Genomic DNA, 114,494 nt, shown 5'->3' with positions numbered 1-114,494 from the left:
GGCGACGACGCACCAGATGATGTTGCCGATGAGGGAGAAGACCCCCGCGTCGGGGTCGCGCACCACGCTGCGCCCGAACGGCCACAGGGCGTAGGCGGCGATGCGGAAGGAGGCGATGCCGAACGGGATCGTGATGATCAGGACGCAGCAGATGATCCCGGCCACGGCGTATCCGATGGCCAGCCAGAGCCCGGCGAAGATCAGCCAGATGACGTTCAGAATGGTGCGCATGCTTCCAGCATGGCACCGCGATCACCGCAGCGCGGAGGCTGTATACCGACGTGACGCCGGGTGATAATGCTGTCGTGATCTGTGAGAGCTGCAAGGACAGACGTCACGAGGACTGCCGGGGCGGCTCGTGGTGCGACTGTCAGCACCTGCCTTCCCAGCAGGAGCGTGAGGCGGAGCTGAGCTGGCGCCGGCAGGGGTGACGGCGTCCAGACTATGGACCCGGTATTGGACATCCCGGACGGCCAAGATATCTTCGTAAGCATGCCAGCGGACCCCATGCTTGTCGGCCGACGCCACGTCGACCTTCTGCGTGTCCGCAGTGCGATCTGTTGCGACGCCCGTTAATCACTCGTTTCCACTGTTCGTGCGCGTCGCACCCCTCTTCCCCTGCACTCGACGATGAGGCAGGAGGTCGCCCGTGCGCGCGCCCATGATCTCGAAGGACGCGCAATGAGCATCCCTGCCAGAAGGCACCACAAGCGCCCGCGGGGCGAAGGCCAGTGGGCACTCGGTTACCGTGAGCCGCTGAACAAGAACGAAGAGCTGAAGAAGAACGACGACGGGCTGAACGTCCGCGAACGCATCATCGACGTCTACTCCAAACGGGGCTTCGACTCCATCGACCCCTCCGACCTGCGCGGCCGGTTCCGCTGGTACGGCATCTACACCCAGCGCAAGCCCGGCATCGACGGCGGCAAGACCGCCGTCCTGGCGCCGGAGGAGCTCGACGACCGCTACTTCATGATGCGCATCCGCATCGACGGCGGCCAGCTCGACCTGCGCCAGCTCCGCACCATCGCCGACCTCTCCAACGAGTACGCGCGAGGCACGGCCGACGTGACCGACCGCCAGAACATCCAGCTCCACTGGGTGGAGATCGAGTCGGTCCCGGACATCTGGGAGCGGCTGGAGGCCGTGGGCCTGGGCACCACGGAGGCGTGCGGCGACACCCCGCGCACGATCATGGGCTGCCCGCTGGCCGGGATCGACGAGGACGAGGTGCTCGACGCCACCGAGCAGATCCGTGAGATCCACGAGCGCTACATCGGCAACCCCGCCTTCTCCAACCTGCCGCGCAAGTTCAAGACCGCGCTGAGCGGCTGCCCGGCCCACTGCACCGTCCACGAGATCAACGACGTGGCCTTCGTCGGCGTGGTCAACGAGCAGGGCGAGAAGGGCTACGACGTGTGGGTCGGCGGCGGCCTGTCGACCAACCCGATGCTGGCCAAGCGCCTGGGCGTGTTCGTGACGCCCGAGCAGGCGGCCGACGTGTTCGCCGGCGTCATCGGCATCTTCCGCGACTACGGCTACCGGCGGCTGCGTCACCGGGCCCGGCTGAAGTTCCTGGTCAACGACTGGGGGCCGGAGAAGTTCCGCGAGGTGCTGGAGACCGAGTACCTCAAGGAGCCGCTGCCCGACGGGCCCGCGCCCGAGCTGCCCCGGGAGAACCGCCGCGACCACGTCGGCGTCCACCGCCAGAAGGACGGCAACTTCTACGTCGGCTTCGCCCCCCGGGTCGGCCGGCTCAGCGGCGACCAGCTCCACCTCATCGCCGACATCGCCGAGCGCCACGGCTCCGGCCGGGTGCGCACCACGGTCGAGCAGAAGATGGTCATCCTCGACGTCACCCCCGACCAGGTCGACTCGCTGGTGGCCGAGCTGGAGGCCAACGACCTGCGGGTCAAGCCGTCCACGTTCCGCCGCCAGACGATGGCCTGCACCGGCATCGAGTACTGCAAGCTGGCCATCGTGGAGACCAAGAACACCGCCGCCCAGCTGATCGACGAGCTGGAGCGCCGCCTGCCCGACTTCTCCGAACCGCTCACCATCAACGTCAACGGCTGCCCCAACTCCTGCGCCCGCATCCAGACCGCCGACATCGGGCTCAAGGGCCAGCTCATGCTCGACGAGGACGGCAAGCAGGTCGAGGGCTTCCAGATCCACCTCGGCGGCTCGCTCGGCGCCCAGTCCGGCTTCGGCCGCAAGGTGCGCGGCCTCAAGACCACCGCGGCGGCGCTGCCCGACTACGTCGAGCGGGTGGCGCGCAACTACGACGAACAGAGGAAGGAAGGCGAGACATTCGCCGACTGGGTGCAGCGCGCCGACGAGGCCGATCTCAGATGAGCGGCCGCGCGGTCCCCTTCCACTGCCCCTACTGCGGCGACGAGGACCTGGAGCCCTACCAGGACGACGGCGGCTGGTACTGCCGCTCCTGCTCCCGTGCCTTCAAACTGAAGTTCCTCGGAATCGGGGTGAAGATATGACGCTCGCCGACATCGAGATCGATCTCAGTGCCGGGCGGGGCAGCCTCGACCTGCGGGAAGTCGTCGAGTCCGCCGCGCGCGTCCTGGAGGACGCCTCCGCCCGCGAGATCGTCAGCTGGGCGGCGGCCACGTTCGGCGACCGGCTCTGCCTGACCTCCTCCATGAGCGACGCGCTCCTGATCGACCTCGTCAGCAAGGTGAAGCCCGGCGTCGACGTGCTGTTCGTCGACACCGGCTACCACTTCGCCGAGACGATCGGCACCCGCGACGCCGTCCGGCAGGTGTACGACGTGAACGTGATCGACGTCCGGCCCTCGCGCACGGTCGAGGAGCAGGATCGCGAGCTCGGCCCGCGGCTGTTCGGCCGCAACCCCGACCTGTGCTGCTTCCTGCGCAAGGTGGAGCCGCTCAACCGGGCGCTGGAGCCGTACCTCGCCTGGATCAGCGGCATACGGCGCGACGAGTCCTCCTCCCGGGCCCGCACGAAGGTCGTGGAGTGGGACGCCAAGCGGCAGATGGTGAAGATCAATCCGATAGCGTCCTGGACGCAGGAGGACGTCGACGCCTACATCACCGACAACGGGGTGCTGATCAACCCGTTGCACTACGACAACTACCCCTCCATAGGGTGCGCGCCGTGCACCCGGCAGGTCCTGGAGGGCGAGGATCCGCGCAGCGGACGCTGGGCGGGGCTGGGGAAGGTCGAATGCGGCATTCACCTGTGATCCCCGGCAGGCCGGTCCCGGTGGCAGACGGGGCCGGCCCGGACGTCCCCCTGGTGGCGGTCGCGCACGGTTCGCGTGATCCCCGTGCCGCCGCCACCGTGGAGGCGCTGCTCGACGAGGTGCGGCTGCTGCGCCCCGGGCTCCCGGTGCGCGGCGCCTACCTCGACCACGCCACCCCCGCCCCCGGGCAGGCCCTGCACGGCCTGTCCGAGGCGGTGGTGCTGCCGCTGCTGCTCACCGAGGCGTACCACAGCCGGGTCGACCTGCCGGCGGAGCTGCGGGAGGCGCGCGCCCGCGACCCGCGGCTGCGCGTCCGCTACGGCACCACGCTGGGGCCGCACCCGCTGCTCACCACCGCCCTGGAGCGCCGCCTGGCGGAGGCGGGCGTCCCGGCGGGCGACCCGGACACCGCCGTCGTGCTGGTGTCGGCGGGCTCCGGCTCGGCGCGCGCCAACGAGGTGATCGCCCGGATGGCCCGCTCCTGGCGCCGCCCCGCCGTCGGCGTCGCCGGGGCCCGCCCGCCGGCCTTGCCGCGCGGCTGGTGGGCTGTGGAGGCCGCCTACGCCTCCGCCGCCGGGCCTACGCCCGCCGAGGCGGTCGCCCGGCTCAGGGAGGCGGGCGCGCCCCGGGTGGCGGTCGCCCCCTACCTGCTCGCGCCCGGCTACTTCGCCGACAAGGTGCGCCGGACCGCTCTGGAGGCGGGGGCCGACGTGGTGGCGGGCGTCCTCGGGCCCGCGCCCGAGCTGGCCCGCATCGTGCTCGAACGGTACGACGCCGCGCTCACGACGCCTGCGGACGCGCTCAGGACCGCCTGAGCCGCCGGGCGGAACCATCGGGGGTGCCCGCGTACGCATCGCGTACGCGGGCCTCCGCCCTATTCAGCCTTCCACCAGCACCGCATGGAACGCACGCGGCCCGGGGCGAGCCTCGCCCTTTCCGGCTCTCTCCGGTGACGGGGGTCAGTAGCCGCGGCCGAGGGAGCGGTCGTTCCAGTCTTCGCCGTGGAGCTTGCGCCAGTGTTCGCGCCAGGCCGACCAGCGGCGCTGGATCGGTTTGGTCCGCGAGTCGCCGATCACCTTGACGTCGCCCATGATCGCGTACCCGTGGACCCGCACCACCGGCGCGTTGACGCCCTGCGGCGCCTGCTGCACGTCGACGCGCTTGTCGCCCAGAATGGACATGCCGTCGAGGTCGACGTTCACCCCGTCAGGGACGATGATCTTCACGTCGCCCATGACGGAGACGGCCATGATCTCCACCATGTCGGTGCGTACCTCGGCCTCGCGCAGGTCGAGCACGACGTCGCCCATCACGGCCACCGCCCCGAGCTCCTGGTCGATGCGCCAGGTGCCGCGCCGTTTGGCGTCGCCCATGACGCCGACGAACCAGCGCCGCTTCTTGCCCTCGCGGCGCTCCACCGGCGCGGCAGCGGACGCCCCGGCGGGCAGGTCCTGCGTGAGCAGGGCGAGCTCGGCGTGAGTGGAGGCGGAGTAGGCTGCCTCGGTGCGGTCGGTGAGCTCGGCCAGCGTGAGCCGGCCTTCGACGGAGGCCTCGCGGAGCAGCTCCACCACGGCCTCGCGCTCGGCGTCGGAGGCGCGTACCTCCCCGGGGTCAGTCATACTCGCAACATATCGCGTTCTGCCGGTGGTGCGATCCTCCTGAAGGAGGAATTCGGGTGAACCGCTATCGGCACGCATCCCGTACCAGAAAGTGACACGGACCCCGGCGATGGTCCCGGGGCGCGGCCGGGCCAAGCTAGGGTCCGTTGTCATGCATGAGGAACAGCTCTACCGGGCCGCGCTGGACGGCGACGAGAAGACCGTGAGCGAGCTGCTCGCCGACGGCGCCGATCCGGACCGGCCGTTCGAGGGCGACGACGGCGGGCTGCCGATCTGCGCCGCCGCGGCCCGCGACCAGGTGGCCGTCATCGGGATGCTGCTGGCCGCCGGGGCGGGCGTCGACACCCGGGAGAGCGGCGGCTGGACCGCTCTGATGTGGGCCGCCACGAACGGTGCCGCCGGGACGGCGCGGGTGCTGATCGAGGCGGGCGCCGACGTCGACGCCGCCAACGAGGAGGGTGACACGCCGCTGACGCTGGCCGCCCGCCGCGGCGCGCTCGGCGTGGTGCGGGAGCTGCTGGACGCGGGCGCCGAGGCGGGCAAGTTCGACGGCGACGGCGACACCCCGCTCGACATCGCCGCCGACTGGGTGGGCGTGCACCTGGAGAGCGCGCTGCTCGACCAGGTCGAGCAGGAGGGCTGGACGTACGCGGTGCACCGGCGGTGGGCGGGCGACGGCACCGAGCTGGTCACGGTCACCGCCACCTCGCCCGACGGGTCGGAGACCGAGCAGGTGCAGGCGCAGCGCGGCCACGCCGCCGTGGCGACTCTGCTGGAGGCGGCGGCGGAGGAGTGGGTGCCGGTCGAGCGGCTGGTGACGCGCGCGCTGGCCCACCGCGACCTGGACGAGGACGCCGAGACGTGGTGGACGGTCGCCGACGTGCTGGCCGCGCGGGGCGACGACGAGACGTACGAGGCGCTGACGCGGCTGTGCGGGAGCGCGGACGCCCGGGAGCGCGAGTTCGGCGTCGACGCGATCGCCCAGTTCGGCGTCACCGACGACGACAAGCCCTACCTGGAGCGGACGCTGCCGCTGCTGCGGCGGATGACCGTCACCGAGTCCAACCCGCAGGTCCTCCGCTCGGTGCTGGCGGCGCTCGGCCACCAGGGCGACCCGCGGGCGCTGCCGCTGGTGCTCGACCTCATCGGCCGGCCCGGTCACCGGCGCACGACGACCGACGCGATCGCGCTGGCGGACGTGCTGCCGCCGGACCACGCCGAGGGCCTGGCCCTGCTGATCGAGATGACCCGCGACGACGACCCCGAGGTGCGCGACTGGGCCACGGCGGGCCTGGCCGGGCTGGACGCGGACACTCCGGAGATCCGGGACGCGCTCGCGGCCCGCCTGGACGACGACGTCCTCCGCGCGGTCGCGGAGGCGGCGCAGGGCCTAGCCCGACGCGGTGACCCGCGCGCCGCCCACGGCGCCGCCCGCGTACGAGCCGAGTCCGACGACCCGGAACTCCTCGAACTGATCAACGACGCCTGAGACCCACCCGTACGCGCAGCTCGAACAGCTCTCCGGAGCGGGGAGTCAGCGACAACCGGACCTGGCACCGCACTCAGGAGCCCTCCCGGGGTCCGGAACGGCCCTGCTCGCCGGGGAACGGCGGAGGGATGTCCCGCTGCGGTTACTCTCCGCCACCGCGATAAGGTCGGAAGGACGATTGATCGACAGAGGGAGCGATAAGCATGGCCACGACTCGCACCGCCACGACGCAGTGGAAGGGCGCGCTGCTCGACGGTTCCGGCACGGTTTCACTCGACTCCTCCGGCGTCGGGAACTTCGAGATCTCCTGGCCGTCGAGGGCTGAGGCCGCCAACGGCAAGACCTCCCCGGAGGAGCTCATCGCCGCGGCTCACTCCGCCTGCTTCTCCATGGCGCTCTCGCACGGCCTGGCCGGCGCCGGCACCCCGCCGGAGTCGGTGGAGACCAGCGCCGACGTCACCTTCCAGCCGGGTGAGGGCATCACCGGCATCGTGATCACCTGCAAGGCCCGCGTGCCGGGCATCACCGCCGAGCAGTTCCAGCAGGCGGCCGAGACCGCGAAGGTCAACTGCCCCGTCAGCAAGGCGCTCACCGGCACCACGATCACGCTCAACGCCGAACTGCTGTAGCAAGACCCCGTCGCATGCGACAATGAGGTCACATGCGCGATGTCTGGCCGGGCGAACCCTATCCACTCGGCGCTACCTGGGATGGCGTGGGCACCGGTTTCGCGGTGTTCTCCGAGGTGGCCGAGCGGGTCGAGCTGTGCCTTTTCCACGATGACGGCTCCGAGGAACGCGTCGAGCTGCCCGAGGTGGATGGGTTCGTCTGGCATGGTTACCTGCCGGGTGTGATGCCGGGCCAGCGTTACGGCTACCGCGTCCACGGCCCCTACATCCCGTCACACGGCCACCGCTGCAACCCCGCCAAGCTGCTGCTCGACCCGTACGCGAAGGCGGTCGACGGCGAGCTGCGGTGGAACGAGGCGGTCTTCTCCTACCACTTCACCGACCCGGCGAAGGTCAACCGGGTCGACAGCGCGCCCTTCATGCCGAAGAACGTGGTGATCAATCCGTTCTTCGAGTGGGGTGACGACCGGTCGCCGCGTGTCCCGTACCACCAGACCGTGATCTACGAGACGCACGTGCGGGGGCTCACGATGCGTCACCCCGGCGTGCCCGAGGAGCTGCGCGGCACGTACGCGGGGGTGGGGCATCCGGCGATCGTCGACCACCTGCTGTCGCTGGGGGTGACGGCGGTCGAGCTGATGCCGGTGCACCACTTCATCCCCGAGCATTTCCTGGTGGCGCGCGGGCTGACGAACTACTGGGGCTACAACACGATGGCCTACCTCGCGCCGCACGGCGCCTACTCCAGCGCCGGGACCCGCGGCGAGCAGGTGCAGGAGTTCAAGGCCATGGTGCGGACACTGCACGAGGCGGGCATCGAGGTGATCCTCGACGTGGTCTACAACCACACGGCCGAGGGCGACCACATGGGGCCGACACTGGGGTTCCGGGGCATCGACAACGCCGCCTACTACCGGCTGCACGACGGCGACCGCCGCTACTACCTGGACTACACGGGGTGCGGCAACTCGCTGAACGTCCGCTCCCCGCACGCGCTGCAGCTGATCATGGACTCGCTGCGCTACTGGGTGCTGGAGATGCACGTCGACGGGTTCCGGTTCGACCTGGCCTCGGCGCTGGCGCGGGAGCTGCACGACGTCGACCGGCTGAGCGCGTTCTTCGACCTGATCCAGCAGGATCCGGTGATCTCGCAGGTGAAGCTGATCGCCGAGCCGTGGGACGTGGGGCCCGGCGGCTACCAGGTGGGCAACTTCCCGCCGCTGTGGACGGAGTGGAACGGCAAGTACCGCGACACGGTGCGCGACTTCTGGCGGGGCACCCACTCGGCGCTGCCGGAGTTCGCCTCGCGGCTGACCGGCTCGGCCGACCTGTACGAGACGTCGGGGCGGCGGCCGGTGGCCTCGATCAACTTCGTGACCTGCCACGACGGGTTCACGCTCACCGACCTGGTCTCGTACGACCGCAAGCACAACGAGGCGAACGGCGAGGACAACCGCGACGGCACCGACGACAACCGGTCGTGGAACTGCGGCGCCGAGGGGCCGGTGGAGGACCCGGCGATCGTCCGGCTGCGCCATCGGCAGCGGCGCAACTTCCTGGCCACGCTCTTCCTGTCACAGGGCGTGCCGATGCTGTCCCACGGCGACGAGCTGGGCCGCACGCAGCGGGGCAACAACAACGCCTACTGCCAGGACAACGAGGTCGCCTGGATCGACTGGTCGGGGCTGCGCACGGAGGCGCCGCTGCTGGAGTTCGTGCGGAAGCTGGCGAAGCTGCGCAGGGAGCATCCGGTGTTCCAGCGGCGGCGGTTCTTCCACGGCCGCCATCCCGACAACGGGGAGCGCGATCTGGTGTGGCTGACGCCGGGCGGCGCCGAGATGACGCCGGCCGACTGGCACGTCGGCTACGCGAAGTCGCTGATGGTCTATCTGAACGGTGACGCGATCACCGAGCCGGGGCCGCGCGGCGAGCGGATCGTGGACGACTCGTTCCTGCTGCTGATCAACGCCCACCATGAGGACATGGCGTTCACGCTGCCCGGCGCGGCGTTCGGCGACCACTGGCTGCCGGAGCTCGACACCGCCGACGAGGGCGGCGAGGGGCTGTTCGGCGACGAGCGGTGGCGGGCGGGCGACGTGGTGGCGGTGACGTCCCGCTCGATGCAGGTGCTGCGCGGGCCGCGCGGCTGAGTTGTCGGAGGCGTATGCCAAGGTGGAGGTGTGCGTCGCATCCATCCCGACATCGAGGACAATCCAGACATCGTACGGGCCTACGCCTACCCTGAGGGCAGGCCGTGGCTCCGGCTCAACATGGTGGCCAGCGCCGACGGCGCCGCGTGGGACCAGGGGCTGTCCGGCGGGCTGTCCGGCAAGGCCGACAAGCGGGTGTTCGGGGTGCTGCGCGGGCTGGCCGACGTGGTCCTCGTGGGCGCCGCGACCGTCCGGGCCGAGCAGTACGGTCCGGTCCGGCCGCGTGAGTCCTGGCGGGAGCTGCGGGCGGGGCGGCCGGAGGCGGCGCCGCTGGCGATCGTCAGCCGGGGCCTCGACCTCGACTTCAACGGGCCGCTGTTCCGCGAGGCGGTGACCCCGACGCTGGTGATCACGTGCGAGAGCGCCCCCGACGATCGGCGGAAGGCGGCGGCCGAGGCCGGCGAGGTGATCGTGGCCGGCGACGACGCGGTCGACCTGCCCCGGGCGCTGGCCGCGCTGCACGAGCGCGGGCTGACGCGGGTGCTGTGCGAGGGCGGGCCGCGGCTCAACGCCCAGCTCGCCGCCGCCGGGCTGGTCGACGAGCTCTGCCTGACGGTGAGCCCGCTGCTGCTGGGGGGCGACGCGGCGCGGATCGTCGACGGCGAGCCGTCCCGGACCCGGCTGGCGCTCGGCCACGTGCTGGAGGAGGCGGGGGTCCTCTTCTGCCGTTATGTGAGGGAGCCGACACCATGAGCGAGCCGACCAAACCGGCGCGGAAGGCCAAGGAGCCCGAGCCGATCCCGGACCTCGACCTGCCCGTCCGGCCGCCGGTGGGGCCGATGCTGGCCAAGCCGGTCAAGGCGATGCCCAAGCAGGACGGCACCCTGTTCTACGAGCCGAAGTGGGACGGGTTCCGCTGCATCGTGTTCCGCGACCGCGACGAGGTCTACCTCGGCAGCCGCAACGAGCGGCCGTTCACCCGCTACTTCCCGGAGCTGGTCGAGGCCGTCAAGGCGGAGCTGCCCGAGCGGTGCGTGGTCGACGGGGAGATCGTGCTGCCGCGCGGCTCGCAGCTCGACTTCGAGGCGTTGCAGCAGCGCATCCACCCCGCCGCCTCCCGGGTCAAGCTGCTCTCGGAGCAGACTCCCGCGTCGTTCATCGCCTTCGACCTGCTGGCCCTCGGCGACCGGGCGCTGGTCGAGACGCCGTTCGCGGAGCGGCGGGCCCTGCTGGAGGAGCTGTTCCCCGAGAAGGGCCGGTCGGTCCGGCTCACCCCGGTGACCACCAGCGACGAGCAGGCCGGCGAGTGGTTCGAGACGTTCGAGGGCGCCGGGCTCGACGGCATCATCGTCAAGCCGGGCGACCAGCCCTACATCCCCGACAAACGGGTCATGTTCAAGGTCAAGCACGAACGCACGGCCGACGTGGTGATCGCCGGCTACCGCGAGCACAAGTCGGGGCCGATCGTCGGCTCCCTCCTGCTCGGCCTCTACGGCGACGACGGGCGGCTGCACCACGTGGGCGTGGCGGCCTCGTTCCCGATGAAGCGCCGGGCCGAGCTGGTGGAGGAGCTCAAACCGTACATCGCCGAGCTGGGCGAGCACCCGTGGGGCCACTGGGCCGAGCAGGCGCAGGCCAACCTCGGGCAGCCGGCCGCCACCCCCTCCGCCGGAGGTCACCGGGTGCCGGGCGCGATCTCGCGGTGGAACGCCAAGAAGGACCTGTCGTTCATCCCGCTCCGGCCCGAGCTGGTGATCGAGGTGGCCTACGACCAGATGGAGGGCGACCGGTTCCGGCACACCGCGCAGTGGCGGCGGTGGCGGCCCGACCGCACCCCCGAGTCCTGCACGTACGAGCAGCTCGAACGGCCCGTGTCCTACCGCCTCGACGACATCCTTGCGCGCTGAGCCGATACATCTGGTTATATCGGCATATGAGCACAGGTGATGAGCTGCAGGCTGCCCTGTCCGCCCGTCGCGACCTCGGCCCCGAGTACGAGGACGAGGTCGTCGCGTCGTTCCTCGACAAGGTGGGTCAGGAGGTCGACCGCCGGGTCGACGAGCGCCTCAAGGCCGCGCCCGCCCGGGCGCAGCACGGCCCGACCCACGCGCAGCGGCTCGCCCTCGCCATCGTCTCCCTCTCCCTGGGCACGGCCGCGACGATCCCGCTCGCCCTCCTGGACAACGGACCGTCGTTCCTGGTGATCTGGCTGGGCGTGATCATCGTCAACATCGTCTTCAACCGCTCGCGCGGCTGACCTACTCGGCGTAGGGCTGGTCGTCGCCCTGGGCGCTGTAGCCGAGGCTCCAGATGTAGCCGTCCGGGTCGGCGAACGTGCCGCCGTAGCCGCCCCACGGCAGCGGGCCGGCGGGCTTGAGCACGGTGGCGCCGGCCTTCTCGGCCTCCGCCATGACCTCGTCCACCCGAGCCTCGCTGCGGACCACGTAAGTGAGGACCAGGCCGCTGAAGCCGCTGCCCTCGGGGCTGGTGCCTACCTGGGCGGCGAGACCTTCCCGGCCGTAGAGGCCGACGGGCGAGGCGCCGTCCGACTCGAAGAACACCGAGACGCCGTAGTCGTTCTTGATCTTCCAGCCGAGTCCGTCGACGTAGAACCGCTTGGCGGCGTCCAGGTCGCGGACGGCGAGAAGAATGGAGCTCACGTGCGCTTTCATGGGCCGTCTCCAGAGTGCTCGGGGATACATGCACACGACAGCCACGCTAGGACTCGTGCCTTCCCCGGCGCTTCTCCGTTCCTGACCAGATAGGCGAACGCTTCCCCGTTCTGACCGGTCGGGCGACTCCGTACCTGCCCCGTCAGGCGAGCACTTCTCCGTACTTGACCCGTCAGGCGAGCCAGATCAGGCCGGCGAAGCGGCCGGGGTCGCCGCAGCGGTGGGAGTAGAGCTCGTCAGCCTCGATCGTGCAGCGGTCGTCGTGCCGCACCTCGGGGACGCCCGCCGCGCGGAGCTGAGCCTCGATGCCCGCCCGCAGGTCGAGCGCCGGGGTGCCCCAGGACGTGGTGGAACGGGTGGACGGCACCTTGGCGGCCACCCGGTCACGCAGCTCGGCAGGCACCTCGTAGCAGCGCCCGCACGCCCCCGGGCCGACGAACGCCACCATCCGGGACGGGTCGGCGCCCTTGGCCGCCATCGCCTCCACCAGCACGCCCGCGATACCCGCTTCCGTGCCCGGCCGGCCGGAATGGGCGGCGCCCGCCATCCGCGCCACCGGGTCGGCCACCAGCACCGCCGGGCAGTCGGCGCCCAGCGAGGCCAGCGCCAGCCGCGGCTCCGTGGTGAACACCCCGTCGACCGGCGGCGCGTCGGCCCCGAACGGCTCGCTCACGTACGCGACCTCGGCGCCGTGGACCTGCCGCATGAACACGATCGCCCGCACGCCCAGCTCGGCGGCGACGGCGTCGCGGTTGGCCCGCACGGCGGCGGGGTCATCACCGGTCAGGCCGCCGAGGTTGCGCGACCCGTACGGCGGGGCGCTGACACCGCCGTGGCGGTCGGTGACGGCGACGTGCACTCCGGGAGCCAGCTCCATGCCCCCGATCCTACGGCCGTCCCGCCGGGACGATGTCGCCAACGGCATCCCATGATCCACACCGGAACGCTAGATTTCACCCATGAGCGAGGAGATCAACGATGAGGCGGCCCGGTCGCGGGCCTCGGTGCTGCGTAGCCGCGCCGAGTCGTACATCGCGCTGAGCCGGCACGACGCGGCGATCGCCGACCTGACCGAGTCGATCGCACTCGTCCCCGACAACGCGCGCGCCTGGCGGCTGCGCGGCGAGAGTCACCGGCTCATCGAGCGGTACGAGACCGCGATCTCCGACTTCGACGAGTCGCTGCGGCTGGAGCCCGACAGCGCGTACGCGCTGGGGTCGCGCGGCCAGGCGTACGCGGCGCTGGGCCGGCACGACGAGGCCATGGCCGACTTCGAGCACGCGCTGACCCTGTCCCCGGAGTCGCTGTGGATCCTGGAGGCCCGGGCGGACGCGCTCGCCGACCTCGACCGGCTCGACGAGGCGCTGGCCGAGCACGCCAAGATCATCGAGCTGGACGGCAGCCTGGCGCACTCCTGGCTGTCCCGGGGCGACCTCTACCAGCGGATGGGCCTCTACCCGGAGGCCATCGCCGACTACACCAGCGCCCTGGAGGTCGACCCCGACCACGTCCGCGCCCTCAGCCGCCGCGGCGAGGCACTGCGCATGATCGACCAGTACGAGGACGCCCTCGCGGACCTGAACCGGGCCATCGAACTGGCCCCCGACCACGACCGGGCCCTCGGCAGCCGCGGCGCCGTACTGAGCGAACTCGGCGAGAACGAGGCCGCCCTCAAGGACCTCGACCGCGCGATCGAACTGGACTCCGAGTACGTCTGGGCCTACCGGGTCCGCGGCGAGATCCTTCAGGAAGAAGACCGCCACGAGGAAGCCATCGCTGACTTCACCCGCGCCCTCCACCTGGAGTTCGGGGACTAACCCGGCTCCCCCGCCACAAGTGAACACCCAACAGTTGGCTACACGACTCCCCTAGCCCCCATCGAGCGGCCGGATCTGTGTGTATGGGGGTTCTGGTTGGTGGGTGGTTTCGGCCCGGGGGTGGTTCTGGGTCCCGAGGGGTGGCTGGGGTCCCAGGGGTGCCGAGGTCTTGGGGTATCCGGAGTCCCGGGGGGTGGTGGGGCTCTGGGGGTGGCTGGGGTCCGGGGGCGCTGGAGTCCGGGATGGCTGGGTGCGGGGTGACAAGGACAGGAGGGCGCCCACGCTGCGGGCAGGCACCTGACAGCGGCACTCCTCGCCGCGGAACTGGTTCCCGCCGGATCCTGCCCGACCCGCGCGGAGCAGCCGGGCTTGCACGCGCGGCTCCCCTCCAACCGCGCACTCCGCATCCGCCGAGCGGCCGAGCCTTAACGCCCGACTCCCCAATCGCACACCCAGCGCCCACCCAGCGACCGAGCCCGCACATGCGGCTACTCCTCCCCGGATCTACCGAGCGGCCGGGGCCCACGCGACTCCTCCTCAACCCTCCGAACTGCCGAGCAGCCGGAATCTCTCTGTGGAGGGTTCCGGTCTCGCGTCCCGTCGGCCCCCGGGGAACAGCCAGGCCTGTATGCCCACCCCAACTCCCTCAGAACCCGCGGGAATCTGGATTGAGTCGGTGGGGTGAAGTTTGGGGCCCCGGAGAGACGCCGGGGCCCCAAGGGTTACAGGGACAGCAAGGCGCCGACGCGGAGGCGATCACCCGAGAGGGGTCGCATCGCTATGCGGAGCAGGGCGAGGGCGTTGTCGTCGCCCGCTATGCGGTTGGCGCTGAGGTCGCCGCACGACTGGCAGTGGTGAATGATCAGCCACTCGCCGTCGTCCCGTGCCGTGACGCTGACCGGCGCCATCCGGCCGTGGCAGTCGGCCCGGCGGTCGCCGGGGACGCGGTGGTCGACGTGGCGGCTGGTCAGGCAGTGCGGGCAGTGGTTGCGGTGGGCGGTGCCGGGTGCGGCGGCGGGGACGTCGAGGCGGCAGCCGACGCAGCGGAAGGCGTCACCGTGCCTGGCGTCCTTGCGGCGCTGCGGGCGGCGCACGCGCGGGTTTCTGCGTGACATGCGGTCCCCCGTCACAGGTCGCCGAAGGTTTCCAGCGGGAACGGCGGCTGGGCGAGCGGCCGGACCGCCATCCGCATGAGGATGAGCTGGTTGTCGTCGCCGCTGATCGGGTTGGACGTCAGCTCTCCGCAGCGGGTGCAGCGATGAATGATCATCCAGTCGCCGCTGCGCAGCACCGCGATGGAGATCGGCGCCATCCGCGAACCGCACTCGGACGGCCCGCCCTCGGCACGGTCGAGGACGTGCAGCGAGTGCAAGCAGCTCGGGCAGTGGTTGCGGCGGCCGCCTCCGGGGGCGGCTGAGGTCACGGTCAGCCCGCAGCGGACGCAGGTGAACGTGTCGGTGAGGACTGGTCGAGTCTTGTGGGTGGACACCCGGGGAACTCCTTGCCGGAAAAAACTGGGAAAGGGCAGCAAGGAAGCGCCGTGCGGGCCTCGCGAACGGTCAGAGGTGACGTGTCACGGACGAAGTGACGGAACGTCGAGGCGCGCAAGGCGCGGTCCGGGTCATAAACTCCCCCGCTTTCCAGGGCGTACCGCCCGTGGTGACTCGTTCGTGGACATCGGGGAGCGTAACCAGCCCCGGCCAGGGCCCGCCACCGAATTTCAGCGTGATCTGGCGTGGAACCCCGGACGTTCACCCCCGGGAGGAAACGACAGCACGGGAGGACCCCCAGGTCCGAGCGGTCCACTGACGGTCGGTCTCTGTGGGTAGCTCAGCCTGGCCGCTTCTGGTTCTCGATGTACTCCTTCATGATCGACAGGGGGCTCCGCCGCAGGACGCGGCAAAATACGAGGGGGACCAGAAATGGCCGCCCTGCAGATACCGGCGGATGTGGGCCGGGAACTCCTTGCGCAGCAGCCGCGCCGAGACGCCCTTGAGAGAGTTGACCAGAGTCGGCAGCGCCACCTTGGGCGGATAGTGCACAAGCAGGTGGACATGGTCGTGCTCGCCGTCGAATTCCACCAGCGTGGCGCCGAAGCTGTCACACACCTCGATCATGATGTGTCCCCAGCGGCGCAGGATCTCGCCGGTGAACACCCCGCGCCGGTACCTAGGCGTGAAGACCACATGGGCGTGCAGGATGGAGACCACGCTGTCCCCGCCGGATATCGGGAGTTGGGTTCCCACCGCGGGGACAGGAGCCAATGGGTAGTGTGTGCGCTTGTGAAACTGGTGGTGCAGGTGAAGCTCCTGCCGACGCCGCAGCAGGCGGCGGCGATGGAAGCCACCCTGCATGTCGCCAACCGGGCGGCGAACCTGGTCGCGAAGATCGCCTTTGAGCGGCGGTGTTTCCGTAACTTCGATCTGCGCAGGCACACCTACGACCGGATCAAGGCCGAGTACGCTCTGGCCGCCCAGGCAGCCCAGCATGTGATCAAGAAGGTGTGCGACGCCTACCGCACCCTGCACGCCGGCCTGGCCGCCGGGAACTTGGGCAAGCCCGGATCGCCGCGCCGCGTCAGAGCTGAAGCCCGGCCGATCTCCTTCCGGTCGCTGGCGGCCCAGCCGTATGACGACCGGTGCCTGTCCTGGCAGCATGATGCGCGGACGGTGTCGATCTGGACGAGTGCCGGGCGGTTGAAAGGGGTGGCCTTCACCGGCTCGGCGCAGCAACTGGCGCTGCTGGCCGCCCATCGACGCGGTGAGTCGGATCTGATCTGCCGGGACGGGATGTGGTTCCTGTATGCGACGGTCGAGGTGGCCGATGCCCCGATCGCGGTGCCGGACGGCTTCGTCGGGGTGGATCTGGGTATCGCCAACATCGCCACCACCAGCACCGGGACCCGGCACAGCGGCAAAGCGCTGAACGCGGTCCGCCGCCGCAACCGCGAACTCCGCCGCCGCCTGCAGGCCAAGCAGACCAGATCGGCCAATCGGCTGCTGAAGCGCCGTCGCCGTAAGGAGGCGCGGTTCGCCGCGAACGTCAACCACATCATCGCCAAGAGCATCGTGACCGAGGCAGAACGCACCGGGCGCGGGATCGCTCTGGAGGATCTCCAGGGCATCCGCGAACGGGTACGGCTTCGCAAGCCCCAGCGGGTCACGCTGCATTCCTGGAGTTTCCACCAGCTCGGAGCTTTCGTCGGCTACAAGGCGGCCCGGTCGGGAGTCGCCGTGATCGCCGTTGACCCGTCCTACACCTCACAGCAGTGCTCGCACTGCGGCCATGTGGACAAGAACAACCGGACCAGCCAGGAAACCTTCGCTTGTACGTCGTGCGGTTTCGCTGAGCACGCCGACGTCAACGCAGCCCGGAACATCGCCTTACGCGGTGCGACGGGCTGGGCAGTGAGTCACGCTGCCTGACGCGGACCGGACCGTCGAAGCCATCGACGGCGAGGAGCTGCAAGCTCGGTCGCTCACGGCCGAGAAGTTGACTCGTCGCGGGCCTTGCTGGGCTGCACCCGCTTCGGCTCGCCGGGCATCTTCGGGTAGTTCGGCGGGTAGGGCAGGTCGCCGCGCTCGTCGTCGGCGAACCAGTCGAGGAGGGTCTCGATGGAGTACGCCTGGTCGTCGATGGCGGCGTGCACGTCTCCCAGCTCGGCGAAGCGCGCGGGGACGGTGCGGATGTCGAAGTCGCGCGGGTCGGCGTCGGCCAGTTCCTCCCAGGTGAGCGGCGTGGAGACCGGCGCGTGCGGGCGTGCCCGGACCGAGTAGGCGCTGACGACCGTGCGGTCGCGGGCGTTCTGGTTGAAGTCGATGAACACCCGCTCGCCCCGCTCCTCCTTCCACCAGGCGGTGGTGACGAGGCGGGGGTCGCGGTCCTGGACTGCGCGGGCCAGCGCGATGCCGGCGTGGCGCACCTGGACGAAGTCCCAGCGGGGCTCGATGCGCACGGCGATGTGGACGCCGCTCTTGCCCGAGGTCTTGACGAACCCGGTCATGCCGAGCTCCTCCAGCACCTCCTTGGTGAGGAACGCCGCCGCGCGAACCTCATCGAAGCCGACGCCGGGCTGCGGGTCGAGGTCGACGCGGAGCTCGTCGGGGTGCTCCACGTCGGAGGCGCGGACCGGCCAGGGGTGGAAGTCGATCGTGCCCAGGTTGGCGCAGTAGGCGATGGCGGCGACCTCGGTGACCCGGAGCGAGTCGGCTGTCCGGCCGCTGGGGAAGGTGACGGTCACGGTCTTCACCCAGTCGGGGCGTTTGGCGGGCATCCGCTTCTGGTAGATGGCCTCGCTCTGCACCCCGTCGGGGTGGCGCTTGAGGTTGGTGGGCCGGTCCTTCAGCGATCGGAGCGCGCCTTCGCCCACGCTGATGTAGTAGTCCACCAGGTCGCGCTTGGTGGCGCCGATCTCCGGGAAGTAGATCTTGTCGGGATTGGTGACCTTGACGGTCCGCTCTCCCACCTCGAGCTCGATGTACGGCGATGCCATGGGGGTGAACCTACCCGCCGCCTCCGACAAACCACGCCCGTGCCGAGAAAGGGGGCCCGTCCCGGAGCCTCGCCGGTGGCGGGACCGGGGGCTCGACGGAACGGGCCCGCGAACGACGAGACCACCCTGTGAGGCCGTTCCGGGCGCTGGCGCGCCGCCCGGCCGGCCAGGCGATCGCCGGCGGCGCCAGCACGGGCGCGGGCTGTGCCGCTCAGACGATCCGGCGAGTGGTCTCGCCCCTTGGCAGGAGGCGATGACACCCCCTTGCTGACAAAGACGCGAATTCGCCCCAGAAAGGATGCCCGCCCTGTGGAGATCTCTTTTTGCCGCATTGCGTACGCTGGAGGCATGGACAAGGTGGTCAAGAGCGAGGCCGAGTGGCGCGTGGAGCTCTCTCCGGAGGAGTTCTACGTGCTGCGCGAGGCGGGCACCGAGCGCCCGTTCACCGGCGAGTACGTCGACACCAAGACGGAGGGCGTCTACAGCTGCCGCGCGTGCGGCGCCGAGCTGTTCAGGTCGGACACCAAGTTCGAGTCCCACTGCGGCTGGCCGAGCTTCTACGCGCCGTCCGACTCCGACGCGGTGACGCTGGTGGAGGACCGCAGCCACGGCATGGTCCGCACCGAGGTCCGCTGCGCGCGCTGCGACTCCCACCTGGGGCACGTCTTCCACGGCGAGGGCTACCCGACGCCCACCGACGACCGCTACTGCATCAACTCGATCTCGCTGAGGCTCGAGCCCGCCGAGTGACAAGGCGCTGACGGCGCGTGTCGGTCTTGGGCGGCGGGTAGAACGTTCCCGTGCGCCGGATCCACCTCCGTCACCGGTGGGTGACGATCGAGACGATCGGCCGCGTCGTCACCCAGCGGTGCGAGGTGTGCGCGAAGACCCGGGTACGGGTGCGGTGAGTGCGTCTGTCCAGGTGGTCGCGTTGGAGAAGAAGTCCACGATCAGGCTGTTGACCTCGTCCGGCTGCTCCAGATAGCCGTAGTGCCCGCACTTTGCGATCTGCGCGTATCTCGCGCCGGGGATGGCGGTGGCGACCTCCTGCCCGAGGTGCGGCGGCGTGATGAGGTCGTCCTCGAAGCCCACGACCAGGCAGTGGCCGCGGATGGCGCGGTAGTCCGCCAGCCGGTCCTCCGTCATCTCCAGCCTGCTCTGGGCGCGCAGCACCGCCTTGGCCGTGGGGAAGAGTTCGAAGAGGTCCAGCCAGTGCCGGGCCTGGACCTCGTCGTTGAGCGTGTGCGGCGACAGGCTGAGCACGGCGCGCAGCGCCGCGCCATAGGCAGCGGGCAGCTCCACCGGGCCGAAGTTGAACTCGGCCTCGGCCGCCGTGAGCCTGGCGCGGAAGTGGTCGGGCCGTCCGAGCGTGGCCATCAGCACGGCCTGCTCGACGAGTTCCGGCCTCTTCAGCAGCAGCTCCTGGACGACGTACGCGCCCATCGACACGCCGACGAGGCGGCAGCGTCCCCCGCACAGGGTCTCGGCCAGCCCGGCGAGGTCGCCGACCAGATCGCCGATCCCGGGCGGCGGCCCGGAGCCGGGCGTCAGGCCTCGGTTGTCGAAGGTGATGACGCGGTAGCCGGCGGCCAGCAGCGCGGGCACCTGGTGCAGGTGCCAGACGTGCCCGGGGCTGCCGGTGCCCATCACCATGATCACGGGGTCACCGGTGCCCTGGTCGGTGTAGGTCACGCTGGTCCCGTTCACTCTCGCCACGGCCATGCCGCTCTCCGTTCTGTTCCGGTCGGGGTGCTCGTCTGAGTGCCGCCCTCAGCAGCGGCGGCGCCATTAGGGAGGTCGCCACCGCGATCAGGACGACGATCGAGTACGCGGCGGGGGTCAGGATGCCCACCTGGAGTCCGACGGTGGCGACGACGATCTCGACGAGGCCCCGCGAGTTCAGTCCCGCGCCGATGGCGAAGGACTCCCAGCGGGGCAGCCCGCTGGTGCGGGCGCCGATGTAGCCACCGGCCAGCTTGCCCGCCACGGCCAGGGTCAGCAGCCCCGCCGCGCTCAGCGCGACCACCGGCTCGGCCAGCGCCGCGAGGTCCAGGTGCAGCCCGGCGAAGGCCAGGAAGACCGGGGCGAGGACGGCGATGACGGCGGTGCGCAGCCCTGCCAGGTGCCGCGCGCCCTCGCCCGAGGCGGCCCCGGCGACCAGCCCGGCGACGAACGCGCCGACGACCGGCTCCAGCCCGGCCAGGTGCGCGGCGAGGGCGCCGGTGAGGATCACGACGGCGGAGGTGGTCATCGCGGGCGCCTGGTCGGCCGCGCTCAGCACGCGCCGGGCGAACGGCCGCAGCGCCAGGGCCGCCAGGACCATGACCGCCAGCCACAGCAGCGGCATCCCCAGCGTGCCCGGCCCTCCGCCGCTGGTGGCCAGGGCTCCGACGACCGTCAGCAGGATCCAGGCGACGGCGTCCTGACAGGCGCCGGAGGCCAGGGTGATCTGGCCGACGCGGTGGCCGAGCAGTCTCAGGTCGGCGAGCGTACGGGAGATGACCGGGATGGCGGTGACCGACAGCGCCACGCCGAGGAAGGCCGCGAACGTGCCCCGGTCGGCGCCCGGCCCCATCAGGGCGGCCGGCGCCAGGAAGCCCGCCGCCGCGCCCAGCCCGAGCGGCAGGATAAGCCCCCAGGCACTGACCCGGGCCAGGGTGCCCGCCTGCTCGCGCAGCCTGCCCAGGTCGAGCTCGGCGGCGCTGAGGCCGACGAGGAGCAGGAGCCCGAGCTGGGCGACAGCGTCGATGAGCGCCCCCGAACCGGGCCGCGGCAGCCACTCGGCCCATTCCGGCGCCAGCTTGCCCAGCACGGAGGGCCCGAGCAGGATCCCCGCCGCCAGTTCCCCCACGATCGCCGGCTGGCCGAACCGGGACGCCAGCCGGCCCAGCAGGACGGCCGAGGCCAGGATCACGACGAGCTGCAGGAGGAACAGCGGAACCCCAGTGAGCATGCGCCTCAGCGTAGGAAGCCCTTGTCCGGCCCCGGCCAGGGCAGCGAGCGAATGGCGATTTCTCGCCATAACGAGGGCGGGCGCTTCTCCGGGCCCGGACGGCGGCCCTACCGTCCGAGGCAGCGAGATCCCCTCAGGAGAAGCGAAGGATCCCCGCAGTGCATGCCCGAATTGTGCAGGAACTGAACCAGCATGTAGGCCAGGCCGAGCTGTCCGCCGAGGTGGCGGTCGCCCGGCGCGAGTTCGCCGAGCGAGGATTCGCGAAGGTGTCGTTCCTGGCACCCGCGAGTGTCAAACAGGCCGTGGCCGACGACGTGCTCTCCCTCATCGAGGAATCCGGGGTCCGGCGCGACCTCAGGTTCAAGGAAACCGGCGGCACACCCCGCCGGATGCGTAACGTGACGCGATCGGAGATCGCCGCGGGCAGCGCCCTCATCCCCGCCGTGTACCAGTCGGAGGCCCTGATCGGCCTGCTCGCGGAGATCGTCGGCGAGCCGGTGCTGGCCTGTCCGTACGAGCCGGAGCAGTTCGTGATCACCCGTCTGGAGCACACGGGTGACACCCACGGCTGGCACTGGGACGACTACAGCTTCGCGCTGGTCTGGCTGGTGGAGTGCCCGCCGCCGGAGCACGGCGGGTTCGTCCAGTGCGTCGCCGGCACCGTCTGGGACAAGAGCGACCCCGCCATCCACCGCACGCTGCTCGACAACCCCATCTGGTCGTTCGAGGTGGGCCCCGGCGACCTCTACGTGATGCGCACCAACACCACGCTGCACCGGGTCTATCCGATCACCGCGGGCGTGCGGACGATCATCAACATGGGGTACGCGTCCAAGCCCGACCTGGAGACGGTCGTCTCCCACGAGACCATGGACGCGCTCTGGGCGGAGCGGGCTTGAGCACCATGCCGACCGAAATGGAGAACCCGATGCACACGGCTTTCACCCGCGGCCCGGTCGCCGACGTCTTCTCGTCCTACCTCGCCGCGGTGTCCCTGTCGGCCATCAGCGAACTCGGCATCCTCGACGCGCTCAGGCAGCAGGGCAGCTACTCGATCGAGACGGCGGAGGCGGCCGGGCTCGACCCGCGGCTGGTGCGCCGGCTGCTGGTGACGCTCTCCTGGGCGGAGATCGTCGAGGTCGCCGACGACAAGGCGGTCACCGGGCCGCGCTTCGACGACGCCTACCGCGCGCGCGGCTACTTCTACTGGATGGTCCGCGGCTGCGGCGAGCTGTTCTCCGTCCTGCCCGGGGTGAGCAGGACCGAGGACCGCGTCGGCGACTACTACACCCGGGACATGAGGGCGGTGGCGGTCGGCTCCAAGCTGATCGGCGAGACCGAGGTCGAGCCGCACTTCACCGAGCTGCTCGGCGAGCTGGACTACTCGGTCATCGCCGACCTCGGCTGCGGGTCCGGCCAGCGGCTGATCAACGCGGTCTCCCGCCGGCCGGGCGTGCGCGGTGTGGGCGTCGACATCGCGCCCTCGGCGGTGGAACTGGCGGAGAGCTCGGTGGCGGAGGCCGGTCTGTCCGGCCGCATCGGCGTGGTCACCGGCGACGTGCGCGACCTGGAGCCGCTGCCCGGGTTCGCCGACGTCGACCTCGTCACCTGTGTGTTCCTCGGTCACGACTTCTGGCCCAAGACCACCTGCGTGGCGGGCCTGCGCAAGCTCCGCACCGCCTTCCCCAACGCCAGGCGGCTGCTGCTGTGCGACGTGGTACGCAGCGAGGAGCCACCGGGGGCGGACACGACGATCTTCACCCTGGGCTTCGAGCTGGTGCACGCCGCGATGGGGGTCTACCTCCCCACCCGCGCGGAGTGGCATGAGGCGTTCCGCGAGTCCGGCTGGGTGCTGAACGGCGAGCGGGACTTCGCCGCCCCGCCCCGCGGCATCCTGTTCGACCTGAGCCCGGAGAGCTGACATGAGCAACCCCTTCGACGACGAGAACGGATCCTTCCTGGTCCTGGTGAACTCCGAGGAGCAGCACTCGCTCTGGCCGGCGCCCTTCCCCGTCCCCAGCGGCTGGAGCGTCGCCTTCGGCCCGGCCTCCCGCGCCGAGAGCCTGGACTACGTCGAGACCAACTGGACCGACATCCGGCCCGCCAGTGTGAGGAGCGCGCCGGCATGAGCACCGACACGGTCGAGTACGTCCTCGACGGCAAGGAGGTGGAAGTGATCGCGGCCGTCGGCGAGCGGGTCAGGGCACTGGGTGAGGATCCCGGCGACCCCGGCTTCTACGAGCGCTGCTGGCACATCCGCGAGGAGTTGCCGGTCGGGCTCCGCCGCTTCCTGGAGGACTTCCGCCGCACCGAGCCGGCCGGTCTGTGCCTGGTGCACGGCTTCCCGGTCGACGACGGAGCCGTCGGGCCGACGCCCGGCCACTGGTCGGTCCCCCACCGGTCGGGCGCCGTGAGCGACGCGGAAGTCTATCTCGCCCTCTGCGGGATGGTGCTGGGCGAGCCGTTCGCCTGGTCCACCCTGCAGGAGGGGCGGATGATCCAGAACATCGTGCCGATCCGCGGCGACGAGATGCAGCAGAGCGGTCACGGCAGCCAGTCGACGCTGGAGTTCCACACCGAGGACGGCTTCCATCCGCTGCGCTGCGACTATCTCCTGCTGTTCGGGCTGCGCAACCACGACCGCGTGCCCACGGTCGTGGCCTCGGTGCGCGACCTGGAGCTGCCGGAGGAGCAGGCCCGGCTGCTGTCGCGCCCGCGCTTCCACATCATGCCCGACGACGAGCACCTGCGGCAGCTGGAGGCGAGCCGGCCCGGCCATCCCGCGCTGTCCCTGATGCGCGAGATGCGTGACAGGCCCGAGGCCGTCCCCGTGCTCATCGGCGAGCCGGGCAACCCCTACCTGCGGCTCGACCGCCCGTTCATGACCTGCGCGGACGGGGATCCGGAGGCCGAGCGCGCGCTCGACGCGCTCGTGGCCGAGCTGGAGGCCAAGCAGCAGGACGTGGTCGTCGGCGCGGGCAGCCTGCTGATCGTCGACAACTACCTCGCCGTCCACGGGCGCAGGCCGTTCCGCCCCCGCTACGACGGCACCGACCGGTGGCTGAAGAAGCTGACGGTCAGCAGGAACCTGCGCAGGTCCATCGGCAACCGGGCGACGACCAGCCCTCGGGTGATCTTCTAAGAGGCGATGTCATGCGTACCGTGGTCATCTCCGGCGCGTCCAGCGGGATCGGATTCGCCACCGCCGAGCAGTTCGCGCGCTCCGGCGACACCGTCTACAACCTCGACGTGCAGCCGCCGATCGCCACCCCGAGCCCGGGGGTCTCCTGGATCGAGGCGGACGTGACCGACTGGCCGGCGATAGAGGCGGCCGTGGCGGCGGTCTGGACGGACCGCGGCCGGCTGGACGTGGTGATCGCCAACGCGGGCGTCAGCGTCAGGCACGGCGTGCTCAACCTCGACGAGGCGACCGCCCGCCGCGTCGTGGACGTCAACCTGCTGGGCGTGCTGGGCCTGTGGCGCTGCGCGGCCGGCTACATGACGAGGCAGGGGCACGGCGTGCTGCTGGCGACCGCGTCGGTCAACGCCTCACGCGCCTATCCGTACTACGCCGACTACAACGCCACCAAGGCGGGGATCCTCGCGCTGTGCCGCACCTTCGCGCTGGAGCTCAGCCCGGACATCAGGGTGGCCTGCGTCAGCCCGGGCGCGGTGCTGACGCCCATGCAGGAGGCGGAGTACACGCCGGAGATGCTGGAGGAGGTCAACCGCTCGATCCCGCTCGGCAGGCACGCCCAGCCGGCGGAGATCGGCGCGGCCTTCCACTACCTGGCCTCGCCGGCCGCCGCGTTCGTGACCGGGCAGGAGCTGGTCGTGGACGGCGGTGAGATCGCCGGCGCGACCACGTCCGCCTTCGGCACCGGCGGCACCACGGACGTGCCGGGGCCCAACGCATGGCCGCTCTCCTCGGCGGTGCGGGCCGACGACACCACGTTCTAGCGCGCGACAGATCCGACATCTCTGAAAGGACCTCGAATGATACGCCGCATCGCTCGCGTCACCATCACGACCGGGTTTCTCGCCGCCCTGATCGCCCTGCCCGCCGTTGCGGATCCGGACGTGGACCCGTGCCGGAACTTCCACTGGACCAGCACGCCGGGGATCCAGACGCTCGCCTGATTCAGTGCCCCCCATCCTCCGCGAGCAGGGCGGCCGCACGAGCCCAGAGCTCGTGGGCGCCCTGGTCGTTGTGGAGCATGGCCTCCGTCGCGGCCAGCGCCTCCAGCGCCCGCGCGTGCCAGATCCTGGCACCCAGCTCCTCGAAGATCTTCGAGGCGAGCGTCAGGTTGTTCCGGGCCGAGGTCGCGTTCTCGGTCCCGAAGTAGAGGTTGCCCAGCGCGAGCGAGGTGACCCCCACCACGAACTGCTCGCCGATCCGCTGGGCGATCCGCCGGGAGGTGAGCAGCGCCGCCTCCGCGCCGTCCGTGCGGCCCTGCTGGGCATAGGTCTCGCCCAGTACCCGCAGCACGTACGACTCGCCGACCACGTCACGTAGCTCACGCGCCGTCTCCAGGGCCTTCTCCAGGGTCTGGCGGGCGGCGTCGACGCGCTGGGTGCGCAGCAGCACCTCGCCGAACCGGTACAGCGCCTGGGCCAGGCCCCGCTGGTAGCCGATCTCCTCGAAGGTGCTCACCGCGGCCCTGAGCAGGGGTTCGGCCTCGCCGTAGTCGCCCCTTTCCAGGAGCACCTGCGCGGTGCTGGCCATGACGTGCGCCCAGGCGGCGTGGTCGCCGAGCTCGTGCAGCATCTTCCCCGCCTGCTCGTAGCGCGACAGGGCCAGGTCGTACCGGCCGGCGATGCGGTCGAGCAGGGCGAGGTTGCGCAGCGCCAGCGCGTGGCCGTGCTCCTCGCCCTGCTCCTCGAACATGCGCAGCGCCTCCCGCAGAAGGCCGTCGGCGTCGTCGTAACGCTGGCGGAACAGCTCCAGACTGCCCAGGCCGTAGATCATCGCCCCTTGGCCGCGGACGTCGCCGTCACTGCGGGCGACGGCGAGCGCGAGTTCGTGCGCCGAGCGCCAGTCGTCGTAGTAGCTCCGCAACTCGAAGAACGTCGCCGAGGTCATCGTGAGATCCCAGCAGAGCGCGCTGAAGCCGAGCGCGCCCGCCTGGCCGATCGCCGCCAGCAGGTGGGGGCGCTCGGCCTCGAACCATTCGACCGGGTCGGACATCATCCGGTCGATGACGACGGAGGGCAGCCTGCGGCGCTCCGCCGGTCCGTGCAGGACGGCGTAGTCACCGCCGAGCAGGCGGGCATGGGCGGCCTCGGCCAGCGCCAGCCAGCAGCCCAGGGCCCGGCGGAGCGCGGCGTTGCGTTCCTGCTCGCTCTCCTCGATCAGGGCGCGCTCGCGGGCGTACAGGCGCAGCAGGTCGTGGAAGCGGTAGCGGGCCTGGCCACCGGCCCGGGACTGGCCCGGCTCCAGCAACTGCGCGTCGACGAGCTGCTCGATCAGGTCCTGGGCGTGCTCGGGATCGATCTCCAGCAAGGCCGCGCCCAGCCACGGGCCGAACTCGGTCATGTCCAGCAGCGCGAGCCGCCTGAACATGATGGCCGCCTGCGGCGACAGGTCCCGGTAGCTGAGGATGAACTTGGTGCGCAGGTCTACCTCGCCCCGGCTGAGCTCGTCGAGCCGGCGGCTCTCGTCGGTGAGCCTGGCGACGAGGTCGGCGCTGGTCCACGACGGCCGCATGACCAGCCGGGCGGCGGCCACGCGCAGCGCCAGCACCAGGCCGCCGCAGAGCTCGCTGAGCTGCCTGGCCCCCTCCGGGTCGGCGTGCACCCGCTGCTCCCCCGCGATGCACGCCAGCACGCCCACGCCCTGGTCGGGCGGGAGCACGTCCAGCCGGAGCGGGGTCGCGCCCTCCAGGGTGATGAGCCCGGCGAGCTGGTCGCGGCTGGTCACGACGACGGCGCAGCCGCCGGCGCCGGGCAGCAGGGGTCTGACCTGGGCGGAGTCGCGCGCGTTGTCGAGCACGAGCAGCAGCCGGCGCCCCGCCAGCACGGTGCGGAAAAGCGCGGCCCGCTCCTCCAGCGTGGGCGGCGGGGGCTGGCGGGTCACGTTCAGCGCGCGCAGGAGGGTGTCGAGTATGTCGGAGGGCGAAGCCGGCGGGCCCGTCTCCGCGTAGCCGTTGAGGTCGACGAAGAGCTGGCCGTCGGGGAAGCGTGCGGCGACGCGGTGCGACCAGTGGACGGCCAGGCCGCTCTTGCCGACCCCGCCCATCCCGGTGATGACGGCGATGAACGGCTGGCCCGTCTGGGACTTGCGGTCGAGGAGCGCGTCGAGCCGCCCGAGCTCGGCGTCGCGCGCGACGAAGCCGGTCACGTCGGGTGGGAGCTGGGCGGGTACGGCCGGCGCGGCCTCCGGCGCGGCGGGTTCGAGTACGAGGCGGCTCCCCTGCCGCCGGCCCGTCTCCCCGCGCAGGATCGCCTCGTGCAGGCCTGCCAGCTCCGGGCCGGGTTCGAGCCCCAGCCGCTCGATGCTGAGCCGGTAGCCCTCCTGGTAGGTGGCCAGCGCCTCGGCGCGGCGCCCGGCCCTGCTCTGGGCCAGCATGAGCAGGCCGCGCAGGCGCTCGCGCAGCGGGTACGCGGCGACCAGCGCGACCAGCTCGCCGACGATCTGGAGGTCTCGCGCCAGCTCCAGCTCTACCTCGAAGAACTCCTCCATGATGGCCAGGCGCCACTCGCCGAGCCGCTCGGACTCCGCGCGCACCAGCTCCCCCTCGACCCCGGTCAGCGGGTCTCCCTGCCACACGGCCAGGGCCGCGGAGAGCTGTTCGGAGGCCTTCTCCAGGTAACCGGCCGCCCGCGCGGTGCGCGCCTGGCACAGCGCCTCCTCGACCTGTTTGACGTCGAACCTGTCGTCCGCGCCGAGCCGCAGCAGATAGCCGGAGGAGGCGGTGACGATGGGGTCGTGCGCGACGCCCGCGGCGACGAAGTCGCGGCGCAGCCCCGACACGCAGATGGCCACCTGGTTACGGGCGGTGGCGGGCGGGTTCTCGCCCCAGATCGCGACGCTGAGCCTGTCGGTGGAGACGACCCGGCCCACATTGAGCAGGAGGGTCGCCAACATGATGCGCCGTCGTGCTCCACGCATTGGGATTTGCAGGTTTCCCGTGCTTACTGTCAGCGGACCGAGGACGCGGAAATCCATGCACACATCCACTGCTTCGTCTCAGCTAGGGCCCATGGCGTCCCCGCTGACTCACTACGGGATAATCGTACGATATCTACACAAAGCCGGACATGAACAAGAGGTGACGAAATCCATCCACCTCTCCTGTGACGAAACGTCAACCGCAGCGGGACGATAACGCCCCGAAATCGCATGCACATACCTCCCGTCTAGCGTGCGGAGTAGTAGTACTCCGACTGGCAACCGGGTGGGTAGCGATGTCTCCGAACAGCAGCAGAACCGTCCCCTTCAGACCCGCCGAACACTCCGCCGCGCAGCTGGGGCTGCCCCTCCTGGAACTGGAACTGGCCGAGCAGACCCACGCCGAGCTGCTCGTGCTGTCCGCCGAACCCGAACGCATCCACCCCTCCCTGCCCCGCCTGTTCGCCCGGCTGGCCCGGCGGCGGGTCGCGGTCCGCATCCTGCACGGGCCGGGCCAGCCCGGCCGCACCTCCCCTCTCGCACAGGCGTGGCAGGCCGGCGCGACCGTCCGGGCGGTGACCGGCCTGCCTTATCAGGTGCTCGTACGGGACCGCGTGGTCGCCTATGTCGCCCACCCGGGCGCGGCGCACAGCGGGCGGCTGGAGAGGATCTCCCATCCTCTGGTCGCGGCCTCCGTGGCGGGGGTCTTCGACACCATCTGCCGCATCCTCGACGACCGTCGCAGCGGCGCGCTCGGCGAGGAGTGGCAGGACGAGGCGCAGGGCGAGGTGCTGCGGGCGCTCGACGACGGGCTCACCGACGACCGGGCCGCCGCCCGGCTGCACCTCAGCAAGCGCACGTTCGCCCGGCGCGTGGCGGGGGTGATGGAGCGCCTCAACGCCACCAGCCGCTTCCAGGCCGGGGCGGAGGCGGTCAGGCGCGGCTGGATCTGACCCAGCGCGCCAGCGGGACCAGCGTCTCCTCGTCGCTGAGCGCTCCGTGCTCATAGGACAGGCCGGGATCGGGGAGCGGGAAGCGCGGTGAGGTGGCGATCGCCACCACCGCGCCGAGCCGCTCCCGCACCGGGCCGACGGGCTCCATCAGGCCCAGCTCGCCGAGCGCGGTCGCGGGCAGCACCATGGCATGGCCGTCCATGGCCTCGGCCAGACGCTCCGCCACCTCCCGCTCCCTGCCCGGCAGCGGGTAGAGCCAGCGCACCCGGCCGGCCCCGCCGCCCGGCAGCTCGCACAGCCCGGGCGTGTCCACCTCCGCCCACCGCCGCGCCAGGCCGGGGTCGGAGGCGACGGGAACCAGGCCGTGGTCGGCGTAGGCGAGCACGCTCCACCCCCGCCGGGCCCAGGAGGTCGTGTGCCGTTCCAAGGCGGCGAGCGCCCGCACGGCCCGCTCGTCGTAGCCGTGCCGGTGTACGTGGTCGTCGAGGTTGACGTAGACCCAGAGCAGCAGCGGGCGGGTCCGCCGTGCGCCGATCGCCGCCCCGACGTCCGCCGCCACCCCCGCGACCAGCCGCTCCGGGTCACGGGTCAGCGGCTTCCGCGCGGGCCGCCGCGCCGCGCCGCGGGTGAGCGCGTCCACCCAGGGGCCGGACAGCAGGTCGAGCTCGCGGCCCACCACCACCGGCTCGGCGCCTTCCGCCCGCTCGAAGAGTGTGGGCAGGTGCCGGACGGGTTCGCGCGGCACCGCCTCTCCCGCCAGGACCTCCCCCGTGATCGCGTTGACGAGCGGCCCGCCGGCCCGTTCGCGGTAGGCGGCGCCCACGGCCAGATGCTCGCTCGCCGGCGCGCCGGTGATCGAGGTCAGCCACGCGGTGGCCGAGGTGCTGGGAAAGGTGGAGGCCAGGCAGGAGAGCTCGGCGGAGCGCCAGACGCGCCGGGCGACCCGCCAGGAGAGCCCATCCACCGCCAGGACGAGCACACCGCGGCCGCCCCCGTCCAGCTCCGACAGAACCAGTCCGGGGACGGCACACAGGTCGAGCCCGGGGCGAGCGAGCGTCCCGGACTCAGTCATGTCAGTAGTTCGGCACGCAGTCGGTGCACGTCGTGCGGAACTTCATGACCTGAACTTCCTGACGCGCGGCGAGCATTTTCTCGACGAATTCCGGTGTCGTCATGATGGGCGTTCTCACCGCGGTCTTGGTGTTTTCCTGCAGCACAGGCGCCTCCTGAATTTGCTAGGCATTTCTGCCTATTTCCTGTGATGTAACGATAAGAACCGTGACGAGCATGTTCAATCAATGTCCACGAGCATGGCATCAACCCGCCACCCGCGCCCCACCAGCACCGACACCGTCACCGCCGCGAAAATCAGCGCCGCGCCGGCATAGATCACTCGAAAATCGAGGAACCCGACGACGAGCGCCCCGACCCCCATGGACATGACGAACGGCAGATCGATGATCGCGTCCATTGCGGTCAGTGCCCGGCCCTGCATTCCGCTCTCGGTACGGCGCTGCACGAGCGTCGTCGTGGCCACCATGAAAATCGGGATGGAAAGGCCCACCAGAACGCCGCCCGCGCACATCGTCACCTCCGTGGCGGGGATCACCAGCGCCAGTCCCGCCGCGCTGAGCGCGAAGCCGACGGCCGCCGCCCGATGCTCGCCGTACCGCCTGATGAGCACGGCGACGACGAAGCCGCCGGCGATCGAGCCCACGCCCTGGAAAGCGGCGATGACCCCGACGAACGCGGCCGGCCGGCCGAGCCCCTGATCCACGGCGGCGAACATGGCCGCGTTGACCATCCCCGCCGCGCCCAGCGCCGCGGCCACCGCGAGCACGCCGACGCGAAGCTCGCGGTCCCCCAGCAGGTGGCGTACGCCCGCCAGGAGATCGGCGCGGAACCTGCCCGGTTCCCGGCCCGCCGGGGCGGTCAGGTCGGGCGCTCGCCGCAGCATGAGCAGCACCAGCACCGACACCAGGAACGTCGCCGTGTCCAGGATCACCACCGCGGACAGCCCCAGCGCCACGTAGAGAGCCGCGCCGAGCAGCGGGCCGAGCACCCGCAGCCCCTGTCCGAGTGAGCTGATCAGCCCGTTCGCGTCGCCGAGCAGCCGCGCGGGGACCATGGAGTGGATCAGTCCGCCCCTGGCCGCGTTGAAGACGTGGTTGGCGAAGCCGTAACCGAGCGTGACCGCGAACACGATCCACAGGTCGCCCGGATGGCGCACCAGCAGCAGGCAGAGCACCAGTGCCCCGGCCAGCAGGTCGTTGACGATCAGGACCTTCCGCCGCGGGAACCTGTCGACGAGCAGCCCGGTCAGCGGCGCGAAGAACGACGGCACCGATAGCAGGATGAACACCACTCCGGCCATCGTGTCCGAGCCGGTCAGCTCCTTGACGAAGATGCCCAGCACCACCAGGAGCGCCCGGTCCCCGATCATGTTCACCGTCTGGCCGAAGAACAGCAGCAGGAACCGGCGGTCGCGCAGCAGTTCGCGCATCAGTCCTCCTTCGCCCAGCCGGCCTCCACGAGCACGGCCAGGAACGCGTCCGCGAACTCCCCGGGCACCGCCAGCTCGGCGGCGCACTCCGCGTAGGCGGTGACCGCCGCCCGGTCCCGGCTGCCGTCGATGCCGTGCGCCAGGGCCAGCATCAGGGCATACGAGCGAGCCCGGTCCTGCGTGGCCTGCCGCTCCAGCCACTCCCGCCCGGCGGGACTGGCCGCCTCGGCCAGTCCCCGCAGATTGAAGGGTCCTTCCCAGGTACGGCGGAGCACCCGCCCCCCGCCCGCACCGCCCGATGACGGCGCGGCCCTCGCTCCGGGCGATGAAGCCCCGGCGCCCGCCCGGGACGGTGACGTCAGGGCGGCCGCTCCGGGCGGTGAGAACGCAGCCACGTGATCCGCCAGCGCGGTCAGCCAGGCTCGCGACTCGCCGCTCGCGGGACCGCAGAGCGCATCCAGCCCGTCCAGGGCGCCCAGGGCGACGGCGGTGCGGTGCCGCAGCAGTGCCGGTGTTCCCTGCCGGGAGGCGAGCAGCCGTTCCGCCCCCCAGCCCACCGCGATGCTCTCGAGTTCGGCGCGCTCGCCGGCGAGCCCGGCCAGCACCGCCGCGACCGCCGCGGCGACCGTGGCCGTGCGGCGCAGCTCCGCCGGGTCGAGCTTGTCGAGGGTGTCGGCGGCGCTGTGGTTGAACCGGTCGGGCCAGTGCCCGAGCGACACCGCGGGGCAACCGATGGAGGCGTCCACGAGCAGGCTGTGGTCGGAGGCTCCGACGAACGGGGTGGCGCGCCAGGCCCAGGTGTCGCAGGCCACCGCGCCGGAGTAGGAGCGCCCGGCCTGCGGCAGCGCCGCGACGACGTGCTCGGTGAGCGCGTTGACGAACCCGGGCAGGTGGTCGGGGCTGCGTTCGACGATGAGCGGTCCGCCGCACCTGCGCTGGTCCTGCCCGGCCATGTCCAGGTTCACCGCGGCCACCGGCGGGCGGGCGGCGACGTCGTGCAGATAGGCCGCCATCCCGGTGAACTCCGGACCCCAGAGGAACCTGATGCCGCGCCGCCCCCGCCTGCCCGCGAGCACCCTGGCCACGCCGAGCAGCGCGGCCGCTCCGGAGGCGTTGTCGTTGACGCTCGGCCGCGGGTGGCAAAGGTGCGCCGAGAGCAGCACCTCTTCGGGCCCGGCCCCGGGCAGCAGGCCGGTGACGACGGGCATGGCCGCCCGCCGGTGCGTCTCGATCTCGACCCGGACCCGGCCGCGCCGCAGCAGCTCGGCGGCCTGCCCGGGGGTGACGCTGAAGGCGGCCAGGCGGCTCCCGGTGGGCAGCTCGACCCGGCCGGGACCGGGGAGGCGGTCGGTGACCAGGCCGAAGGCGCCCGCGCTCGTGGCCCGCGCGATCGCGGCGGGCACCGGCGTGCCGGGGTCGTCGTGTACGGCCAGCGCCCCCGCACCGGCGCCGGCCAGCGGGACCACGGGGACGATGACGCCGCCGGGCGGGGTCGCCGCCGACCCCGCGGCCAGCGTGAACGGCTGCTCCGGGTAGCGCACGACGTCGTCGATCGCGGCCCGCACCGGGGTCCAGGAGAGCGGGGCGCGGAAGCTCCACCAGCGCCTGGCGCCGTCGGCCGGGAACTCCAGGACCCGCACGTCGCCCAGGCCCGCCTGCTCGGCCCTGGCGGCGACGTACCCGGCGGCCTCGCGGATCCCGTCAGACGCCTGGTACCGGTCGAACGCCGCCACCCCGGCGACGTCCTCGACCGCCCGCGCCACGTCACACCGCTCGAAGCAGTCCCGTACGGCGTCGCCGACGGTTCTCATCGCGCGGCCCGGCGGAGCGCTGCACGGCGGGCGGCGGAGAGCGGCACGCTGACCCGGGTCAGCCCCGGCAGCCGCCGCCCGGCCAGCCACGGCGGCAGCTCGTCCTCCGTCACCACCCAGGGCAGCTCGGGATGCCCCGCCTCCACCCGGCAGCCGAGCCCGCCCAGCGCCTCCACCAGCTCCGGCTTGGCCGCCGCGACGGCCCGCCGCAGCGGGGCGAGCACGTCGCCCCGGTCGAGCAGCCGCAGCGCCACCGCCAGCGACAGCGCCGACGTCCCCAGCGGCGGCACCGCCTGACGCACCGCGCCCGCCACGTCCGGGGAGCAGATGGCGAAGCCCGCGCGCAGCCCGCCGCAGCAGTAGCCCTTCGACAGGCTGCGCAGCACGACCAGGCCGGGCACCCGGGTGGTCAGCGGCACCGCGCTGGCCGCCGGACCGAGGTAGTTCGCGCAGGCCTCGTCGACGACGAGCAGCCCGCCTGCCGCGGCGGCGGCCCGGGCCAGCTCCGCCACCTGCTCCAGCGGTAGCACGTCGCCGCGCACTCCCGGCCGTTCCAGCAGGACGGTGGTCGGCCGTTCGCCCGTCACGTCCTGGCCGGGCGTGTAGACGCGCAGCTCGGCTCCGCGCTGCGCGGACCAGGCGGGCAGGTCGGGGTGGGCGTGCGCGGTGTGCAGGATCCTGCCGGGCCTGGCCAGCGCGTGCAGCAGCCCGGTCGTGCCCGCCCCCGTCACCACCTGGCCGGGGTTGAGCGGCACGCCGAAGTGGCGGGCGAGCACCGGGGCGGCGTTCCCCGAACCGTACGGGTCGTCCAGCGCGTAGGCGCGGGCGGGTTCCCGGGGATCGCCGACGGCGGCCCACGCCTCGTCGATCGCGCCCCGTACGAAGTCGATCTCGTCGGGCGCCCAGCGCAGGTCCACCTCGGCTCCGCGGCCCCGGTGCCCGAGCACGGCGGGACGGGGGCGGGGCGCCGCGACGGCGAGGATCTGGACGTAGCGGGTCTCCGGCCGGACGGCGGCACCGGGAGTGAAGCCGGCGTCGGCCCGTACCAGCTCGAAGCCCGCCGCCCGCACCAGCGACACGACCTCGCTCGGCAGGTAGAGCCTGACGTCGTCGCGGAGCACGGCGACGCGGCCGTCCGCGTGCGCCACGCGCAGCTCGCCGCGGCTCCGGCCGTCCAGCGGGTCGTACGAGCGCAGGAATTCGAAGGTGTCACCGCCCGCCTCGAAACGGTCGCGGGCCCGGTACTGGCTCAGGATGGCCGCGACGTTGGAGTGGTCGAGCACCAGCAGCCCGCCCGGGACCAGGCGTTCGCGCACCCGCCGCAGCAGGGCGAGCTGCTCGTCGTCGCGTCCCCAGCCGAAGGCCTGCACGCAGATCGCCGCGTCCGCCTCCGGCAGCTCGACCCGCTCCAGCAGGTCGCCCTCGATGAGCCCGACCCCGACCCCGGCGCGGTCCGCCGCCGCTCTCGCCTGCTCCAGCGCCCACGCGCAGACGTCGACCCCGGTCACCCGGTAGCCGTGGCGGGCCAGCCCGACGGCGTGCCGGCCGGTGCCGCAGCCGAGGTCGAGCACCCGCCGCCCCGGCGCGTGCTCGGCCAGCACCCGCAGCAGGTAGCCGGTCTCGGCGGCGGTGCGCTCCGGGGTGTACTCGTGCCGGGCGAAGCTCCAGTAGTCGGGGGTGAAGTACTCGGTGTACCAACGGGTCACGCGAACTCCTGGCGCGCGAAGAAGTCGCACACGTCGCAGATGTCGACGGGGTTGCGCACGCCCTCCTGCGCCACGTAGACGCCTTCGCAGACCCGGCACTTCTCCTCGACCAGCGGGAACATGTAGCGCTGCATGGTGGAGAACGCCTCGAACAGGTAGTAGTCGATGCCGGGCCAGAGGCCGTACAGATGGTCGGCCATGGCGTAGGCCATCGAACGCTCCTGCGGGCCGGTGGTGAAGCGGCCCGGGGTGCCCTGGCGGTTCAGCTCGGGGGCCACCAGCTCCAGGTAGATCGTCAGCTCCTTCTTGGGGACGCGGTAGAGCGGGAAGACGTAGCGCAGCCCGCCGATCTGCCTGACGGGGATGCCGCCCATCCGGAAGCCGCTGGTGATCCAGGTGACCATGCTGGCCACCAGGTCGTCGGCGTTGAAGCCGAACGCGACCGTCCCGGCGCCGATGCGGTGGGCGTGGTCCTCCAGCATGCGCCGGAGCACCTGGTGGCCGACGACCATGTTGAGGTGGCTGCGGTCGCCGCCGACGACGTCGTTCATCGCCTCCACGAAGGGGCGGCGGAGCTTGAAGACCCGCTCGATGTCGGAGGCGTCGACGATGACCTGCTCGATGCCGAGCCCTTCCGCCGAGGCGCGGGCGGCGGCGAAGGTGGCCGGTTCCTCCCAGTCGGGCAGGCCGGTGATCGTCACCGAGGTCATGGTGAAGGCGGGCAGCCGGTCCCTGGTGCGCTCCAGCAGCTTCAGGAAGGCGACGCTGTCGCGGCCGCCCGACAGGCCGATGACCACGTTGTCGTCCGCCTGGAGCACGCCGTGGCCGAGCACGCTCTGGACGAAGGTCTCCTCGACGTAGCGGACGAAGCTCTCCTCGTCGAACTGCTCCACGCGCCGCTCCAGGCGGCCCATGGTGTCGAACAGGATGGACTTGCTGTAGATCGGGTCGGGCGTGCCGTAGACCGTGGTCGGGGTGCGGCGGGTGACGTCGAGGTCGTAGTGGCGGACCTGGCGCACTTCGAGGACGTCGAGCTCTCCGACGATCGTCGTCTCCTCGGGGACGATCTTCCCGTCGCGGGTGGTGATCACCGCGTTGACGGGGATGCCGTGTGCGGTCAGGACCTCCAGGAGGGGCCGTCCGGGGGCGGCCTCCAGGGTTTCGGAACCGCCCACCTTGTTATGGAAGACGACTTGGGCCACGGCTTTCTCCTTGCTATTTCCTGTGCTTAATATCGTTTCTACAGTCGGCGAAAGGGCGCCATGAGCGACAGCCTGGACATTGGCATCTTCACGTCAATCGATGCCCTTGACGGCGCGGAATGGGATGCGATCGTCTCGTCCTGCGGGGCACCGGTTTTCTATCGGCATCGATATCTGCGGTCCTATGCCCGTTCTCCGCTGACGCCGGTGAAGGCGTTCCGCTATCTGGTGGTGCGCGAGGGCGGGCGCCCGGTCGCGGTGCTTCCCGTCGCGCTGATGGACGGGCTGGACCCCCTCGGCCAGTTGCGCGCCCGCTATCCGGTGACCGGCGCGGAGCGGGGCCTGCTGACCCACGTCTGGCACTGCTACGACGCCTGGCTGCCCGGCGCGCCGCAGCTGGAGGCCGTGGCCGGCGCGATGCGCGCGCTGGCCGTGGAACTGGACGCCGACTGGTACGGGTTCGTCAACGTGCCGCGTGACTCGCCGCTCCGCGCCGGGCTGGTCGAGCTGGGCTTCCCGGCCGAGCACATCGAGGACCGCTTCCTGCTCGACCTGCGCGGGCTGCCGCACCCGCTGGCCCACGCCACCCGGAAGGCACGCACCAACCTGCGGCGGGGCCTGCGCCGGGCGGCGGAGTCCGGGGTGTGGCAGCGGGTCGGGCCCGCGGGCGAGGCGGACCTCATGGAGATCGGGCGGCTCTGCGCCAGGACCGCGGCCAGGCACGGCACCGGCGGTTTCTACCCGCCCGATCTGTTCGCCGGCTTCGTCACCGGGCTGGGCGGCCTGGCCGTGGCGATCGAGATCCGCCAGGAGGAGCGGCTCGTCGCCGCCGGGATCGCGCTGCGCGACGGCCGCCGCCTGCACGCCTGGGCGTGCGGGGTGGACTACGACGTGACCGGAGGGTTCAGCCCGTACGCGCTGCTGCACCTCGCGACCGCCGAGCAGGCCGTGCGCGAGGGGTGCGAGGTCCTGGAGGGCGGGCGGGGGAACCCGCGGTTCAAGCTCAGGCACGGGCTGAGCCGCCTCGCGCTCGACGCGTGCCTGGTGCGGGTCTGATGCGGGTGACCGCCGGGCTGCTCCCGGCCGAGGGACCGCTGTTCAGCACCGGCCGCTGGCTGGCCGCCATGAGCGGGCGGGTGCCCGGCTCTCCGTACACCTTCGAGCTGGGCGGGGCGATCCTGCACGGGACGGTCGTGGCACGGCCGCATCCGGGCGAGGCGTTCGACCTCGGAACCCTGCTGGCCGCGGACACCGCGCGGCTGCCGCTGAGCCCGGCCACCAGGGCGGCGCGGGCCGGGCGGACGTCCTGGCCCGGGTGCGCGCCGCACCTGGTGGTCATGCTGCCCGGCTACGAGTGCCACGCGCTCGGCCCGGCCGGGGAGGACGCCGCGGCGGTGGAGGCTCTGGTGGGCGAGATCGTCGCCTGGGCGCGGGGGCGGGCGCTGCGGGCGGTGGCGTTCCTGTTCACGCGGGGGCGGGCGCTGGAGCGGGCGCTCGGCGGGCAGGGGTTCACCGGGATTCCGATGTCGTACTCGTGCGAGCTCACCCCGGGCGCGCCCCTGCCCGCGCGGCGGGCGAAGGAGGCGCGGCGGGAGCTGCGGCGGCTGGCGGAGGCGGGGGTACGGCTGCGTACGAGCGAGATCTCGCGGCCGGTGCCGGGGATGGTCGACCTGAAATGCGGACATTCTCTGAAATATGGCGGTAATCCTGACCCGGTGGCGGCCGCCCGCCGCCTGGAGGCGCTCTGCTCGGGCGGCGCGTTGCTGTTCAGCGCGGAGCTCGGCGAGCGGCTGCTGGGCTACGGGCTCTTCGTCCCCCACCGGGACACCTGGTACTGCGTGAGCACGGCCATGGCGTACGACGTCCGGGAGGCACGGCACACCTACTTCGCGACCGCCTTCTACGAGCCGGCCGCCCGCGCCGCCGAGGCCGGCGTCGGCCGCCTGCACTACGGGCACGGCGCCTGGCGGGCCAAGCTGTCACGCGGGTGCCGGGCCATCGAGCTGCCGATCTGGGTGCTGGCGCTGGACCCGGAGCTCAAGCCGCTCATCGAGTGGAGCGCCAGGACGACCACGCCGGCGCCATGAGGGGGGCGCCGTGAGGGGTCACTGCCAGCGGCGCAGCGGCGGGAACAGCATCGACGTCTGCAGCACGGCGTGCTCCCACCGGTCCATCGACACGCCGTACACCGCCAGTCTGGCCGCCGCCCGGCGCAGGTCGTGACGCTCGCCTCCGGGCAGGAAGTCGCAGGCCAGGAAGTCGGCGAGCGGGTGTCTGGCGGGCAGCAGCGCGGCGAGTTCGGCGCCCGCGCCGTCGCGGGCCGCCACCGCCAGCTCGGGGGCCAGTTTGCGGGCCTCGTCGTCCAGCTCGTGCCAGAGCGCGGCCACGACCCGGGCGCGCAGCCCCGCGCGCACGTCGTCGAACTCCCTGCTCTCGCGAGGCGTCCCGGCCTCCAGGAGCGCCACGAGGTCCCGGAGCGGCCGCAGGTCGCCGTCGAGCGGGGTGCCGTAGCCGCCGCCCATGAAGATCCCGGCCTCGTGCCGGGAGTCCTCGGGGCTGTCGGCGCTGTGTACCAGATCCAGCAGCACGTTGACGCCGCGCAGGTCGCGCCTGATCGTGCCGGGCTCGGCCGCCGCCGGGTCGCTGGCGCCCTTCAGCGCCCGGAGGCGCAGGTGCGGGTCCGGCGCGGGCGACCTGTCTTCTACCAGCAGGGCGAGGCTCGGTCCGAGATCGAACACCGCGTCGACCTGCCGGTAGAAGTAGGCCTTCCAGACGGAAGTGATCTTGGTTTCGTGGAAGGCGTCCTGCCCGGGCGGCCGGTGCCACAGCACCTCGTAGCGGATCGGCTCGAACCCGTGCTTCTCCAGCCGTTCCAGGACCGGAGTGACGAGATGCCGCATCAGCGCGTCGGGCGGAAACAGGAACAGGACAGTCCTGTCCCACACGATCTCGGGCATCCGTCACTCCTTAGAATCTAGCCCTTACGGGATTTCTTGATGCGGGGGCGTCTGATGACAATATGGATGTGCCGGTCCATGGGATCGTCTCACTTTCTCCGGAGCTTGGGACGACGGACGATGTAATGATGCCGGTCCATGATTTCCTGCCTCATTTCCTGTTCAGCTTGGGGCGATGGCTGACTCGACGTCGGCGGTCCATTTCTCTCCTTTCTGCACGGCGATTTTCTGGGCCCCATGGTCGCCGTTTTCCGCGGCGTTATCGCGGGCCGCCGCTTTTGTTGGCAGCAAGACGCCATCATGTGCCGCCTGCGGTCGCCACGGCGAGCGGTCCCGGGGCCGGGCCGGGCGCGCGCGCCGCCTCGACCGCCGCCAGCTCGCCGGCGAGGGTCCAGCCGGGTGCGCCGGCCACCAGGGCGTGCTTGCCGTACAGCAGAACCTCTTCCAGCGACTGCTCCGCCTCCAGCCGCAGCAGCGCGGCCGCGCGCCTGGCGGCCCGCGCCACCTCCGCCTCCGTCCACCGCGGCTCGGTGAGCAGTTCCGTCGCGCGGTCCACGACCTCGTCCAGATGCTCGGGCGCGGTGGCGAGGAAGACCCGCCAGGTCCCCGCGTCGAGGTAGGGGACCACCATCGGCCACAGTTCGTAGCAGAGCCCCCGCCGGTTGCGCAGCTCCTCGGTGAGCAGCGCCGAGCTGGCTCCGGCCAGCAGCTCCATCAGCACGGGCCACCTGTGGCGCAGCGGGTCCCGGTACGGCGCCGCCGCGCCGCCCAGCACCACCCCGGCGGTGTCCGCGTTCAGCCGCAGCGCGGCGTGCCCGCCGCCCCAGACAGGCGGCTCGCCGGGATCGCTCTCCTGCCACGGCGGCAACGCGGCCAGCGGCCCCTTGTCCAGGACGCGCAGCAAACCGTCGGGGTCGGCGCCCCCGCACACCACCACACCGGCCGAGCCGAGGAAGCGCCGGTGGTGGTCGCGCAGCGCGTCCAGCTCCAGCCGGTCGACCTCCTCGATCGTCCCGCCGACCGGCCTGCCCAGGGGGTGTCCCGGGAAGGCGAGCTCGAAGAAGACGTCATGGACGACGTCCAGCGGATCCGCCGCGGCCAGCCGCAGCTCCTCCTGTACGACCTTGCGCTCGGCCTCCAGCACCGGCGCGCTCAGCTCGGGCTCGGCCAGGGCGCGGGCCAGGATGTCCAGTGCCCCGATCGCTTCCCCGGTCGGCACCCGCGCGTACAGGGCCAGATGCTCGCGACCGGTGACGGCGTTCGCCTCTCCGCCGAGCTCCTCCAGCAGGTCGACCACCCGCTCCCCGCCGGCCAGCGGAGCCTGCATCAGCATGTGTTCCAGCAGGTGGGTGCCGCCCGCCGTGCCGGGCTGCTCGTACCGGGAGCCGACGCGCAGCCACACGCTGACCGTGGTCACGGCGGCGCCCGGCCGATGCGCGATCCAGGCGGGCGCCCCGCCGCTTGAGTGCACGTGGATCGGGCGGCTCACAGCACACCCGCCGGCTCCGCCCCGGCCAGGAGCTCCTCGTCCACCTCGGTGCCGTGGACGAGGATGAACCGTCCCACCGGCGTGTGCGCCCACATCGCGCCGCCGTACTCACGCAGCGTCAGTACGTCCGTACGCTCGCCGCCCTCGACCGGCAGCGCGAACAGGATCAGCCCGGCCTCCAGCGCGGCCCGAGGGCTCAGCCGGCCCAGGATCGCGGCTCCCGGCCTGCGCAGCTGCAGCGTCGTGGCGGCCAGCCGGAGCGGCCGGCGCAGCGCCCTCAGCACCCTGGCCCGCCGCCGCGACCGGCTCTGCCGGACCTGCGCCCGGCGCTCGCCCGGCAGGTCCGGCACGTCGAACGGGCTCTGCCGCAGCAGCCGCGCCAGCTCGGCGTACTCGGGCCAGAGCTCCGCCGCGCCGACCGCCGGCGCGCACCGGGTGAGCGTGGCCTCGTCCGCCCCGCCGAGCAGCAGCGCGGCGTCGATCAGATCCCTGACCCGGTAGGGCTGCTCGAACCGCTCGTACAGCAGTGCCAGGAGATTCTTGACCACCGGGTCCGCCGGCGCCTCCGTGCGGTGCGGCGCCCCGATGCCGTCGCCGATGTAGGCGAGCGTGCTCAGCTCGATCCCGTACGATAGGGCGTACGGATCGTCCGGCATGCGTCGCAGGCTGACGACCACCTGGATCTCGCCGCCGAGCCTGACGAACGAGGCGGTGTGCATCGACCAGCCCTCGGCGAGCAGCCACCCGGTCAGCGCCCACAGCCGGTCGCGGTCGGGCACCCAGAGGTCGAGGTCGTTCATGTACCTGAGCAGGCCGTCCGGATACCGGTCGGCGAACTCCAGCCCTTTGAGCGAGACCGGCCGGTCGGGCAGGCGCTCCCACTGGTCGCGGTAGAAGGCCATCCGCCCGCGCTGCTGCTCCAGCTCGTGCGCCAGGGCCGGACTGAGCCGCCGCCCCTCGCTCTCCCACGCGCTCAGCAGCGTCGCCACCAGCGAGGGCTGCTCACGCCGGGCGACGTAGAGCACCTCGCCCGGCGTCTCCATCTCCTGGCCGGTGATCAGCTCGAGGGCCGCGACCACCTGCTCCGCGCCGACGTCGGGCCCGTTCATGCCGGCCTGCGCAGGCACCACACGGCCGTCGAGGACTCCGGCCTGAGCGGCTCTCCGGTGAACCCGGCGTGCGCGCTCTCCACCTCCCAGCCGGTCTCCGCCGCCCACCGCCCGATCTCGGCCGTGGTCAGCAGGCACATCCGGATCGGCGGGAAGTAGCGCCGGTCGGTCACCCGGCGTTCGTCGAGCGTTTCGAGCAGCCCGACCATCTCGACCTCCAGTCCCTGCTTGTCCAGCATGCGCGTGACCTCCCACACGGTCCGCCGCTCGTCCCAGACCCGCAGCCGGGGGACGCCGTCCCGGGCCTTCTGCCGCTCGGGGCGCGGCTGGACGACCTCGAAGGCCAGCCGCCCGCCCGGCAGCGCGTTGCGGTACGCGCAGGCCAGCGCGGCGCGGACGGCCCGGCGCGGCAGATGGTTGAGGGTGTTCTGCCCGCAGTACTGCAGCGCCACCGGTTCGGGCAGCTCGCAGGCCGCCAGGTCGGCCTGGATCAGCAGGACGCCGTCGCCGAGCCGGTCACGGGCGGCGCGCAGCATGGCCGCCGAGATGTCCACCCCGACCCGGGGTTCGACCTCGGCGGCCAGCCTGCCCGTGCCGATGCCGAGATCGGCGACGGACCCGTGCGCGGTGGCGGCCAGCCGCTGGTAGTAGGCGATCTCCCCTGGTTCGGCGCCGCCCATCGCGGTCCAGGCGAGGTAGAGCTCCGCCCAGTGATCGAAGTCGTGCATCGCGCTCTCCGGTGTCGGGACCTCGATCACATCACCGGACCCGCCGGCCCGGCCGGTCCGCCCGCGCGACTGGCACAAAGATGCCGCCTACCGGGTGATCAGGTCCAGCGGGCGGCGGCGGGAGCTGACCAGCGAGCGCCGCGGCCGGGGCATCGGGTCGGTCCCGGTGTCGGCCAGCACCAGGCTCATGGCCCGCTCGCCCTCGACGAAGACCAGGCCGCGCTCGCGCAGCTCGCCGATGTGCGCGGCCTGCTCGGGGGCGAGCCGGTCCAGGCGGGTGGGGCGTTCGAGGACGAGCAGGGTGCGCGCCACCTCCTCCGCCAGCTCGTACCGGGAGACCGTCCCCGAGCGGGAGTCGTGCACGATCCACGAGCCGTCCTCCTCCTCCAGCCGCAGGACGGGCGGGTCGCCGTCCTCCCAGCCCCGTGACCAGTCGCCGACCGCCGCGGTGAGCGGCCGGATCCACTTCGCGACGCCGATCATGCACGGTGCGACGGCCCGGTCGTTGAAGTAGTAGGCCAGCCGGCTCAGCGACTCCTCGGGGAAGGGGTAGGTGAGCCGGTAGTGGTCCACCGGACGCAGGTCGAGCCCGAACTCGCCGGCCTGGTTGAAGTACGGGCTGTAGCGGTCGAAGCGGACGGGGAAGACGCCTTCCGGCGGTGGCAGGTGGGCCAGCAGCGGCAGGTCGTCGACGTACTTGGCGAAGGTCGACTCCGGCTCGCCGGGGAAGCCGATGAGCAGGTTCCACGCCGGGGCGATGCCGTAGCGGACGCAGTTCTTCAGCAGCTGGATGTTCTGGAACGACGAGGAGCCCTTCTTCATCAGTTTCAGCGTGCCCGTCGACAGCGCCTCGATGCCGGGCTGGATCCGGTCCACGCCGGCCCTGGCCATCTCGGTCATGTCCTGCTGGTCGAGGCCGACCTTGACCTCGTAGAAGATCGACACCCCGGCCGGCGGCTGCAGCTTGGGCAGCACCTCGGTCAGGTACTCCAGCGGCATGATGTTGTCGGTGCAGGAGTAGACGGTGCACCACGGCGCGTACTCGAAGAGCCGCTCGAATTGGGCGACGGCCCGGTGCGGCGCCATCGCCCGATAGGCCATGCCCTGCCCGTTGAGCCCGCAGAACGTGCAGTGCGAGCGCTCGCCCCACCAGCAGCCGCGGGAGGTCTCGAAGAACAGGATCGGCTCGGCCCCGTCCGCGACGGTCGCGGCCAGGTCGTCGAAGGAGGAGACGAACGAGGCGTAGTCGGGCTCCAGGTAGTCGTCGATGTCGCTGTCGGCGCCGATGGCCCGCCGGTAGCGATCCTCGTGGCAGTTGCGCCGCGACACGATGCCGGGTATGCGGTGCGGGGTCTCCTCGTCGCCGTCGATCACCGCGCGGAGGAAGCGGGGGAAGCTCCGCAGGGCCGGGCCGGAGAAGACGTGGTCGAGCTGGGTGGCGTGCTCCACGAGGGCGGCGCCCATCGGCGCCTCGCAGTTGGCGCCGCCCATGACGGTGACGGTGCCGGGAGAGCGCTCCTTGATCACGGCCGCCATCGCCAGGCTGGGCACGGTCTGCATGAACATCGAGCTGAACCCGACCACGTCGGCCTCGGCCAGCCGGTACCGGTCGGCCAGGTGAGCGCAGAACTCGCCCAGCCGCTCGCGGTGCCGCATCAGCCTCGCCCGCAGCGCGGCGTGCGCGGGGCCGGCGAAGTAGCGGGCGAAGTACTCCTCGGCGTTGTCGGGCGCCTCCGGGAAGGCGACCTGGCGGAAGAGCCAGTCGCCGATGCCGGCGACGTGGTGCTCCATGCCTTCGGCTATGGCGTCGTACAGCTCTGTGCCGAAGAAGCGCACCACGTCGTGGTTGAGATAGCAGACGCGCACTCTCGCCTCGTCGCCGAAGTCGCGCTGGACCAGCGAGGAGAGCTGGCTCAGCGCGAACGACGGCCGCCTGCGATCGGCGAACGGCATGTTGACCAGGGCGACGTCAAGCACGAACGGTCCTTTCCTCGTCCCGGTGCCAGGTGGCGTACTCACGGAAGCCGTACAGGAGCGGTGATTCCGGGTCGCTGGCGATCTCGACCACCCTCCCGATCACCAGCGCGTGGTCGCCTACGGTCACGACCTGCTCGACCGCGCACTCCGCCCAGCCGTGCAGGTCCTGCTCCAGCCGGGGCAGCCGCATCGGGCCCGCGGGCGACCACCGGATGGCGGAGAACCGGTCCGCGGTGAGCGAGGAGAACAGCACGGCCGCCGCCCGCGACCTGGCGGGCAGCAGGTTGACGCCGAAACCGCCGGCGTCGAGGGTGGCCGCCAGGGTGCGGCTGTGCACGTTCATGCTGACCAGCAGCGTGGGCGGGGTGAGCGTGACGCTGATCAGCGAGGAGCAGGTGAGACCGCAGGGTTCGCCGTCCGAGCTCATCGCCGTGATCACGGCGACGCCCGTCGGATAGGCGCTCATGAAGGCGCGGCAGGCCTCGGCGAGCGCACTCAACGCAGGCTCGTCAGGTACTCGTAGGCCGTGGGCAGCGCCGCCACCGTCCGCTGGGCCGCGGCGCGCACGTCGGCGAACTCCGCCCTGGCCCCCGCCACGTCAAGATGGGCGAGCGCGGGGCGCGGGCCGGGCCGGAAGTTGCCCAGTCCGAGCACCATGGTGATCCACGAGTAGAGCTCGAACCCGTGATAGTAGGGGTAGATGGTGCTCTCGTCCGGGAGCCGGGTGGCCACGACCGGCAGGAACTCCGACAGCCACTCCGTGGCCGGCCGGGCCTTCGTCTCCTTCCAGTACGGCGTGTCGGCGCGGGCGGCGGCGCGGTAGTGCAGCACCAGGAACTCCCGCACGCCGTCGATCACCCTGGCCACCCGCTGGTTGTAGCCGTCGATCAGGCGCGGCTCCCAGCGCGCGTCGGGGAAGTGCTTGACCAACTGCTCGATGCCGTGCTGGATGAAGAAGATGCCGGTCGACTCCAGCGGTTCGACGAACCCGCTCGACAGGCCGATGGCGACGCAGTTGCGGACCCAGGAACGCTCGTTGCGGCCGATCCGCATCCGGATGTGGTTGGCCTGCAGGTCGTCGCGGCCGGGCGCGACGTGGGCGCGCAGCGTCCGCTCGGCCTCCTCCGGCGAGCAGTACTCGTCGGAGTAGACGTAGCCGTTGCCGTTGCGGCCGTAGAGGGGGATGGTCCAGATCCAGCCCGAGTCCATGGCCGTCGCCGTGGTGTACGGGCTGATCGTCTCCTGGTCCTCGCGGGGGACGCGGAGCGCGACGGCGCGGTTGTTGGGCAGCACGTCGGTGAAGGAGCGGAAGGGCTCGCCGAGCGTCTGGTTGATCAGCATGCCGCGGAAGCCGGTGCAGTCGACGAAGAGCTGGCCCGTCAGGTCTCCGTGCTCCTTGGTGGAGACATGGGTGATCCAGCCGCGCTCGTCCTGGCCGATCGCGGTGACGTCGTCGAGCACGTGGCGGACGCCGGCCTTCTTCCCGAGGTCGGTGAGGTAGGCGGCCAGCTGGGCGGCGTCGAAGTGGTAGGCGTAGGGGAACTGGGCCCGCTGCTCGTCCAGGGTGGAGCGGCCCAGGGAGCCGTCCAGCCCGGAGGCGAAGAGGCTGCCGTCGAGCAGCCGCGGCGAGCGCCGGGCCTCGCACATCCACGAGGTCATGTAGCAGTGCCGGTCGAACTGCTCGGCGGTGCCGTCCCGGCGGTTCAGCTCCAGGTGCCAGTCGGCGAGGGTGAACCCCTTGTTCACCCGCAGCCTCTCGAACGGGTGGTAGAAGTAGGTGCCGTCACCGCGCCAGTTCTCGAAGCGGATGGCCAGTTTGTAGGAGGCGGAGCAGCGCGGCATCCACTCGCGCTCGTCCAGGCCGAGATAGTCGAAGAAGTGACGGACGGTGCTGAAGGTCGCCTCGCCCACCCCGACGGTGGGGATGCGGGCCGATTCCACCAGGGTGACGGAGACTTGGTCGCCGAAGGCCCTCTTGAGGTAGGTGGCGGTCATCCAGCCCGCCGTCCCGCCTCCCACGATCACCACGTTGTCGATCATCAGTGCTGTCCTCTCAGGCTGAGCGGCCGCATGTCGGTCCAGACGGCCGCGATGTGCTCCAGGCACTCCTCACGGCTGCCGCGGACCCCCTCGTCACTCCAGCCGGGGGGATTGTCGCGGCCTTCGGGCCAGACGGAGTACTGCTCCTCGTGGTTGACGACGACTTTGAACATCGCTTCATGCCTCCCGGCAGTGTCCGGCCACGATCGGCCCGATCTGGGCCATCGCCTCGGCCCTCGCCATGGCGTCGTGGTCGCAGTCGATCTCGTGTACGGTCAGCCGTCCGGTCACGTGCGGCGCCCAGATCCCGGCCGCCGACAGCCCGGCCGGCCAGGTCCGGGTGGCGACGAACAGCAGGGCGTCGCCGTCGTGCCGGCCGGGCCGGTGGGCGTCGAGCAGCTTGGAGTTGCGCAGCACCGTCTCCGTCATCGACGCGACGAGCTCCTCGCCGAGGTCGGCCGCGTAGCCGACGGAGTCCATGAGCAGGGCGCGGGCCTCGGCGGCGTCCTCGATGCCCGGCCGCTCCGCGCCCGAGAAGGCGGGGTAGCCGTCGAGCAGGGCCAGCAGCCCGACCTCGCCGGGCAGGCGCTCGGCCATGGCGTGCGCCACCAGGCCGCCGAAAGACCAGCCGAGCAGGTGGTAGGGCCCTTCTGGCCGCACCCGGCGGATGATCTCCAGGTAGCGCTCGGCCATCTCGCTGACCGAGCCCAGCTGGTCGGGCCCGGTGGCCTGCAGGCCGTAGACCGGCCGGTCCGGCTCGATGTGCGGCAGGAGGCTGCTGTAGCACCAGCTGACGCCGCCGACGGGGTGGACGCAGAACAGCGGCGGCAGGGTGCCCGAGGGCCGCAGCGGCAGCAGCACGTCGAACGGGTCGTCGCCGTCCCCGCCGCCGGCCAGGCGCTCGGTCAGTTCGGCCACCGTGGGCGCGGCGAACAGGTCGCGGATGCTCAGCGCGGCGCCGAGCGTCGAGCGCACCCTGCTGATCAGCCGGGCGGCCAGGATGGAGTGGCCTCCGGCGGCGAAGAAGTTGTCGTCGACGCCGAGGTCCGGCTGCTCCAGGACCTCGGTGAACAGCCCGAGGAGGGTGTGCTCGCGCGGGGTGCGCGGCGGCCGGTGCCCGGTGCGCGGCGGTTCCGGCAGAGCCCGGCGGTCGAGCTTGCCGTTGGCGTTGAGCGGCAGCTCGGGCAGCGGCAGGTAGGCGGCGGGCAGCATGTGGGTCGGCAGATGGGCCAGGGCGTGCGCGTGCAGCTGCGCCGGGTCGGCCTGCTCGGGCGTCACGTACGCCACGAGCTGGTCGTCGCGGACGATGACCGCCGCCTGGGCGACGCCGGGCGCCTGCCCGAGCGTGTTCTCGATCTCGGCGAGCTCGATCCGGTGACCGCGCAGCTTGACTTGGTTGTCGGCCCGGCCGGCGAACTCCAGCGCGCCGTCGGCCCGCCGCCGTGCCTGGTCCCCGGTGCGGTACCACCTCCGCCCGCCGGGGGCGGCGACGAACCGCTGGGCGGTCAGGCCAGGCCGGCCGAGGTAGCCGCGGCCGACGCCGGGACCGCCGATGTACAGCTCGCCGCGCACACCGGGCGGCACCGGCAGCAGGTTGTCGTCGAGCAGCAGCACCTCGGTGTTGGCCAGCGGGTGACCGATCAGCGGGATGTCGCCGTCGCGCACCCGGTAGGCGGTGCTGTCGTTGGTGCACTCGGTCTGGCCGTAGTAGTTGTAACTGTCGGTGACGGGTGCTTCCCGCATCGCCCGCCACAGCCCGGCCGAGACCGCCTCGCCGCCGACCATCAGCGCCTTCGGGTGGTGCCGTCCCGGCGCGAACAGCCCGGCCGCGACCAGCTGCTCCATGAAGACCGGGGTGAGGTCGACGAAGCCGATGCGGTGCGCGTCGATGTAGTCGGCCAGGTCCTCGGGCGTGCGGCGGGTGACGTCGTCGATGACGTGCAGCTCGTGGCCGTCCATCAGCCAGAGCATCGAGTCCCACGAGGTGTCGAAGGTGAGCGGCACCACGAAGCCGATGCGCAGCCGCTCGCCGCCGGCCGCCTTGAACAGCTTCTGCCGGTGCGCGTTGAGCAGGTGCGACAGCCCGCCGTGCTCCAGCACCACGCCCTTGGGCCGCCCGGTGGAGCCGGAGGTGTAGATGACGTACGCGGCGTGCCCGGGGAGCGGCGGCGTGCCCGGGTCGTGGTCCGGGCCGTCGGGGATCTCCTCCAGCAGCACCGTCCGCTCGTACGGCACCGCGCTCTCCCTCGTGGCCAGCACCAGCAGCGGGCGCGCGTCGTCCAGCGTGTAGGCGATGCGCTCGGCCGGGTGCTCCAGGTCCAGCGGCAGGTAGGCGGCGCCCGCCTTGAGCACGCCCAGCACCGCCGCGATCATCTCGGCGCCGCGGGGCAGCGCCAGCGCGATCAGCTTCTCCGGTCCCGCGCCCCGCGCGCGCAGCTGGTGGGCGATGGCGTTGGCCCGGCGGTTGAGCTCGGCGAAGGTCCACCGCTGCTCCCCCGCCACGACCGCGATGGCGTCCGGGGTCCGGGCGGCCTGCCGCTCGAAGCAGGCCGGTACGGTCAGCTCCAGCGGTTCGGCCCGGGGACCGCGCGAGCGGGCGAACTCCAGGTCCAGCTCGTCGCAGGTGAGCACCGGCAGCTCCCCGACGCGGGTGCCGGGCTCCTCGACGGCGGCCTCCAGCACGCGCAGCAGCCGTTCGGCCAGGGACTCGGCCGTCGAGCGGTCGAACAGGTCGACGGCGTACTCCAGGTAGGCGTCCATGCCCTCGGCCCGGCCGCACTCGTCGTAGCGCTCGATGACGTCGAGGGTGAGGTCGTAGTCGGCGGCGCCGTGCCGTACCGGCTCGTGGGCCGTCCGCACGCCGGGGAAGGACAGGTCGGCGGTGGTGTTGTTCTGGAAGACCAGCAGCACCTGGAAGAGCGGGAACCGGGCGAGCGTCCTGGTCGGGTTGACCGCCTCGACGACCCGTTCGAACGGCGTCTCCTGGTGCTCGTAGGCGGCCAGGTTCGCGTGACGTACCCGGGCGAGCAGCTCGGTGAAGCTCGGGTCTCCCGAGGTGTCCGTACGCAGCACCAGCGTGTTGATGAAGCAGCCGACCAGGTCGTCGAGACTCTCGTCGGCGCGCCCGGCCACCGCGGTGCCGATCGGGATGTCGCTCCCCGCGCCCAGCCGGGTGAGCAGCGCCGCGAGCGCCGCCTGCGTGACCATGAAGAGGCTGACGCCGTGCTCGCGCGCCACCTCGGCCATGCGGGCGTGCACCGTGGCGGGGATGGTGAAGGGCACGGTGTCGCCGCGGTAGCTGGCGATCGCCGGGCGCGGCCGGTCGGTGGGCAGCTCCAGCTGGTCGGGCAGCCCGTCCAGGGTGGTACGCCAGAAGTCCAGGTGGTCGTCGCCCGGGTCCTGCCAGAGCGCGAAGTCGGCGTAGCGCACCGGCAGCGGCCGCCAGCCGGGTTCCCGGTTCTCCAGCCTGGCCCGGTAGGCCTCGGCCAGGTCGCGTGCGAGCGGCGCCATCGACCAGCCGTCGCAGGCGATGTGGTGCACGACGAGGAGCAGTACGTGCTCGTCCGCCGCCAGCCGGAAGAGCCGGGCGCGCAGCGGGGTCTCGCGGGTCAGGTCGAAGCCCTGCGAGGCGGCGGCGGTCAGCAGGCCGGGCAGGTCGGTCTCGGTGACCGGCTCGGGGGTGAGGCCGATGACGGCGGGGGCGAGGATCCGCTGGTAGGGGCCGTTGGCGTCCTCGGGGAAGACGGTGCGCAGCGGCTCGTGCCTGTCCGCCACGTCGGTGAGCGCGGCGGCCAGCGCGCCGACGGCCAGCGGGCCGCGCAGCCGCAGGCAGGTGAGCGTGTTCTGGGCGTGGTCGCCCGCGTCCTCCAGCCGGTTCAGGAACCACAGGCGGCGCTGGGTGAACGACAGCGGCAGCCGCTCGGGCCTGGCAGCCGCCGGGCGCAGCGCGGGCCTGGCGTCCTCGCGCAGCACCTCAGCCAGCCCCGCCACGGTCGGGTGGTCGAACAGGTCGCGGATGGTCAGCGTCGCGCTCAGCGCGCTGCGGATCCGGCTGATCAGCCGGGTGGCCAGGATGGAGTGGCCGCCGTTGACGAAGAAGTCGTCGTCGATGCCCAGGTGGGTGGCGTTGAGCGTGTCGTTGAACAGCCGCAGCAGCGTCTCCTCGCGCGGCGTGCGCGGCGGCCGGTGGCGCGTGGCCGGCGGTTCGGGCAGGGCCGCCTTGTCGAGCTTGCCGTTGGGGGTGAGCGGCAGCTCGTCCAGCGGCAGGATCGCGGCCGGCAGCAGGTGGGTGGGCAGCCGGGTGCGGGCGTGCGCCATGACGGCCGCCGGGTTGGCGGCGGCGGGCACGACGTAGGCGATCAGCTGGTCGCCGCGCAAGATCACCGCCGCCGCGGTGACGCCGGGCGCCCGGCCCAGCACGTGCTCGATCTCGGCCGGTTCGATGCGGTGACCGCGCAGCTTGATCTGGTCGTCGGCGCGGCCGAGGAACTCCAGCACGCCGCCGGGCAGCCGCCGCGCCAGGTCGCCGGTCCGGTAGAGGCGGGTGCCGCCGTGCCAGGCGACGAAGCGCGCCGCGGTCAGCCCCGGCCTGCCGAGGTAGCCGCGGCCGACGCCGGGGCCGCCGAGGTACAGCTCGCCGCGGCAGCCGGGCGGCACCGGCTGCAGGTTGGCGTCCAGCAGGTGCGCCTGGATGCCGCGGAGCGGGTGGCCGATGAGCATCGTGCCCGGTTCACAGCGCCAGGCGGTCGCGTCGACGGTCGCCTCGCTCGGGCCGTACGCGTTGATCATGACGCGGCCGGTGGACCACCACTCCATCAGCCCCGGCGGGCAGCCCTCGCCGCCGACGACGAGCATCCGCAGGTCGGGGAGGGGCTCGCGCGGCACGGTGGACAGGATCGCGGGCGGCACGTGGGCCAGGCTGATCCGCTGCTCCCGCAGGAAGTTGCCGAGTTCCTCTCCGGTGTAGGTGGCCGGCGCGACCACCAGGCAGCCGCCGCGGGTGAACGCCGTGGTCAGTTCGGAGACCATCACGTCGAAGCCCGGGGAGACGAGCTGCAGCACCCGGTGGGCGGGCCCGCCCGCCGCGTCCAGCCGCTCGCCGAGGTTGGCCGCCAGGTTGGCCAGGCCGCGGTGCTCCAGCACGACGCCCTTGGGGGTGCCGGTGGAGCCGGAGGTGTAGACGACGTAGGCGGCCATGCCTGGGTCCAGGCGGGTGCCCGGGTCGTGGTCGGGGCCGCCGCCCAGCTCCTCGACCAGGAGTCTGCGCTCATACGGCACGTCCGCCGCGCGGGAGGTGACCAGCAGCCGGGGCCGGGCGTCGCGCAGCGTCGACACGATGCGCTCGGCGGGGTGGTTCACGTCGAGCGGCAGGTAGGCGGCGCCGGCCTTGAGCACGCCGAGGATGGCGGCGATCAGCCCGGCCGAGCGCGGCAGGGCGAGCGCGACCACGCTCTCCGGTCCCGCGCCCGCCGCGATGAGGTGGTGGGCGATCCGGTTGGCCTCCCGGTCGAGCTCGGCATAGCTCCACGTGGTCGCTCCCGCGACGAGCGCCGGGGCGTGCGGCGTGCGGGCGGCGTGGCCGGAGAAGACGTGCGGCAGCAGCTCCGGCTGCCCGTCGCGGCGGGGGCCCGCCGTCCAGCCGCTCTCCTCGGCGCTCAGCAGCGGGAGCCGCGAGACCGGCTCGTCCGGGTCGGCGACGGCCGCGCCGATCAGCCGCGTCAGCCGGGCCGCCAGCGCCTCGGCCGTCGACCGGTCGAACAGCCCGCACGCGTAGTGCAGCGCGCCGTGCAGCCCCTCGTCCGTCTCGTGCACGGCGAAGGTCAGGTCGAACTGGGCCGTGGGCACCCGGGTGTCCAGCCGCTCCACCTCGAGGCCGGGCAGGGCCCACAGGTCGCGCCGCTCCTCCTTGGAGTAGGTGACCAGGACGTCGAAGAGCGGGTTGCGACCGGGCACCCGCACCGGGTTGAGCCGCTCGACGATGCGCTCGAACGGCGTGTCCTGGTGGGCGAACGCCTCCAGGACGGTCCGCCTGGCGCGCCGGAGCAGTTCGGCGAAGCCCGGGTCGCCGGAGATGTCGCCGCGCAGCACGAGGGTGTTGACGAAGAAGCCGATCAGCGGCTCGGTGGCGGGGTGGTCGCGGCCGGTGGTGGGGGTGCCCACGGCCACGTCGTGCCGCCCGGTCAGCCGCGACAGCAGCGCGTGCACGGCCGCGAGCAGCACCATGTAGACGGTGACGCCGTGCTCGCGGGCCAGTTCGCGCATGCCGTCGGCGGGCAGGTCGAGCAGGACGTGGTCGCCGCGCTCGGCGAGCGCGTGCGAGCGGGGCCGGTCGGCGGGCAGGTCGAGGGGTTCCAGGCCGGCCAGCCGGGCCGTCCAGTGCTCCAGGCTCCCCTCCTCGGCGGCGGAACGCTGGTGGACGGCGTGGTCGGCGTACTGGATGCCGAGCGGCGGCAGCTCCCGGCTCTGGTAGAGGGCGGCCAGCTCCTCCCACAGGACGGGCAGCGACCAGCCGTCGCAGGCGATGTGGTGGAAGACCAGCAGCAGCACGTGCGAGTCGGCCGACTCGCGGTGCAGCCCGGCCCGGAGCACGGGTCCGCGCTCCAGGTCGAAGGGCTGCTCCAGGGCGTCGCCGAACCCGTCGGCCAGCTCGACCGGGCCGGGCGGGTCGATGACCTGGCGGGGCCGGCCGTCGGTCTCGACGTAGCGGGTGCGCAGGATCTCGTGCCTGGCGACGACGCCGTCCAGCGCGCGGGAGAGGGCGGCGCGGTCGAGCGGGCCGCGCAGCCGTACCGAGACCGGCATGTTGTAGGCGGTGCTGCCGGGCGCGAGCTTCCACAGGAACCAGAGCCGTTCCTGGGCGAACGACAGGGGCAGCGCGCTCTCGCGCGGCGCCGGCTCGATCGGGGCGGGCGCCGGGCGGGCGGCGGCCACGCGAGCGGCCATGGCCGCCACGGTCGGCGCCTCGAAGACGGTGGTGACCGGGAGGTCGGCGCCGAGTTCCTGGCGCAGCGCGAACCGGAGCCGGGTGGCGAGCATGGAGTGGCCGCCGAGGTCGAAGAAGTCGTCGTGAATGCCGATCTCGGTGCCGCCGAGGTCGAGCACGCGCCGCCAGATCTCGGCCACGGCCAGCTCCAGGGCGGTGCGCGGCGCCTCGGAGGCGGCCCGGCCGCCCTGCGTCCCGGCGCCCGGGTCGGGCAGGCGCGAGCGGTCGATCTTGCCGCTCAGCGTGCGCGGCAGCGCGTCCACCAGGACCACGGCCGACAGCCGCATCGGCCGCGGCACCCGCTCGTTGCAGTAGTCGCGCAGCGCGGCGGGGTCCGCCGGGCCGGCCGGCACGGCGTAGCCGACCAGACGGTGGTCACGCCCGTCCGGCCAGGCCAGCACGTGGCAGTCGGCGACCGCGGGATGCCCGCGCAGGACGGCGCGGACCTCGCCGGGCTCCACCCGGTGCCCGCGGATCTTCACCTGGTCGTCCCCGCGGCCGAGGAACTCGATGCTACCGTCGGGCAGCCGGCGTCCCCGGTCGCCCGTACGGTAGAGGCACGCGCCGGGCGTCGCGGCGAACGGGTCGGGCACGAAGCTCCCGGCGGTCGCGGCGGGCTTGCCGGCGTAGCCGCGCGCGACGCCGGCGCCGCCGACGTACAGCTCCCCCACGACGCCGATCGGCACCTGGCGGCCGTGCTCGTCGAGCACGTGGACGGCGGTGTTGGCGGCGGCGGAGCCGACGGGCACGATTCCCGAGACGGTGCGGGCGCCCCGGCACGCCTCGTGGATGGTGCTGTCCATGGTGGTCTCGGTGGCGCCCCAGGCGTTCAGCACCCGCACCCGGGGGCCGAACGTGGCCATGAGGGCGTCGCAGTCGGCCACCGGCAGGGCGTCGCCGCCGGAGATCAGCAGCCGCAGGCCGGGCAGCTCCGGCCCGTGGGCCGCCACGTGTCCCGCCAGGCCGTGCAGGACCGCGGGGATGCTGTCGAACGCCTCGATCCGTTCGGCGGCCAGTTCGGCGGCCAGCGCGGCGGGGTCGAGCGCCAGGGCGCGCGGCGCGACCACCAGGCTGCCGCCGAAGCCCAGGCTCCTGACCACGTCGCCGAGGAAGACGTCGAAGGACGGGCTGGCGACCGTCAGCCAGCGCCGGGCCTCGATCTCGCGGGCGGCCCAGTCTGCCCGCAGGTTGGCCAGGCCCCTCCTGGTGACCATGACGCCCTTGGGCGTGCCGGTCGAGCCCGAGGTGTGGATGACGTACGCCAGGGCGTCCGGGGGCACCCGCCGGCCGAGCCGGTGCTCGGGCCGCCCGGCCGCCTCGGCGACGCCCGCGACGCGCCACGGCCCCGCCGGGACGGCCGCGCCGAAGGCGGGGTCGGTCAGCACCAGGGCGGGGGCGACCCCGGCGAACATGGCGGCCAGCCGGTCCGCGGGCTGGTCGGGGTCGACGGGGAAGAAGGCGGCGCCCGCCTTGAGCACGGCGAGCGGGGCGATCACCGAGTCGGGGCCGCGGCCCACGCAGACCGCCACCACGTCGTCGATACCGGCGCCGAGCTCGGCGATCAGATGGGCGAGCCGGTTGGCCCGCCGCTCCACCTCGGCGTAGGTCAGCCGCTCCGCGCCGCACACCAGGGCCAGGTCGCCGGGCGCGGCGTCGGCGCAGGCCTCGACGTGCGCCTCCAGCCCGGCCTCCGCGTCGAAGGCGAGCCCGGTGGAGTTCCACCGGGCCAGCTGCCGCCGCTCGGCCTCGGTGATCAGCTCGTACGCGGAGACGGGCCGGTCGGGGGCGTCGGCGGCCTGCCGCAGCAGCCCGGTCAGCCGGCCGGCCAGGCGCTCGGCGGTGGCCGGGTCGAACAGCTCCGCGTCGTACTCCAGCGTGCCCGCGAAGGAGTCGTCCAGGCTGAAGGTCAGGTCGAACAGCGCGCCGCCGCCGTCGCACGGGTACGGCTCCGCCTCCAGCCCGCCGAGCGCGGGCCGCGCGCCCGCCGCGTCGCTGTCGCCGGTGACCATGACGTCGAACAGCGGGTTGCGCCCGGCCTCGCGCACCGGGTTGAGCCGTTCCACGACCCGCTCGAAAGGGATGTGCTGGTGGGCGAAGGCGTCCAGGACGCTCGCCTTGGTCCTGGCCAGCAGCTCGCGGAAGGTGGGGTCGCCGGCCGTGCCGGTCCTGATGACCAGCGTGTTGACGAAGAAGCCGATCAGCGGCGCGACGTCCTGCCGGTCGCGTCCGGCCGCCGGGGTGCCCACGGCGATGTCGTGCTGACCGGTCACCCGCGTCAGCAGCGCCTGCACCGCGGCGAGCAGCACCATGAACGGGGTGCAGCCGTTCGTCCTGGCCAGCTCGCGCAGCCGCGCGGCGCTGTCATCGGGCACCCGGACCGGCACGAGCACGCCCCGGCGGGCGGGTTCCGGGGGGCGCGGCCGGTCCAGCGGCAGGGTCAGCTCCTCCAGCCCGGTCAGCCGCTCGCACCAGTCGTCCAGCCCGTCGTCGCCGGCCTCGTCCCGCTGGCGGTGGGCGTGATCGGCGTACTGGATGTCCAGCGCGGGCAGGTCCTGGCCGCGGTAGAGGGCGTCCAGCTCCCGCCAGAGGATGGGCAGCGACCAGCCGTCGGCGGCGATGTGGTGGACGACCAGGAGCAGCACGTGGTCGTCCGGCGCCAGCCTGAACAGCGTGGCGCGCAGCACCGGGCCGCGTTCCAGGTCGAAGGGGGCGGCGCACTCCCGGTCGACCAGCCGGCGCAGCCCGTGCTCCGGCACCGGGACGACCGGCAGCCCGGCCGGGGCGGCGGCGTCCACGACCTGGACGGGCACCCCGTCCCCGGCGACGTAGCGGGTGCGCAGGATCTCGTGCCTGGCCACCACCCCGTCGAGCGCCCGGCCCAGCGCCTCGGTGTCGAGCGGGCCGCGCAGCCGTACCGCGGCGGGGGCGTTGTAGGCGGAGCTGTCCGGCGCCGCGGACCACAGGAACCAGAGCCGCTCCTGCGCGAAGGAGAGCGCCACCGGCTCGCCGGTGCGCGGCGCCCGCGGCGCCCGCGGCGCTCGCTGGGCCGCCAGCCGCTCCAGCAGGAGCCGGCGCCGCTCCGGCGGCAGTTGCGCGATCCGCGCGGCGAAGGTCTCCGACATGCGTAAGGGTCCTCTCATGACTCGGACGGCAGGAGCCGCGCGAGCTCGTCGTCCGGCAGGGCCAGGACCAGCCGGTCGAGCTCCGCGCCGAGTTGTACGGCCAGCGCCGAGATGCGGGGTTCGGCCAGGATCTGCTTGATGCCGAGGTCCACCCCGAACTCGGTGCGGATGCGGAAGGCGATCTGGACGGCGTCGAGCGAGGTGCCGCCGAGTTCGAAGAAGTCGTCGTCCACGCCGGGCCGCTCGACCCCCAGCACCTCTCGCCAGATGTCCGCGATCGCCTCCTCGACCGGGTCGCGGGGCGCCACGTACGGAGTGCCGGCGGCCGGCCGTCCCGGGTCGGGAACCGGGAGCGCGGCCCGGTCGATCTTGCCGTTGGGGTTCAGCGGGAGCCGGTCCATGACCATGACCGCGCTGGGGACCATGTGTTCCGGCAGCGTCGCGGCGAGGTGGCCGAGCAGTTCCTCGGCGCTGACGGCGGCCTCCGGCTGGACGTAGGCGAAGAGCCTGCCCTCGGGCGCGGTCACCACGCACGTGGCCACCGCCGGGTGCGCGGCCAGGGCGGCCTCCACCTCGCCGAGCTCCACCCGGAAGCCCCTGATCTTGACCTGGTGGTCGCGGCGGCCGAGGAACTCCAGGGTGCCGTCGGGCCGCCAGCAGGCCAGGTCGCCCGTACGGTAGAGCCGGGCTCCCGGGGTGCCGGAGAACGGGTCGGCGACGAAGCGGTCGGCGGTCAGGCCGGGCCGCCGCCAGTAGCCGACGGCGACTCCGGGGCCGCCCAGCCACAGCTCGCCCGGCACGCCGGCCGGGGCCGGCGAGAGGGCTGTGCTCACCACCCAGGCCTGGGTGTTGGCGATCGGCGGGCCGATCTGACCGTTGGTGGCGGGGATGTCGGCCAGCGGCAGGCAGGTGGAGATGCTGGTCACCTCGGTCGGGCCGTAGATGTTGTGCAGCCCGGGGTGGTCCGCCTGGCGCAGGCTGGCCAGGTTGACGCGCTCACCGCCGATGTAGACCTGGCCGACGGTGCCGAACACGGCGGGTTCGGCGGCGACGGCCGAGTTGAACAGCGCGGTCACCAGGGCGAGCGTGGTCACGCCCTCGGCCTTGACCAGTTCGGCCAGGCGGGGCGGCGACAGCACCGTCTCGTTGGGCACGATCACCAGGCGTCCGCCGTTCAGCAGCGCACCCCAGAGCTCGAACAGCAGCGGGTCGAAGGAGGCGTTGGAGAGCTGGGCCACCACGCTGCCGGGCCCGAGCCGCACGTAGTCGGTGCCGCACACCAGGCGCACGATGCCGCGGTGCGCCACCGCGACGCCCTTGGGCCGGCCGGTGGAGCCGGAGGTGTAGACGACGCTCGCCACCCGGTCGCCGCCGCCGTGACCCGTCTCCTCCACGGCGCCTTCCGGTCCGGCGATGTCCTCCAGGGGCATGCCCTGGCCTTCGGCGAGCGGCAGGCCGCTCAGCAGGTGGCGGTGCCCGAGCACCACGCCCGCGCCCGTGTCGGCCAGCATGAACGACAGCCGCTCGGCCGGGTAGGACGGGTCGAGCGGCACGTACGACCCGCCGGCCCGCAGGATGCCGACGATCGCCGTGACCAGGTCGGCCGAGCGTTCGGCGCAGAGCCCGACCAGGTCGCCCGGGCGCACGCCCGCCTCGCGGAGCCGCCCGGCGACCGCTCCCGCGCGCTCCCACAGCTCGGCGTAGGTCAGCCGTACGTCTCCGTCCACCACGGCCAGGTTCCGGGGCCGCAGCCGTACGTGCTCCGCCACCAGCTCTTCCAGCGACCGCTCCAGCGGCGCCGGGCGGGCGGTGGCGTTCCAGCGCTCCACCTGCGCCAGCTCCGCCGGGGCGGCCAGCGGCGCGGCGGCCACCGGCGCGTGCGGATCGGCGGCGACCTGGTGCAGCGCGGTCAGGTAGTAGTCGCGGACGCGGCGGACCTGCTCGGGCGCGAACTCGCCGGAGTGGAAGTCGAGGCTCATCAGCAGCCCGCTGCCCGAGCGCGGGTTGCGCAGGAAGCCGCAGACGAACGGGTAGTTGGTCGGCTCGACCCGCAGCGTGGTGTAGGCGTCCAGCTTGGGGTCCACGAAGGCGATCTCGCCGCCGTCGAGCAGGTCCTTCAGCACATGGAAGTGGTTGTAGACGAAGTGCGTCTCGTACAGCGGGCCGCCGCCCGCCAGCTGCTGGATCTGCGAGGTGGGGAAGCGGCGGTGCGGCAGCAGGCTGTTCTCCTCCTCGAAGACGGCCCGGATGAGCTCGTCCCAGGTGCCGCCGACCCGCGCCCTGATCGGCAGCGAGTTGAGGAACAGGCCGCGCGACTCGGTGCCGTCGGCCTCCTCCAGCCGCCCGTTGAACGCCATGCCGGTGACGACGTCCTCCGTCCCGGCCAGGTAGGCGAGCACGCGCAGGTGCACGGCCAGCAGCACGCTCTTCAGCGGCACCCCGAGCTGCTCGGCGGCCCGCTCCAGGCCCTGGCAGAGCTCGGCCGGGATCTTGGTCTCTCGCCAGGCGTAGAACTCGCTGCTGCCCTCGGGCAGGGTCCACTCCTCCACCTCGTAGGCCGGGGCGGTCTGGGCCGCGGGACAGCCGGCCGGCCAGCGGGGCAGCGTCAGCCGCTCCAGGCCGGCCAGCCGCTCGCTCCACCAGGCGCGCTCCTCGCCCGACTCGATCGCCTGCCGTTCGGCCTCGACGAAGTCGCGGTAGGTGGAGGCCGGAGGCGGCCCGGCCGCGGCGGCGGGGTCCTTCAGCAGGGCGAGGTACCGCTCCAGGATCTCGCCGATCGTGGAGTGCAGGCTCCAGCCGTCGAGGATGGCGTGGTGCTCGACCAGCGTCCACTGGAAGGAGTCGTCGCCGCGCCGGTGGACGAAGAAGCGCCAGAGCGGCGGTCTGGCCAGGTCGAAGGGGCGTTCGCGCTCCCGGTCGACCAGCTCGCCGATGATCCGGCCCTGCTCCTCGGCGCTCATCCCGCGCAGGTCCGCCACCTCGATCGGCAGTTCGGCGGTGCGGTGGACAAGTTGCAGCATGTCGCTGTAGTCGCTGAGGTGGAACGAGGTCCGCAGGATGTCGTGGCGCAGCACCACCTGCGCGGTCGCCTCCCGGAACGCCCGCTCGGCCCATGGCGCCCGCAGGTGGAAGCTGTCCACGTTCTGGTAGAGCATGCGGTCGTCGGACTCCATGTGGAAGACCATCCCGACCTGCAGCGCCGCCATCGGGTACGCGTCGGCCACGTCCTCGGGCAGCCTGGCCCGGTCCTGCTCCGATATCAGCGCGAACGGCTCCCGCTCCCGCGCCACCGGCGCCGCGGGCGTGATGCCGGTGGCCAGCTGCGCCACGGTCGGCAGCTGGAAGAGCCGCTGCAGCTCGAAGTCGAAGCCCCGCTCGCGGGCCAGCGCCAGCACCTGGACACTGCGGATGGAGTCGCCGCCCAGGTGGAAGAAGTTGTCGGTGACGCCCACCCGGTCCAGTTCGAGCACCTCGGCCCAGATCTCGGCCAGCACCCGCTCGGTCTCCGTGCGCGGCGCGACGTAGGCCCTGCCCAGCGCGGGCCGTTCCTCTGCGGGGTCGGGCAGCGCGGACCGGTCGATCTTGCCGTTGCGGCTCTGCGGCAGCTCGTCGAGGATGACCACGATCGAGGGGATGAGGTGCGCGGGGAGCCTGGGCTCCAGGAACTCGTGCACGTCCTCGACGCTCAGCTCGCCGCGCGCCTCGACGTAGGCGACCAGGCGCCGCTCCGGCGAGCCGTGCGCGACGACGACGCACCGGCCTGCCCGGGGATGCTCGCAGACGGCGGCCTCGACCTCGCCCGGTTCGATGCGGAAGCCGCGGATCTTGAGCTGGTGGTCGGCGCGGCCGTGGAACTCCAGCGTGCCGTCGGGCCGCCAGCTCGCCAGGTCGCCGCTGCGGTACATGCGCGCCCCCAGCCGGCCGGAGAACGGGTCAGGCAGGAAGCGCTGGGCGGTCAGGTCGGGCCGCTTCCAGTAGCCCCGCGCCACACCGTCGCCGCTGACGTGGATCTCCCCGATCACCCCGGCCGGGACCGGCAGCCCGTCGCGGTCCAGGACGTGGATGCCCAGGTCCGGCAGGGGTACGCCGATCGGGCTGGTCCGCCCGGTCAGCAGCTCCCGGGTGAGCGGGGCGTAGGTGCTGTGCACGGTGGTCTCGGTGATCCCGTACATGTTGACCAGCCGCGGCGCGTCCTCGGGGTGCCGCTCCCACCAGCGCAGCACCGAGTCCCGGTCCAGCGCGTCGCCGGCGAAGACGACCAGCCGCAGCGCCAGCTCGGCGGCGCGGCGCTCGTCCACGCCGGCGAACTGGCGGAAGACGGCTGGGGTGGCGTTCAGCACGGTCACCCGTTCGCGGGCCACGAGGTCGTAGTACGCCTCGGGCTCGCGGCTCTCCCAGTGGCTCACCACGACCAGGCGGCCGCCGGTGCCCAGGCAGTTCCACACCTCCCAGACGGAGACGTCGAAGGAGCTGGAGTGCAGGAGCGTCCAGACGTCGCCGGGGCCGAAGCCGTAGTCCGGCTGGGTGCCCGCCAGCAGCCTGGCCACGTTGTGGTGGGTGACCATGACGGCCTTGGGCGTGCCGGTGGAGCCGGAGGTGTAGATCAGGTAGGCCAGGTCGCCGGGGTCCGGCCCGGGGCCGTCGTAGGTGGCCTCGCCGGCCGGCGCGTCGGCCAGGACCGTGCGGTACTCCCCGTCCGGCAGGTCGACGCCGCGCTGCGTGACCACGGTCTTCAGCTCGGCGTCGGCCAGCATGAACGCCAGGCGCGGCGCCGGGTAGGCGGGGTCGAGCGGCACGTAGGCCGCGCCGGTACGGACGATGGCGAGCATGCCGACGACGAGTTCCGCGCTGCGCCGGCAGGCGAGGCCGACCAGGTCGCCCGGTCCCGAGCCCAGCCGGGCGGCCAGGGCTCCCGAGCGCTCCCACAGCTCGGCGTAGGTGAGCCGGAGCGGCCCGTCGGTGACGGCGACGGCGTCCGGCCGCGTCTTGACCTGCTCGGCGACCAGGCCGGGCAGCGTCATGCCCGGTTCGATCCGCCGGGCCGGTCCCGACCAGCGTTCGATGAGCCGCCGCTCGGCTTCCGGCAGCGCGCTGACGCGCGAGACGGGCAGGTGAGGCTGGGCCAGCAGCCCCGCGAGGAGGGTCTGCCACTGATCGGCCAGCCGCCGCGCGGTCACGGCGTCGAACAGCGCGGTCGCGTACTCCAGCTCGACGCGGAGCTCACCGTCGCAGTCGACCACGGTGACGCTGAGGTCGAACTTGGCGGTGCCGGTGTCGGCGGGCAGCTGCACCGCCTCGGCGGCGCCCAGCCGCCAGCGGGAGCGCTCCTGCCGGTGCAGGCCGAACTGCACCTGGACCAGCGGCGGGTGTGACAGCTCGCGCTCCGGCTGCAGCGCGTCGGCCAGCGCCGCGAACGGCACCTGCTGGTGGGCCTGCGACTGCGCCGACGATTCGTGCACCCGCTCCAGCAGTTCGGCGAAGGTGGGGTCGCCGCCGAGGTCGGCCCGGACGATGAGGGTGTTGACGAAGAAGCCGACGAGTTCCTCCAGCTCGGGGGCCGGTCTCCCGGCCACCGGCGTGCCGATCACCAGGTCGGTCCGCCCGCTCCAGCGGCCGAGCAGCAGCACGAAGGCCGAGAGGAGCACCTCGAACACTGTCACACCGGACGCCCTGGCCAGCTCGCGGACCCGGCCGGGATCGGGGAGAAGGAAGTGCTCGGTGGCGCCGTCGTACTCCTGGACCGGCGGGCGGCGGCGGTCGGTGGGCAGTTCGAGCAGCGGCGGCAGGCCCTCCAGGTGGTCACGCCACCAGGCCAGTCCCTCCTCCAGCGGCCTGGCCCGCTCCCACGCCGCGTAGTCGGCGTACTCGAGGGGAGGCCGGGCGGGCTCGCCGCCGGCCAGTTCCTCCAGCATTAGCCCGAGCGACCAGCCGTCGACGGCGATGTGGTGGAAGCAGATCCACAGCAGGTGGTGTTCGGCGGCGTGGCTGATCAGGCCGGCGCGCAGCAGCGGCGCCGCGGCCAGGTCGAAGGGCTCCCTGACCCGCTCGCCGGCGAGTTCCACGGCGGCCGCCCGGCCGGGCGCCTCCTCGTGGCGCCAGGGCACGTCGGCGCGTTCGTGGACCCGGGTGCGGGGGCGGCCGCCGGCGTCCGCGGTGAAGGCGGTGCGCAGCACCGCGTGCCGGTCGGCCAGTCCCTGGACGGCGCGGCGCAGCTCGTCCGCGTCGGCGTGCCCGTGCAGCTCCAGCAGTACGGGGACGTTGTAGAGGGGGGTGCCGGGGCGCCACTGGTCGAGGAACCAGAGCCGTTCCTGGCCGGATGAGAGCGGATCGTCGCCCGGCCGCCTGCGCGGCACCCTCGGCGAGGCGGCAGCGGCGTCGCCGAGGCCGGCTTCGGCGAGCAGCTTGTCGATCAGCAGCTCTTGTGCGCGGTCAGTGTGCATCTGCGATCTCTTCCTCCGCGCCCACGGGGGCTTGCCGTACCTGCAGGACGATGGCGGCTATCCGGTCCAGCCGGTCGGGGTCCGCCTCGCGTAACGCGGCGGCCAGACGCTGGACGGTCTTGTGCCGGAACAGGTCGCGGACCGACACCGAGGTGCGCAGGGCGCGCTCGGCCCGGGTGGTGACCTTGACGGCGTGCAGCGAGTGGCCGCCGAGTTCGAAGAAGTCGTCGGTGGCGTTCACCTGTTCGAGGCCGAGCACCTCGGCCCAGATCCCGGCCAGCAGTTCCTCCACCGGACCGGCGGGGGCGACCGCCCAGGCCTCGGCGCGCCGCTCCCCGGGCGCCGGCAGCGAGGACGTCTCGGCCTTGCCGTTGGGGCCGAGCGGTATCCGGTCCACCAGGATCACATGGGCGGGCACCAGATGCTCGGGCAGTTCACGGGCGAGGGCGTCGCGGACCGCCTCGGTGGTCAGCCCGGCGCCGCCTGCCTGCACGTAGGCGATCAGCTCCACCGGGCCGTCCTGCGGGCTGCGCGCGACGACGGCGCAGGCGCGCACGCCGGGCAGCGCCGACAGGGCCAGCTCGACCTCGCCGGGTTCGACGCGGAATCCGCGGATCTTGACCTGCCGGTCGATGCGGCCGAGGTATTCGAGGGTCCCGGCGGGCGTCCAGCGCGCCAGGTCGCCGGTGCGGTAGAGCCGCCGGCCGGGCACGCAGGAGAAGGGGTCGGCGACGAAGGCGCCCGCTGTGGTGCCGGGCCGCCGCCAGTAGCCCCAGGCCACGCCGGGACCGCCGAGCCACAGCTCGCCCGGCACCCCCTCCGGGGCGAGGTCACCGGTGTCCAGGTCGACGACGTAGGCGGTGGTGCCGGAGATCGGCCGGCCGATGGGCCCGCGCGTGCCGGGCGGCTCGGTCAGCGGCCGGCAGGAGGAGAAGGTGGTGACCTCGGTCGGGCCGTAGACGTTGTGCAGGGTGCGCGGGCCGCGCCCGCCGCGCAGCACCTCGCCCACCCTGGCCACGTCGAGCGCTTCACCGCCGAAGTAGACGTGGTCGACGGTGGCGAAGGCGTCCGGCTCCTCGGTGGTGACGGCGTTGAACAGGGACGTGGTGATGAAGAGCGTGGTGACGTGGCCGGCCCGGAGCAGCCCCGCCAGCGCCGGCGGCGCCAGGACCGCCGCGGGCGGGACGACGACCACCCTGCCGCCGTTGGCCAGCGCGCCCCAGACCTCGAAGGTGATGGCGTCGAAGGAGGCGTTGGAGAGCTGGGCGAGCACGGTCGTGGTGTCGAGGGAGACGTAGTCGGCCCCGTGCACCAGCCGGACGACGCCGCGGTGCGGGACGACGACGCCCTTGGGGCGGCCGGTGGAACCGGAGGTGTAGATGACGTAGGCGGCGTCCTCGGGACCGATCGGCACCTCAGGTGCGGCCGCCGGGCCCTCGATGACGCCGTCGATGGTGCCGTCGATGGTGCCGTCGATGGTGCCGTCGATGATGATCGTCTCGGTTCCCGTACGCGGCAGCGCGGCCAGCAGGTCGCGGTGCCCGACGAGCGTGCCCACGCCGGTGTCCGCCACCATGAAGGAGAGCCGGGCGGCCGGGTAGGACGGGTCGAGCGGCACGTAGGCCGCACCGGCGCGCAGGATCGCGAGCATGGCGACGACCAGGTCGGCGCCGCGGTGACAGGCCAGGCCGATCAGCTCGCCGCGGCGCGGGCCGAGCCGCGCGGCCAGTGCTCCCGACCTGGCCCAGAGCTCGGCGTAGGTGAGCTCGACGCCGCCCGCCGACACGGCCACCGCGTCGCCGCGGTCGGCCACCTGCCGGGCGACCAGCTCCGGGACCGTGGTGCCGGCGACGCGGTCCCAGCTCGCCTGCTCGTCGGCGGCGCGAGCCCAGCCCGTGAGCCGGCGTCGCTGGACGGAGGGCAGCGCGCCGATCCTCGACACCGGCTCCGCCGGCGCCGCCAGCAGCCCTCGCATCAGCTCCAGCCACTGGTCGGCCAGGCGGCCGGCGGTGTCCGCCTCCAGCAGGTTGGCGGCGTACTCCACCTCCAGCAGCATCTCCCCCGGCGCCTCGTGCAGGGTGAGCATGAGGTCGAACTTGGCCGTCCCGGTGTCGGTCTGGCGCAGCCGCGCCGTCAGCCCGTCGGCCAGTTCCCAGTGGTGGTGCGAGGGCCGGTAGTGCGCGAAGGCGACCTGCACCACGGGCGCGTGGCTCAGCGTCCGCTCCGGCTGTAGCGCCTCCACCAGCAGGGCGAACGGCAGCTCCTGGTGGCCGAGCGCGGCGGTCGCGCTCTGCCGTACCTTCTCGACGAGCTGCGCGAAGCTCGGGTCGCCGCCCGCGTCGGCGCGGACGACCAGGGTGTTGACGAAGAAGCCGACGAGCGGCTCCAGCTCAGGCAGCGGCCTGGCCGCCACCGGGGTGGCGATGGGCAGGTCACTCCGGCCGGTCCACCGGCGTAAAAGCAGCGCGAACGCCGACAGCGCCACGTCGAACACGGTCGCCGACCGCGACCGCGCGAAGTCCGCCAGAGCCGCGGCCAGCTCCGGCGGCAGCTCCCGGCGTACGGTCCCGCCGCGGAAGCTCTGCACCGCCGGGCGCGGCCGGTCACCCGGGAGCTCCAGCAGCGGCGGCAGCCCCGCCAGGTAGGAGCGCCACCACCGGAGGTGGTCCGCTGTGGGACGGCCGCGCTGCCAGGCCGCGTAGTCGGCGTAGCCGACCTCGTGCGGCGGCGGCAGCGGCAGCCCGCGGTAGGCCGCGCCCAGGTCGTCGAGCAGGTGACCCAGCGACCAGCCGTCGACGGCCAGGTGGTGGATGCACAGGTGCAGCAGGTGCCGGTCCGCTCCGACGCTGACCAGCCCGCCCCTGATCAGCGGCGGGACGCTCAGGTCGAACGGTTCGGCGACGTGGGCGCGCGCCAGCCGCCAGGCGTCCGCCCAGTCGCCGGCCTCCTCCCGCCGCCAGGGCACCTCGGCGTCGCGGGTCAGCGGCCTCGGCTGGCCGTCCACGTTCTCGAACGCGGTGCGCAGCGCCGGATGGCGATCGGCCACACGCTGCAGCGCCTCTCCCAGCCGGGCGGCATCCACCGGTCCGGTCAGCTCCACCACAAGCGGCACGTTGTAGAGCGCGGTGCCGGGACGCCACTGCTCCAGGAACCACAGGCGCTCCTGCTCCAGCGAGACCACGGCGGGCCCGGACGCGCCGCCCAGAGGGTGGGCCGTTCCGGCTGCGGCGCGCTCGACGACCTTGGCGCAGCCGCCCAGGGTCGGGGCGGTGAACAACTCGTCGAAGTGCACCTCGACGCCGAAGGCCGCGCGGATCCTGCTCAGCGTCATCGCGGCCAGGATGGAGTGGCCGCCGATGGCGAAGAAGTCGTCGTCCACGCCGACCCTGGGCACCCCCAGCACCTCGGCCCAGATGGCGGCCAGCTTCCGCTCGGTGGGGGTGCGCGGGGCGACGTAGACGGTCTCGTCCCGGTCTTGGAGCTCCGCCACCGGTTCGGCGGCGACGACCACGTCCGCCAGCGGCGCGTCCGGCTCCTCGGCCAGGAGCAGCAGGAGGGTCTCCAGCCGGTCCAGGTGCCAGCGCATCGCCTGCTCGGTGTAGCGGTCGGCGTCGTAGTCGCACTCCAGCAGCCGGCCGTCCGGGGCTTCGGTCAGCAGGAACACGCAGTCGCAGTCACGTAGCTGCAGCGCCGCCCGCTCGGCCTCGGCCCGGTCGATGTCCGCCGCCACCAGCATCCGGAGCTCGGCGCGGTCCGGCGGGCCGCCCGGCCGGGAGGCGGAGCTGAGCAGGTCGCCCATCCGGGTGCCGGCGCCCACGGGGGAACTCAGCGCCACCAGCCCGCCGTCCGCCGCCGCCACCGTGACCTCGTCCGAGTCCGGTGTGGCTATCAGCGCCATCGCCGCCGCCGCGAGCCAGGCCAGGGGCGTGCCCGGGTGGTCCGCGACGGCGAGGCGGGCCGACAGGTGCCCGCGGACGTAGCCGGGCCGCACGGTCGGGGGGACGTCGGCCGGGAGTGTGGTCGCGCGGTTCACGACGCGCTCCCCGGCAGCACCACGTGGTCGCCGATGACCAGCCGGTCCAGGCCCGAGCGCAGGAAGGTGTCGACGGCCTCGCGTGGCGTGCGCACGATCGGCTGGCCGCGCATGTTGAACGAGGTGTTCAGCAGCACGGGGATTCCGGTGCGGGCGCCGAAGGCCTCTAGGAGCGCATGCAGGCGGGGGTTGGCGTCGGCCCCGAGCGTCTGGACCCGGGCGGTGCCGTCGATGTGGGTGACGGCGCCGAGCCGGTCGCGGTGCTCCTGGCGGGTGCGGGTGGTGAACAGCATGTGCGCGTACTGCCGTTCGTGGCCGCGCCTGATCTCGAAGAACGACGGCGCCGCCGCCTCGGTCACCACCGGGGCGAAAGGCCTGAAGTCCTCCCGTTTCTTGATCAGGTTGTTGATGTGGTCGCGCATGCGGGCCTCGCGCGGGTCCGCCAGGATGCTGCGGCATCCCAGCGCGCGCGGGCCGAACTCCATGCCGCCCTGGAACCAGGCCACCACCTCGCCCCGCTCCAGCGCCCGCGCGGTCTCCGCCAGCAGTTCCGTCTCGTCCGTCACCCGGCGGGACCGCACGTCGTCCCTGGTCGCCAGGTGCTCGGCGATCTCGGCGGACATGTACGCGGCGCCCCAGTACGGCATCCGCATCGGCTCGATCGGGGTCTCCGGCTTGCGCGTCGCGTGCAGGTACAGCGCCGAGCCCACCGCGGTCCCGTCGTCGCCCGCGCCCGGCGGCACGAAGACCCGGTCGAAGAGGCGGCTGCGCAGGATGAGCCCGTTGGCGGTGCAGTTGAGCGCGACACCGCCCGCGTAGCACAGGTCCCGCAGCCCGGTCTGGCGGCGGAAGTGCCGCAGCACGTGGAGCAGGCAGCGCTCCAGCGCCACCTGCGCCGCCGCCGCGACGTCCATGTGCCGCTGCTCGATCGGCCCGCCCGGCTGTCTGGCCGGGCCGAACATCTCCTCCAGTACGGCCAGCACACCGCGATGTGTCTCGCGCTGCAGCAGGTCTCCGTCGCGGGCCAGGATCGGCAGGGCGAAATCGGGGCCGGAGCGCAGGTGCACGAGCTGCCGCAGCTCGCGCTCGTAGCGGGTGCGGTCGCCGTACGACGCCAGGCCCATCATCTTGTACTCGTCGAGCGCCATCTCGAAGCCGAGGTACAGGGTGAACACGCCGTAGAGGGTGCCGAGCGAGTGCATGGCCGGGACGGTGTGCAGGACCTCCAGCTTGCCGCCGGTCCCGGCGAGCACGGTCAGGCTCTCCGTCTCGCCCCGGCCGTCGGCCACGAGCACCAGGCAGTCGTCGAACCCGGAGGCGTAGTAGGCGCTGGCCGCGTGGGCCAGGTGGTGCGGAACCGGGGTGAACCGCGAGCGCACCGCCGCACCGGGGAAGTGCTCGGCGAACCAGTCCACCTGGCGTTCCGGGTCGTACACCTCGGTGAAGCGCCTGGCCAGGTAGTCGTCTCCGGATTCCAGCCCGGAACGCTCGTGGGCGAAGCCGTGGCCGATCAGGTCCAGGTCGTCCAGCCCGAGCCCGGCCCAGTCCAGGCAGTGCTTGATGGCGTTGACCGGGAAGCGCCCGGTGGCCTTGTCGCCGGTGAACCGCTCCTCGGCCGCGGCGGACGCGATCCGGCCGTCCACGACGAGCGCCGCCGCCGAGTCACGGCCCTGGCTGATTCGGTACTCCCGCTCCGACAGCCCGGGCAGTTCCCGCCGTTTGAACTCCTCGGAGTTGTGCAGGCCGCTGATACCCAGGATTCTCATCGCGCCTCCACGAGGGTCTCCGCGTGCGCCTGGAGCGCCGTCCTGTCGATCTTCTGGCTGCCGGTCAGGGGAAGGGCCGGCAGGATGGCGACGTGCTGGGGCATCAGCGCGCGCGGGAGCCACTGCTCCAGGTGCTCGCGCAGCTCGGCCCCGCGCAGCCCGTCCGCCTGCGCGTACAGGACCAGCCGCTTGTCGTTGGCGCCGTGCTCCACCACCACCGCCGCGGCCCTGACGACCCGGCTGTGCCGTTCGGCGACGGCCTCGATCTCCTCCAGCTCGATCCGCTGGCCGCGCAGCTTCACCTGGTGGTCGGCGCGGCCGTGGTAGGCCAGCGTGCCGTCCTCGCGCCACGCGCACAGGTCGCCTGTCCGGTAGACCCGGCCCAGGCCGGGATGCTCCTGGAAGAAGGCGGCCGTCCGTTCCGGGTCGCCGACGTAGCCGAGCGCGAGCTGCGGGCCGCTCAGCACCAGCTCGCCGATCTGCCCGACCGGGGCCGCGCGATCCCACTGGTCGAGTACGGCGGCGCGGATGCCGGGCAGCGGCCGACCGATCGGCACCGGGTCCTCCGGCGGGCCGGCCACGTGATGGAGGACCGTGTAGATGGTGGTCTCGGTCGGCCCGTAGCCGTTCCAGACGCGGGCTCCGGTGCGCCGCAGCCCGGCCGCCAGCGCGGCGCTGAGCGCCTCACCGCCCGCGATGACGTCCGCGCCTGCCAGCGCGCCCGGTTCCAGGTACGGGACGGTCATCCGCCAGGTGGTGGGCGTGGCCTGGACCAGGTCCAGGCGTCGGCCGGAGAGCCAGGCCGCCAGCCGTTCCGGGTCCCGCTGCAGGTCCTCGCCGACCAGCAGGAGGCGGCCGCCGGTCGCGAGCGGCAGGAAGATCTCCATGGTCGACATGTCGAAGGTCAGCGTGGCCATGCACGTGACGTGCGGACGGTCTGCGCCGATCAGGTGGGCGATGGCGCCCACGCAGTGCCGCAGCGCGGCGTGCGGGATGGCGACTGCCTTCGGGGTGCCGGTGGAGCCGGACGTGGACAGCGCGTAGGCGACGCCGTCGAGCTCCACCGGAAAGCCCGGCGGTGTGACCGCGGCTCCGGTGCCGGTGTCCAGGGTGAGGGCGGTGCATCCCGGCACGCCGGCGCCGGGCGGCAGCACCGCGTACCGCGCGCCCGCCGACTCCAGCTGGCGGCTCAGCCGCAGCGGCGGGTGCGCCGGGTCGAGCGGCAGGAACCCGGCGCCGAGCGACCAGGTGGCCAGCAGCGCCGCGATGGTCTCGATGCGGCGCGGCAGGCCGATGCCGACCAGGTCTCCCCTGGTGACCCCGGCCCGCGCGAAGCCCGCGGCGACGGCGGCCGTGAGCTCGCCGAGCTGCCGGTAGGTGAGGACCCTGCCGCCCTGCTCGATCGCCACCGCGTCGGGGCGGGAGGTCATCTGCTCCCGGATCATGGACGCCACCGTGCGGTCGGTGTCCCAGGCGCGTTCGGCGTGGGCGCCCGCGACGACGCGCTCGTCCTCCTCGCCCCACAGCCACGCCCGCCCCGCCGGCTGCCCGGGGTCCGCGGCGAGGGCGGCGGCCAGGTGCCCGCGGAGCAGGGGCTCGGCCTCGACGGAGCGGGCGCCGGGATCCGCCGCGATCGCCCGCCCGCCCCCGGTCACGGATACCACCGGGCCGGCCGTCCCGGGCACGGCCGCGGCCTGTCCGGCGACCGCGCTCAGCGGCGCCCGCCAGGGCAGCCGGATTTCGTGCCCGCAGATCTCACCGCTCAGCTCATCGGCGCCGGCCCGCCGGGCGAGCACCACCAGCCCGGCCGCCGCGATTACCGCACCGGAAGGGACGTCGAGTTTGTCAGCGAGCCGTTCCGCGGCCTCGAATATCTGATTCTCCATGCAGACCACGCCAATTCGCAAGAGTGGTAATTCCACGAAACTCCGCGTGCTGAGCAGGAAGCTATCGGGCGTCGCGCCCGCCACGAGCAGGCAGAGGGCAAGGTGGCAAGTTCGCGCCAGGTTCAGCCGGGCCGTGGTCGGCCGGTGTTACAGTGACGCCCGATAAGCAGCCGCGATGGGAAGAGAGCGTGAAATGGCGCAACTACTCAGGCGCCCGCAGATGCGCTACTACATTCTCGGTGACGTGCTTTCCAATCTCGGCGACTTCGCGCTTTTCCTGGCAATGGCCATTTGGGTGAAAACGCTCACGGGAAGCACGTCGGCCGCCGGACTCGTGATGTTCGCCTTCGCCGGCGGCAGCCTGGTGTTACCCCTGTCGGGCCTGCTGGTGGACCGCTTCCGCCGCCGCCCGCTGCTGGCCGCCTCGTATCTGTCGTCGGCGGCCGTCGTCCTCCTGCTCCTGCTGGTCGAGGACCGCGACGACGTCTGGCTCATCTACGTGATCATGTTCTTGTACGGGGCGCTGGGCAGTGTCACCGGGCCCGCGCAGAACGCCCTCCTGCCCGCCGTCGTCCCGGAGGAGCAGCTCGGCGACGCCAACGGCACCGTGCAGGCGATGCGCGGCCTGCTGCGGGTGTTCTCCCCAATCATCGGCGCCGGGGTGTTCGTCTGGCAGGGCGCCCAGGTCGTCGTGGTGATCGACGCGGTGGTCTTCGTCGTGGCCGCGGTGGCCGTACTCCTCATCCGGATCTCGGAGCCGCGCCCCGCCCGGACGAGCCAGCCGCTGATCGCCGAGACCACGGGCGGTCTGCGCTTCCTGCGCCAGGCCGCCCAGCTGCGCAGGCTCGTCATCGCCTGCGCGCTGACGATGCTCGTCATCGGCTTCTTCGAGTCCATCGCCATCGCCGTGGTCACCGACGGCCTGGCGCTCCAGGCCACCTTCCTCGCGGTGCTCGCCGGGGTGCAGGCGGTCGGCACCGTCGCCGGCGGCGCGCTGGCCGGCGGGGTGATCCGCCGCGCCGGCGAGCGCGGGCTGGTGATCATCGCGCTCACCATGGTCGGGGCGAGCAGCCTGCTGCTGACCGTGCCGATCGTCGCGGTCGTCATCGCGGGCATGCTGGTGCTCGGCGTCGCGGCGCCGTGGATCGTCATCGGCGCCACCACCTCGCTCCAGCGACGCACCCCGGAGGATCTGCGCGGGCGGGTCTTCGCCGCGTTCGAGTTCGGGGTGACCGTGCCTCAGGTCGCCTCCATCGCGGTGGGCGCCAGCCTGATCGCGGCTCTCGACTATCGGGTGATGCTGGGTGTCGTCTGCGCGGTGGTGCTGCTGTCGGCGGTCGTGCTCGGCACCGGCCGCCCGGAGGAGCCGCCGCCCGCGGAGCCGTCGGACGCCGAGCAGGACGCCGTCACGCGCTGAGGCGGCTCAGGGCAGGTCCGCCACCACTTCGCGGACCGGCTTGCGGGCCCCGGTGTAGAACGGGATCTCCAGCCGGGTGTGCCGCCGGGCCTCGGCGCCGCGCAGGGTGCGCATCAGGTCGACGATGCGGTGCAGTTCGTCGGCCTCGAAGGCGAGCATCCACTCGTAGTCGTTGAGCGCGAAGGAGCTGACCGTGTTGGCCCGCACGTCGGGGTATTCGCGGGCCATCCGGCCGTGCTCGGCGAGCATCGCCCGGCGCTCGGAGTCTTCCAGCAGGTACCACTCCAGGGAGCGGACGAACGGGTAGACGCACACGTAGCCCCGCGGCTCCTCCTCGGCGAGGAAGGCCGGGATGTGGGACTTGTTGAACTCGGCGGGCCGGTGCAGCGCCATCGCCGACCAGACCGGGCGGCTGTGGCGGCCCAGCTCGGTGCGGCGGAAGCGGGAGTAGACCTCCTGGAGGGCCTCCGGCGTCGGGGCGTGCCACCAGAACATGAAGTCGGCGTCGGCGCGGAACCCGGCCACGTCGTACAGGCCGCGGGTGACCACGTCCTTGCCGGCGGCCTGCTCCAGGAGCTCCTCGACCTCCTCGCCCACCTGGTCGCGGGCGCCGGTGAGCGGCTGGGTCGCCTGGAAGACCGACCACATGGTGTAGCGGATCACCTGGTTGAGATCGCGGGCCTTGGGCCGCTCTGCTTGCTCTGTCATGCTTCTGATTCTCCTAGTCGGGACAGGTGGTCCAGGATCCGGGAGGCGGCCGTGCGCGCGGTCGCCAGGCAGGCGGGGATGCCCAGCCCGTCGTAGGCGGCGCCGCAGACCGCCAGCGCCGGCTGCCCGGAGACGGCGGCGTGCACGCGCGCCACCCGGTCGAGATGGCCCACGTGGTACTGCGGCAGGGCTCCGCCCCACCGGGTGACGCGGGTGTCGGCGGGGAGCCCGCGCACTCCCATGACCTCGCTCATCTCGGCCATCGCCATCGAGACGAGCTCGGCGTCCTCGCGCTGCAGCAGGTGTTCTTCGCCGACCCGGCCGATGGAGCAGCGCAGCAGCACCAGGTCGCGGGCGAGGTGGGGCCACTTGACCGAGCTGAACGTGACCGCCTTGACGGCCCGCTTCTCGACCGGCGGCACCAGGTAGCCGCTGTGACCGGGCGGGGCGGGGAAGGCGTCGGCCGGGTAGGCGAGGGCGACGACGGCCATGCTGGCGTACTCGATGCGCGCCAGCTCCGCGGCCGCCCCGGGCACTTCGGTCTTCAGCAGGCGGGACGCGGCGGGGGCGGGCACGGCGACGATCACGGCGTCGGCCTCGACGGTCTCCGGCCGGGGCACCGGCCCGGTGACGAGCCGCCAGCCGGTCTCGGTGCGGTGCAGCTCGCGTACGGTGACGCCGGTCCTGATGTCGGCCCCGGACGCCTTGGCGACGGCCTCGGGCAGGGCGCCCATGCCGCCGCGGAGGGTGGTGAAGACGGGGCCGGCGTCCTTGGGCGTGTCGCGCAGGATGTCGCGGGCGGCGGTGAGCAGGGAGCGCTCGGCGCGGGCCGCGGCGGCCACGCGCGGCATCGTCGCCTCCAGCGACAGCAGGTCGGAGCGGCCCGCGTAGACGCCGCCGAGCAGCGGCTCGATCAGCCGGTCGAGCACTTCCCCGCCCATCCTGGCGCGGATGTACGCGGCGACGGACACGTCGGTGCGGACCAGCGTGGCGGGCAGGATCTGGTCGAGCGGCACCCGCAGCAGGCCGGCCGGTGACAGGATGCCGGACTTCGCCAGCTCGGCGAGGTCGGCCGGCACGCCCATGACCTGCCCCTTGGGCAGCGGCCTGAGCGCGCCCCTGGAGTAGATGGCAGGCGAGGCGGCGCCGGGGTCCATCAGGTCGTCGCCGAGGCCCACCGCCCTGGCCAGCTCCTTGCCCTCCGGCCGCCTGGCCAGCATGGCCTCGGCTCCGGCGTCGAGGCTCACGCCCGCCACCTCCGTGGCGTACAGCTTGCCTCCGATGCGGGGGGAGCCTTCGAGCACGGTCACCTTGACGCGCTCGCCCGCGCTCCGCTTGAGGTGCCAGGCGGCGGCCAGGCCGGAGATTCCGCCGCCGACGACCGCCACGTGGGCCTGATTGCCTTCCACGCTTCCTGACGCTACCGCCTCGGAGCAGTGGTCAGCTGATCGGGGGATGTGACCGTACCGTGATCAGAACGGTCAAACCGCCGCAGGCCAGGAGCCGTTTAAGGGGTCATGAGGAGAGCGCAGACGATCGCCGCGCTGCTGACGGGGTGCGCGGCCCTGCTGATGACGGGATGCTCGGGCGGCGGCACGGCGGCGGACTCCGCGGCCGCCCCGGCCGTCGCCGCGGAGCGGGCCACGGCGATGCCCGCGAAGCCGGATCGGGCCGCGGACGGCGACGGGGCGAGCGCCGTCGCCGGGGTGCAGGTCACCCGGCAGGACCGGCAGGTGATCTACACCGGCCGGATGACCGTACGGGTGAAGGACGTGACGGCGGCGGCCGAGCAGGCCAAGGACGCCGTCACCGCGGCCGGGGGCCATCTGGCCAGGGAGGAGAGCCATTCGTCCGGGCGGGCGGAGGCTTCGGCGGAGCTGGAGTTCAAGATCCCGCCATCGCGCTACGCCGGCCTGGTGGCGCGGCTCGGCGAGGACCTGGGCGAGCGCCTGTCGCTGAACCAGCAGACGGAGGACGTCACGCTCCAGGTGGCCGACGTGGAGAGCCGGGTGAAGTCGGCCGAGCGGGCGCTGGAGTCGCTGCGCACGCTGCTGGCCAAGGCGGACACCATCGGCCAGGTGCTGGACGTGGAGCGCGAGATCTCCAGGCGGGCGGCGGACCTGGAGTCGCTGCAGGCGCAGCAGAAGAGCCTGGCCGAGCAGACCGCGATGGCCACGCTCACGCTGAGTCTGGTGGGCCCGGCCGCGGCGGTGCCGGCCCCGGACGACGAACCGGCCGGGTTCCTCGGCGGTCTGCGGGCGGGCTGGGACTCGCTCGTGGCCTTCCTGAGCGTGCTGGTCACGGTCGTCGGCGCGGTCCTGCCGTGGCTGGCGGTGATCACGCCGCCGGCCGTGCTGGCGGCCGTGGTCCTGCGCCGGCGGCGGCGCAGGACCCGCGAGCCGGACCCGTCGGAAGCGTGACGGTCAGAACTCGTGGACCAGGTCCGTCAGGCGCTTGAGCTGGTCGGGGTCGGTGGACGGCAGCACGCCGTGGCCGAGGTTGAACACGTGGCCCTCGGCCTCCCGGCCGCGCCGCAGCACCTCGCGGGCCTTGCGTTCGACGACCTCCCAGGGGGCCAGCAGGATGGCCGGGTCGAGGTTGCCCTGCAGCGCCTTGCCCGGCCCCACCCGGCGGGCGGCCTCGTCGAGCGGCACCCGCCAGTCGACGCCGACCACGTCGGCCCCCGCCTCGCCGAGCAGCGCCAGGAGCTCGCCGGTGCCGACGCCGAAGTGGATGCGCGGCACGCCGAGGTCCTCCAGGCCCTCGAAGATGCGGCGGGTGTACGGGAGCACGTACTGGCGGTAGTCGTCGGCCGCCACCGCGCCCACCCACGAGTCGAACAGCTGGACGGCCGAGGCCCCGGCCCGGATCTGCAGGCGCAGGTGTTCGAGGACGATGCCGGTCAGCCGGTCCATCAGGTCGTGCCAGAGCGCGGGCTCGCCGTACATCATGGCCTTGGTGCGGTCGTGGTTCTTGGACGGCCCGCCCTCGATGAGGTAGGAGCCGAGCGTGAACGGGGCGCCCGCGAAGCCGATCAGCGGTGTCCCGCCCAGCTCGCCGACCAGCGCCTCGATCGCCTCGGTGACGTACGGGACGTCGCCGGGCTCCAGCGGCCGGAGCGCGCCGAGCCCGTCGCGGTCGCGGATCGGGTTCTCGACCACGGGGCCGATGCCCGGCTTGATGTCGAGGTCGATGCCGATGGCCTTGAGCGGCACCACGATGTCGCTGAAGAAGATGGCGGCGTCGACGCCGTAGCGGCGGACCGGTTGCATGGTGATCTCGACGATCAGGTCGGGGGTGGCGCAGGCGGTGAGCATGGGCACGCCCTCGCGCACCTTGAGGTATTCGGGCAGGGAACGTCCCGCCTGGCGCATGTACCAGACGGGGGTGTGCGGAACCTCCTGGCGGCGGCAGGCACGCAGGAAGGCGGAGTCGTCGAGCTTCACCCCTCCAGGGTGCCATGCCGGGGTCGCGGTCCTGCCATCGGCGCGTTGTCGGGAAAATCCCGCCGTCAGGGCCCCCGCTCATGATCAGATAGGGGGGTGGAGTTTTCAGCGCCGGCCCTCGGGGTCGAGGCCGCCCCAAGAGACGGCTGCACGCCGGTTCCGGCTGGGCCAATTGTCGGTAAAGGTACCGCGCGGCAGCGATTCGGCGGCCACTTTCGGGACACGCCGAGCGCGTTGCGGGGAAATGTCAGTCGCTCGTGCCAACGTCGAAGCCTCGACCCGAAGAAAGGCCCCGGTTCGATGACTGGTGCGATGACAGCGTTGTGGAGTTCCGCGGAGTGCCGCAGCGAGCAGTGCGCGTCCTGTGCCGGCGAGCGGCCGTTCGAGCAGCCCCGCTGCGCCGACGGGCATGAGCCGGGCGAGTGTCCCGACTGGGCCTGCGTCTCGTGCGGCCACGCCGTCATCCTGGGCTCGGCCTGCGCCGCCGGCCCGGTCCGCCGGCCGGCGATGGTGTGACCTCGCGAGATGAGCACCCCCGTGGTCCCCTTCCGTCCTGCTACGACCTACTCTGCGACTATGACCCTCGGTGACCGGCCACCGGCGCCCGCGGTGTTCCGGCGGGCGGTCGAGACCCTGCGCCTGACCGAGGTCAGGCCGGAGATCGAGCTCGAGGAGCTGCCCGCGCCGCAGCGGCTGGCGCCGCACTCCGCGGCCATCGGCGCCTCGGTCTACCGCGACGACGACGAGCTGGCCGTGGGCCGCCTGATCCTGCTCTACGATCCCGACGGCCAGCGCGGCTGGGACGGCCCGTTCCGGCTGGTGGCCTACGTGCGTGCCGACATGGAGCCGGAGATCACCTCCGACCCGCTGCTCGGGCCGGTCGCGTGGAGCTGGCTGACCGAGGCGCTCGACGCGCATCACGCCGACTACTCCGCCGCCGGCGGTACCGTGACTAGAGCGGTGTCCGAGGGCTTCGGCAACAAGGCCGGCGACCCGGTCACCACCGAGCTCGAGCTGCGGGCTTCCTGGTCCCCCGCGCAGGAGGACCTGTCCGGGCACGTCGCCGCCTGGTGCGACCTGATGTGCGTGGCGGCCGGGATCCCGCCGCTTCCCCCCGACGTGGCCGCCATGCCCCGCAGGCGCGAAGATCCGGAGAGTGACCGAACGACGTGAGGGCACCGAACAAGACAGTGACGATGTCATGAGGACGGTGACCTCATGACCGAAGAGACGACCGTCGTCCCGCTCCTCGAGCCGCGCGACGGCATCCCGCCGATCGTCGCCGACGACACGGCCTACCTGCGTACCGTCGAGGCGTTCGCCTCCGGTTCCGGCCCGGTGGCCGTCGACGCCGAGCGCGCCTCGGGCTACCGCTACGGCAACCGCGCCTATCTCGTACAGCTGCGCCGCGAGGGCGCCGGGACGGCGCTGATCGACCCCATCAGCTGCCCCGACCTGTCGGCGCTCGACGCGGCCGTCGCCGAGGCGGAGATCGTGCTGCACGCGGCGTCGCAGGACCTGCCGTGCCTGCACGAGCTGGGGTTCCGGCCGCGGCGCATCTTCGACACCGAGCTGGCCGGCCGGCTGCTCGGCTACGAGCGGGTGGGGCTCGGCACGATGGTGGAGAACGTGCTGGGCCTGCGGCTGGAGAAGGGCCATTCGGCCGCCGACTGGTCGACCAGGCCGCTGCCGGAGGCGTGGCTGCGCTACGCCGCGCTCGACGTGGAGGTGCTGGTCGAGCTCCGCGACGCGCTCCACCGGGAGCTGACGGAGACCGGGAAGCTGGAGTGGGCGCGCCAGGAGTTCGCGGCGGTGCTCAACACGCCGCCGCCGACGCCGCGGGCCGACCCGTGGCGGCGCACCTCCGGCATCCACAAGGTGCGCAACGTGCGCGCGCTGGCCATCGTGCGCGAGCTGTGGACGATGCGCGACCGGATAGCGCGGGAGAACGACCTGGCTCCCGGCCGGGTGCTGCCCGACGCGGCGATTGTGACGGCCGCCATGCAGGGCCCGCGCACCAAGAAGGCGCTGACCGAGATCACCGCCTTCACCGGGCGCAGCGCCCGCCGCCACATCAACGAGTGGCTGGCCGCCGTGGCCAGGGCCCGCGCGCTGCCCGACAGCCAGCTTCCGCAGCCGAGCACGCCCGGTGACGGGCCGCCGCCGGCCAACCGCTGGCCCGACCGCGACCCGGCCGCCGCCCGGCGGCTCGCCGCGGTCCGCGCCGTGGTCGCGGGGCTGGCCGAGGAGCATCACATGCCCACGGAGAACCTGCTGCAGCCCGACGCGGTGCGCAGGCTCACCTGGGAGCCGCCCGAGGAGATCAGCGACGAGAGCGTGGCCGCGCGCCTGGCCAAGCTCGGCGCCCGTGAGTGGCAGGTCTCGCTGACCGCCCGTCCCATCGCCACCGCGCTGGCGAAGCTGGAGTCCCCGATCGAGGGCTGAACGGCCCTTGACGCCCTGGGCGGCTCCGCCGTACGGTTCGGGAAAGCGCTTTCCTGAAAGGATCATCATGAGCGTGCGCACCATCGGCGTCGTCATGAACGGCGTCACCGGACGGATGGGCTACCGTCAGCACCTGGTCCGCTCCGTCTTGGCGATCAATGAGCAGGGCGGTGTGACGCTCTCCGACGGCAGCCGGGTCACCCTGCGGCCGGTGCTCGTCGGCCGCAACGCCGACAAGCTCGCCCGGCTCGCCGCCGCCCACGACATCCCCGACCACACCACCGACCTCGAGGCCGCGCTGGCCGGCGACGACAACCTGATCTACTTCGACGCCCAGGTCACCTCGGCCCGGGTCAAGGCCGTGCTCAAGGCCATCGAGGCGGGCAAGCACATCTACGCCGAGAAGCCCACCGCCGAGTCGGTGCAGGAGGCGGTCGCGCTCGCCGAGGCCGCCGCCGCCAAGGGCGTCAAGAACGGCGTGGTGCAGGACAAGCTCTTCCTGCCGGGCCTGCTGAAGCTCAAGCGCCTGATCGACGGCGGGTTCTTCGGCCGGATCCTGTCGGTGCGCGGCGAGTTCGGCTACTGGGTGTTCGAGGGCGACTGGCAGGAGGCCCAGCGCCCGTCGTGGAACTACCGGGCCGAGAACGGCGGCGGCATCGTGCTCGACATGTTCCCGCACTGGCACTACGTGATGGAGAACCTGTTCGGCCGGGTCAGGTCGGTGTACGCGCACGCCACCACGCACATCCCCGAGCGGGTCGACGAGCGGGGCGAGCGCTACGCGGCCACCGCCGACGACGCCGCCTACGGCTTCTTCGAGCTGGAGGGCGGCGTGGTGGCGCAGATCAACTCCTCCTGGACGGTCCGCGTCAACCGCGACGAGCTGGTGGAGTTCCAGGTGGACGGCACGCACGGCAGCGCCGTCGCGGGCCTGCGCAACTGCCGCGTGCAGCACCGGGCCGCCACGCCGAAGCCGGTCTGGAACCCCGACCTGCCGGTGACCGCCCGCTTCCGCGACGACTGGCAGGAAGTGCCGGACAACGCCGAGTTCGACAACGGCTTCAAGATCCAGTGGGAGCTGTTCGTCCGCCACGTCCTGGAGGACGCGCCGTTCCCGTACGACTTCGCCTCGGGCGCGCGCGGCGTGCAGCTCGCCGAGCTGGGCCTGCGCTCGTCGGCCGAGGGCCGCAGGATCGAGGTGCCGCAGCTGTGAGGATCGATCTGCCCGGCGGCCCGTACACGCTGCGCGAGCCGGTGACGTGGCCGGCCGTCGACGGGCCCGCCGCGAGCCGGGTGGTCTACGCGGCCGCGCACGTGGTGGCCGACCCGCTCGGCGACAACACCCCCGGCGCGCCGGCCGCCGTCGACTGGGACGCCACCCTCCGCTTCCGCCACCATCTCTGGTCGTACGGGCTGCGCGTCGCGGACGCGATGGACACCGCGCAGCGCAACATGGGCCTGGACTGGGCGGCCACCCGCGAGCTGATCAGGCGCAGCGCCGCCGAGGCGCGGACGCTCGGCGACCCGGCGGAGCTGGTGTCGTGCGGCGCCGGCACCGACCACGCCCCGGACGCGGACGACCTGGACGCGATCACCGCCGCCTACGCCGAGCAGGTGGAGACGGTCCAGGAGACCGGCGCCGGAGTGATCATCATGGCGTCGCGGCAGCTCGCCCGGGTGGCGGGCGGGCCGAAGGACTACCACCGGGTGTACGGGAAGCTCTTCGGGCTGGCCGACCGGCCGGTGATCCTGCACTGGCTGGGCGAGATGTTCGACCCGCAGCTGGCCGGCTACTGGGGCTCGCGCGACGTCGAGGCGGCCACCGAGTCGTTCCTGGAGCTGATCCACGCGCACGCCGCGATGGTCGACGGGGTGAAGGTCTCGCTGCTGGACGAGGAGCACGAGGTGCGCCTGCGCGCCGCGCTCCCCGACGGCGTCCGGCTCTACACCGGCGACGACTTCAACTACCCTTCGCTGATCAGGACGGGCTCGCACGCGCTGCTCGGCATCTTCGACGCGATCGCCCTGGCCGCCGCCGCGGCGCTGAGGGAGCTGGACGCCGCCGAGGCCGCCGCCGACAAGGCGGAGAAGGACCGGCGTCTCGCCTCGTACGAGGAGATCTTCGCGCCCACGGTGCCGCTGTCGCGCAAGATCTTCGAGACGCCGACGTTCCACTACAAGACCGGGATCGTCTTCCTGGCCTGGCTGAACGGTCACCAGGACGCGTTCGCGATGGTGAACGGCGCCCAGTCGGCCCGGTCGCTGACGCACCTGGCCGAGGTGTTCCGGCTGGCCGACCAGGCGGGGCTGCTGACCGACCAGGAGCTCGCGGTGCGCAGAATGCGGGCGCTGCTGGAGGTGAACGGCCTGTGAGCCTGTCGCTCAACCAGTGGACGACCCGGCGCTGGTCGCTGCCCGAGGCGGTGGACGGCTGCGCCAGGCACGGGCTCGAAGCCATCGGCCTGTGGCGGGAGAAGGTGGCCGAGACGGGGCTGGCCCGCAGCGCCAAGCTGGTGCGGGAGGCGGGACTGCGGGTCTCGTCGCTCTGCCGGGGCGGCTTCCTGACCGCGGGCGGGCTGCCCGGCGAGGAGGGCAGGCGGGCCTTCGCGGAGGCGCTGGACGACAACCGGCGGGCCGTGGACGAAGCCGCCGAGCTCGGCGCGGCCTGCCTGGTGATGGTGGTGGGCGGGCTGCCAGGGGTGCGGCCCGGCGAGGCGCTGCCCGCCGGGTTCTCCCGCGACGTGGCGGGCGCGCGCGAGCGGGTGGCCGAGGCTCTGGCCTCGCTGGCCCCGTACGCGGGAGAACGCGGGGTGAAGCTGGCCCTGGAGCCGCTGCACCCGATCTACTGCCCGGACCGGGCCGTGCTGTCCACGCTCGGGCAGGCGCTCGACCTGGCGCTGCCGTACCCGGAAGAGCAGGTCGGGGTGGTCGTCGACACCTTCCACGTGTGGTGGGACCCGGCGCTGTTCGAGCAGATCGCCCGCGCGGGCCGCCGGATCGCCTCCTACCAGGTGTGCGACTACCTGCACCCGCTGCCCGCGGACGTGCTGCTGGGCAGGGGCATGATGGGCGACGGGGTGATCGGCTTCCCGCCGATCAGCCGGGCCGTGGCCGCCGCCGGATACGACGGCGACGTCGAGGTGGAGATCTTCAACGCCGAGGTCTGGGCGGCGGACCCGGACGAGGTGCTGGCCACGATGAAGGAGCGCTACGCCGACTTCGTGGCGCTGTGAGGCTCAGGTCTCGACGGTGACGGTGCCCGCGGCGCCGTTCACCGTCACCTGGGCGCCCGGCGGGATCCGGCGGGTGGCGTCGGGGACGCCGACCACGGCGGGGATCCCGTACTCCCGCGCCACCACCGCGCCGTGCGACATGGCGCCGCCCATCTCCATCACCAGCCCGCCCGCGGTGAGGAAGAGCGGCGTCCAGCCGGGGTCGGTGGACGGGCAGACGAGGATCTCGCCGGGCTCCAGGTGGGCGCCCACCGGGTCGAGCACCACCCGCGCCGTGCCCGTCACGGTGCCCGAGGAGGCGGGCGTGCCGGTGATCGCGCCGTCCGGGGCCGCGCCCGCCGCCGCCTCGGGCTCGGTGCCGTCGGACAGCATGATGCGCGGCACGTGCCCGCGGCGCCGCTCCCGTTCGTGCACGGCCCGGCGGGCGGCCACGGTCTCCCGCCAGCCGCCCTTTCCGGCCGCCGCGCTCTCCAGCTCGGCGAAGTCCAGGAAGAACACGTCCCGCGGCTCGTCCAGCATCCCTTCGCGTACGAGGTGGCCGCCCACCTCCAGCATGCTCGCCCGTACGCCCGCGAGCACCTTGACCAGGTAGAACTTGGGCAGCTCCCGCAGGCCCACGAGCCGCCGGGCGCGGCCCAGCGCGAACCGGACCACCGCGGCCCTGACCCGGCCGCGGCGGCGGGCGGCGGCCACCGCCTCGGCCACGGCCCTCCGCGCCGCCTCCTCTCCCCTGGCGAACTGCGCGGCCGGGGCGAGATCGGCGTCCGGGTCCATGCGCAGGTAGTTGGCCAGCGCGCCGAGGATGTGGCCGGGCTCCTCCGACCAGCGCGGCACGCCCAGGTCGATCTCCGCCACGCCGCGGTGCCCGTACACCTCCAGGAAAGCCTCGATCTCGCGCTGGGCCGCCGGCGGCAGCGCGCCGGCGCGGAAGCGGCGGACCAGCTCGTCCACCGGCTCCTCCCGGAACGGCTCCGGCTCGATCCGGGTGGACAGCCGCCACAGCTCCAGGTCCATCTCGGTGGTCGGGTTGTTCGGGACGCTGCGCAGCACGTCCTGCAGCTCTCCCAGCGGCGTCCCGGACAGCCTGGCCGCCAGCGCGTACAGGCCGTAGCCGGTGAGCGCCAGCGGCATGATCGACACGATCGCGGGGAAGGCGGTGGCGAGCATCCGCTCGGCGTGACGCAGCCGCTCGGCGGGGGTGGCGGTCGCAGGCACGCGCAGGTGCGTGCCGAGGTCCTCGCCCAGCTTGCGGGTGTACGCGAGCGCCCGGCCGGGCCGGGTGAGCGCGCGCAGCACCTTGGCGGGGACCCGCTGGCGGCGGCCGAACCGGGCGCCGAGCGCGGCCAGCTCCCGGACCTGGTCGTCGGTGAGGCAGAAGCCGTCCTGGGGGGAGAGGTCCAGCCGCTCGGTGCCGCCGCCCGGCAGCGCCCGGATGAGCAGCCGCTTGTCGCCTGCCTGGCGCTCGCGGATCTCACCGGTACGGGTGCCCGCCACGAACCGGTCCGGGTTGACGGCGCCCGACACCACCGCCTCGCCCAGGCCGGGGGCGGCGTCGATGACGGCCTCGTGCCTGGTGCCGGTCACCGGGTTGGCCGTGAACATCACCCCGGCCACCCGCGCGTCCACCATCTCCTGCACCACCACGGCCAGGCTCACCCCGGCGTGGTCCACGCCGTTGGCCTCCCGGTAGGCGACGGCGCGGTCGGTCCAGAGCGAGGCCCAGCAGCGGCGCACCGCGTCGAGCACCGCCTGCGCGCCGGTCACGTTGAGGTAGGTGTCCTGCTGCCCGGCGAAGCTGGCATGCGGCAGATCCTCCGCCGTAGCCGACGACCGCACCGCCACCGGCACCCTGTCCATTTCGCCGCTCTTCGCGGGCGAAGCGTTCTCGTCTGTCCCGGTGGTTTCGCGGATGGAGAGGGATTCGTACGCGGTTGTGATGGCGTGGGCGATGTCCGGGGGGATCCGGGTGGCGAGGAGGCGTTCGCGGGCACGGGCCGCCAGGCCGTCGCCGCCTTCGGCGATGAGCTCTTCGAGGCCCGCCTGGGCGGCGACCCGGCGGTAGGCATCCGTGGTCACCACCCAGCCGGGCGGCACCGGCAGGCCCGCTCTGATCAGTTCGCCGAGGTTGGCGGCCTTGCCACCGGCCTCCGCGAGCATGCCGCCGTGCACCTCGGAAAGGTCCAGCACCATCGCTCCTCCCGCCCCTCGTGGTCGCTGAACTCCAGTCTTCTCCTCCTGGAACAGAAATTCAACAGTTGATGAACAATCAGCGGAGCAGCGGCTCCCCGTCCAGGTCCCACGCCGGGTCGACTGGGATGCCCAGCTCGGCCAGCGCCGTCGGGCCCACGTCCACCAGGCGCGCCCGGGGCAGCGGTCGCCCGCCCAGGTCCGCGCCCAGCCGGGCGGCGATGACGAACACCGTGCGTTCCTCGTCCGAGGCGCCGCCGTGGCCGCCCTCGTCGACGTGGCCGTGGTCGGTGGTGACCAGCACCGTCCACCGCTCCGCGGAGTACGAGGGGCGGGCGCGGATGGCGTCGAGGAAGCGGCCCAGGGCGGCGTCCTGGGTCATGAGCGCGGCGGTGTACTCGGGGCAGAACGGCCCCAGATCGTGCGCGACCTCGTCCGTGTCGCCCAGGTAGACGAAGGACAGGTCGGGGCCGGACTCAGCCAGGTGGCGCTCGGCCTCCGCGGCGACCAGCTTGTCGGCGCCGGCGAAAGTGAGCGCGAAGCCGTCGAGCACAAGCCGGTGGCCGATGGCGCGGCTGAAGGCGCCGTGCTCGTCGAGGGCCGCCCAGGAGAAGAACGCGGCCGTGGACAGGTCAGGCCGGGCCGCCTGCGCCCGCGTCAAGAAGTCCGGATATTTCGTGAACTGGGCTCCGGCGAACCCGTTGTCCACCACACCGTGCTTGTCCGGCCACACCGCACTGGCGATCGACGACCACCCCGGCCCGGAGTCCGTCCGCGCCCTGATCACCCGCTCCCCCGGCGGTGCGGGTTCTACCAGGGGTTCGGGTGAGGTCCGCGCCCTGATCACCCGTTCCCCCGGCGTCACAGACTCCGCCGGGGGTTCGGGGACGATCTCGCCGGGGGATTCGGTGCGCGGGGCCGCCTTCTCTCCGTACGGAAGCAGGCTCGTGCCGTACACGCCCGCGGACATCAGCGACGTCAGGACCGGCGGGCGCAGCGCGCGCAGCCGGTCGAAGCGCAGGCCGTCCATGCCGACGACCAGCACCTTATTGCTCAGCTGGGACATTCCCCCATCTAAGCGCCACGGCTAGGAGCCGAACCGCCGCACCCAGGCGGCGGCCCCCGGCAGGATGTCCTCCACCGGCGCCACCTGCGGATACCAGGTGCGCTCCCATTCCAGGGACACCCAGCCGCGGTAGCCCGCCGCCCGGAGCAGTTCGCCCGCCTCGTCCAGCGGGACCGAGCCGGTCCTCATCGGCACGGGGGTCGTGTCGGTGGCCGACACCGCGTCCTTGACCTGGACGTAGGCCAGGGACGGGCCGAGCGCGGCGAGTGTGTCGGCCGGGGATTCGCCGTGGCGCCACGGGTGGAGCAGGTCCCAGAGCGCGGCGGCCGTCTCCGGGGTGCCGGCCTCGGTCAGCAGGGCGGCCACCGCCGCCCCGGTCGCCATCTTGTCGTGGGTCTCCACCAGCACCCGGACGCCCAGCCGCTCGGCCGTACCGGAGATCGCCTTGAGGCGGCGCGCGCCCACGGCGGGGTCGTCGCCGCGCGGGAACACCCGCACCCCGGGCGCGCCGAGGTCGGCGGCGAGCCGCAGGTCGGCGCGGAGTGCGCCGATCACCTCGTCGTCGTCCTCGGGCGCGCAGATGCCGACATATCCGGCGAGCGCCGCGATCTCCAGCCCGGCCGCCTCGACGCGGCGCCGCACCGACAGCCGCTCGTCGCGGCCCAGCCCGGCGTGCACCCCGGTGTCGGGGTGGAGCCGCAGCTCCAGCCCCGCACAGCCGGCCCGGCGGCCGGTCTCGATCGCCTCGTCCAGGCCCGCCCCGGGCATGCCGAGGGTGCTGAAGGCCAGTCGCATCACGCGCGCTCCCGGTTCATCGCAGGTCTTTGACGCTCTCGCGGAGCACGACCTCGCCGGCCACCGGCTCCACGACCACGTCCTCCTCCGCCGTCAGCGCCAGCTCCAGGGCTCGCGCGCCCATGTCCTTGAGCGGCAGCCGGACGGTCGTCAGCGCGGGCACCTGGTCGCGGAGCGTGACGATGTCGTCGAAACCGGCCACCGACACGTCGTCCGGCACCCGGATGCCGCGCTCCCGGTAGGCGGCGAGCGCGCCCACGGCCATCACGTCGTTGACGGCGAACACGCAGGTGGCGTCGCCGGTGCGCTGGGCCGCCGCGTAGCCGCCGTCGCGGTCGAACGGGCCGTGCACGATCAGCGGCTCCGGCAGCCCCAGCTCCCGCAGGGCGGAGGTGAACCCGGCGCAGCGGTCCACGGCGGTCATCAGGTGGGGCGGCCCGGCTAGCACGGCGAAGCGGGTGTGGCCGAGCGCGGCCAGCTCGCGGGCGAGGGCGGCGGCGCCCTCGCGGTTGGCGGGCGCGACGGTGTTCACGCCCAGCAGGTCCTGGCCGACGCAGGCGACCCGCCCGCCCCCCTCGCGGTAGGCGGCGAGCTTGGCGGCCAGGCGGCCGGTGACCTCGGGGTCGGCGGTCCGGGACCCGGCCAGCAGGATCGCGCGGACCCGCTGCGCGTGCAGCGTGGACACGTACGCGATCTCCTGCTCCGGGTCGCGGTGGGTGGTGCCGACCATGACCAGCATCCGCTCACCGGCGGCGGCCCGCATGGCGCCGTCGGCCAGGGCGGCGAAGTAGGGGTCGGTCAGGTCGTGGACCACGATGCCGATGACGTTGCTCGACCCGCGGGCGAGCGTCTGGGCGGCGATGTTGGCCCGATAGCCCAGTTCGTCGGCGGCGCGCTCGACGCGCGACCGCAACGCCGCGCCCACCTGGCGGGTGCTGCCGTTGAGCACCCGCGAGGCGGTCGCGAGCGAGACGCCCGCCTGCTTGGCGACGTCTTCCAGCGTGACCACGAGACCCTCCAGGAAAGCGGTTTCCAGTATGCCGGACATGCATCTGAAACCGCATCCTTACACGTCTCAGGCCCAGGGGAACAGGATGTCGAAGATGCCCCTCCTGGTCTCCTGCGGCTCCGGCTCCGGCTCGGGATCGGGAGGAGCGGGATCGCCGGCCGGGTCTCTCGGCGTGTCGTCCTCCGTCTGCCGAGGCTCGGGCTCGCTGGTGGGCTGGACGTGCTTCATGTCGTTCGCCGGGGCCCGGGTGGCCTTGGCCGTCGGCTCGGGATCCGGCTCGGGGGCGCGGGTCCGCGTCCGGGTCGGCTGGGGTTCCGGGTCGGGGTCCGGCTCCGGTTCCACGGTGGCGGTCCGGGTCGGGCGGACCCGGGCCTGCGTCGTGGGCGCGGTGGTGGGGGTCTCGGCCTCGGTCACCGTGGGCTCGGGGGTGGCCGTGTCGGTGGCCTCCTCGACGGGGGCCTCGTCCTCCGGCTCGTCCTGGACCGCCGGGGTGTTCAGGTCGCCGACGCTGGCGCAGCGCCCGTTCGCGCAGGGGTCGTCGGAGGAGGTGCCGGTGAGCATCCAGCCCGCGCCCACGCCGAGCACCACGACGGCCGCGGCGGCGGCCAGCAGCAGCCGGGTGCGGCGGCGCACCTCGCCGTCGCCGTGCCCGTACTCGTCGTCGGAGGAGGTGTCGGTCCAGCCGGAGCCGAGGAAGCCGCGCCGGGGCTCCTCTTCCTGCACCTCGTAGCCCCGGTCGAGGGGCAGGTACGCCTCCTCGCCGGTGTGGCGGGGGTCGCTCGGCTCGTCCCCCGCGTACCCGTCGGCCTGGGCGTCCGCGTGACGCGGGCTGTCGTAGACGGAGGCCTCGGCGTCCAAGTGGCGCGGGCTGTCATAGGCAGGGGTGTCCGCGTCGGCGCGTTGTGTCCGGGGGTCCGGCTGATCGCCGTACGAGTCGCTCAGGGCGTCGGAGTACGCGGGGGCGGCGAAGGAGCCGGTCTCCGGGTAAACGCTTTCCTGGAAGGCGGACTCACCCTGGTACGGGTCGCCCGATGTGCCGTTGTCCGGGGGCAGGATGTACGTCTCGTTGCCCGACACCTGGATGGCGGGCTGTTCGTCGGTGTCATCCGTGCTCCAGCGCGGGGACAGGACGTCGCCGGTCAGATCCGGGTTCACCGGCCCTGCCTGCCCGTCGTCGTATGGCCTGTCGTTGTCGTCGCGCGCCACGCTGAACCTCTCTAGTACGAATACGGAGTGCAACCTTTCATAACAGATTTCACCCAACCTTGTCCGGAATTTTCACACGTTTCCCGAAGACTACTCAGAGTCACATTCGCCCCAACAAGTAACCAACGTCTCTTCCTGCACTTGGGGGCCGGTGACCACCGGGGTAAGGGCGAAGATACGCGACTCCGCACCTCCGGGCCGGGCGATGCGCGAGCCTCGCGTGCACCGTAGTTACTGACCAGTAGCATAGGGGCGGAAGCTGTCCAGCAACGAGGAGCGAATCCGTGCCTTCCTCTCGTGACGTCGTGTTCGTCGACGGCGTGCGCACGCCTTTCGGCAGGTCGGGGCCGAAAGGGCTGTATGCGGAGACCCGCGCCGACGACATGGTCGTCCGCGTCATCCGCGAGCTCATGCGGCGCAACCCCGGCCTGCCGCCCGAACGGGTGGACGAGGTCGCCATCGCCGCGACCACCCAGATCGGCGACCAGGGCCTGACCATCGGCCGCTCGGCGGCGGTGCTGGCCGGGCTGCCGAAGTCGGTGCCCGGCTACGCCATCGACCGGATGTGCGCGGGCGCCATGACCGCGGTGACCACGGTCGCCGGCGGCATCGCCTTCGGCGCCTACGACGTGGCCATCGCGGGCGGCGTCGAGCACATGGGCCGCCACCCCATGGGCGAGGGCGTGGACCCGAACCCGCGGTTCCTGTCGGAGAAGCTGGTCGACCCCAGCGCCCTGGTCATGGGCATGACGGCGGAGAACCTGCATGACCGCTACCCGACGATCTCCAAGGAGCGCGCCGACGCCTACGCCGTGCTGTCGCAGGAGAAGGCGGCCAAGGCGTACGCGGACGGCAAGATCCAGCCGGACCTGGTGCCGACCGCGGTGCGCACGGCCGAGAAGGGCTGGGGCCTGGCGACCGAGGACGAGGCGCCGCGCCCGGGCACCACGATGGAGGCGCTGAGCGCGCTGAAGACGCCGTTCCGCCCGCACGGCAACGTGACGGCCGGCAACGCCTCCGGCATCAACGACGGCGCGACCGGGTGCATCGTGGCGGCCCGCGAGGTCGCCGGGGAGCTCGGCCTGACGCCGAGGATGCGGCTGGTCTCGTACGCGTTCGCGGGCGTGGACCCGGAGGTCATGGGCGTGGGCCCGATCCCGTCCACGGAGCGCGCCCTCCGCCTGGCAAATCTCGAAATGTCGGACATCGGGCTGATCGAGATCAACGAGGCGTTCGCCGTCCAGGTCCTCGCCTTCCTGGAGCACTTCGGCATCGCCGACGACGACCCGCGCGTCAACCCCTACGGCGGCGCGATCGCCTTCGGCCACCCGCTGGCCTCCTCCGGCGTGCGGCTGATGACGCAGCTCGCCCGCCAGTTCGCCGAGCGCCCCGACGTGCGCTACGGCATCACCACCATGTGCGTCGGCATGGGCATGGGCGGCACCGTGATCTGGGAGAACCTGACGTGAGCGAGCGAAGCGAGAGAACCATGAGACACAGCAGCATGCTCACAGGACCGACGAAGGAGGGCCTGTGAGCAACATCGACACCTGGCGCGGGCTGCTGAGCGAGCGCGCCCCCGACGAAGTCGTCACCAAGGCCCTGGTCCGCGACGTGCAGCTGCCGGACGGCGCGGGCACGATGGCGCTGATCACCCTCGACAACGGCTTCGACCACACCAAGCCGAACACGTTCGGCCCGCACGGCCTGTTCGCGCTGAACGGCGCGCTGTCGGAGATCGCCGAGCGGACGGACCTGGCGGCGGTGGGCGTCACCGGCAAGCCGTTCGTCTTCGGCGTCGGCGCCGACCTGAAGGGCGCGGCGGCGCTGACCACCCGCGAGGAGGCGCTGGCCATCGGCGCGCTCGGCCACCACGTCTTCCGGCGGCTGGGCGAGCTGGGCATCCCGTCGTTCGCGTTCGTCAACGGCGCGGCGATGGGCGGCGGCCTGGAGATCGCGCTGCACTGCACCTACCGCACGATCTCCTCGGGGGTCCCGGCGGTGGCGCTGCCGGAGTGCTTCCTCGGCCTGGTGCCGGGCTGGGGCGGTACGCAGCTGCTCCCCCGCCTGGTCGGCCCGGCGAACGCGATCAAGTTCATCATCGAGAACCCGCTCGCCCAGAACCGCATGACCAGGGGCCGCGAGGCGTTCGAGCTGGGCCTCGCGGACGCGATCTTCGAGCCCGCCGACTTCCTGGAGGAGTCGCTGCGCTGGGCCGCCCGGGTCGTCAAGGGCGAGGTGACGGTCGAACGTACCGACCACACCGCCACCGACTGGGACAAGCCGCTCGGGGACGCCCGCTTCCTGGTGGACATGAAGCTGCACGGCGCCGCTCCCGCGCCGTACCGGGCTCTCGACCTGATCGCGCTGGCCCGTACCGCCTCCCGCGACGAGGGCTTCGCCGCCGAGGACGAGGCGCTGGCGGACCTGCTGATGGGTGACGAGCTGCGGGCCGGGCTCTACGCCTTCGACCTGGTGCAGCGGCGCGCCAAGCGGCCCGCGGGCGCGCCGGACGCGGCGCTGGCGCGCAAGGTGAACAAGGTCGGCGTCGTCGGCGCGGGCCTGATGGCCTCGCAGATGGCGCTGCTGTTCGCCCGCCGGCTGCAGGTCCCGGTCGTGCTGACCGACCTCGACCAGGACAGGCTCGACAAGGGCGTCGCGTACGTGCACGCCGAGGTGGACAAGCTGGCCGGGAAGGGCCGTGTCTCGCCGGACCAGGCCAACCGGCTCAAGGCGCTGGTGACCGGTTCCCTGAGCAAGGACGCCTTCGCCGACGCCGACTTCGTGATCGAGGCGGTCTTCGAGGACCTGACGGTCAAGAAGAAGGTGTTCGCCGAGGTGGAGGCCGTGGTGCGGCCCGACTGCGTGCTGGCCACCAACACCTCCTCGCTGAGCGTCACCGCGATGGGCGCCGAGCTGGCGCACCCGGAGCGGCTGGTCGGCTTCCACTTCTTCAACCCGGTCGCGGTCATGCCGCTGCTGGAGATCGTCCGGGGCGGCGCGACCGACGACGCCACGCTGGCCACCGCGTTCGCCGTCGGCAAGGCGCTGAAGAAGTCGTCGGTGCTGGTCAAGGACGCCCCCGCGTTCGTGGTCAACCGGCTGCTCACCCGGTTCATGGGCGAGGTGATCGGGGCCGTCGACGAGGGCACGCCGCTGGAGACCGCCGAGCACGCGCTGGACGGCCTCGGGCTGCCGATGACGCCCTTCGCGCTGCTGCAGCTCGTCGGGCCGGCGGTGGGCATGCACGTGGCCGAGACGCTGCACGAGGCGTTCCCGGACCGGTTCGGCGTCTCGGCGAACCTGGCCAAGCTGGTCGCCTCCGGCAAGCCGGGGGTCTACCGGCCGGACTTCTCGCTGGACGAGGAGGCGGTGGCGCTCTTCGCGGGCGGCTCCGCGCCGTCCACCGCCGAGCAGGTACGGGAGCGCGTGCTGAAGGCGCTGGCCGAGGAGGTCCGGATCATGCTGGACGAGGGCGTGGTGGCCGCGCCGCAGGACATCGACCTGTGCATGATCCTCGGTGCGGGCTGGCCCTTCCACCTGGGCGGGATCACCCCGTACCTGGACCGCGCCGGTTACTCTGCGTCGCGTTTCCTGCCGCCGGGGGTTGCGTCACTACCCGCTTGACCTGGAGTTGGGGAGGCCCGCCCGGCGGGTCTCCCCTTTGATCGTCACTCTCCGTCGTAGCCTCTGATCCCAGCTACGAAGGGAGAAGATCATGATGAAAGCGATCGGAGCGCTCGCGCTGTGCGGGAGCCTCCTGGCAGTCCCGGCCCCCGCGGTCGCCGCGCCCCAGTCCGGCGCGACGCTGCGGATTCTGGTCACGGTCAAGGACGCCGACTCGAAGACGGCCACGCTCAACTGCTACCCGGCCGGCGGCACGCACAGTTCGGCGCTCCAGGCCTGCGCGCTGCTGGCCCTGGTGGGCGGCGACCCGGAGAAGCTGAACGTCAACCCGGGGGCCGTCTGCACCCGCGAGTTCCGGCCCAGCGCGGTGATCATCACCGGCACTTGGCAGGACAAGCCGGTCTGGTTCGGCCAGATGTACGCCAACCCCTGCCAGATGCGGGCGGCCGGCGGCGCTGTCTTCACGCCCTGACCGGTGCGGGGGCGGGCCCGAGCCGCCCCCTCACGACGTCTCCCCGGCACGCGCCACCCTGCTGTGGCGGTAGCCGTACCCGAAGTAGAGCAGGATGCCGACGACCATCCAGATGAGGAACCGCAGCCAGGTCTCTATCGGCAGGTTCAGCATCAGGTAGAGGCAGGCGAGCACCGACAGGATCGGCAGCACCGGCACCAGCGGCGTCCGGAAGGCCCGGCGCAGGTCCGGGCGGGTGCGCCGGAGGATGATCACCCCGGCCGACACCACCACGAACGCGAAGAGCGTCCCGATGTTCACCAGCTCGGCCAGCGCGCTGAGCGAGATGAACCCGGCCATCGCGGCGGCGACCAGGCCGACGATCCCGGTCAGCAGCGCGGGCGTGCCGGTCCGCGGATGCACCCGGGCGAGCCTGCGCGGCAGCAGCCCGTCGCGGCACATGGCGAACAGCACCCGCGTCTGCCCCAGCATCAGGATCATCACCACGGTGGTCAGGCCCGCGATCGCGCCGATGCTGATGAGCCCCGCCACCCAGGGCTGCCCGACCGCGGTGAACGCGTCGGCCAGCGGCGCCTCGGTGCTCAGCTCGTCGTAGGGCTGCATGCCCACCACGACCAGCGAGACCGCCACGTACAGGACCGTGCAGACCGCCAGCGAGCCGAGGATGCCGCGCGGCAGGGCGCGCTGCGGATTGATCGTCTCCTCGGCGGCGGTGGCGACGATGTCGAAGCCGATGAAGGCGAAGAACACGATGGCCGCGGCGGAGAAGATGCCGATCACGCCGAACGCCACCGGCGTGATGCCGAACAGCACCTGGATGAGCGGCGCCTGCAAGCCCTCCACCGTCTCGGTCGGCTCCGGCGGGGGGATGAACGGGCTGTAGTTGGCCGCCTCGACGAAGAACAGCCCGGCCACGATCACCAGCAGGACGACGGTGACCTTCACCACCACGATCACCAGGTTGACCCGGGACGACAGCTTGATCCCGGCCATCAGGACCCCGGTGAGGATGAGCACGATCGCCATCGCGGGCACGTCGACCACGGCCTCCGAGCCGGCGACGGACGCCGGCAGATGGAAGCCCATCGAGCCGAGCAGCGACGCGAAGTAGCCCGACCAGCCGACGGAGACCACGGCGGCGGCCAGCGCCAGCTCCAGCAGCAGGTCCCAGCCGATGATCCAGGCGGGGAACTCGCCCAGGGTGGCGAAGGAGAAGGTGTAGGCCGACCCCGCCACCGGGATCGTGGAGGCGAACTCCGCGTAGCAGAGCGCCGCCAGCCCGCACACCACCGCCGCCACCACGAACGAGAGCGCCACCGCCGGACCGGCCGTGTCCCTGGCGACCTGGCCGGTCAGCACGAAGATGCCGGTGCCGACGATCACGCCGATGCCGAAGACCGTCAGGTCGACGGCGGTCAGCCGCTTGCGGAGCCGGTGCTCGGGCGCCTCCGTGTCGCGGATCGACTGCTCGACGCTCTTGGTGCGAAAGATGTCCACGCTCGGCGATCCTTCCCGGGCGCGGGTCGATCACACGCAGTGATCGGCATGTCGCCCGGGGAGGCGCGCCTACGAGGTGCTGACCACCGGTGAGCTGCGCTTGGCGACCGCCTCGGTGATCTGCCGGGCCAGGTCCTGGCCGGTGAGCCCGAACCGGCCGAGCAGGACGGCCCGCTTGGCGTGGTCGAGGAAGCGCTGCGGGATGCCGAAGTTGCGTACGGGCACGTCCACGTCGGCGTCGCGCAGCAGGCGCGAGACCGCGTCGCCGACGCCGCCGACCCGGCCGTTGTCCTCGACCACGGCGACGAGCCGGCGTCCGGCCGCGGCGCCGACGAGGGCCTCGTCGAGCGGCTTGACCCAGCGCGGGTCGATCACGGTCGCGGTGATGCCCTGCGCGTCGAGCAGGGTGGCGGCCTCCAGGCAGGCGTGCGCCATCGGGCCGACGCCGACGAACAGCACGTCGGGGTCGTCGGTCTCGGGCTCGCGCAGCACGTCCATGCAGCCGAGCTTCCGCACCGCCTCGACGGACTCGGCGACCGGGCCCTTGGGGAAGCGGATCACGGTCGGCCCGTCGGTGACGGCCACGGACTCGCGCAGCAGCTCGGTCAGCCGGTCGCCGTCGCGCGGGACGGCGACCCGCAGCCCCGGCACGACCTGGAGGATGGACAGGTCCCACATGCCGTTGTGGCTGGCGCCGTCGTCGCCGGTCACGCCGGCCCGGTCGAGCGCCACGGTGACGGGCAGCCTGTGCAGGGCGACGTCCATCAGCAGCTGGTCGAAGGCGCGGTTGAGGAAGGTGGCGTAGACGGCGACGACCGGGTGGAGGCCGCCCATGGCCAGGCCGGCGGCGCTGGTCAGGGCGTGCTGCTCGGCGATGCCGACGTCGTAGGTGCGGTCGGGGAAGGCGTCGGCGAAGCGCGCCAGCCCGGTCGGGTGGAGCATCGCCGCGGTGATGGCGACGATGTCCTCGCGTTCCTTGCCGAGCCGGACCAGCTCGTCGCTGAACACGTCGGTCCAGATGCGGCCCTTGGGCTTCTCGGCGCCGGTGGCGCGGTCGAAGGCGCCGGGTGAGTGGAACTGGTCCTCGTCGTGGTTCTCGGCGGGGCTGTAGCCGCGGCCCTTCTGGGTGACGGCGTGCACGATGACGGGGCCGCCGAAGCCGCGGGCCTTGCGCAGCGCCGCCTCCATGGCCTGCTCGTCGTGGCCGTCGATGGGGCCGACGTACTTGAGGCCGAGGTCCTCGAACATGACCTGCGGGGCGATGACGTCCTTGACGCCCTTCTTGAAGCCGTGGAGCGCGTCGTAGAGCACGGGAACGTTCCCGATCTTCTCCTTGACGAACTCCAGCATGTCCTCGTAGCGGCGGTCGACCCGGAGGGACGACAGGTGGGAGGCGAGCCCCCCGATGGTCGGCGAGTAGGAGCGCCCGTTGTCGTTGACCACGATGACGACCGGCAGGTCCTTGACGGCGGCGATGTTGTTGAGCGCCTCCCAGGCCATGCCGCCGGTGAGCGCGCCGTCGCCGATCACCGCGACGGCGGTGCGGTCGCGCTCGCCGCGCAGCTTGAAGGCCTTGGCCAGGCCGTCGGCGTAGGACAGGGCGGTGGAGGCGTGCGAGTTCTCCACGAAGTCGTGCTCGGACTCGGCCTGGCTGGGGTAGCCGGACAGGCCGCCCTCCTGCTTGAGCGCGTCGAAGCCGGCCATCCGCCCGGTGAGCAGCTTGTGGACGTACGCCTGGTGGCCGGTGTCCCAGATGATCGGGTCGCGCGGCGAGTCGAAGACCCGGTGGACGGCGATGGTGAGTTCCACCACACCGAGGTTGGGCCCGAGGTGGCCGCCGAACCGCGCGCACGACTCCACGAGCAGGTCGCGAATCTCACCCGCCAGCCGCGGCAACTCTCCGGCAGCGAGCCGTTTGACGTCGTCCGGTCCCTTGATCGAGCCCAGCAACCCGCTCACGGATCCGACTCCCCTCTGGTCTTGTGCGCCGACGGCACGAGTCTAGTTCGAAGGGGCGGCGCTAGACCCATCGACGCAAATCCACACACATTTGTCAGCGCTTGACCTAGTCTTTGCCACATTATGAACACTCTCCCCATCAAGAAGCTGGCGTCACTCGCGGCAGCCGGCGTGGTCATCACGCTGGCCGGCACGGGGACGGCGGTGGCCCAGACGCACAGCGTCCAGGCCGGACAGCAAGCCCAGCAGCACATCACCACCCAGCACCTCACGCAGCAGGTCTCCGCCCTGCGGCCCACGCCGCGCGGCAAGACCGCCGCGACGAACAACCCGCTCTACCGGACCGGCCGCCTGGCCGGCACGAACTGCTCCCCCGGCGACATCCGGCGGGGCAGCACCGCCGCGTACAAGCGGTTCCTGCAGCGCATGACCAAGTGCCTGGACAGGGCCTGGGCCAGCCAGTTCCGCAAGGCGGGCCTGCGCTTCAGCAAGCCGCGGCTGCGCATCGTGACCCGTAAGGTCAACACCCCCTGCGGGCGCTGGGTCTCGAACGCCGCGGGCATGTACTGCAGCTCCAACCGCACCATGTACATGCTGATCACCAAGCGCGAGCTGCGCGACCCGTTCCCGGTCGGCATCGCGCGGCTGATGGCCCACGAGTACGGCCACCACGTCCAGCAGATGTCCGGCATCTCGAACTACTTCTTCCAGGCCAGGCACCGCGCCGGCCGGTCGGCCCAGCTGCAGCTGTCGCGCCGCCACGAGCTGCAGGCCGAGTGCTTCTCCGCGGTCTTCATGCGTACGGTCGCCCGCTCGCTGCCGGTGCCCCAGGACCACTGGGACCACACCGTGGACTGGTTCCGCAAGAACGGCCACAAGGGCTGGGCGCAGAACGACCACGGCAAGGGCCGGAGCCAGGCGTTCTGGATGGAGCGGGGCTTCAACTCCGCCCAGCCGGGCTCCTGCAACACCTGGACGGCTCCCTCCAGGACCGTCGCCTGACACCTCCCGCTGACGCGGCCGCGCCACCCCGGCGCGGCCGCTCCGGCAAAGAGCAGGTCAACAAATCACCATGAACTGGTCTAGGATCCGCGATCGTGCGTATTCCCCTTGTCGTGTTGGCTTCCTGCGTGATCGCGGGTCTGGGCCTGACCGGTACGGCCGAGGCCGCTAGCACCTCCGGCACGGCGCAGCCCGCCGCGCTGACCAGCAACAAGATCTACCGGTCGGGCACCGCGGCGGCCATGCGCTGCCCGCTCCCCGGGATCAAGCCCGGCAGCGCCGTGTCCGTGAAGAGGTTCCAGCAGGCGCTGGCCCGCTGCGCCGACCGCTTCTGGGCCGCCCGCTTCAAGGCGGCGGGGCTGCGCTACAGCCCGCCGAAGCTGCACATCACCACCGGGAAGCGCTCGGTCTGCGGCACGATCACCACCAACGGTGCCCAGTACTGCCCGCAGCAGCGCACGGTCGCGATCCGGATCATGAAGCGCGACCTGCGCGACCAGATCAAGATGAACCTCGCGCACTCGGTCGCGCACGAGTGGGGCCACCACGTACAGGAGCTCTCCGGCATCCTGGACGCGCAGAACACGCTCTACTGGCGCTCGGGCAAGACCCGGCGCGCGGCGCTCAGCCGCAAACTGGAGATGCAGGCCGAGTGCTTCGCCGGCGTGTTCTACCGGGCCGCGTTCGACTCGCTCGACTCCGACATCACCTGGGCCCAGTGGATCAACGGCGTGAAGCAGAGCCGGGAGAGCAAGGTCCACGGCAAGCCGCGCAACCTCGCCTACTGGCAGGACCGCGGCTACGACGCCGGCTCGGCCGCCGCCTGCAACACCTGGACGGCCCCGGCCGCCCGGGTCGCCTAGCCGCCCGCCCGGGCCAGCACCTCCAGCGGGTCGGCCAGGACGTGGGCGAAGGCCAGCTCGGCCGCGCCCACCAGGGTCGCGTCGTCGGCCAGCGCCGAGGTGCGCAGCCGCAACCGGTTGCGCTGCGGCGTCATGGCGTGCAGCTTGAGCTGGCTGCGCACCCGCGTGGCCGCGCCCAGGTAGACCTCCCTGAGCATGCCGCCGAATATGACCATCTCCGGGTTGAAGATGTTGACCAGGTTGGCCACGCCCAGCCCGAGCCAGTCGCCGACCCGCTTGAGCGCCTCCTGCGCCACGATGTCGCCCCGATCGGCGGCGTCGACCACGGCGCGCACCACCTCCCGGCCGTGCTTGCCGGAGGGCTCGTCGCCGTTCTGCCCGGCCTTGACCCGGCCGGCCGCCTCCAGCAGCGCCCGCTCCCCCACCTCCGCCTCCAGGCAGCCGTGCGAGCCGCAGCCGCAGGACCGGCCGCCGGGGTTGACGACCATGTGGCCGACCTCGCCGCCGTAGCCCTCGTGGCCGCCCAGCAGGTGGCCGCCGGCGATGATGCCGCCGCCGATGCCGACGTCGCCGTGCAGGTAGATGAGGTCCTTGACGGACACGCCGACGCCGCGGCTGTGCTCGGCCAGCGCGCCCAGGTTGGCGTCGTTGCCGACGCTCACCGGGAGGCCGAGGCCGAGGCGGCGGGCCAGCTCCTCGCCGAACGGCATCTCCTGCTCGGGCGTCCGCAGGTGGGGGCTGAACGCGATGACTCCGTCGCCTTTGCGCACCCCGCCGGAGAAGGCGGCCGCGGCCCCCACGCACACGGTGTCGGGCCTGGTCTTGCGGCGCATCTGCCGGGCGAACCCGGCCAGCACCCCCACGATCTCGCCCAGTTCGAACGGGTCGCGCCGGCGCGGCAGCTCCCGCCGGTCGAGGATCACCCCGCCCAGCCCGACGCGGGCCGCCACCAGCCGGTCGGGCCCCACGTCGAACGCGAACACGTACACCCGCGACGACTCCGGGCGGACCACCAGGGAGGGCCGGCCTGCGCGGCCCGTCTCGCGGGGCAGCTCCTCGCGCACCAGCCCCGCCGCCGTCAGATCGGAGGTGAGTGCCATGATGGTGCTGCGGTTCAGCCCCATCCGGGCGGTGAGCTCGGCCCGCGAGATCGGCCCGCCCAGATGGACGTGGCGCAGCAGTGCGCCGAGGTTGTGGCGCCTGATGTCCTCCTGGGAGGGGCCGGCACGCATCGTCTGTGGTTCCTTCAACGGGTGGAAGTCGCTGATCACCTTAGACCAGCGGCGGAGGCCCGTTTACGCGCGATCGCGTCCACGCCGGCGGCGAGCAGCAGCACGGATCCGGTGACCAGATACTTGACGCTCGCGCCGTACCCCATCAGGCCCATGCCGTTCTCGATCACGGCCACCACGGCGCCGCCCATGACGGCGTCCAGCACGCGTCCCTTGCCGCCGAACAGGCTGGTGCCGCCGATGACGGCCGCGCCCACCGCGTAGAGCAGCACGGAGCTGCCGCCCGTGTTCGGGTCGACGGAGGCCGCCCGCGAGGCGGCCATGATGCCGCCGACGGCGGCCATCGAGGAGCAGATGACGAAGACGCTGACCTTGATCCGGTCCACCGGGATGCCGGCCCTGCGGGCCGCCTCCGGGTTCCCGCCGACCGCGTAGATGTGCCGCCCGTAGGCGGTACGGTGCAGCACGAACGTCCAGAAGACGAGCAGCACCAGGATGATCGGCACCACGATCGGCACGCCGGTCAGCGAGGTGAGCACCGGGTTGCGGCTGCGCTCCAGGTTGAGCACCCACACCGCGAGCCCGCCGATGACGGCGAGCGCGCCCACCCGGGCGACGATCAGCGACATCGCGTCGGCGGTCAGGCCGCGCGCGGCGCGCTTGCGGGCCCGGAAGAGCTGGATGCCCGCGTAGGCGGCCACGCAGGCGGCGAACAGGACCCAGCCGAGCCACGGCGGCAGGTTCCTGGTGGCGATCGCGACGATCACGTCGTCCCTGATCGAGATGTTCGTGCCCTCCCGCACCAGCACCAGGACCAGGCCCTGGAAGGCGAGGAACGCGGCGAGCGTGACCACGAAGGACGGGATGCCGACCTTGGCCACCAGGACGCCGAGCACGATGCCGATGACCACGCCGGTGAGGATCGCGGCCAGCACGCAGACGTACCAGGGCAGGCCCAGGTTGGTGAGCGTCACCGCGAGCACGGCCGCGCAGACGCCGCTGGCGAACCCGGCCGACAGGTCGATCTCGCCGACGAGCAGCACGAACACCAGGCCCATCGCGATCACCGTGATCGCGGCGCCCTGGGTGAAGAGGTTGGCGAAGTTGATCGGCGTGAGGAAGGCCGGCCGGGCGATGGAGAACACCGTGCAGAGCACGATCAGCCCGAGCACCGCCGGCAGCGCGCCCATGTCCCCGCCGCGCACCCGCTCGGCGTAGGCGCGGACGCTGACCCCGATCGACGGCGACTTCCTCTCGGCGGCGACGGTGTCGCCCGGATGTTCTTTGACCTTGTTCATTGCGTGATCCCCAGGTCTCCGCTGCGGCCGGATGTGATCAGTTCGACGACCTGCGCGTGAGTCACGTCGGCGGTGCGGACCTGGGCGGCCATCCTGCCGAGGTAGAGGGCCGCTATCCGGTCGGACACCGCGAACACGTCGTTCATGTTGTGGGAGATGAGCACGACGGCCAGGCCCTTGTCGGCCAGCGTGCGCACCAGTTCGAGCACCTGAGCGGTCTGGGCGACGCCCAGCGCGGCGGTGGGCTCGTCGAGGATGACGACCTTGCTGTTCCACAGCACGGCCTTGGCGATGGCGACGGTCTGGCGCTGCCCGCCGGAAAGGCTGGAGACCTGCTGCCGGATCGACTTGACGGTGCGGACCGACAGGCCGGTCAGCGTCTCCTGCGCCTGTTCCTCCATCGCGGCCTCGTCGAGCATGATGCCGCGGCGCCGTTCCCGGCCCAGGAACATGTTCTGGACGATGTCCAGGTTGTCGCAGAGCGCCAGGTCCTGGTAGACGATCTCGATGCCGAGCGCGGCCGCGTCGCGCGGGCCGTTCACCTGCACCGGCTTGCCCTCGAACAGCATCTCGCCCGAGTCGATCGGGTAGGTGCCGCCGATGCACTTGACGAGCGTCGACTTGCCGGCGCCGTTGTCCCCGACGAGCGCGGTCACCTCTCCGGCGTAGGCCGAGAAGGACACGTCGTGCAGGACCTGCACGGGGCCGAAGCTCTTGTCGATCCCGCGTACTTCGAGCAGGGGGGTCATGGGGCTCCCTCACGAGGGGCACGGCCCGCGCGGCGAGCGCGAGCCGTGCCCTGTCCCGGATCTACGGTGCTACTGGATTCCGGCCTCGGTGCACTTCTCGGCGAACTCGCCGGTGCACAGCTCCTCCTTGGTCACGTAGCCGTCGGCCACCACGTCCTTGACGTTGTCGAAGTAGATGGCCTGCGGCTCCAGCAGCTCGGCGGGGACGTCCTGGCCCGTCTCCGGGTCCTTGACGCTGCCGCTGGCCGCCGGCTTCTCGCCCTTGGCCAGTGCGACCGCGAGAGCAGCCGCGGCGTCCGCCTCCTTCTTGACCGCCTTGTAGACGGTCATGCACTGGTCGCCCGCGAGGATGTTCTGCAGGCCCTGCACGGTGGCGTCCTGGCCGGTGACCGGCACCTTGCCGTTGATCTTGTTCTTCTTCAGCACGGTGATGGCCGCGTTGCCGAGGCCGTCGTTGGCGGAGAGCACTCCCGCGATCTTCGGCTCGCTGGTGAGCATCTGCTCGAAGAGGGTGCCGGCCTGGGCGTTGTCCCAGTCGGGCACGGACTGCTCGGGGCCCTTGACGTACTCGCCGGAGTCGAACTTCGGCTTGAGCACGCCGTCGTAGCCCTGCTTGAACAGCGTCGCGTTGTTGTCGGTCGGCGAGCCGTTCAGGTAGGCGACGATCGGCTTCTCGGCGCCCTTGTCGGCCAGGCACTTGACCAGGCCTTCGCCCTGGAGCTGGCCGACCTTCTCGTTGTCGAAGCTGACGTAGTAGGCGGCGTTGCCGCCCAGCGTCAGCCGGTCGTAGTCGATCGTGGCCACACCCTGGGACCTGGCCTTGTCGATCACGGTCTTGCCGGTACCGCTGTCCAGGTTCACGATCATCAGCACGGTCGCGCCGTTGGTGATCATCTGGTCGGCGATGGTCTGGAACGCGGTCTTGTCGTTCTGTGCGTTCTGGATGTCGTACTCGACCCCCGCGGCCTCGAAGGCCTCCTGGAGGTACTTACGGTCAGCCGTCTCCCAGCGTGCGGACGACTTGCTGTCGGGCAGGATCACACCGATCTTGCCCGCCGCCGCCGGCTGAGATTCCTCTGCCGTCGAGGTGGTGGAGGAGGTCTGACCGCTTTCGCCCCCGCAGGCGGTAAGACCGAGAGCAAGCGCGGCCGCCGCGGCGGTCAGGCTGAGGATCCCCTTGCGCATGGTGCAGGGTCCTTTCTTCCGGAGGGGCCCGGATGAATGTTGTTTGCGGCAACGTATTGCGCCGGGGCCTGCTTGGGAAGACCTCTCAAGGGGGGAGTTTGTTGTTTCCGGTAACAATCCAGAAACGCCGGGGACGCCCGCCCGTCACCTACCGGCCCGCAGAGGCCGCCGTCGGTCAGCCGGACGAGGGCAGGTCGATCAAGGTGAGCCCGGTCTCCGGATCGTGGCGTTTGCGCAGCCAGGCGGGCGACTCCTGCACCACGATCTCCAGCGTCGGCCAGACGCGCGCCTCCAGCAGATGACCGCCCCTCGTGGTGCCGTCCCGCAGGCCGACGACGACGTGCGCGTGCACCTGGGGACGCCCGTCCGCCAGCGCGACGTCGCCCGTCAGGCTCAGCACCTCGACCTGCTCCCCGACCGGGATGCGCAGATAGTCGCCGCGCCCGGGGTCGAAGTAGCCGAGCGTGGCGCCGCTGAACGCGCCGATCCCGGTCAGGGACGCCGCCCCCACCCCCTGCTCCTCCGCCCAGCGGCGCAGCTCGGTCATGGGCTCGTCGCCCTTGTCCATGATCACCGCGTGCACGGTCAGGCCACCGGACTCGCTCAGGACTCGTGATTTCATGCGGGGCGCCTGCCCGGGCCCGGCGCGGCCAATCCAGCCTGGTCTCATATCGATTCTGATATCAGTACGGTCCCGATATCACTATTGGACAGCCCGGCGGAGCCTCTGATCTTCTCGTCCCCGTACGAGATCGAACTCATCAGGGAGTCATCCACATGCCGCATATCCAGGGCGTCCGCAAGAAGCTCGCCGTCTCGCTCGTGGCGATGTCCGCGCTGCTCGCCGGCGGCGCAGTCACCACGGCGCCCGCTGCCGCCGCGCCCGCGAGCCGCGACGGCGCCCGCGCCGAGCTGCGCCGGCTCGAAGCCTCCTACCAGGGACGCATCGGCGCCTTCGCCATCGACACGGGCACCGGCAAGACCTTCGGCCACCGGGCGCACGAGCGGTTCCCCGTCAACTCCACGTTCAAGGCCGTCCTGTGCGGCGCCATCCTGGACAAGGCGCGCACCCGCGACCCCGGCCTGATGAAGCGCACCCTGCGCTGGACCGCCAAGGACGTGGTCACCCACTCCCCCGTCTCCGGGAAGCCCGAGAACATCCGGAACGGGCTGACCCCGGCCCGGCTCTGCCACGCCACCATCACCCAGAGCGACAACACCGCCGCCAACGTGCTGCTCAAGCAGATCGGCGGTCCGGCCGGCCTGACCCGCTACTACCGCTCGCTCGGCGACCGGTTCGGGCGGCTGGACCGCTGGGAGACCGAGCTGAACGACTGGAAGCCGGGCGAGAAGCGCGACACGATCACGCCCGCCTCCATGGCGCGCGACCTGCGGAAGCTCACCACCGGGGACGCGCTGGTGCCCGCCGACAGGAAGCGGCTCGTCGGCTGGCTGCGGGCCAGCGAGACCGGGAAGGGCCGCATCGCCGCCGGGCTGCCCGCGGGCTGGAAGTCCGGCGACAAGACGGGCACCGGCGGCGTGTACGGGACGGCGAGCGACATCGCGATCGCCTGGCCGCCGTCGGGCAAGCCGGTCATCATCGCCGTGTACGTGCACGGCAAGACCGCCGACGCCGAGGTGGACGAGACGGTCATCGCCAGGACCACCTCCCTGCTCCTGCGCGGGCTCGGCAAGACCTCCTGATCGTCAGGCGCCCGCCACGCTCTGGACGATCAGCACCCCCGCCGACAGCGCCGCCACCGTCAGGATGGCGGTGCGGACCTTGCCGCCGTCCAGGTAGCGGCGGAGCGGGCCCGAGACCAGGAAACCGGCGCTCATCGGCAGCACGAGCAGGGCGCCCGTGCCGAGCGCGCGGGCCGGCAAGTGGTCGACGAGCGCCAGGATGACCAGCGCCTGGGCGGCGCTGAGACAGAAGAACATGGCCAGCGTCGCCCGGATCTGCGGCCCCTTGGCGCTCTGGTAGACGAGCGCGATGGGCGGGCCGCCGATGCCGGTGGCGGTGCCGGTGACGCCGGAGATGAAACCCGCCGAGGTGATCGTGAACCCGTTCCTCGGCACGCTCGCCGTCACCGCCGTCAGCACCACCGCGGCGAGCACCATCACACCCACGAACACGCTTAAGTGGTAGACGGAAATGTAGACGACGATGGCGGCGCCGATGACGCTCCCCGGCAGCCTGCCGAGGAGCGCAAACCCCAGCCCCCGCCAGTCCACCCGCCGCCACTCCACGGCCAGCGTGAACAGCGGCAGCATCATGTTCGTCACCTGCACCGCGCCGGGCATCAACGTGGGATCCATCAGCGTCAGCACAGGCACCGCCACCAGCCCCATCCCGAAGCCCACACTCCCTTGGACCACCGCCCCGACGAAGACGGCCAGACCGCCGACTATCAGTAACAACGCCGTGTCATGCATGGCAGAAGTCAACCATCCTTACTCTATGCATACGAACAACTCTCGTACGTGACGACGTGCTGCTACTGTTCTTGCTGACGCCGACGTAGCCTGCGGAGTATGACAATGAAGCACAAGGCCACCACGATTCGCGTCAGCGTCCACACCAGAGATCGACTGGCCAGGATCGCCCGGAAGGAGGGCCGGACCATGACCGAGGTGCTCAACGAGGCCATCAGCGACTACGAGCAGAAAGTCTTCTGGCAGGAGGTCGACGAGCAAATAGAGCGCACCCAGCGCGAGGCCCCCGAGGCCTGGGCCGACTACCTGTCCGAGCGTGAGCTCGTGCTCGGCGGGCCGTCGCGCACCCGGCGCATTGCCCCCGAATGGGAGGGCCTGATCACATTCCCCGAGGAGAGCGATGAAACTAACGCGCGGTGAGATATGGTTCACCGACTTCGGTGACCCGGAAGGCCGCGAGCAAGGCTACCCGCGCCCCGCCCTGATCGTCAGCAACGACAACCTGAACCGTTCCAGGCTGGGACTCGTCCTCGCGGTGCCGCTCACCACCCGGGAGCGCGGCTACCCGACACACGTCCGCGTCAGCCGGGACGGCACCGGACTGACCAAGCCGAGCTGGGCCATGGTGGAGCAGATCCGGGCCATCTCCCCCGCGAGGTTCGACTTCTTCGTCGGCTACGCGCCGGAGGAGGTGGTCGACGAGGCCGTCACCGTACTCAAGAGGATGATCTGAGATCGCCACCCGGCGAAATCGTAGTTCGCCGGGTGGCGGTTCTCATCATGCCAGGCGATGAGCCACCTCGGAGACAGGTCTTGAGAGCCGAGACACACAGGACGGCACGCACGCGCGGGACGGCGGGCACGGGAATCGGCACACATGCAGGTTGCAGGACGGCACACGCGGGACGGCGGGCGCGCGGGACGGTGCATCCTCTAGGCTGCCTGGCGTGCGAGTTCGATCTTTGCTGCTGGCGCTGTGCCTGGCAGGCGTGGCCGCCGGGCCCGCGCACGCGGCACCGTACCAGGACCCGTTCACGGGGAGCGGGAAGCTGGCGAAGGCGGTGTGCCCGGAGCCGGCGATCACGCAGGGCGGGATCCCGAGGACGCGCGAGTACCTGACGGCCGCCGTGGCGTGCCTGGACAAGTCGTGGAAGGCTCACTTCGCCGCCGGCCGGAGACCCTTCCGCAAGCCTCAGGTGCGGTTCTACGAGGAGCCCGAGCTGCGGGTATGCGGCGTGCCGTGGCCCGAGGGCGCGGCCGCCTTCTACTGCACCGACCGCCGCGTCCTGGTGTTCCCGCTCTCCGGCGACTGGATCGAGAACCGCACGGACCTGTACCCGCTGAAGGTCGCCGCCCACGAGTACGGCCACCACCTCCAGTCCCTGACCGGCATCCGGCGGCACTACGAGGCCCGGGTGAAGGCGAACCCCCGCCGCCACGCCGAACTCGGCCGCCGCTACGAGTTGCAGGCCGACTGCCTGTCAGGGGTGTTCCTGGGCGCGGTCTGGCGGTCGCTCGACCGTACCGGCGACGACTGGACGGCGCTGCTGGACGTCACACGTGCCAGCGGCGACGACGAGCGGCGCAGCCACGGCAAGGGCGCCAACCGGGTCAGGTGGCTCAAGCGCGGCTACCAGGCCGTCTCCCCGGCCGCCTGCGACACCTGGTCCGCCCCCTCCTCCGCGGTGGCCTGACCGCAAGAGCACCACGAGGCGATTCCGGTCCCGCCGCGGTGACCCGACACGCCGGAAGAAAACTGCGGAGTGCCTCCGGTCCCGCCGTGCTGGCTTGACCGCAAACCGCGGGGTGATTCGCCGTGCACATACAGCCCTGGGAGAAACGTGAAGAGCCGCCCGGCGCTGGGTAGGCGCCGGGCGGCTCGTCGTGGGCACGGGTGATCCCCCGATGGCGGGCGTGACAGGATCGCGCCCTGGCCCGCGCCCCCGGCCGGCTGGTGGCCGGGCAGGAGCGCGGAACGATCACTTGGACAGCAGGTTGCGGAGCACGTACTGCATGATGCCGCCGTGCCGGTAGTAGTCGGCCTCGCCGGGCGTGTCGATCCGCACGACCGCGTCGAACTCGACGTCGCCGGCCTTGACCCGGACGGTGGACGGGATGCTGTCGTTGAGCGCGGTGACCCCGGTGATGTCGAACGTCTCCTCGCCGGTCAGGCCCAGCGAGTCGGCCGTCTCACCCTCGGGGAACTGCAGCGGCAGCACGCCCATGCCGATCAGGTTGGAGCGGTGGATCCGCTCGTAGGACTCGGCGATGACGGCGCGGACGCCCAGCAGCGCGGTGCCCTTGGCGGCCCAGTCGCGCGAGGAGCCGGAGCCGTACTCCTTGCCCGCGAGCACGACGAGCGGGGTGCCCTGGGCGGCGTAGTTGACGGAGGCGTCGTAGATGAACGACACCGGCCCGTCGGGCTGGGTGAAGTCGCGGGTGTAGCCGCCCTCGGTGCCGGGCGCGATCTGGTTGCGCAGCCGGATGTTGGCGAACGTGCCGCGGATCATCACCTCGTGGTTGCCGCGCCGCGACCCGTACGAGTTGAAGTCCTTGACTTCGACCCCGTGCTCGCGCAGGTAGTCGGCGGCGGGCGTGCCGACCTTGATCGAGCCGGCCGGGGAGATGTGGTCGGTGGTGGTGGAGTCGCCGACCTTGACCAGCACCCGGGCGCCGGAGATGTCGGTGACGGGCTCGGGCTCGCGCGGCATGCCGTCGAAGTAGGGGGCCTTGCGGACGTAGGTGGAGTCGGGGTCCCACTCGAAGGTGTCGCCGGTCGGGATGGACAGCGACTTCCACAGTTCGTCGCCCTCGAACACGTCGGCGTAGTCGCGCACGAACAGCTCACGCCCGATGGAGGAGTTGACCACGTCGGCGACCTCCTCCGGCGACGGCCAGATGTCGCGCAGGTAGACGGGCTTACCGTCGCTGCCGGTGCCGAGCGGCTCGTTGTCGAGGTCGATGTCCATGGTCCCGGCCAGCGCGTAGGCGACCACGAGCGGCGGCGAGGCCAGGTAGTTCATCTTGACGTCGGGGTTGATGCGGCCCTCGAAGTTGCGGTTGCCGGACAGCACCGCGGTGACGGCGAGGTCGTTGTCGTGCACCGCCTGGGAGATCTCCTCCGGCAGCGGGCCGGAGTTGCCGATGCAGGTGGTGCAGCCGTAGCCGACCAGGTTGAAGCCGAGCTTGTCGAGGTAGGGCTGGAGGCCGGAGCGCTCGAAGTAGCCCGTGACGACCTGGGAGCCGGGCGCCAGCGAGGTCTTGACCCACGGCTTGCGGCTCAGGCCCTTGTCGACGGCGTTGCGGGCCAGCAGGGCGGCGCCGAGCATCACGTACGGGTTGGAGGTGTTGGTGCAGGAGGTGATGGCGGCGATGGCCACGATGCCGTGGTCGATCTCGAACGAGGTGCCGTCGGCGAGCGTGACCGGGACCTTCTTGTGCGGCCGGTCGATCTCCAGCAGGGCGGAGTGCGGCTTGTCGCCGTTGGTGTCGTGGCTGACCGCCGGGGAGTCGGAGGCGGGGAAGGACTCGGCGGAGGCCTCGTCGGCCGGGCCCAGGATGGTCGCGGCGTAGTCCTTGACGGCGGAGCGCCAGGCCCGCTTGGCGTCGGAGAGGGCGATGCGGTCCTGCGGGCGCTTGGGGCCGGCGATGGACGGCACGACGGTGCCGAGGTCGAGCTCCAGGTACTCGGAGAACTCCGGCGCGGGCGCCGACGGGTCGAGCCAGAGGCCCTGGGCCTTGGCGTAGGCCTCGACGAGCGCGATCTGCTCCTCGGAGCGGCCGGTGAGCCGGAGGTACTCGATGGTCTGGCCGTCGATCGGGAAGATGGCGCAGGTGGAGCCGAACTCGGGGCTCATGTTGCCGATGGTGGCGCGGTCGGCCACGGGCACGGTGGAGACGCCCTCGCCGTAGAACTCCACGAACTTGCCGACCACGCCGTGCTGGCGGAGCATCTCGGTGATGGTGAGCACCAGGTCGGTGGCGGTGGCGCCGGCGGGCAGCTCGCCGCTGAGCTTGAAGCCGACGACGCGCGGGATGAGCATGGAGATCGGCTGGCCGAGCATGGCGGCCTCGGCCTCGATGCCGCCGACGCCCCAGCCGAGCACGCCGATGCCGTTCTGCATCGTGGTGTGGGAGTCGGTGCCGACGCAGGTGTCGGGGTAGGCCTTGCCGTCGCGGGTCATGACGACGCGGGCCAGGTGCTCGATGTTGACCTGGTGGACGATGCCGGTGCCGGGCGGGACGACCTTGAACTCGTCGAAGGCGCTCTGGCCCCAGCGCAGGAACTGGTAGCGCTCGCGGTTGCGTTCGTACTCGCGCTCGACGTTGCGCTGGAAGGCGTCGGGGTGGCCGAAGTAGTCGACGATGACCGAGTGGTCGATGACCATCTCGGCGGGGGCGAGCGGGTTGATGCGGCCGGGGTCGCCGCCCAGGTCGCGCACGGCCTCGCGCATGGTGGCCAGGTCGACCACACAGGGCACGCCGGTGAAGTCCTGCATGATGACGCGGCCGGGCGTGAACTGGATCTCCACGCTCGGCTGGGCGTTCGGGTCCCAGTTGCCGAGGGCGCGGATGTGGTCGGCGGTGATGTTGGCGCCGTCCTCGGTGCGGAGGAGGTTCTCCAGCAGGATCCGCAGGCTGTAGGGGAGGCGTGCGGCGCCTTCGACGGCGTCTACCCGGAAAATCTCATACGACGCGTCGCCGACGCGCAGCGTGTCACGGCTGCCGAAGCTGTTCGTGGACACGGTGATTCGCCTCCTCCGTTGACGGTTGCTCCATAAGAATCCTGCCGCACGGCGGAAGCGTTCTTCACGTTAGGTGGCCCTAAGTGACGCCGCGGCGGAATGTCTCGATGTCAAGATATCTCGAAAAGTATCTCGACATCAAGTTAAAGCGGGGCGAGCCGCCAGAAGAGCAGCCCGGCGACCACGACGGAGAGCGCGGGAGCGAGGATCTTCTGCTCGAACTTCCTGCCGGTCTTGATGCCGATCTTCCACGGCAGCACGAACTTCGCCGACAGCGGCCAGAGCACCGGGCAGCCCCGCTCGGTCATGCAGTCGCCCACCACGTGCACGAAGGAGCCGATGCCGACGACCAGCCCGAGCCAGGCGTACCCGACGCCCATCGAGAGGAAGACCGCGTACAGCCCGGCCGTCATGCCGATGTTGACCATCGCGGAGGCGAACTTCTTGCGGGGGATGCCGACGCCGATCGCGCGCAAAGAGAGCCCGATGAGCAGCACGACCATGATGTCGCGGCCGATCGGGTAGGTGGTGGCCAGCCAGTGCGCGCCGAACCCGGTCGCGACCGCGAACGCCAGCGAGTGGGTAGCGCCCCGATGACCGCCGGCCAGCCATGACACCACCTTGCTGAGCAGCCAGGTGACCGGCCCGAAGGTCTGCGCGATGGTGGCGCTGGGGTGGTCGAGGTCGGGCAGCATGGCCGCGCCCGCGCAGATGATCGCGCCGGCGATCAGCTCGGCCGGGCTGAGCGCGTTGGCCATGATGCCGGTGTCGATGAACCGGGACGACTCGTTCAGCAGCGGCAGCGCGGCGAGCGGTGGTGCGAGGGCCAGCCAGGCGATGGCCCCGGTCAGCGCGTGCGTGTGCCCCATCATGATCGGGATGCTAGCGCTCCGCGCGCGGCGGCCGCGGTCGGTGCCCGGATTCCGTAGAACGTTCCGGAAAATGCAGACGAGGCCGCTTCCAGCGGCGACAGCACCCCCCAGCCCTGCCGACGCGGAACGACCTCGTCTGATGGGTTAAACGCCGGACCTCCGTGTCCTGTTCCCGCTCTTCCCGAAGTTTTTGGTGATCTGAGTCACTTGCCGGATTTTGTTGCTGACGATGTAGTCTCGATATATCTTTGAAGCATCGAAGAACGATCGAGAGGATCAGGACATGGCATCCGCATTCGCCATGGGCGGCCCCTGGCCCGAGGTGCACGCGCTCAAGCGCACCCTCCGCGACGCGGCCAAGGCCGTGGCCGGGGAGTTCGGGCAGGGCCACCCCCGGCACCACCACCACGAGCACCGGCACCGGGGACGCCGCGGCCCGGGACCGTTCCCGTTCGACTTCGGCCGCGGCCCGTGGGGTCCCGGCGGCCCGTTCGGCGGCCACCGCGGCTGGGGCGGCAGGAGCCGCAAGGCCAAGCGGGGCGACGTGCGCGCCGCGATCCTCGCGCTGCTGGCGGAGGAGCCGCGCAACGGCTACCAGATCATCCAGGAGATCGCCGAGCGCAGCGAGGGCGGCTGGAAGCCCAGCCCCGGAGCCGTCTACCCGGCCTTGCAGCAGCTCACCGACGAAGGGCTGATCATCCCGGAGGAGAGCGAGGGCCGTAAGACCTTCCGCCTCACCGACGCGGGCCGCGCCTACACGGAGGCGCACGCCGACGAGACCCGCGCCCCGTGGGACGAGATGCGGCCCGACATCGACGACGACACCGCCGATCTGTGGGACACCGCCCGGCAGTCCGCCTTCGCGATGATGCAGATTCTCCACTCCGGGAGCGACGCACAGATCCAAGAAGCGCGTAAGACTCTGGTTGAGACCCGGCGCAAGCTCTACCAGATCCTGGCCGACGGCGACCCGGACGAGGAGTGAGGCGTTGACCCTCCCCGGCGAGAGCGAGGCAACCGTGATGGACCGTGACGACATCCGCATCGGCGACGCCGAGCGAGAGCAGACCATGACCGACCTGCGCGAGCACTTCGCCCAGGGCCGCCTGACCCGCGAGGAGCTCGACGAGCGACTCGACCAGACGCTGACCGCACGCACCGGCCGCGACCTGGCCCGGATCACGGCCGACCTGCCGGGCCACGGCCGGCCGGCGCCCGCCCCCGGCTACGACCCCACCTCGTGGCACGAGGCGTACCGGGAGCAGATGCGGGCCTACAAGCAGCAGATGCGGGCCCACCGGCGCGGGCACCCGCACCATCACCCGCGCCACTGGCACCCCAGGCACCACCGGGGTCCGGGACCGTTCGTGCCGATCCTGTTCGTTATCCTGATGGTGGCGCTGTTCGCGGGCGGCTTCGGCTTCCTGAAGTTCCTCTTCCTCATCTGGGCCGGCGCGATGGTCTTCATGTTCGTCAACCGCCGTTTCCGGAGGTGACGGCTTAGCCCATCTCCTCCAGCCTGCGGCCCTTCGTCTCCCGGATCCACCTGCTGACGAAGAAGAACGACAGCGCGGCGAACGCCGCGTACATCGCGTACGTGAGCGAGAGGTTCCATTCGGACATCGCCGGGAACGACATGGTGATCGCCCAGTTCGCGAGCCACTGGGCGGCGGCGGCCACGCCGAGGGCGGCGGCGCGGATCCGGTTGGGGAACATCTCCCCCAGCAGGACCCAGACCACCACACCCCAGGAGAGGGCGAAGAACAGCACGAACAGGTTGGCCGCGATCAGCGCGATCGCGCCCTGCGGGCCGGGCAGCGCCATCGTCCCCTCGATGGGCCGGGCGAAGCCGAACGCCCAGGCGGCGGTGGCCAGCGACAGCGCCATCCCCGCCGAGCCCATGAGCAGCAGCGGCTTGCGGCCGATACGGTCCACCAGGGCGATGGCGATGAACGTGCCGATGATGTTGATGATCGAGCTGGAGAAGCTGATCAGCAGCGAGTCGGCCTGGTTGATGCCCACCGACTGCCACAGCACCGACGAGTAGTAGAAGATCACGTTGATGCCGACGAACTGCTGGAAGACCGAGAGGACGATGCCGATCCAGACGATCGGCAGCAGTCCGAGCGCCCCGCCGCGCAGGTCTTTCAGCGTCGGCCGGTGCTCGGTCCGCAGCACGTGCCGGATCTCCTGTACGCGGGCCTCCGGGTCGGAGTCCTCGCCCTCCACCTCGGCCAGCACCCGCTGGGCCGCCTGGTGCTGCCCGGCCATGACCAGGTAGCGCGGCGACTCGGGGATGACGGTGGCCAGCCACAGGTAGGCCAGCGCGGGCACGACGCAGGCGCCGAGCATCCACTGCCACGCCTGCAGCCCCCAGAGGTGGTTGTTGACGTCTCCCCCGGCGATCCGCGCGAACACGTAGTTCACCAGCTGCGAGGCGGCGATGCCGAGCACGATGGCGAGCTGCTGGAAGGATCCCAGGCGGCCCCGGTACGCGGCCGGGGCCACCTCGGCGATGTAGGCGGGGCCGAGCACCGACGCCATCCCGATCGCGACGCCCGCCAGGGCGCGCCAGAGGGTCAGGTCCCACAGGGCGAAGGGCAGCATCTGGCCGATGGAGCTGGCGGCGAAGAGGATCGCCGCCACCTGCATGGTCCTGGTGCGCCCCCAGCGGTCGGCGAGCCCGCCGCCGAACCAGGCGCCGACGGCGGAGCCCAGCAGCGCGATGGCCACCACGAAGCCGATCTCGACGCTGCCCACCCGGAAGTGGTTCTGGATGCCCACGACGGCGCCGTTGATGACCGAGCTGTCGTAACCGAACAGGAACCCGCCGACCGCCGCCGACGCCGCGATGAAGACGACGTGCCCGAGGTTCCCGTGACCGGTCTGCTGGCTTACCATGCGCGCCCCTCCCCTGGAGGGGAAGCAACTACCCGCAATCGTCTTTTCTAGCGCTTTGTTGACGCTTTCTTCAGCGAACCGGGCAGCGCCGCGTGGGCGCGCACCGCGTCACACGTGCGGCAGGACCTCGGCGGCGATGAGCTCCAGGTGATCCTGGTCCGCCAGGTCCATCACCTGGAGGTAGATCCGCTCGGCGCCGAGCCCGGCGAAGGCGCCGATCTTCTCCACCACCTCGGCCGGGGTGCCGGCCAGGCCGCCCTCGCGCAGCTGGTCGAGCGGGGTGCCGATGGCGGCGGCCCGGCGCTCCAGCTCCGCCTGGTCGCGGCCCACGCAGACGGTCTGCGCCGCCGACATGACGAGGTTCCGGCCGGTCTCCTCGGCGGCGCGGCGCACCCGCTCGAAGGCCTCCCCGGTCCCCTGCACGGAGCTGAAGGGCACGTTGTACTCGTCGGCGTAGGTCGCGGCCAGCCGCGGCGTCCGGCTGGGGCCGACGCCGCCGATGATGATCGGCGGGCCCGGCCGCTGGGCCGGCTTGGGCAGCGCGGGCGAGTCGACGACCCGGTAGTAGGGGCCGTCGTGGGAGTACGTCTTCTCGGCCGCCCACATGCCCTTGATGATCTCCAGCTGCTCCTCCAGGCGGCCGAACCGCTCGCCGGTCGGCGGGAACGGGATGCCGTACGCGGCGTGCTCGCCGTCGAACCACCCGGCGCCCAGGCCGAGCTCGACGCGGCCGCCGCTCATCTGGTCGACCTGGGCCACGCTGACCGCCAGCGGCCCCGGGAAGCGGAAGGTGGCCGGGGTCACCAGCGTGCCCAGCCTGATCGAGGAGGTCTCGCGGGCCAGCCCGGCCAGCGTGATCCAGGCGTCGGTGGAGCCGGGACCGGGGTCGCCGGGGCCGATGCGCTGGTAGTGGTCCGAACGGAAGAACGCGTCGAAGCCAAGCCGCTCGGCGGTCCTGGCCACGGTCAGCAGGTCGTCGTAGGTCGCGCCCTGCTGGGGCTCGGTGAAGATCCGCAACTTCATGTCGTCATTATCGATCCAAAGCGGACGCGATCCGGAGATTGACCGCGCGCCACCCCGAACGCTTGCTAACGTCCACCATCGACCGCGTTCCGTATCCGTACCATCACTCGGAGTGGCTCATGTCGGCCTCCCGCCGCAGACGACCCGCCGGTACGCTCCCGCGCCCGCTCGCCTTCCTGGCCGCGGGGGCCCTCGCGGCGACGACCGGAGCGGCGATCTCGCTGCTGCCCGCCCGGCCCACGCCCAGCCAGGCCTCGCCGGTGCC

General features: G+C 72.2%; 92 protein-coding genes and 1 pseudogene (2 of these 93 only partly in view). 43 read left to right on the top strand and 50 right to left on the bottom strand.

Features of this window, described 5'->3' with window-relative positions; genetic code table 11:
* Positions 1 to 231: the 5' portion of a YccF domain-containing protein gene (locus tag AB0J42_RS06075; protein WP_364289418.1), read on the bottom strand. It extends 144 nt beyond the left edge of the window; 231 of the gene's 375 nt are visible here — the first part of the coding sequence; it begins with the start codon at positions 229 to 231; its stop codon lies beyond the left edge, outside the window.
* A gap of 213 nt (positions 232 to 444) precedes the next feature.
* Between AB0J42_RS06075 and AB0J42_RS06070 the strand changes: the two genes are divergently transcribed.
* From AB0J42_RS06070 to AB0J42_RS06050, 5 genes are all read left to right on the top strand, one after another.
* Complete coding sequence (locus tag AB0J42_RS06070; protein WP_364289416.1) at positions 445 to 576, top strand: putative leader peptide; 132 nt, start codon at positions 445 to 447, stop codon at positions 574 to 576.
* 105 nt (positions 577 to 681) lie between these two features.
* Positions 682 to 2,355, top strand: a complete 1,674-nt coding sequence (locus tag AB0J42_RS06065) for a nitrite/sulfite reductase (protein WP_364289414.1) — start codon at positions 682 to 684, stop codon at positions 2,353 to 2,355.
* Positions 2,352 to 2,495, top strand: a complete 144-nt coding sequence (locus AB0J42_RS06060; protein WP_364289412.1) for an Insertion element protein — start codon at positions 2,352 to 2,354, stop codon at positions 2,493 to 2,495. Before AB0J42_RS06065 ends, AB0J42_RS06060 begins: the two co-directional genes overlap by 4 nt.
* Entirely contained in the window at positions 2,492 to 3,220 is a 729-nt protein-coding gene (locus AB0J42_RS06055; protein WP_364289410.1) for a phosphoadenylyl-sulfate reductase, read from the top strand. Before AB0J42_RS06060 ends, AB0J42_RS06055 begins: the two co-directional genes overlap by 4 nt.
* Positions 3,221 to 3,240: 20 nt before the next feature.
* On the top strand, positions 3,241 to 4,035 hold the full coding sequence (locus tag AB0J42_RS06050; RefSeq protein WP_364289408.1) for a sirohydrochlorin chelatase: 795 nt from the start codon (positions 3,241 to 3,243) through the stop codon (positions 4,033 to 4,035).
* Positions 4,036 to 4,179: 144 nt separating this feature from the next.
* On the opposite strand, the gene AB0J42_RS06045 is transcribed toward AB0J42_RS06050, so the two are convergent.
* Complete coding sequence (locus tag AB0J42_RS06045; protein WP_364289406.1) at positions 4,180 to 4,839, bottom strand: DUF1707 domain-containing protein; 660 nt, start codon at positions 4,837 to 4,839, stop codon at positions 4,180 to 4,182.
* A 151-nt stretch (positions 4,840 to 4,990) separates the two neighbouring features.
* Between AB0J42_RS06045 and AB0J42_RS06040 the strand changes: the two genes are divergently transcribed.
* From AB0J42_RS06040 to AB0J42_RS06015, 6 genes are all read left to right on the top strand, one after another.
* The gene (locus tag AB0J42_RS06040) at positions 4,991 to 6,328 is read left to right on the top strand and encodes an ankyrin repeat domain-containing protein (RefSeq protein WP_364289404.1); all 1,338 of its coding nucleotides are present in this window, start codon (positions 4,991 to 4,993) and stop codon (positions 6,326 to 6,328) included.
* A 203-nt stretch (positions 6,329 to 6,531) separates the two neighbouring features.
* Positions 6,532 to 6,957, top strand: coding sequence for an OsmC family protein (locus tag AB0J42_RS06035; protein ID WP_364289402.1), 426 nt, complete (start codon positions 6,532 to 6,534; stop codon positions 6,955 to 6,957).
* Positions 6,958 to 6,989: 32 nt separating this feature from the next.
* Entirely contained in the window at positions 6,990 to 9,107 is a 2,118-nt protein-coding gene (gene glgX, locus AB0J42_RS06030; RefSeq protein ID WP_364289400.1) for a glycogen debranching protein GlgX, read from the top strand.
* A 30-nt stretch (positions 9,108 to 9,137) separates the two neighbouring features.
* Positions 9,138 to 9,860 (top strand): pyrimidine reductase family protein, encoded by a 723-nt coding sequence (locus AB0J42_RS06025; protein ID WP_364289398.1) that lies wholly within the window; start codon positions 9,138 to 9,140, stop codon positions 9,858 to 9,860.
* Entirely contained in the window at positions 9,857 to 11,014 is a 1,158-nt protein-coding gene (locus tag AB0J42_RS06020; RefSeq protein ID WP_364289396.1) for an ATP-dependent DNA ligase, read from the top strand. The genes AB0J42_RS06025 and AB0J42_RS06020 overlap by 4 nt, the downstream gene beginning before the upstream one ends.
* Positions 11,015 to 11,040: 26 nt before the next feature.
* Positions 11,041 to 11,364: a hypothetical protein gene (locus AB0J42_RS06015; RefSeq protein WP_364289394.1), complete on the top strand. Its 324-nt coding sequence runs from the start codon at positions 11,041 to 11,043 to the stop codon at positions 11,362 to 11,364.
* A 1-nt stretch (position 11,365) separates the two neighbouring features.
* Here AB0J42_RS06015 and AB0J42_RS06010 read toward each other — a convergent pair whose 3' ends face one another.
* Both AB0J42_RS06010 and pgeF read right to left on the bottom strand, forming a co-directional pair.
* Positions 11,366 to 11,779 carry a VOC family protein gene (locus AB0J42_RS06010; protein WP_364289392.1) on the bottom strand — a complete coding sequence of 138 codons (414 nt, stop codon included), beginning with the start codon at positions 11,777 to 11,779 and terminating at the stop codon, positions 11,366 to 11,368.
* 172 nt (positions 11,780 to 11,951) lie between these two features.
* Positions 11,952 to 12,656: a peptidoglycan editing factor PgeF gene (pgeF, locus tag AB0J42_RS06005; protein ID WP_364289390.1), complete on the bottom strand. Its 705-nt coding sequence runs from the start codon at positions 12,654 to 12,656 to the stop codon at positions 11,952 to 11,954.
* Positions 12,657 to 12,738: 82 nt separating this feature from the next.
* On the opposite strand from pgeF, the gene AB0J42_RS06000 reads away from it, so the two are divergent.
* Positions 12,739 to 13,596, top strand: a complete 858-nt coding sequence (locus AB0J42_RS06000) for a tetratricopeptide repeat protein (RefSeq protein ID WP_364289388.1) — start codon at positions 12,739 to 12,741, stop codon at positions 13,594 to 13,596.
* Between the two features lie 722 nt (positions 13,597 to 14,318).
* Here AB0J42_RS06000 and AB0J42_RS05995 read toward each other — a convergent pair.
* The 3 genes and pseudogenes from AB0J42_RS05995 to tnpA form a co-directional block, all read right to left on the bottom strand.
* Positions 14,319 to 14,711, bottom strand: coding sequence for an RNHCP domain-containing protein (locus tag AB0J42_RS05995; protein ID WP_364289386.1), 393 nt, complete (start codon positions 14,709 to 14,711; stop codon positions 14,319 to 14,321).
* A gap of 11 nt (positions 14,712 to 14,722) precedes the next feature.
* Positions 14,723 to 15,085 (bottom strand): RNHCP domain-containing protein, encoded by a 363-nt coding sequence (locus AB0J42_RS05990; protein WP_364289384.1) that lies wholly within the window; start codon positions 15,083 to 15,085, stop codon positions 14,723 to 14,725.
* 341 nt (positions 15,086 to 15,426) lie between these two features.
* Positions 15,427 to 15,842, bottom strand: a pseudogene (tnpA, locus tag AB0J42_RS05985) (IS200/IS605 family transposase).
* A gap of 36 nt (positions 15,843 to 15,878) precedes the next feature.
* Here tnpA and AB0J42_RS05980 point away from each other — a divergent pair.
* Positions 15,879 to 17,021, top strand: a complete 1,143-nt coding sequence (locus AB0J42_RS05980) for a transposase (protein WP_364289382.1) — start codon at positions 15,879 to 15,881, stop codon at positions 17,019 to 17,021.
* Positions 17,022 to 17,074: 53 nt separating this feature from the next.
* Here the strand turns inward: AB0J42_RS05980 and ligD are convergent, their stop codons facing one another.
* Positions 17,075 to 18,088 (bottom strand): non-homologous end-joining DNA ligase, encoded by a 1,014-nt coding sequence (ligD, locus tag AB0J42_RS05975; RefSeq protein ID WP_364289380.1) that lies wholly within the window; start codon positions 18,086 to 18,088, stop codon positions 17,075 to 17,077.
* Between the two features lie 348 nt (positions 18,089 to 18,436).
* On the opposite strand from ligD, the gene msrB reads away from it, so the two are divergent.
* The gene (gene msrB, locus AB0J42_RS05970; RefSeq protein WP_364289378.1) at positions 18,437 to 18,838 is read left to right on the top strand and encodes a peptide-methionine (R)-S-oxide reductase MsrB; all 402 of its coding nucleotides are present in this window, start codon (positions 18,437 to 18,439) and stop codon (positions 18,836 to 18,838) included.
* Between the two features lie 108 nt (positions 18,839 to 18,946).
* Here msrB and AB0J42_RS05965 read toward each other — a convergent pair whose 3' ends face one another.
* Together AB0J42_RS05965 and AB0J42_RS05960 are read right to left on the bottom strand one after the other, a co-directional pair.
* Positions 18,947 to 19,810, bottom strand: a complete 864-nt coding sequence (locus tag AB0J42_RS05965; RefSeq protein ID WP_364289376.1) for an alpha/beta hydrolase — start codon at positions 19,808 to 19,810, stop codon at positions 18,947 to 18,949.
* The gene (locus tag AB0J42_RS05960) at positions 19,752 to 21,041 is read right to left on the bottom strand and encodes a cation:proton antiporter (protein WP_364289374.1); all 1,290 of its coding nucleotides are present in this window, start codon (positions 21,039 to 21,041) and stop codon (positions 19,752 to 19,754) included. Before AB0J42_RS05960 ends, AB0J42_RS05965 begins: the two co-directional genes overlap by 59 nt.
* Positions 21,042 to 21,199: 158 nt before the next feature.
* Between AB0J42_RS05960 and AB0J42_RS05955 the strand changes: the two genes are divergently transcribed.
* Genes AB0J42_RS05955 through AB0J42_RS05930 form a run of 6 tightly spaced genes read left to right on the top strand, consistent with a single transcriptional unit; the run spans position 21,200 to position 25,181 of the window.
* Positions 21,200 to 21,940, top strand: coding sequence for a hypothetical protein (locus tag AB0J42_RS05955; protein WP_364289372.1), 741 nt, complete (start codon positions 21,200 to 21,202; stop codon positions 21,938 to 21,940).
* A 29-nt stretch (positions 21,941 to 21,969) separates the two neighbouring features.
* Complete coding sequence (locus AB0J42_RS05950; protein ID WP_364289370.1) at positions 21,970 to 22,962, top strand: class I SAM-dependent methyltransferase; 993 nt, start codon at positions 21,970 to 21,972, stop codon at positions 22,960 to 22,962.
* Between the two features lies 1 nt (position 22,963).
* Positions 22,964 to 23,170, top strand: a complete 207-nt coding sequence (locus AB0J42_RS05945; RefSeq protein WP_364289368.1) for an MbtH family protein — start codon at positions 22,964 to 22,966, stop codon at positions 23,168 to 23,170.
* Positions 23,167 to 24,183 carry a guanitoxin biosynthesis L-enduracididine beta-hydroxylase GntD gene (gntD, locus tag AB0J42_RS05940; RefSeq protein WP_364289366.1) on the top strand — a complete coding sequence of 339 codons (1,017 nt, stop codon included), beginning with the start codon at positions 23,167 to 23,169 and terminating at the stop codon, positions 24,181 to 24,183. The genes AB0J42_RS05945 and gntD overlap by 4 nt, the downstream gene beginning before the upstream one ends.
* A gap of 11 nt (positions 24,184 to 24,194) precedes the next feature.
* Positions 24,195 to 25,001, top strand: coding sequence for an SDR family oxidoreductase (locus AB0J42_RS05935; protein ID WP_364289364.1), 807 nt, complete (start codon positions 24,195 to 24,197; stop codon positions 24,999 to 25,001).
* Between the two features lie 36 nt (positions 25,002 to 25,037).
* Positions 25,038 to 25,181, top strand: a complete 144-nt coding sequence (locus AB0J42_RS05930) for a hypothetical protein (RefSeq protein WP_364289362.1) — start codon at positions 25,038 to 25,040, stop codon at positions 25,179 to 25,181.
* Position 25,182: 1 nt separating this feature from the next.
* Here the strand turns inward: AB0J42_RS05930 and AB0J42_RS05925 are convergent, their stop codons facing one another.
* On the bottom strand, positions 25,183 to 28,128 hold the full coding sequence (locus tag AB0J42_RS05925) for a BTAD domain-containing putative transcriptional regulator (RefSeq protein WP_364289360.1): 2,946 nt from the start codon (positions 28,126 to 28,128) through the stop codon (positions 25,183 to 25,185).
* Positions 28,129 to 28,448: 320 nt separating this feature from the next.
* Between AB0J42_RS05925 and AB0J42_RS05920 the strand changes: the two genes are divergently transcribed.
* The gene (locus AB0J42_RS05920; protein WP_364289358.1) at positions 28,449 to 29,105 is read left to right on the top strand and encodes a hypothetical protein; all 657 of its coding nucleotides are present in this window, start codon (positions 28,449 to 28,451) and stop codon (positions 29,103 to 29,105) included.
* Here AB0J42_RS05920 and AB0J42_RS05915 read toward each other — a convergent pair.
* From AB0J42_RS05915 to AB0J42_RS05890, 6 genes are all read right to left on the bottom strand, one after another.
* Positions 29,086 to 30,177 carry a hypothetical protein gene (locus AB0J42_RS05915; protein WP_364289356.1) on the bottom strand — a complete coding sequence of 364 codons (1,092 nt, stop codon included), beginning with the start codon at positions 30,175 to 30,177 and terminating at the stop codon, positions 29,086 to 29,088. The two genes, AB0J42_RS05920 and AB0J42_RS05915, sit on opposite strands and share 20 nt — an antisense overlap.
* Before the next feature lies 1 nt (position 30,178).
* Positions 30,179 to 30,322 (bottom strand): hypothetical protein, encoded by a 144-nt coding sequence (locus tag AB0J42_RS05910; protein WP_364289354.1) that lies wholly within the window; start codon positions 30,320 to 30,322, stop codon positions 30,179 to 30,181.
* Between the two features lie 74 nt (positions 30,323 to 30,396).
* Positions 30,397 to 31,608, bottom strand: a complete 1,212-nt coding sequence (locus AB0J42_RS05905; RefSeq protein ID WP_364289352.1) for an MFS transporter — start codon at positions 31,606 to 31,608, stop codon at positions 30,397 to 30,399.
* Positions 31,608 to 33,419, bottom strand: coding sequence for a DUF4910 domain-containing protein (locus tag AB0J42_RS05900; protein WP_364289350.1), 1,812 nt, complete (start codon positions 33,417 to 33,419; stop codon positions 31,608 to 31,610). The genes AB0J42_RS05905 and AB0J42_RS05900 overlap by 1 nt, the downstream gene beginning before the upstream one ends.
* Complete coding sequence (locus AB0J42_RS05895; RefSeq protein WP_364289348.1) at positions 33,416 to 35,125, bottom strand: aminotransferase class I/II-fold pyridoxal phosphate-dependent enzyme; 1,710 nt, start codon at positions 35,123 to 35,125, stop codon at positions 33,416 to 33,418. Before AB0J42_RS05895 ends, AB0J42_RS05900 begins: the two co-directional genes overlap by 4 nt.
* Positions 35,122 to 36,327 (bottom strand): hypothetical protein, encoded by a 1,206-nt coding sequence (locus AB0J42_RS05890; RefSeq protein WP_364289346.1) that lies wholly within the window; start codon positions 36,325 to 36,327, stop codon positions 35,122 to 35,124. Before AB0J42_RS05890 ends, AB0J42_RS05895 begins: the two co-directional genes overlap by 4 nt.
* Positions 36,328 to 36,534: 207 nt before the next feature.
* Between AB0J42_RS05890 and AB0J42_RS05885 the strand changes: the two genes are divergently transcribed.
* Both AB0J42_RS05885 and AB0J42_RS05880 read left to right on the top strand, forming a co-directional pair.
* Positions 36,535 to 37,383, top strand: coding sequence for a GNAT family N-acetyltransferase (locus AB0J42_RS05885; RefSeq protein WP_364289344.1), 849 nt, complete (start codon positions 36,535 to 36,537; stop codon positions 37,381 to 37,383).
* Positions 37,383 to 38,414 (top strand): GNAT family N-acetyltransferase, encoded by a 1,032-nt coding sequence (locus AB0J42_RS05880; protein ID WP_364289342.1) that lies wholly within the window; start codon positions 37,383 to 37,385, stop codon positions 38,412 to 38,414. Before AB0J42_RS05885 ends, AB0J42_RS05880 begins: the two co-directional genes overlap by 1 nt.
* Before the next feature lie 18 nt (positions 38,415 to 38,432).
* On the opposite strand, the gene AB0J42_RS05875 is transcribed toward AB0J42_RS05880, so the two are convergent.
* From AB0J42_RS05875 to AB0J42_RS05815, 13 genes are all read right to left on the bottom strand, one after another.
* A complete protein-coding gene (locus AB0J42_RS05875; protein ID WP_364289340.1) occupies positions 38,433 to 39,284 on the bottom strand; it encodes a nucleoside-diphosphate kinase in 852 nt (283 codons plus the stop codon).
* A gap of 298 nt (positions 39,285 to 39,582) precedes the next feature.
* Positions 39,583 to 40,773, bottom strand: coding sequence for a pitrilysin family protein (locus AB0J42_RS05870; RefSeq protein ID WP_364289338.1), 1,191 nt, complete (start codon positions 40,771 to 40,773; stop codon positions 39,583 to 39,585).
* Positions 40,770 to 41,882, bottom strand: coding sequence for a hypothetical protein (locus AB0J42_RS05865; protein WP_364289336.1), 1,113 nt, complete (start codon positions 41,880 to 41,882; stop codon positions 40,770 to 40,772). Before AB0J42_RS05865 ends, AB0J42_RS05870 begins: the two co-directional genes overlap by 4 nt.
* Complete coding sequence (locus AB0J42_RS05860) at positions 41,879 to 42,610, bottom strand: class I SAM-dependent methyltransferase (RefSeq protein ID WP_364289334.1); 732 nt, start codon at positions 42,608 to 42,610, stop codon at positions 41,879 to 41,881. Before AB0J42_RS05860 ends, AB0J42_RS05865 begins: the two co-directional genes overlap by 4 nt.
* 87 nt (positions 42,611 to 42,697) lie before the next feature.
* Positions 42,698 to 44,587, bottom strand: a complete 1,890-nt coding sequence (locus AB0J42_RS05855) for a RiPP maturation radical SAM C-methyltransferase (protein WP_364289332.1) — start codon at positions 44,585 to 44,587, stop codon at positions 42,698 to 42,700.
* Positions 44,580 to 45,086 (bottom strand): flavin reductase family protein, encoded by a 507-nt coding sequence (locus AB0J42_RS05850; protein WP_364289330.1) that lies wholly within the window; start codon positions 45,084 to 45,086, stop codon positions 44,580 to 44,582. The genes AB0J42_RS05855 and AB0J42_RS05850 overlap by 8 nt, the downstream gene beginning before the upstream one ends.
* Positions 45,083 to 46,627, bottom strand: a complete 1,545-nt coding sequence (locus AB0J42_RS05845) for a tryptophan halogenase family protein (protein WP_364289328.1) — start codon at positions 46,625 to 46,627, stop codon at positions 45,083 to 45,085. The genes AB0J42_RS05850 and AB0J42_RS05845 overlap by 4 nt, the downstream gene beginning before the upstream one ends.
* The gene (locus AB0J42_RS05840; RefSeq protein ID WP_364289326.1) at positions 46,627 to 46,800 is read right to left on the bottom strand and encodes an MbtH family NRPS accessory protein; all 174 of its coding nucleotides are present in this window, start codon (positions 46,798 to 46,800) and stop codon (positions 46,627 to 46,629) included. The genes AB0J42_RS05845 and AB0J42_RS05840 overlap by 1 nt, the downstream gene beginning before the upstream one ends.
* A 4-nt stretch (positions 46,801 to 46,804) precedes the next feature.
* Positions 46,805 to 56,731, bottom strand: coding sequence for an amino acid adenylation domain-containing protein (locus tag AB0J42_RS05835; RefSeq protein WP_364289324.1), 9,927 nt, complete (start codon positions 56,729 to 56,731; stop codon positions 46,805 to 46,807).
* Positions 56,732 to 56,745: 14 nt separating this feature from the next.
* Entirely contained in the window at positions 56,746 to 63,171 is a 6,426-nt protein-coding gene (locus tag AB0J42_RS05830; RefSeq protein ID WP_364289322.1) for an amino acid adenylation domain-containing protein, read from the bottom strand.
* Positions 63,161 to 67,204, bottom strand: a complete 4,044-nt coding sequence (locus AB0J42_RS05825) for an amino acid adenylation domain-containing protein (protein WP_364289320.1) — start codon at positions 67,202 to 67,204, stop codon at positions 63,161 to 63,163. The genes AB0J42_RS05830 and AB0J42_RS05825 overlap by 11 nt, the downstream gene beginning before the upstream one ends.
* Positions 67,201 to 68,970 (bottom strand): carbamoyltransferase C-terminal domain-containing protein, encoded by a 1,770-nt coding sequence (locus tag AB0J42_RS05820; RefSeq protein WP_364289318.1) that lies wholly within the window; start codon positions 68,968 to 68,970, stop codon positions 67,201 to 67,203. Before AB0J42_RS05820 ends, AB0J42_RS05825 begins: the two co-directional genes overlap by 4 nt.
* A complete protein-coding gene (locus AB0J42_RS05815) occupies positions 68,967 to 70,856 on the bottom strand; it encodes an amino acid adenylation domain-containing protein (RefSeq protein ID WP_364289316.1) in 1,890 nt (629 codons plus the stop codon). Before AB0J42_RS05815 ends, AB0J42_RS05820 begins: the two co-directional genes overlap by 4 nt.
* A gap of 175 nt (positions 70,857 to 71,031) precedes the next feature.
* Here AB0J42_RS05815 and AB0J42_RS05810 point away from each other — a divergent pair, with 175 nt between their 5' ends.
* Positions 71,032 to 72,273, top strand: a complete 1,242-nt coding sequence (locus tag AB0J42_RS05810; protein ID WP_364289315.1) for an MFS transporter — start codon at positions 71,032 to 71,034, stop codon at positions 72,271 to 72,273.
* A 6-nt stretch (positions 72,274 to 72,279) separates the two neighbouring features.
* On the opposite strand, the gene hemQ is transcribed toward AB0J42_RS05810, so the two are convergent.
* A complete protein-coding gene (hemQ, locus tag AB0J42_RS05805) occupies positions 72,280 to 72,981 on the bottom strand; it encodes a hydrogen peroxide-dependent heme synthase (protein WP_364289313.1) in 702 nt (233 codons plus the stop codon).
* Positions 72,978 to 74,390 (bottom strand): protoporphyrinogen oxidase, encoded by a 1,413-nt coding sequence (gene hemG, locus AB0J42_RS05800; RefSeq protein ID WP_364289311.1) that lies wholly within the window; start codon positions 74,388 to 74,390, stop codon positions 72,978 to 72,980. The genes hemQ and hemG overlap by 4 nt, the downstream gene beginning before the upstream one ends.
* 108 nt (positions 74,391 to 74,498) lie before the next feature.
* Between hemG and AB0J42_RS05795 the strand changes: the two genes are divergently transcribed.
* Complete coding sequence (locus tag AB0J42_RS05795) at positions 74,499 to 75,401, top strand: DUF4349 domain-containing protein (protein ID WP_364289309.1); 903 nt, start codon at positions 74,499 to 74,501, stop codon at positions 75,399 to 75,401.
* 3 nt (positions 75,402 to 75,404) lie between these two features.
* Here the strand turns inward: AB0J42_RS05795 and hemE are convergent, their stop codons facing one another.
* Complete coding sequence (hemE, locus tag AB0J42_RS05790) at positions 75,405 to 76,403, bottom strand: uroporphyrinogen decarboxylase (protein WP_364289856.1); 999 nt, start codon at positions 76,401 to 76,403, stop codon at positions 75,405 to 75,407.
* 336 nt (positions 76,404 to 76,739) lie between these two features.
* Between hemE and AB0J42_RS05785 the strand changes: the two genes are divergently transcribed.
* The 6 genes from AB0J42_RS05785 (at position 76,740) to AB0J42_RS05760 (ending at position 82,105) form a co-directional block, all read left to right on the top strand.
* Positions 76,740 to 76,943, top strand: coding sequence for a hypothetical protein (locus AB0J42_RS05785; RefSeq protein WP_364289307.1), 204 nt, complete (start codon positions 76,740 to 76,742; stop codon positions 76,941 to 76,943).
* Between the two features lie 60 nt (positions 76,944 to 77,003).
* Positions 77,004 to 77,600, top strand: coding sequence for a DUF3000 domain-containing protein (locus tag AB0J42_RS05780; protein WP_364289305.1), 597 nt, complete (start codon positions 77,004 to 77,006; stop codon positions 77,598 to 77,600).
* Between the two features lie 45 nt (positions 77,601 to 77,645).
* On the top strand, positions 77,646 to 78,872 hold the full coding sequence (locus AB0J42_RS05775) for an HRDC domain-containing protein (protein WP_364289303.1): 1,227 nt from the start codon (positions 77,646 to 77,648) through the stop codon (positions 78,870 to 78,872).
* A 67-nt stretch (positions 78,873 to 78,939) separates the two neighbouring features.
* The gene (locus tag AB0J42_RS05770) at positions 78,940 to 80,085 is read left to right on the top strand and encodes a Gfo/Idh/MocA family oxidoreductase (protein ID WP_364289301.1); all 1,146 of its coding nucleotides are present in this window, start codon (positions 78,940 to 78,942) and stop codon (positions 80,083 to 80,085) included.
* Complete coding sequence (locus AB0J42_RS05765; RefSeq protein WP_364289299.1) at positions 80,082 to 81,245, top strand: dihydrodipicolinate synthase family protein; 1,164 nt, start codon at positions 80,082 to 80,084, stop codon at positions 81,243 to 81,245. Before AB0J42_RS05770 ends, AB0J42_RS05765 begins: the two co-directional genes overlap by 4 nt.
* Positions 81,242 to 82,105, top strand: a complete 864-nt coding sequence (locus AB0J42_RS05760) for a sugar phosphate isomerase/epimerase (RefSeq protein ID WP_364289297.1) — start codon at positions 81,242 to 81,244, stop codon at positions 82,103 to 82,105. The genes AB0J42_RS05765 and AB0J42_RS05760 overlap by 4 nt, the downstream gene beginning before the upstream one ends.
* Positions 82,106 to 82,108: 3 nt before the next feature.
* Here the strand turns inward: AB0J42_RS05760 and AB0J42_RS05755 are convergent, their stop codons facing one another.
* The 5 genes from AB0J42_RS05755 to AB0J42_RS05735 form a co-directional block, all read right to left on the bottom strand.
* Positions 82,109 to 84,295: a PEP/pyruvate-binding domain-containing protein gene (locus AB0J42_RS05755; protein ID WP_364289295.1), complete on the bottom strand. Its 2,187-nt coding sequence runs from the start codon at positions 84,293 to 84,295 to the stop codon at positions 82,109 to 82,111.
* Between the two features lie 76 nt (positions 84,296 to 84,371).
* The gene (locus AB0J42_RS05750) at positions 84,372 to 85,358 is read right to left on the bottom strand and encodes an alkaline phosphatase family protein (protein ID WP_364289293.1); all 987 of its coding nucleotides are present in this window, start codon (positions 85,356 to 85,358) and stop codon (positions 84,372 to 84,374) included.
* 21 nt (positions 85,359 to 85,379) lie between these two features.
* Entirely contained in the window at positions 85,380 to 86,153 is a 774-nt protein-coding gene (locus AB0J42_RS05745; protein ID WP_364289854.1) for a sugar phosphate isomerase/epimerase family protein, read from the bottom strand.
* 16 nt (positions 86,154 to 86,169) lie between these two features.
* Positions 86,170 to 87,201 carry a LacI family DNA-binding transcriptional regulator gene (locus tag AB0J42_RS05740; RefSeq protein ID WP_364289291.1) on the bottom strand — a complete coding sequence of 344 codons (1,032 nt, stop codon included), beginning with the start codon at positions 87,199 to 87,201 and terminating at the stop codon, positions 86,170 to 86,172.
* 27 nt (positions 87,202 to 87,228) lie between these two features.
* Positions 87,229 to 88,368: a hypothetical protein gene (locus AB0J42_RS05735; protein ID WP_364289289.1), complete on the bottom strand. Its 1,140-nt coding sequence runs from the start codon at positions 88,366 to 88,368 to the stop codon at positions 87,229 to 87,231.
* Positions 88,369 to 88,673: 305 nt separating this feature from the next.
* Between AB0J42_RS05735 and AB0J42_RS05730 the strand changes: the two genes are divergently transcribed.
* The 3 genes from AB0J42_RS05730 to AB0J42_RS05720 all read left to right on the top strand — a co-directional run bounded on the left by AB0J42_RS05730 (position 88,674) and on the right by AB0J42_RS05720 (position 92,467).
* Positions 88,674 to 89,837, top strand: coding sequence for a thiolase family protein (locus tag AB0J42_RS05730; protein ID WP_364289852.1), 1,164 nt, complete (start codon positions 88,674 to 88,676; stop codon positions 89,835 to 89,837).
* Positions 89,838 to 89,901: 64 nt separating this feature from the next.
* The gene (locus tag AB0J42_RS05725) at positions 89,902 to 91,995 is read left to right on the top strand and encodes a 3-hydroxyacyl-CoA dehydrogenase NAD-binding domain-containing protein (RefSeq protein ID WP_364289287.1); all 2,094 of its coding nucleotides are present in this window, start codon (positions 89,902 to 89,904) and stop codon (positions 91,993 to 91,995) included.
* Positions 91,996 to 92,086: 91 nt separating this feature from the next.
* A complete protein-coding gene (locus AB0J42_RS05720; RefSeq protein WP_364289285.1) occupies positions 92,087 to 92,467 on the top strand; it encodes an SSI family serine proteinase inhibitor in 381 nt (126 codons plus the stop codon).
* A 30-nt stretch (positions 92,468 to 92,497) separates the two neighbouring features.
* On the opposite strand, the gene AB0J42_RS05715 is transcribed toward AB0J42_RS05720, so the two are convergent.
* Together AB0J42_RS05715 and dxs are read right to left on the bottom strand one after the other, a co-directional pair.
* The gene (locus tag AB0J42_RS05715) at positions 92,498 to 93,964 is read right to left on the bottom strand and encodes an amino acid permease (RefSeq protein ID WP_364289283.1); all 1,467 of its coding nucleotides are present in this window, start codon (positions 93,962 to 93,964) and stop codon (positions 92,498 to 92,500) included.
* A 69-nt stretch (positions 93,965 to 94,033) separates the two neighbouring features.
* On the bottom strand, positions 94,034 to 95,914 hold the full coding sequence (dxs, locus tag AB0J42_RS05710; RefSeq protein WP_364289850.1) for a 1-deoxy-D-xylulose-5-phosphate synthase: 1,881 nt from the start codon (positions 95,912 to 95,914) through the stop codon (positions 94,034 to 94,036).
* Between the two features lie 132 nt (positions 95,915 to 96,046).
* Between dxs and AB0J42_RS05705 the strand changes: the two genes are divergently transcribed.
* Both AB0J42_RS05705 and AB0J42_RS05700 read left to right on the top strand, forming a co-directional pair.
* Positions 96,047 to 96,925, top strand: coding sequence for a neutral zinc metallopeptidase (locus tag AB0J42_RS05705; RefSeq protein WP_364289281.1), 879 nt, complete (start codon positions 96,047 to 96,049; stop codon positions 96,923 to 96,925).
* Positions 96,926 to 97,053: 128 nt separating this feature from the next.
* Positions 97,054 to 97,788, top strand: coding sequence for a neutral zinc metallopeptidase (locus AB0J42_RS05700; protein WP_364289279.1), 735 nt, complete (start codon positions 97,054 to 97,056; stop codon positions 97,786 to 97,788).
* Here AB0J42_RS05700 and AB0J42_RS05695 read toward each other — a convergent pair.
* The 5 genes from AB0J42_RS05695 to AB0J42_RS05675 all read right to left on the bottom strand — a co-directional run bounded on the left by AB0J42_RS05695 (position 97,785) and on the right by AB0J42_RS05675 (position 102,874).
* The gene (locus AB0J42_RS05695; RefSeq protein ID WP_364289277.1) at positions 97,785 to 99,020 is read right to left on the bottom strand and encodes an ROK family transcriptional regulator; all 1,236 of its coding nucleotides are present in this window, start codon (positions 99,018 to 99,020) and stop codon (positions 97,785 to 97,787) included. The genes AB0J42_RS05700 and AB0J42_RS05695 overlap by 4 nt on opposite strands.
* 35 nt (positions 99,021 to 99,055) lie before the next feature.
* Positions 99,056 to 100,318 carry an ABC transporter permease gene (locus AB0J42_RS05690; RefSeq protein ID WP_364289275.1) on the bottom strand — a complete coding sequence of 421 codons (1,263 nt, stop codon included), beginning with the start codon at positions 100,316 to 100,318 and terminating at the stop codon, positions 99,056 to 99,058.
* Positions 100,315 to 101,067 carry an ATP-binding cassette domain-containing protein gene (locus AB0J42_RS05685; RefSeq protein WP_364289273.1) on the bottom strand — a complete coding sequence of 251 codons (753 nt, stop codon included), beginning with the start codon at positions 101,065 to 101,067 and terminating at the stop codon, positions 100,315 to 100,317. Before AB0J42_RS05685 ends, AB0J42_RS05690 begins: the two co-directional genes overlap by 4 nt.
* Before the next feature lie 69 nt (positions 101,068 to 101,136).
* Entirely contained in the window at positions 101,137 to 102,252 is a 1,116-nt protein-coding gene (locus tag AB0J42_RS05680) for a substrate-binding domain-containing protein (RefSeq protein WP_364289271.1), read from the bottom strand.
* A 175-nt stretch (positions 102,253 to 102,427) separates the two neighbouring features.
* The gene (locus tag AB0J42_RS05675) at positions 102,428 to 102,874 is read right to left on the bottom strand and encodes a PPC domain-containing DNA-binding protein (protein WP_364289269.1); all 447 of its coding nucleotides are present in this window, start codon (positions 102,872 to 102,874) and stop codon (positions 102,428 to 102,430) included.
* A 155-nt stretch (positions 102,875 to 103,029) separates the two neighbouring features.
* Between AB0J42_RS05675 and bla the strand changes: the two genes are divergently transcribed.
* Positions 103,030 to 103,956, top strand: a complete 927-nt coding sequence (bla, locus tag AB0J42_RS05670) for a class A beta-lactamase (protein WP_364289267.1) — start codon at positions 103,030 to 103,032, stop codon at positions 103,954 to 103,956.
* A gap of 3 nt (positions 103,957 to 103,959) precedes the next feature.
* On the opposite strand, the gene AB0J42_RS05665 is transcribed toward bla, so the two are convergent.
* Complete coding sequence (locus AB0J42_RS05665; RefSeq protein ID WP_364289265.1) at positions 103,960 to 104,688, bottom strand: sulfite exporter TauE/SafE family protein; 729 nt, start codon at positions 104,686 to 104,688, stop codon at positions 103,960 to 103,962.
* Between the two features lie 99 nt (positions 104,689 to 104,787).
* On the opposite strand from AB0J42_RS05665, the gene AB0J42_RS05660 reads away from it, so the two are divergent.
* The 3 genes from AB0J42_RS05660 (at position 104,788) to AB0J42_RS05650 (ending at position 106,382) form a co-directional block, all read left to right on the top strand.
* The gene (locus tag AB0J42_RS05660; RefSeq protein WP_364289263.1) at positions 104,788 to 105,108 is read left to right on the top strand and encodes a hypothetical protein; all 321 of its coding nucleotides are present in this window, start codon (positions 104,788 to 104,790) and stop codon (positions 105,106 to 105,108) included.
* Positions 105,089 to 105,421 carry a type II toxin-antitoxin system PemK/MazF family toxin gene (locus tag AB0J42_RS05655; RefSeq protein WP_364289261.1) on the top strand — a complete coding sequence of 111 codons (333 nt, stop codon included), beginning with the start codon at positions 105,089 to 105,091 and terminating at the stop codon, positions 105,419 to 105,421. The genes AB0J42_RS05660 and AB0J42_RS05655 overlap by 20 nt, the downstream gene beginning before the upstream one ends.
* A 214-nt stretch (positions 105,422 to 105,635) precedes the next feature.
* A complete protein-coding gene (locus AB0J42_RS05650; RefSeq protein WP_364289259.1) occupies positions 105,636 to 106,382 on the top strand; it encodes a neutral zinc metallopeptidase in 747 nt (248 codons plus the stop codon).
* Between the two features lie 285 nt (positions 106,383 to 106,667).
* On the opposite strand, the gene acnA is transcribed toward AB0J42_RS05650, so the two are convergent.
* Both acnA and AB0J42_RS05640 read right to left on the bottom strand, forming a co-directional pair.
* The gene (gene acnA, locus AB0J42_RS05645) at positions 106,668 to 109,433 is read right to left on the bottom strand and encodes an aconitate hydratase AcnA (protein WP_364289257.1); all 2,766 of its coding nucleotides are present in this window, start codon (positions 109,431 to 109,433) and stop codon (positions 106,668 to 106,670) included.
* A 143-nt stretch (positions 109,434 to 109,576) separates the two neighbouring features.
* A complete protein-coding gene (locus AB0J42_RS05640) occupies positions 109,577 to 110,305 on the bottom strand; it encodes a metal-dependent hydrolase (RefSeq protein WP_364289255.1) in 729 nt (242 codons plus the stop codon).
* 283 nt (positions 110,306 to 110,588) lie between these two features.
* On the opposite strand from AB0J42_RS05640, the gene AB0J42_RS05635 reads away from it, so the two are divergent.
* Positions 110,589 to 111,290, top strand: coding sequence for a PadR family transcriptional regulator (locus AB0J42_RS05635; RefSeq protein WP_364289253.1), 702 nt, complete (start codon positions 110,589 to 110,591; stop codon positions 111,288 to 111,290).
* Positions 111,291 to 111,294: 4 nt separating this feature from the next.
* The gene (locus AB0J42_RS05630) at positions 111,295 to 111,801 is read left to right on the top strand and encodes a DUF1707 domain-containing protein (protein ID WP_364289251.1); all 507 of its coding nucleotides are present in this window, start codon (positions 111,295 to 111,297) and stop codon (positions 111,799 to 111,801) included.
* 4 nt (positions 111,802 to 111,805) lie between these two features.
* On the opposite strand, the gene AB0J42_RS05625 is transcribed toward AB0J42_RS05630, so the two are convergent.
* On the bottom strand, positions 111,806 to 113,206 hold the full coding sequence (locus AB0J42_RS05625; RefSeq protein WP_364289249.1) for a sugar porter family MFS transporter: 1,401 nt from the start codon (positions 113,204 to 113,206) through the stop codon (positions 111,806 to 111,808).
* 108 nt (positions 113,207 to 113,314) lie between these two features.
* Positions 113,315 to 114,229: an LLM class F420-dependent oxidoreductase gene (locus tag AB0J42_RS05620; RefSeq protein ID WP_364289247.1), complete on the bottom strand. Its 915-nt coding sequence runs from the start codon at positions 114,227 to 114,229 to the stop codon at positions 113,315 to 113,317.
* A gap of 119 nt (positions 114,230 to 114,348) precedes the next feature.
* Between AB0J42_RS05620 and AB0J42_RS05615 the strand changes: the two genes are divergently transcribed.
* Positions 114,349 to 114,494 carry the start of a hypothetical protein gene (locus AB0J42_RS05615; protein WP_364289245.1) on the top strand. Its footprint extends 859 nt past the window's final position, so the window shows 146 of its 1,005 coding nt (coding positions 1-146); it begins with the start codon at positions 114,349 to 114,351; its stop codon lies off the right edge, out of view.

The sequence above is a fragment of the Nonomuraea sp. NPDC049649 genome, from assembly GCF_040675175.1.
Lineage (GTDB): Bacteria > Actinomycetota > Actinomycetes > Streptosporangiales > Streptosporangiaceae > Nonomuraea.
Note: the sequence above shows the minus strand (reverse complement) of the source record. Positions and strands in the feature narration are given on the sequence as shown.

Excerpts from the sequence above, each read along its gene's own strand:
- AB0J42_RS06070 (WP_364289416.1), top strand. The coding sequence starts at position 445 with ATGGACCCGGTATTGGACATCCCGGACGGCCAAGATATCTTCGTAAGC.
- AB0J42_RS06065 (WP_364289414.1), top strand. The coding sequence starts at position 682 with ATGAGCATCCCTGCCAGAAGGCACCACAAGCGCCCGCGGGGCGAAGGC.
- AB0J42_RS06060 (WP_364289412.1), top strand. The coding sequence starts at position 2,352 with ATGAGCGGCCGCGCGGTCCCCTTCCACTGCCCCTACTGCGGCGACGAG.
- AB0J42_RS06055 (WP_364289410.1), top strand. The coding sequence starts at position 2,492 with ATGACGCTCGCCGACATCGAGATCGATCTCAGTGCCGGGCGGGGCAGC.
- AB0J42_RS06045 (WP_364289406.1), bottom strand. The coding sequence starts at position 4,839 with ATGACTGACCCCGGGGAGGTACGCGCCTCCGACGCCGAGCGCGAGGCC.
- AB0J42_RS06040 (WP_364289404.1), top strand. The coding sequence starts at position 4,991 with ATGCATGAGGAACAGCTCTACCGGGCCGCGCTGGACGGCGACGAGAAG.
- AB0J42_RS06035 (WP_364289402.1), top strand. The coding sequence starts at position 6,532 with ATGGCCACGACTCGCACCGCCACGACGCAGTGGAAGGGCGCGCTGCTC.
- glgX (WP_364289400.1), top strand. The coding sequence starts at position 6,990 with ATGCGCGATGTCTGGCCGGGCGAACCCTATCCACTCGGCGCTACCTGG.
- AB0J42_RS06020 (WP_364289396.1), top strand. The coding sequence starts at position 9,857 with ATGAGCGAGCCGACCAAACCGGCGCGGAAGGCCAAGGAGCCCGAGCCG.
- AB0J42_RS06015 (WP_364289394.1), top strand. The coding sequence starts at position 11,041 with ATGAGCACAGGTGATGAGCTGCAGGCTGCCCTGTCCGCCCGTCGCGAC.
- AB0J42_RS06010 (WP_364289392.1), bottom strand. The coding sequence starts at position 11,779 with ATGAAAGCGCACGTGAGCTCCATTCTTCTCGCCGTCCGCGACCTGGAC.
- pgeF (WP_364289390.1), bottom strand. The coding sequence starts at position 12,656 with ATGGAGCTGGCTCCCGGAGTGCACGTCGCCGTCACCGACCGCCACGGC.
- AB0J42_RS06000 (WP_364289388.1), top strand. The coding sequence starts at position 12,739 with ATGAGCGAGGAGATCAACGATGAGGCGGCCCGGTCGCGGGCCTCGGTG.
- AB0J42_RS05995 (WP_364289386.1), bottom strand. The coding sequence starts at position 14,711 with ATGTCACGCAGAAACCCGCGCGTGCGCCGCCCGCAGCGCCGCAAGGAC.
- ligD (WP_364289380.1), bottom strand. The coding sequence starts at position 18,088 with ATGGCATCGCCGTACATCGAGCTCGAGGTGGGAGAGCGGACCGTCAAG.
- msrB (WP_364289378.1), top strand. The coding sequence starts at position 18,437 with ATGGACAAGGTGGTCAAGAGCGAGGCCGAGTGGCGCGTGGAGCTCTCT.
- AB0J42_RS05965 (WP_364289376.1), bottom strand. The coding sequence starts at position 19,810 with ATGGCCGTGGCGAGAGTGAACGGGACCAGCGTGACCTACACCGACCAG.
- AB0J42_RS05960 (WP_364289374.1), bottom strand. The coding sequence starts at position 21,041 with ATGCTCACTGGGGTTCCGCTGTTCCTCCTGCAGCTCGTCGTGATCCTG.
- AB0J42_RS05950 (WP_364289370.1), top strand. The coding sequence starts at position 21,970 with ATGCACACGGCTTTCACCCGCGGCCCGGTCGCCGACGTCTTCTCGTCC.
- AB0J42_RS05945 (WP_364289368.1), top strand. The coding sequence starts at position 22,964 with ATGAGCAACCCCTTCGACGACGAGAACGGATCCTTCCTGGTCCTGGTG.
- gntD (WP_364289366.1), top strand. The coding sequence starts at position 23,167 with ATGAGCACCGACACGGTCGAGTACGTCCTCGACGGCAAGGAGGTGGAA.
- AB0J42_RS05935 (WP_364289364.1), top strand. The coding sequence starts at position 24,195 with ATGCGTACCGTGGTCATCTCCGGCGCGTCCAGCGGGATCGGATTCGCC.
- AB0J42_RS05930 (WP_364289362.1), top strand. The coding sequence starts at position 25,038 with ATGATACGCCGCATCGCTCGCGTCACCATCACGACCGGGTTTCTCGCC.
- AB0J42_RS05925 (WP_364289360.1), bottom strand. The coding sequence starts at position 28,128 with ATGTTGGCGACCCTCCTGCTCAATGTGGGCCGGGTCGTCTCCACCGAC.
- AB0J42_RS05920 (WP_364289358.1), top strand. The coding sequence starts at position 28,449 with ATGTCTCCGAACAGCAGCAGAACCGTCCCCTTCAGACCCGCCGAACAC.
- AB0J42_RS05915 (WP_364289356.1), bottom strand. The coding sequence starts at position 30,177 with ATGACTGAGTCCGGGACGCTCGCTCGCCCCGGGCTCGACCTGTGTGCC.
- AB0J42_RS05905 (WP_364289352.1), bottom strand. The coding sequence starts at position 31,608 with ATGCGCGAACTGCTGCGCGACCGCCGGTTCCTGCTGCTGTTCTTCGGC.
- AB0J42_RS05900 (WP_364289350.1), bottom strand. The coding sequence starts at position 33,419 with ATGAGAACCGTCGGCGACGCCGTACGGGACTGCTTCGAGCGGTGTGAC.
- AB0J42_RS05880 (WP_364289342.1), top strand. The coding sequence starts at position 37,383 with ATGCGGGTGACCGCCGGGCTGCTCCCGGCCGAGGGACCGCTGTTCAGC.
- AB0J42_RS05875 (WP_364289340.1), bottom strand. The coding sequence starts at position 39,284 with ATGCCCGAGATCGTGTGGGACAGGACTGTCCTGTTCCTGTTTCCGCCC.
- AB0J42_RS05865 (WP_364289336.1), bottom strand. The coding sequence starts at position 41,882 with ATGAACGGGCCCGACGTCGGCGCGGAGCAGGTGGTCGCGGCCCTCGAG.
- AB0J42_RS05860 (WP_364289334.1), bottom strand. The coding sequence starts at position 42,610 with ATGCACGACTTCGATCACTGGGCGGAGCTCTACCTCGCCTGGACCGCG.
- AB0J42_RS05845 (WP_364289328.1), bottom strand. The coding sequence starts at position 46,627 with ATGATCGACAACGTGGTGATCGTGGGAGGCGGGACGGCGGGCTGGATG.
- AB0J42_RS05840 (WP_364289326.1), bottom strand. The coding sequence starts at position 46,800 with ATGTTCAAAGTCGTCGTCAACCACGAGGAGCAGTACTCCGTCTGGCCC.
- AB0J42_RS05835 (WP_364289324.1), bottom strand. The coding sequence starts at position 56,731 with ATGTCGGAGACCTTCGCCGCGCGGATCGCGCAACTGCCGCCGGAGCGG.
- AB0J42_RS05830 (WP_364289322.1), bottom strand. The coding sequence starts at position 63,171 with ATGCACACTGACCGCGCACAAGAGCTGCTGATCGACAAGCTGCTCGCC.
- AB0J42_RS05820 (WP_364289318.1), bottom strand. The coding sequence starts at position 68,970 with ATGAGAATCCTGGGTATCAGCGGCCTGCACAACTCCGAGGAGTTCAAA.
- AB0J42_RS05815 (WP_364289316.1), bottom strand. The coding sequence starts at position 70,856 with ATGGAGAATCAGATATTCGAGGCCGCGGAACGGCTCGCTGACAAACTC.
- AB0J42_RS05810 (WP_364289315.1), top strand. The coding sequence starts at position 71,032 with ATGGGAAGAGAGCGTGAAATGGCGCAACTACTCAGGCGCCCGCAGATG.
- hemQ (WP_364289313.1), bottom strand. The coding sequence starts at position 72,981 with ATGACAGAGCAAGCAGAGCGGCCCAAGGCCCGCGATCTCAACCAGGTG.
- AB0J42_RS05795 (WP_364289309.1), top strand. The coding sequence starts at position 74,499 with ATGAGGAGAGCGCAGACGATCGCCGCGCTGCTGACGGGGTGCGCGGCC.
- AB0J42_RS05785 (WP_364289307.1), top strand. The coding sequence starts at position 76,740 with ATGACAGCGTTGTGGAGTTCCGCGGAGTGCCGCAGCGAGCAGTGCGCG.
- AB0J42_RS05780 (WP_364289305.1), top strand. The coding sequence starts at position 77,004 with ATGACCCTCGGTGACCGGCCACCGGCGCCCGCGGTGTTCCGGCGGGCG.
- AB0J42_RS05775 (WP_364289303.1), top strand. The coding sequence starts at position 77,646 with ATGACCGAAGAGACGACCGTCGTCCCGCTCCTCGAGCCGCGCGACGGC.
- AB0J42_RS05770 (WP_364289301.1), top strand. The coding sequence starts at position 78,940 with ATGAGCGTGCGCACCATCGGCGTCGTCATGAACGGCGTCACCGGACGG.
- AB0J42_RS05755 (WP_364289295.1), bottom strand. The coding sequence starts at position 84,295 with ATGGTGCTGGACCTTTCCGAGGTGCACGGCGGCATGCTCGCGGAGGCC.
- AB0J42_RS05750 (WP_364289293.1), bottom strand. The coding sequence starts at position 85,358 with ATGTCCCAGCTGAGCAATAAGGTGCTGGTCGTCGGCATGGACGGCCTG.
- AB0J42_RS05745 (WP_364289854.1), bottom strand. The coding sequence starts at position 86,153 with ATGCGACTGGCCTTCAGCACCCTCGGCATGCCCGGGGCGGGCCTGGAC.
- AB0J42_RS05740 (WP_364289291.1), bottom strand. The coding sequence starts at position 87,201 with ATGTCCGGCATACTGGAAACCGCTTTCCTGGAGGGTCTCGTGGTCACG.
- AB0J42_RS05720 (WP_364289285.1), top strand. The coding sequence starts at position 92,087 with ATGATGAAAGCGATCGGAGCGCTCGCGCTGTGCGGGAGCCTCCTGGCA.
- AB0J42_RS05705 (WP_364289281.1), top strand. The coding sequence starts at position 96,047 with ATGAACACTCTCCCCATCAAGAAGCTGGCGTCACTCGCGGCAGCCGGC.
- AB0J42_RS05695 (WP_364289277.1), bottom strand. The coding sequence starts at position 99,020 with ATGCGTGCCGGCCCCTCCCAGGAGGACATCAGGCGCCACAACCTCGGC.
- AB0J42_RS05690 (WP_364289275.1), bottom strand. The coding sequence starts at position 100,318 with ATGAACAAGGTCAAAGAACATCCGGGCGACACCGTCGCCGCCGAGAGG.
- AB0J42_RS05685 (WP_364289273.1), bottom strand. The coding sequence starts at position 101,067 with ATGACCCCCCTGCTCGAAGTACGCGGGATCGACAAGAGCTTCGGCCCC.
- AB0J42_RS05680 (WP_364289271.1), bottom strand. The coding sequence starts at position 102,252 with ATGCGCAAGGGGATCCTCAGCCTGACCGCCGCGGCGGCCGCGCTTGCT.
- AB0J42_RS05675 (WP_364289269.1), bottom strand. The coding sequence starts at position 102,874 with ATGAAATCACGAGTCCTGAGCGAGTCCGGTGGCCTGACCGTGCACGCG.
- bla (WP_364289267.1), top strand. The coding sequence starts at position 103,030 with ATGCCGCATATCCAGGGCGTCCGCAAGAAGCTCGCCGTCTCGCTCGTG.
- AB0J42_RS05665 (WP_364289265.1), bottom strand. The coding sequence starts at position 104,688 with ATGCATGACACGGCGTTGTTACTGATAGTCGGCGGTCTGGCCGTCTTC.
- AB0J42_RS05660 (WP_364289263.1), top strand. The coding sequence starts at position 104,788 with ATGACAATGAAGCACAAGGCCACCACGATTCGCGTCAGCGTCCACACC.
- AB0J42_RS05655 (WP_364289261.1), top strand. The coding sequence starts at position 105,089 with ATGAAACTAACGCGCGGTGAGATATGGTTCACCGACTTCGGTGACCCG.
- AB0J42_RS05640 (WP_364289255.1), bottom strand. The coding sequence starts at position 110,305 with ATGATGGGGCACACGCACGCGCTGACCGGGGCCATCGCCTGGCTGGCC.
- AB0J42_RS05635 (WP_364289253.1), top strand. The coding sequence starts at position 110,589 with ATGGCATCCGCATTCGCCATGGGCGGCCCCTGGCCCGAGGTGCACGCG.
- AB0J42_RS05625 (WP_364289249.1), bottom strand. The coding sequence starts at position 113,206 with ATGGTAAGCCAGCAGACCGGTCACGGGAACCTCGGGCACGTCGTCTTC.
- AB0J42_RS05620 (WP_364289247.1), bottom strand. The coding sequence starts at position 114,229 with ATGAAGTTGCGGATCTTCACCGAGCCCCAGCAGGGCGCGACCTACGAC.